Source organism: Dactylosporangium darangshiense (assembly GCF_039537565.1).
GTDB classification, from domain to species: Bacteria; Actinomycetota; Actinomycetes; order Mycobacteriales; family Micromonosporaceae; genus Dactylosporangium; species Dactylosporangium darangshiense.
The window spans coordinates 1-114002 of record NZ_BAABAT010000020.1 but is presented as its reverse complement, the minus strand read 5'-3'; the positions used below and the strand labels follow the sequence as shown (position 1 = coordinate 114002).

The following is a 114002-nucleotide window of genomic DNA, read 5'->3' as shown; positions in this document are numbered from 1 at the left end:
GCGGGTGAGCGTCCCGGCGTACAACCTCGTGCCGAAGCCCGCCGAGCTCTCCTTCGCGGAGGCGGCCTGCCTGCCCACGGCGTGGCTGACGGCGTACCGCATGCTCACCACCAAGGGCCGGCTGGAGCAGGACGGCTCCGTCCTCGTGCAGGGCGCGGGCGGCGGGGTCGCCACCGCCGCCGTGCTGATCGGGACCGCTTTGGGCGCGCGGGTGTACGCCACCAGCCGCGACGCCGCCAAACGCGAACGGATCGCGGCGCTCGGCGCGACCGCCGTCGAGCCCGGGGCGCGCCTGCCCGAGCGCGTCGACGTGGTCGTCGAGACCGTCGGCGAGGCCACCTTCGAGCACTCGATGAAGTGCGCGAAGCTGGGCGGCCGGATCGTCGTGTCGGGCGCCACCAGCGGGTACCTTCCGCGGGTCAACCTGCGGCGGATGTTCGCGATGCAGCTGGAGATCCTGGGCACGAGCATGGGCACCCCGGACGAGCTCGCCGACCTCATGGCGCTGCTGGCCCGCACCGGCATCCGCCCGATCATCGACTCGGTCGTGCCGTTCTCGGAGGCCCGCAAGGCCTTCGAGCTGCTGCAGTCCGGCGACGTCTTCGGCAAGGTCGTACTGGATCACACTAGCTGACATAAAATCGTGATAAGTCCGAAAAGTCCGGCGCGCGGAGCGTGCCGGACTTTTCGTGCCCCGATGGGCTACAGGTGCGAGTCCAGGTCCGTCGACGGCGTGAAGGACGAGCGCGCGGCCTGGTCGCCGTAGAGCTCCAGGCGCAGGAACTGCAGCGTGCTCTCCGAGACCGTCTGGAATGACGTGGTGTCGGGGCTCAGGTACGGGTCGTTGTGGTTGCCGCCGGGGATGGTGAGCATCGCCTTCGCCCACGGGACCAGGTCGTAGGTGGCCTTGCCGCTGGCGTACGACACCATCGGGTCCGCGTCGCCGTGCACGAAGAACAGCGCCGCCGGGCTGCCGGTGAAGGCCGTGCCGACGCCGAGGCCGCTGCCGGCCAGGATGACGCCGGCGCGCAGGCGCTTGTCACGGCTCGCGGTGAAGAGGCCGACGGTGGTGATGGCGCCGGCCGAGTGCCCGGCCGCGGCCAGCCGGTCGGCGTCGATGCGATCGCCGAGCGGGCCGTCGAGCACCTGGCCGAGGACGAAGCTCGCGTCGGCCGGCTGGTTGAGCACGTCGTAGATGTCGAAGTCGGACGCGCCGCGGGTGGTGTTCGGGTACGCCGGGGCGATCACCACGAAGCCGGCCTCCGCCCAAACCTTCAGCAGCGGCGCGAACTCCTCCGGCGTGCCGTTCAGGCCGTGGCTGAACACCACGGCGGGGTAGCGGCCGGGCTGGTCGGGCGTCCAGATGACCGTTCGCAGCATGCGGCCATCCCGGTTGTACGTCATCTGCTGCGACGACACCGACAGTGCCGACTTCGGCAGGGCCAGTGGCGGCGGGAGCTGGACCGCGGCGAGACGCTGCACTGCCGTCGCGGCGGGGGTGGCGGTCGGGGTGGCCGAGCGCGTGGGCGCTGGGCTGGCCGAGCACCCACCCGCCAGCGCGGCGGCTGCGGCGAGGGCGGCGATCGCAATGCGCGGGCGCATGAGACCAACGGTACGGGCGGCCTACCACCGGTGCCGCTTCCCCGGGGGGCGAAATCGGGCTACGTTGCGCGGCATGACAGTCGTGTTCCGCGCGCTGACCGCCGTGTGCGCGGTCGCCGGGATCGTGTTCCTGCTTGTGTGGAACCACGGCGACCTGGGCGCGTTCGTGTACTTCACGGTGCAGAGCAGCGTCGTCATCGCGGCGGTGTCGGCGGTGGCCGTGTTCCGCGCGGTGCCGGCCCCCGTCCGCGGCGCGGCGACGCTCTACAGCGTCATCACCGGCACGGTGTACCACGCGCTGCTGGCCAACCCGTCCAGCCCCTTCTACCAGGAGGACTCGGGCGCCCACACGGTGCACAACCTCCTGCTGCACACCGTCACCCCGATCCTCGCCGCCGTGACCTGGCTCGTGATCGAGCGGGAGCGGGTGCGGTGGTGGCTCGCCGCCGTGTGGCTCGCCTACCCGTTGGCGTACCTGGTGTTCGCGCTGGTCCGGGGCGCGTTCGTGCACGAGTACCCGTATCCGTTCGTCGACCTCGACAAGGAGCACGCGCTCGGCGTGACCCGCAACTCGATCGGCTTCACGCTCGCGTTCTTCCTGCTCGGGCTGCTGCTCATCGGCCTCGGCGCGCTGCTGCGCCGCGTGCTGCCGGGCGCGCGCGAGCCGGGCGCCTCAGACGAGGACGCCCGGGTTGAGGATCCCGCGCGGGTCTAGCGTCCGCTTGGCCGCGCGCAGCGCATCCTGGTAGAGCGGCGAGCGCTCGTTGTCGTACCACGGCCGGTGGTCGCGCCCGACGGCGTGGTGGTGCGTGATCGTGCCGCCGTTGTCGGCGATCGCGTCGCTGACCGCCGCCTTGATCTCATCCCAGATCGCCACCTCGGCGCCGCGCCGGCCCGGGGTGATGATCGTGAAGTAGGGGGCGGGCCCATCGGGGTACACATGCGTGAATCGGCACGTCACGACCGCGACCCCCGTCGGTGCGGCGGCCTGCGCGGCGGCCAGGACCGCGGCGTGCAGCGCCTCGAAGCGGCTCCAGGTGCACGCCGTCTCGACCGTCTCGACGACGAGCCCGAGCCGCACCAGGGCGTCGCGGGTGTAGGGGGCCTTGAGGAACGCCTCGCGAAAGCCCCGCGATTCGCCTTTCTCCGCATCGGTACCGCCATGAGCCCGGCAGATCTCCACCGCGCCCAGCAGCAATGACGCATCGGCGCCCTCGAACCCCAGCATCAGTCGGGCCTGCCCGTCCTGGGCGCCGGCGTTGAGCATCGCCTCGACGGGATCGAGCAGCCGGCAGTTCGCGGGGCGCAGTCCGGCCTGCACGATGTTCTTGGCGGCGGCCACCGCTTCGAGGTACACCGGGAAGCTCATGGCGGCCGAAGCCCGCTCGCTGGGCCGTTTCTGCACCCGCAGCCAGGCCTCGACGATGACTCCCAGCGCGCCCTCGGACCCCAGGAACAGCGCGTTGGGGTCGGGCCCGGCGCCGCTGGAGGGCACGCGCGGCGACTCGACCGGGCCCTGCGGCGTGATGACGCGCAGCGCCTCGACGAACGCGTCGATGCGCGTCGGGCCGGTCGCGTAGTGCCCGCCCGAGCGCGTCGCCAGCCAGCCGCCGACGGTGGAGAACTCGAAGCTCTGCGGCAGGTGCCGCAGCGTCAGGTCGTGCGGGCGCAGCGCCTCCTCCAGCGCCGGGCCGAACACGCCGGCCTGCACCCGCACCGCCCGGTTGACGTCGTCGATCTCGGCGATCCGGTTGAGCCGGCTCATGTCGAGGGACACCCAGGGGCGATCGCCGCGGTACTCCACGCCGCCGACCACCGACGTCCCGCCCCCGTAGGGCACGACCGCCGCGCCGGCCGCCTCGGCCCAGTCCAGCGCGGCGACGATGTCGTGCACCGTGCGCGGCATGCACACGAGGTCGGGCGGGTTGGGCAGCTCGCCGTGCAGGGCGCGCACGACGTCGCGGAAGGCCTTGCCGTAGGCGTGGGAGGCGCGGCTCATCGAGTCGGCGAGGAACGTCTCCTCCATGATGGACGGCGGGATCAGCCGCGGCGGCCCGAGCAGCGGATCGAAGGGCAGCGGAATGACCGAGCCGTCGATCGGCATCCACGGCCGCAGCGCCCGCTCCGCGAGCCGGCGGCAGGCCGCGTCGTCGAGTGCCTCGTCGGCATGGCCCCAGCCCCACCAGGAACGCTCGCGGTAGCCCACGCGGGGGAGAGTGCCACAATCCGACACTGTTCGGCCACTGTCGGAAGTGTCGACCTCGGTATTCTGTCGGCCATGCCCGATGAGCGCATCGACCCCAGTCAGAACACGCAGGCGTTTCAGGCGTGGGTGGACCAGACCCAGAGTCAGCCGGTTGAGCCCGCCAAGTCCAGGACCTTGCTCTGGGCCGGCGTCGGCGTGGCCGTCGTCGTCGTGGTGGCGCTGGTGCTGTTCGTGGCGCTGGGGTAGATCCCCGAGGACTCGAAGCGCGTGTAGCCGGTCAGCGTCGCGTCGTTCACCAGGCGCAGCCGGGCCGCGTCGTCGTCGTTGAGCGCCCAGTCGAGGAAGTCCAGCAGCGTGGCCATCGCCTGCACGTGGCCGCGCTCGGGGTCGTTGGTGCCGGCGCCGTGCTCGCCGCCCTCGATGGTCAGGAACGCCTTGGGCCACGGGTCCTTGCCGTAGGACTCGCGCCCCTGGCTGTATGCGACCACCGGGTCCTTGTCGCCGTGGATGAACAGCAGCGGGACCGGGGTGCCCTTGTACGCCGTGGTCGGCCGCCCCGCGAAGATCACGCCCACCTTGAGCCGCGGGTCGCGGCGCCCGGTGAAGAGCCAGTCCGTGGTCGTGCCGCCGCCGGAGTGCCCGACCGCGCCGAGCCGGTTTTCGTCGATGCTCGCCGAGAGCGGGTTGGACGCGTCGAGCATCTTCGAGATGACGAACGACGCGTCGGAGGCCTGGTTGGGCACGTCGGTCTTGTCGAACCTCGGCCCGTCCTTCTTCGTGAAGGGGTACGCCGGGGCCGCGACCACGTACCCGGACTCCGCCAGGAACTTGGTCATGCCCTCCTGCATCTGCGGGTTGCTGTAGAAGCCGTGGCTCCACAGCAGCAGCGGGAACTCGCCGGGCAGCGGGCTCGCGTCGAGCAGGGTGCGCCCGCGGTTCTGCCGGGACGAGCCGCGCACCGGGTACCACACCGTCGTCGGCAGCGGCCGTTCCTTGCCCCGCGCGAACTCGAAGTGCCGCACCCCGACGGCGTACGGCGGGTGCGCGGTCGTCTCGACGGCGGCCGCACCGGCGGGCATGCTGATGGGCGTCCCGTTGTCATCAGGCCCCGAGGCCGCAAAAGCGCCGCCCACGATGAGCAGGGCGGCGGTCAGGAGCGACACGGTTGCAGTTCGGGTGCGACGCGGGGGCACGTGAAGAATGTAAGTGCACGCCGCGGTAGGCCGTTATCGCCCGACTGGGGACAATCGATTGGCTTGCCGGACTACACCAGGTTGTCATTGGATGACCCATTTGGCGGACACGGCTAGCCTCGGGAAGTTCGCCCCTATCCCCTTCGGCTCACATCGGCCGGGCGACATATCCGTTTTGTCGGTACATAGACGGGCAAAACGGCTCACCCATTTGGCGTTCGCGGGCTTACAGCGGCGGTCATGGGTTCGCGGGGGCGAGGGCGGCGTGAGCGGGCTTGCGGGCGGCGTGAGCGGGCTTGCGGCGGCGTGCGGGGGCTTGCGGCGGCGTGAGCCGGCTTGTGGGCGGCGTGCGGGGGCTTGCGGCGGCGTGGGCGGCGGTCGGGTCGGAGGCTCGCGGCGGCGTGCGCAGGCTTGCATCGGATATGTCCGCCGCTCCGCGACGGACATATCTGATATTTCGGTTATGCGACTTTCCGGGCCACGCAGAGCCGTGCAGGGGTGAGTCGCGGTGAATCGGACTTATGCCCTGCCGGGGTATAAGTCCGATAAGTCGTGGCGCGGAGCGCCCGACTTATCGAAGCGACGGCGCGGTCAGTCCTCGTCCTCGTCGTCCAAACGGGCCAGGTAGACGGCCAGGCGCTCGATCGGGGTCTCGAACTCCGGGTTGAGGTCGACGAAGTCGCGCAGGCGCTCGGCCAGCCACTCGAACGTGACCTCCTCCTCGCCGCGGCGCTGTGCCAGCTCCTCGATGCCGCGATCGGTGAAGTACATGGTGCGACGAGCCTCCAGAGAAAGGGGACGGGGCACGGCTAGCGAACGCCGTGCCCCGTGGAGTACCAGATGCGTCAGCGCTTCGGCAGTGCGGCCTCGATGAGGGCCTGCTGCTCGGCGTCGTGCAGCTTGGTCGAGCCGACCGCCGGTGCGGCGGCCGCGGGGCGGGAGATGCGGCGCAGGCCGACGCCCTGCAGCTGCTCCAGTAGGTTCAGCGCGATGAACGACCAGGCGCCCTGGTTTGCCGGCTCCTCCTGGACCCAGGCGAAGTCCTCGGCGTTCGGGTACTGCTCCAGTGCGGCCCGCAGCTCGTCGATCGGCATCGGGTAGAGCTGCTCGACGCGGATGATCGCGGTGTCGGTGATGTCGCGGTCGGTGCGCGCCTGCAGCAGGTCGTAGAAGACCTTGCCGGAGCACAGCAGCACGCGCTTCACGGCCGCCGGGTCCAGCGCGGTGCCCTTCACGCCCGGGTCGGCCAGCACGGTCTGGAACGTGCCGGTGGTGAAGTCCTCCACGCCCGACACGCACAGGCGGTGCCGCAGCAGCGACTTCGGGGTGAAGACCACCAGCGGCTTCTTCTTCGGCGACAGCGCCTGGCGGCGCAGCAGGTGGAAGTGGTTGGCCGGGGTGGTCGGCACGGCGACGCGCAGGTTGTCCTCGGCGCACAGCTGGAGGTACCGCTCCAGGCGCCCCGACGTGTGGTCCGGGCCCTGGCCCTCGTGCGAGTGCGGCAGCAGGAGCGTCACCGAGGCCAGCTGGCCCCACTTGACCTCGCCGGACGAGATGAACTCGTCCACGATGGACTGCGCGCCGTTGACGAAGTCGCCGAACTGCGCCTCCCACATGACCAGCGCGTCCGGGTTCTCCACCGAGTACCCGTACTCGAAGCCCATCGCCGCGAACTCCGACAGCAGCGAGTCGTAGATGAAGAGCTTCGCGTTGTCCTTGATCAGCGCGGACATCGGCAGGTAGTCGACGCCGGTCTCGGCGTCGACGATCGACGCGTGGCGCTGCACGAACGTGCCGCGCCGCGAGTCCTGGCCGGACAGGCGGACGGTGACGCCGTCGTTGACGAGCGCGCCGAAGGCGATGATCTCGCCGAAGCCCCAGTCGATGTCGCCCTGGGTTGCCATCTTCGCCCGCCGGTCCAGCAGCTGCTGGACGCGCTTGTGGGGCGTGAAGCCGTCGGGGAGCTTGACGTGGGCCTCGCCGATCGCCCGCAGTACCGACTCATCGATCTTGGTCTCGATCACCGGCTCCGGCTCGGGCTCCCGCAGGCGGGTCAGCCGCGCCGCAGGCGAGGACGACGCGTCGCGGGTGGCCTTGAACACCGTCTCGAGCTGCTCGTGGTAGTCCTTGAGCAGGGCTTCTGCCTCGGTGATCGGGATGTCGCCGCGGCCGATGAGCTCCTCGGTGTAGATCTTGCGGACCGAGCGCTTCTGGTCGATGATCGCGTACATCAGCGGGTTGGTCATCGACGGGTCGTCGCCCTCGTTGTGCCCGCGCCGGCGGTAGCACACCAGGTCGATGACGACGTCCTTGTTGAACGCCTGGCGGTACTCGAACGCGAGGCGCGCCACGCGCACGACGGCCTCGGGGTCGTCGCCGTTGACGTGGAAGATCGGCGCCTGGATCATCCGGGCGACGTCGGTCGAGTAGAGCGACGAGCGCGAGTACTCCGGCGCGGTGGTGAAGCCGACCTGGTTGTTGACGACGACGTGGACCGTGCCGCCGGTGCGGTAGCCGCGCAGCTGCGACAGGTTGAGCGTCTCGGCGACCACGCCCTGGCCGGCGAACGCGGCGTCGCCGTGGATGAGCAGCGGCAGCACCGTGTAGCCCTCGAGCTTGAGGTCGATGCGGTCCTGCTTGGCCCGCACGATGCCCTCGAGCACCGGGTTGACCGCCTCCAGGTGCGACGGGTTGGCCACGACGGAGACCGTGGTGGCGTGCTCGCCGTCCGGGTGCGTGTACTTGCCGGTCATGCCCAGGTGGTACTTCACGTCGCCGGAGCCGTGCGCGGACTTCAGGTCCAGGTGGCCCTCGAACTCGGAGAAGATCTTCTCGTAGGGCTTGCCGACGATGTTGGCCAGCACGTTGAGCCGGCCGCGGTGCGCCATGCCGATGACGACCTCGTCGAGCTCGCCCTCGGCCGAGTTCTGCAGGATCTCGTCCAGCAGCGGGATCAGCGACTCGCCGCCCTCCAGCGAGAAGCGGCGCTGCCCGACGTACTTCGTCTGCAGGAACGTCTCGAACGCCTCGGCCGCGTTGAGGCGGTTGAGGATGTGCTTCTGCTCGTCAGTGCCGGGCTTCTCGTAGGGCTTCTCGACCCGCTCGGCGATCCAGCGCCGCTCCTCCGGGTCCATGATGTGCATGTACTCCACGCCGACGCGCCGGCAGTAGGAGTCGCGCAGCACGCCGAGGACGGCCCGCAGCTTCATCTTCTGCTTGCCGGCGAACCCGCCGACCGGGAACATGCGGTCGAGGTCCCACAGCGTGAGGCCGTGCTCGAGCACGTCGAGGTCGGGGTGGCGGCGGATGCGGAACTCGAGCGGGTCGGTGTCGGCCATCATGTGGCCGCGCACCCGGTAGGCGTGGATGAGCTCCACGACCCGGGCCGCCTTGTCGATCTGCCCCTCGGAGGTGCGGGCCACGTCGCGCACCCAGCGCACCGGCTCGTACGGGATGCGCAGCGCGGTGAAGATCTGGTCGTAGAACCCGTGCTCGCCGAGCAGCAGCTCGTGCATGACCTTCAGGAACTCGCCGGACTGCGCGCCCTGGATGATCCGGTGGTCGTAGGTGCTGGTCAGCGTGATGATCTTGCTGATGCCAAGGTCGGCGAGGGTCTCGTCGGACATCCCGGCGTAGGGGGCCGGGTACTCCATCGCGCCGACGCCGATGATCGCGCCCTGGCCGGTCATGAGCCGCGGCATCGAGTGCACGGTGCCGATGCCGCCCGGGTTGGTCAGCGACACGGTGGTGCCGGCGTAGTCGTCCATGGTCAGCTCGTTGCGCCGGGCGCGGCGCACGATGTCCTCGTAGGCGGACCAGAACTGCCGGAAGTCCATCGACTCGGCGGCCTTGATGCTCGGCACGACCAGCGAGCGCGAGCCGTCCGGCTTCGCCAGGTCGATCGCGATGCCCAGGTTGACGTGCTCGGGCTGCACCAGGTTGGGCTTGCCGTCGATCTCGGCGAAGTTGTTGTTCATCTCCGGGTGCGCGGCCAGCGCCCGGACCAGCGCGTATCCGATCAGGTGCGTGAAGCTCACCTTCCCGCCGCGTCCGCGGGTGAGGTGGTTGTTGATCACGATCCGGTTGTCGGACAGCAGCTTGGCCGGCACGGCGCGCACGCTCGTGGCGGTCGGCACCTCCAGCGAGGCGTCCATGTTCTGCACGATGCGGGCGGCCACGCCGCGCAGGGGGACGTGCTTCGCGCCGCCGGAGGGTGCGGCGGTCTCCTTGGTCGGCGCGGGCTTGCTGGCGGGGACGGCCTTCTTCTCGGGGGCCTTCTCGACGGGCTTGGCGACCGCGGGCTTCGCGGGCGCGGTCACTGCAACGGTTGCCGGCTCAGCCGCGACGGCGGGCGCCGTCGCGGCGTCCGGGGTGGGCTTGTAGTCGGCGAAGAAGTCGTGCCACGCGGAGTCCACGCTGGCCGGGTCGGCGAGGTACCGCTGATACATGTCCTCGACGATCCACTCGTTCGGGCCAAATCCCGCCAGCGGGTTCTCCTGCGAGTTGGTCGCTTGGGTCGACACGGCTCTTGATCGCCTCTTCCAAACGCGAGTTCTAGGGGTTACGGATGTCCGGGTCCAGGCTACGCGCTGCCTAACGCTCGTTCGTCGCCGACGCCGCCGGGAGTGACCATGTAGACGACGTGGTGGCGTTCACCCTTACAACTGTGGCCGCCATATGGCGGCCACAACTGTCCTAGATCTTGCACCCATATCTTGCCGAACTCTTGAGGCCTCCTGAGCCTGCCGTTACGCCACGTCGCGCTTGCGTGTGATGAGCGTGCCGATGCCCCCGAGCACCACCGCGTAGCCGATCATGACCACGACGCCGATCCAGCGTGGCGGCAGGTGGACGTCGCCCAGTTGGTTCTGCAGCGTGCCGACGATGTGCCAGGAGGCGAGCGACGGGATGTACACCGCCGCCTCCATGACCCAGTCCTCCTTGATCAGGTACTCGTGGATCACGGCCAGGGCGGCCAGCGCCGCGTAGGTGCCGACGGTGTACAGCACCGCGGCGGTGATCGTCGCGCCGATCTGGCTGCGCAGGAGCACCCCGATGCCGATGCCGAAGATCGCCCACAGCATGTACAGCAGCAGGTTGAGCAGTATCGCCTGTTGCGCCGTCCAGTGCCCGAGGCTGCTCGAGTAGCCCAGGTCGGCGAAGAAGATCGCGCCGACGACGATGTCGATGGCGGTGGCGACCAGCCAGAACCCGAATGCCATAGCGGCGCCGGTGATCAGCTTGGCGACGATGACCTTGGTTCGCTTCGGCGTCGCCAGGAACGTGGCCGTAGCCGTCTGGTGGTAGAACTCGTTCGTGATCAGCAGGATCGCCAGCAGCATCACCAGCAGCAGCCCGAAGAACTGCCCCGACGTGTAGATGTTGGCCGCCTTCAGGGCGAGCCCGGCGGCGGTCCGCCCGGCGGCGATCCGGTCGCGCTCGGCCTGCTGATCGGCCAGGATCTGGTCCTGCTGCTCCTGCGGCAGCCCGGACGGCGGCGGGCTGTTGAGGTACTCGGGCGTCTGCAGCTCCTGGTGCGCCTGCGCCGTGTTGATCAGCAGCGCGAGGCCGATGAACGCCAGCGAGCAGAGCAGGAAGATCCACCACATGTTCGTGGTGCGCAGCTTGATCAGTTCTGCGCGGATGAGCCGGATCATCGGATGCCCGCCCCTTCCTTGGTCAGTTCGAGGAACACGTGCTCGAGGTCGGGGCGCTCGGCGACGAGCTCGTGCAGCTCGACACCGGCTTGCAGGGCGAGCTTGCCGACGGCCGGAGCGTCCAGCCCGGTGATCATGTGCGAGCCGTTGCCGTTGGGGTTGATGGCGCCGCCGGCCTCGCGGACCGCGGCCACCAGCTCCTGGATGTTCGGCGTGCGCACGCGCACCGAGGCCTGCGCCGAGTTCTGCCCGATGATCTGCTCGACCGGCCCCTGCGTGATGAGCTTGCCGGCGGCGATGATCACGACGTCGTCGGCGAGGATCTCCATCTCCGACAGCAGGTGGCTGGAGACCAGCACGGTGCGGCCCTGCTGGGCCAGGCCCTGCAGCAGCCCGCGCATCCAGCGGATGCCCTCGGGGTCCAGGCCGTTGGCCGGCTCGTCCAGGACCAGCACCTGCGGGTCGCCGAGCAGGGCCTGTGCGATGCCCAGGCGCTGCTTCATGCCCAGCGAGTAGCCGCGGAACTTGCGCTTGGCCGCCGGGGTCAGGCCGACCAGTTCCAGTACCTCGTCGACGCGCGACATCGGAAAACCGCCCGCGGCCGCGACGCAGCGCAGGTGGTTGCGGGCCGAGCGGCCCTTGTGCGCGGCCGACGCCTCCAGGATCGCCCCGACCAGGCGCAGCGGGTCGTGCGCGTCGGCGTAGCGCTGCCCGCCGATCGTCGCGGTGCCCGCGGTCGGGGTGACCAGGTTGAGCATCATGCGCAGGGTGGTGGTCTTGCCGGCGCCGTTCGGACCGAGGAAGCCGGTTACGCGCCCCGGTTCGACCACGAACGACAAATTGTCGACGGCTCTGACGCTGCGATACTGCTTCGTCAGGCCGGAGACGACGATCTGCCCGCTGGACAACGCGCCGCTCCCTCCATGTGGGGACTGGGTGAAGCCGTCAATATGGCATGGCCGGACAAGCCCGTCGTCCCCGCCCCGCACGTCTCAGGGGAATTTCCGGGTTTCGCTTCGTCGCGGGGGACCGGTTACGGGCGGTCGGCCACTCGTATGACGTGCTTGAGCCCCGACCAGGTTGGATCGATGGCGCAAACCTTGACGTCGACGCGCCCGTTGGCCAGGGCATACTCGCGAACCTCGTGCTCGTCGAGGTCCGTGGCCACCCCCGAGGATCGCTTCGGCCACGCCACCCACAGCGAACCGGCCGGCGGGGTCAGCCGATGCAGGACCGGCCACCGGCGGCGAAGGCGGGCACGATTGGGACAGAAGAGCACGATGACGTCGTACATCCCGGGCACCAGCCGCCGGTGCAGCACCACGTCGGCCGGGAGGTCCGCCAGCTCGAATCCCGGCGGCGCGCCGTCGAGCAGGACGCGATGTCCCGCCATGACACCGAGCTTCTTGGGTAACGGTGTGCCTGAATATCCCGCCATGCCTGACCACGGTAACCACAGTTCACCCGCGCGCCATCAGGGAAACCTGTGAGCGTCAGCCATCCGCAGGGGTCGACGCTTACACCGAACGCATGACGATTCTCGCCGTCGCCGCCGGCCCGCAAGACCTGGGCGACTTGCAGCGTTACACCCTGCTGGTGGCCACCGACGGCGCCCAGGTTCGGGCCGCACAACGGCTCCGCCACGAGGTCTTCGCCGGAGAGCTGGGCGCCACCCTGCACAGCACCGAGTCCGGCCTCGACGTCGACGCCTTCGACGAGTACTGCGACCACCTGATCATCCGCGAGGAGCTCACCGGCGAGGTCGTCGGCACCTACCGGATGCTCCCGCCGGACCGGGCGGCCGCGGCCGGCGGGCTGTACGCGGACACCGAGTTCGACCTGTCGGGCCTCTCCCAGCTGCGCGACGGCCTGGTGGAGACCGGCCGCTCCTGCGTGCACCCCGACCACCGCAGCGGCGCCGTGATCAACCTGATGTGGGCCGGCATCGCCCGCTACATGCACCTGCACGGCCACCGCTGGCTCGGCGGCTGCGCTTCGGTCCCGCTGGCCGACGGCGGCGTCACGGCCGCGGGCGTGTGGGACCTGGCCCAGCGCAAGCACCTGGTGCCGTCGGCGTGGCGCGTGCGCCCCCGCAACCCTTGGACGAGCGAGGTCGAGCCTGCCGCCAAGGTAAACGTCCCGGCGCTGCTCAAGGGCTACCTGCGCCTCGGCGCCTGGGTGGGCGGCGCGCCGGCACACGACCCCGACTTCGACTGCGCGGACTTCTACGTGCTGCTGTCGCTGGACCGGGTCAACCCGCGGTACATGCGTCATTTCCTCGGACAGGAGTGAGCTCCATGGCTGTCATGGACAGCCTCTGGCTGCCCCGCTCGACCTGCGGCACCGACTGCCTGCCGGAGCCGACCGCCCGCGTCGTGCCGCGCCTGATCGTGCTCAAGCGCATCGTCGTCACCGGCGCCGTGCTGCTGTTCGCCGCCCTCTCGGTCCCCGTCCTGGCCCTGCTGCCCCAGCGCCAGCTGGTCCACGCCCAGCGGGGCCTGGCCCGCGCCGTCCTGGCCGGCCTCGGCATCAAGCACTCGGCGAGCGGCCGGATCCCGCAGAGCGGCGCACTGCTCGTGGCCAACCACGTCTCGTGGCTGGACGTGATCGTGATCCTCGCTCACGCCCCGGCCCGCCTGCTCGCCAAGCGCGAGGTCCGCGCCTGGCCCCTCATCGGCCGCTTGGCCGCCACGCTGGGCACCGTCTTCGTCGACCGCTCCCGCCCGAAGACCCTGCCGGCCACGGTCGCCGAGGTGAGCCGCAACATCGCCGCCGGCGGCGTGGTGGCGGTCTTCCCGGAGGGCACCACGTGGTGCGGCCGCATGGGCGGCACCTTCCGCCCCGCGATGTTCCAGGCCGCCGTCGACGCCGGCGTGCCGGTCGTCCCCGTCCGCCTCACGTTCGCCCAGGCCGGCGTGGTGTCGACGGTGGCCGCCTTCATCGGCGACGAGACCTTGCTGGTCTCCCTGAAGCGCGTCCTGGCGGCGCGGGACCTGTCGATCAGCTTGCGCGCGCACCCCAAGCTGCACCCGGCCCCTTGCGACCGCCAGACGCACCCGCGCCGGGTTTTGGCTCGGGCGGCGTCGGCGGTAGTGGCCACCTGACTGTCCCTCTCTCCCGCGATTCGCTCATATAGCTCGGAATCCGATAAGTCCGGCGCTGGCGCGCCAGACTTATCGGATTTAAAGGTCGTCAGGCGAAAAGTCCGAAAAGTCGTGGCACGGAGTGCCCGACTTTTCGTAGAGCGCGCGGATTCGTCCGACGAGACGCGAGTGTGTCGCGAAGGACAGTCGCGATGTATCGCGTCTTGCGATACATTCCTCGTACGGGAGCGAGCGAGGAGTGCGCGATGACCGCGTGGACGATTGATGAGCCGCAGAGGCTCGGCTTCGAGCAGGAAGTTACCGACCTGAGTGTGTCGCTGGTGTCGGGGCGAATCAACGTTGTGGGGGCGGACGGGCCGGCGCGGCTCGAGGTGACGTCCATCGGGGACCAGCCCGTCAACGTCACGCTCGAAGGGGGGCGGCTCTCGATCGAGCACGAGTTTCCCAAAGGCTGGCCCGGGTTTCTGTGGTGGCTGTTCGGGTCGCGGTACAAGGTCGACATCTCCGTCGTCGTGCCCGTCGAGGCCGCCGTGCGGCTGCATGTCGCGTCCGGGTCCGTCATCGCGTCCTCGCTGCGCAACGGGGCCGACGTCAACGTCACCAGCGGGCGGATCACGCTGCTGGGGATCGACGGGCGGGTCACCGGCAAGATCGTGTCGGGGTCGATCGAAGGGCTCACGCTCGGGGGAGAGGTCGACCTCGAGACGGTGTCCGGGGAAATCGTGGTCGCGGACTCCACGGCGGGGGTCGTGAGTGCGCGTACCATCTCCGGCTCCGTGACCTGCGACCTCGACAATCCGCCCGCGGGCACCGAGGTGCACCTCGACACGGTGTCGGGGGAGATCACGGCCCGGGTGCGCGAGGACAGCGACCTGCGGGTCAGCCTCAACGCGATCTCCGGGCACGTCGTGAACGCGTTTCCCGAGCTCGAGCAGCACAGCAAGAACACAGTGACCGGGCGGCTCGGGACGGGGACCGGCGGGCGGCTGGCCGCCAACGCGACATCTGGCACGATCTCGTTGTTGCGGCGGCCAGTCGACGACGAGGAACTCGGTGACGAGGAAGCAGTGGAAGCATGAGCGCGGTTTTCAGTCACGGGCGCCTGAGGTTGTACCTGCTGAAGCTGCTCAACGAGGGCCCGCGACACGGCTACGAGCTGATCCGGCTCCTCGAGAACCGCTTCCATGGGCTCTACGCGCCGTCGGCCGGCACGATCTACCCGCGGCTGCAGCGCATGGAGGCCGACGGGCTCATCACGCACACGGCTGAAGGCGGGCGCAAGGTCTACGAGATCACCCCGGCGGGGTTCGACGAGCTGCAGCGGCGCGCCGGCGAGATCGAGTCGCTCGAGAACGACATCAACGCCTCCCTCGCCGACCTCTCGACGCTGGCCGACGAGGTCGAGCAGGGTGTGCGCGGCTCGGTGCGCGACCTCAAGCGGGAGCTCAAGGAGGCCAGCCGCCAGGTGCGCAGCGGCACGCCGCCGCCGGGGCCGGGGTCGTTCGGCTGGGGGTACCCGCCGCGACCGGGCGCCGCGAGCACCCGGCCGCCGCAGCCGCCCTCCGACGCGGTGCGTGAGCTGGAGGAGAAGGCCGCCCAGTTGCTCTCCGAGGTGCGGCGCCTGGCGCGCACCGGGCGGGCGAGCCAGGAGACGATGCGCGCGACGCTCGTCGTGTTGGACGGTGCGATCGACCAGGTGAGACGCTTGCTGAGGTAGAGCTTTGGTCGCCCAGGAACTTCCCAGGCAACAACCAGCCCTACTCCAGCGGAGGGCGGAAAGATATGCGCATGGGGGTACGAGGCGGCGTCGCACAATCCGGGGGTGCATCGTCGCCAGGCGTGGCGCAGGCTGAGGCGAGGCTGCTCGTGGTCGAGGACGACCCGAATATCCGCGAGCTCCTCTCCGCCAGCCTGCGCTTTGCCGGTTTTGCGGTTGACGCGGTGACCACCGGCAGCGAGGCGGTCACCGCGGCCCGCGAGAGCAAGCCCGATCTGGTCGTGCTCGACGTGATGCTGCCCGACCTCGACGGGTTCGAGGTGATCCGGCGGCTGCGCGAGGGCGGCGTCCGGCTCCCCGTGGTCTTCCTGACCGCGCGCGACGGCACCGAGGACAAGGTCCGCGGCCTCACGCTCGGCGGCGACGACTACGTGACGAAGCCGTTCAGCCTCGAGGAGCTCACCGCCCGCATCCGGGCCGTCCTGCGGCGCACCGCGGGCGACCCCGGGCCCAACCGGCTGGTCTTCCACGACCTGGAGCTGGACGAGGAGACGCACGAGGTGAGCCGGGCCGGGCAGACGATCGCCCTGTCCCCGACGGAGTTCAAGCTCCTGCGGTACCTCATGCTGAACGCCGGCCGCGTCCTGTCGAAGGCGCAGATCCTGGACTTCGTCTGGAACTACGACTTCCGCGGCGATGACAGCATCGTGGAGTCCTACATCTCCTACCTGCGACGCAAGGTCGACATCGCCGAGCCGCGGCTGATCCACACCCTGCGCGGCGTGGGCTACGTCCTGCGCCTGCCCGTCTGACCGGGGCCGTCGTGCGGTTCATCGCCGACGTGCCGCTGCGGGTCAAGCTCGTCGCCGCGGTGCTCACGCTCGTCACCATGGCGCTGCTCGTCATCGGCGTCGCCAGCGCGCTCGTCATGCGCAGCTCGATGATCGACAAGGTCGACAACCAGCTGCGCGCGCTCTCCACCACGGTCAGCGCCGAGCGGGTGGCGCGGATGACGACGCAGCAGACCGACATGACGATGCCCAGCAACTACATGTACTTCTACTGGGCCCGCGACGACGACGGCTCCGTGCACCCGATGCCGGTCGGTGTGTCGCCCCAGAACGCCCCGCCCCTGCCATCCGACGCGCAGCAGGTGCTGGACCGGCTCAACGAGCCCTACACGGTTCGCGCAGCCGGCACGCACGAGCGCTGGCGGGTGCTCATCACCCAGCCGTCCAACGGCGGCGGGGCCGTCGGCGTGGCCGAGAACCTCTCGATGGTCGACAGCGCCGTCGACGAGCTCGTCGCCGCGGAGCTGTTCATCGGCGCGGGCGTGCTCGTCGTCATCGCCGCCGTCGGCGTCACGATCGTGCGGACCAGCCTGCAGCCGCTGCGCGAGATCGAGCGCACCGCCGCGGCCATCGCGGCCGGCGACCTGACCAGGCGCGTGCCCGAGAGCCCGCCCGAGACCGAGATGGGGCACCTCGCCGCCGCGCTGAACGTCATGCTCGGGCAGATCGAAGGGGCGTTCCGTGTCCGGGAGGCCTCCGAGGACCGGATGCGCCAGTTCATCGCCGACGCCTCGCACGAGCTGCGCACGCCGCTGACCACGATCCGGGGCTTCGCCGAGCTGTACCGCCAGGGCGCCGCCCGCGAGCCCGAGGACACATCCGCGCTGCTGCGCCGCATCGAGGACGAGGCGTCCCGGATGGGCCTGCTCGTCGAGGACCTGCTGCTGCTCGCCCGGTTGGACCAGGAGCGCCCGCTCAGCCTCGCCGACATGGACCTGCGCGTGATCGCCACCGACGCCGCGTCGGCGGCCCGCGCGGTCGCGCCCGAACGCGAGATCGACCTGGAGATCGAGCGCGACGAGCCGATCGAGGTCAACGGCGACGAGGCCCGGCTGCGGCAGGTGGTCGGCAACCTGGTGACCAACGCGCTCACGCACACCCCCGCCGGTACTCCTATTGAGCTTCGGCTGCGTCGTGACGGTACCGACGCGTTGATCGAGGTGGTGGACCACGGACCGGGACTGACCGACGAGCAGGCGGCCCGCGTGTTCGAACGGTTCTACCGGGTAGACAAGGCGCGGACCCGGCGGCAGGCCGGCGGCGCGCACAGCGGCAGCGGGCTGGGCCTTGCGATCGTCGCGGCGCTGGTCGCGGTGCACGGCGGCACGGTGTCGGTCTTCGTCACCCCGGGTGGTGGAGCCACCTTCCAGGTTCGCCTTCCCCTCACAGCCGCTTCCCAGGCCGCTCCCGGTGGTCCGCAAGCTGCCATCGGCAAGCTCAAGGCATGAGCGAACAGCAGGGATGGGTGCCGGAGCCGGCCGCGGAACACCAGCAGCACATGCCGTCCAACCACGTGCCGCCGCACGTGCCCCACATGCAGCACCCGCCGCAGTGGTACCCCCCAGCGTCACCCTTCGTGACGCCGGTCACCGCCGTCCCGGCACCGCTGCAGCGCCGGAGCCTCGGCAAGAGCGTCGCCGCCGTGGTCGCCGCCGTCGCGCTCTCCGTCGTGTCGGCGGTCGGCGGCGGGTACGCGGCGCTGGAGCTCCGCCCGGCCGCGACCGCCAGCGACACGGTGATCAGCGCGCAGAACTCCAGCTCGCAGTCCGGCTCCGCCAACCTGGCCAACGTCGCACAGGCGGTCCTGCCGAGCGTCGTGTCGATCAACACCGGCTCCGCCGTCGGCTCCGGCGTGATCATCACCCAGGACGGCGCCATCCTCACCAACAACCACGTCGTCGCGACCGCCCGCGGCACGACGGTCCAGATCAGCTTCTCCGACGGCAAGTCCGCGCAGGCCCAGATCGTGGGCACCGACGAGACCTCCGACCTGGCCGTAGTCAAGATCGTCGGTGGCGGCAGCTACACGCCGCTCGCCTTCGCCGACAGCTCCGCCGTACACGTCGGCGACACCGTCCTCGCGGTCGGCAGCCCGCTGGGCCTGGAGGCCTCCGTGACCTCCGGCATCGTCAGCGCCCTGAACCGCACCATCGACGAGGGCGCGGACAACCGCTCCGCCGCCACGAAGATCCCCGGCGCCATCCAGACCGACGCTGCGATCAACCCCGGCAACTCCGGCGGCGCGCTCGTCAACACGTCGGGGCAGCTCATCGGCATCAACACCGCGATCGCCACGTCGGGCTCGACGGCCGGCAGCATCGGCGTGGGCTTCGCGATCTCGAGCAACACCGCAAAGACCGTGGCGCAGCAGCTGCTGGGCTGACCACGGCACCGAGGCTGGTTTCCCCTCCCAAAAGAGAGGCGGCGCACCTGGCGGGGTGCGCCGCCTTTCTGCGCTCGCCTGGCGGGCGTGCCGCCTTTCTGCGCCCGCCTCCTGGTCAGTCGGCCCAGCCGAACGAGCGCTCGACCGCCCGCAGCCAGAGAGCGTGGCCGCGATCGCGCGCGTCCGCCGACATCGACGGCTCCCAGCGCTTGTCGATGTGCCACTTCTCGCGCAAGGTCTCGGTGTCGGGCCAGAAGCCGACCGCCAGGCCCGCGGCGTAGGCGGCGCCAAGGGCCGTGGTCTCCGCGACCGTCGGGCGGACCACCGGCACGTCCAGCACGTCGGCCTGGAAGCCCATCAGCAGGTCGCTCGCGGTCATGCCGCCGTCGACCTTGAGGGTCTCCAGGGGTACCGCCGACTCGGCCATCATGGCGTCGACCACGTCCTTGACCTGCCACGCCGTCGCCTCCAAGGCCGCGCGGGCGAGGTGGCCCTTGGTGACGTAACCCGTGAGGCCGGTGATGACGCCGCGGGCGTCCGGGCGCCAGTGCGGGGCGAACAGGCCGGCGAACGCGGGCACGATGTAGCAGCCGCCGTTGTCCGAGACGGTCGCGGCGAGGTCGTTGATCTCGGGTGCGGAGGAGATCAGGCCGAGGTTGTCGCGCAGCCACTGCACGAGCGAGCCGGTGATCGCGATGGAGCCCTCCAGCGCGTACACCGGGTCCGCCGAGCCGATGCGGTAGCCGACCGTGGTGAGCAGGCCCCGCTCGCTGGCCACGGGGCGGGTGCCGGTGTTGAGGAGCAGGAACGAGCCGGTGCCGTACGTGCACTTGGCCTCGCCGGGCGCGAAGCACGTCTGGCCGAACAGGGCCGCCTGCTGGTCGCCGAGGGCCGAGGCGACGGGCACGCCGTGCAGCATGGTCTTCGCCTCGCCGTAGACGAACGACGACGAGCCGATCTCGGGGAGCATGACGCGCGGGATGCCGAAGGCGGCGAGCAGGTCGTCGTCCCAGTCCAGCGTGGTGAGGTTCATGAGCATGGTGCGGCTGGCGTTGGTCACGTCGGTGACGTGCCGGCCGGTGAGCTTCTCGATGAGCCACGTGTCGACGGTGCCGAAGCGGATCTCCCCGGCCTCGGCCCGGGCGCGCAGGCCGGGGACGTTGTCGAGCAGCCAGACCACCTTCGGGGCGGCGAAGTAGGTCGCCAGGGGCAGGCCGCAGCGGTCGCGGAAGCGGTCGGGGCCGGCGTCGCCGGCGAGGGCGCGGATGACGCCGTCGGTGCGCGTGTCCTGCCAGACGATGGCGGGGTGCACCGGCTCGCCGGTGCGGGCGTCCCACAGGATGGTCGTTTCACGCTGGTTGGTGATCCCGATGGCGGCGACGTCCGCGCGGGAGAGCCCGGCCTGGTCCAGCGCGCGGGTCGAGACCGCCTGGACGTTGTGCCAGATCTCGACCGGGTCGTGCTCGACCCAGCCCGGACGGGGGAAGCTCTGGTGGTGTTCGCGCTGGTCAAGCGCCACGATGGCGCCGTCGGCGTCGAACACGATCGCACGGGTGGAGGTCGTGCCCTGGTCGATGGCGAGGATGTACACGCTGCCATCTTCGCCGAAGCATTGTCACGTTCGGGACGCAACCTTCCGGCGGACCGCAAACGCGCCTAGAGTCCGTGGCCGGAACCGTGTCCGAACAGGAGCGACAGTGGCCGTCATCGAGACGCGCATCAGTGTCTGGGAGGCCCTTGCCGGGCGCGCCCCGGGTGTACCGCTAGGCCCGTCCGACGTCGGACTGTGGCACGCGGTGACCGACCGGCTCAACCCCGCCCGCGCCCGCCCGCTGCTGCGCGACGGCGTCGAGGCGGTCACGCTGACGTCGGCCCGCGGCGTCGAGTACGTGATGCTGCGCTCGCCCGACGCCGGCGAGTCGAGCTACCTGCGGCTCACGCCGGAGGAGTTCCGCCTCGCGCAGTTCATGGACGGCAGCCGCACCGTGGCGCGGCTCGTGGCCGAGTTCGCGCGGATCTCCGGTCGGCTCGCGCCGGACCAGGTGACCCGGATCGTCGCCGACCTCGCCGGCAACCGCATGCTCGCCGAACTGCCCGTGGACGCGTTCCACCGGCTCCAGCGGGTCCACCGCCGCCCGTGGCCGATCCGGCTGGGCAAGGCGATCGTCGCGACCGCGCAGGGCCGCCGGGTGGTACTCGCGAAGGTCGACCCGGTCGTCACGTTCCTCTACAAGGCGGGCGGGCGGCTGTTCTTCACCCGCGTGTTCGCCGTGCTCGCCGGGCTCGTAGCGCTGGCCGGGCTGGGCGTGTTCGTGTGGAACTGGTTCCGCGCCGACCAGTCCGTGTTCCTCACCAACGACTCCTACTTCGCCGGCGCCCTCGTGCTGCTCGGCCTCAACGTGCTGGCGCTGGGCTGCCACGAGCTCGGGCACGCGCTGGGCGCCAAGCATGCCGGGCGGCGCGTGCCCGTTGCGGGCTTTTTGGTGTACTTCGGGATCCCATCCGTCTTCGTGGACACCACGGACGTGTGGATGGCCGGCCGGCGCGCCCGGATCGTGACCACCGTCGCCGGCCCGGCCACCGGCCTGATCCTCGCCGGCGCCTGCCAGATCCTGGGCGTGTTCTTCCCCGAGCTGCAGCCGTGGACGTTCAAGCTGGCCTTCGCGTGGTACCTCAACGCGCTGTTCAACCTGAACCCGTTCATGGCGCTCGACGGGTACTACCTGCTCATGGACTGGCTGGAGGTGCCCAACCTGCGGGCGCGCGGCCTGGCCTGGGTCATCGCGCGGCTGCGCCGCCGGCCGCCACGCTTCGCCGACCTCGACCGCGAGGGGCGCCTCGTCGCGCTCTACGGCATGCTCGCCGTCATCTGGCTCGCGATCGCCATCAACCTCATGTATCGCGTGTACACCGACCGCGTCGCCGGCGTCGTGACCGGCCTGTGGAACGCGGGCTGGCTCGGGCGGATCCTGCTCGTCGTGGTCTGCGCCGGGTTGCTGGCGCCCCTGGTGTACCTCTTCTTCGGCTGGCTGCGCCGGCGCGGGCGGCGACTGCGCGACCGCCTCGGCGAGCGCAAGCTGGTGCGCGACGAGCCGCGCCGGTTCGCCGCGCTGAGCGCCTCCGCGCTGTCGAACCTGCCGCCCGAGGCCCTCGCCAGGCTCGCCGAGCACGCCCGCTGGGTGCACCCGCGCACGGGCGAGCAGCTCGTCTTCGCAGGCGCCGCGCAGCAGTCGGTGTACGTGGTCGTCGACGGCGCCCTGGAGGCCCGCCGCCCCGGCGACCCGACCGGCAGCGTGCGCGAGCGCGTCGGCCGCGGCGGCGTCGTGGGCCTGGCCAACGCGCTGACCGGCGCCCCCGCGGCGCTGGGCTGGACGACCGCCGGCACCACGCTGCTCGCGATACCGTCCTCGTCGGTCTCATCGGCCGTCGGGCCGCTGCCCGGCCCGCCGCCGGTGGAGTGGGCCGAGCTCGAGACGCTGGTCGCCGAGACGCCGGCCCTGCAGAACCTCGGCCCCGAGGACCGCCTCGGCCTGCTGACCCGCGCCCGCCCGATGCACCTCGGCCCCGGCCAGCCGGTCGTGCTGCGCACCGGCAACGACGCGCTCGTGGTCGAGTCGGGCTCGCTGCAGCTGCCCGAGGGCGTCGAGCTGCACCGCGGCTCGATGATCGGCCCGTACGGCGACGGCTCGCCCGGCCAGGTCGCCACCGCCCGCACGCCCGCCCGCGCCTGGCTGCTGCCCGCGGTCGGCGGCCTGCCGCTGCTGCTGGGCCGCCAGGCCGAAGCGACGCCGTCGGGCGGGCGCCGCCCGATGTCGGGCGCGCACCCGCCGTCGAACTACCCGCCGCTCGCCGCACCGCCCGGCCCGCCGCCGCCCGGCGACGACAGCGTCGACCGCCGCTTCGAGCGCAAGCTGTGGTGGCTGCTGGTCCTGCTGCTGCTCTTCGCGCTCTTCCTGACCGGCGCCAACCTGTTCACCGGCCCGGTGTGGGCCGAGATGCCGACGGACAGCGCGCTGGTCACCGTCACCCGCGGCGGCGCGACGGTCCGCGTCAACGGCAGCGACCGGCCGCTGGCGCGCAACGAGAAGCTGTACGTCCAGCAGGGCGACTCGGTCCGGGTCAACGCCAAGTCCACCGCGACCCTGACGTTCCGCGGCGGCAGCGCGACGGTCCTGTGCGCCGGCGCCGACGTGAAGATCGGCGACCTGGTCAGCGGCCAGCAGACCCCGATCGAGCCGAACGCCGCCCTGGTGCTGGACGACGGCCGCCTCCTGGTCGACACGACGAGCACCACCACGGCGTTCAAGCCGCTGCGCCTGACCATCGGCGACGTGCGCAACGAGGGCGCGGCCCGCTTCGCGCTGTCCGCCGGCGACGACCCAGAGGTCGGCCGCGGCGTCGTCAAGCTCAACGGCGAGGTCGTCGAGCCGTTCAACCAGGCCGACCTCACCTGCGGCGACGGCGTGGCCCTGCCGAAGCCGGGCGGCACCCCGACGGTGGCGCCGTCCCCGACGGACACCCCGTCGGAGTCCCCGAGCCCGAGCGACTCCCCATCCACCTCGGCCTCCACGTCCCCGTCGGCGGGGGCCACCCCGACGAAGACGACGGCGGGCCCGACGAAGACGACGGCGCGCCCCACCACCGGCGCCCCGACGACCTCTCCGCCCCCGCCGCCCGACACGACCGCGCCCACCGTCACGGTTCGCGCCGCGCCGAACGACATCTACCGCACCTATGGCGGAAGCGCCTGCTACTTCGGGACGCCGTCGTCGACGCCGACGACGTCGAGCGTGACGATCGTGGGCTCGGACAACGCCGGCGCCACGGGCCTCACGATCCGATCGCTGACCTATACGTTGGACGGGTCGACACAGACCCTCAAGTATTCCGGCAGCAACGGAAAATGGTCGGCCGCCCTCGGGCCATTCCCGGGGCAGGGCAACGCCGGCACGATCACGATCAGCGCCGTGATCGCCGACGCGGCGGGCAACGTTTCCAGGGCGGGCAGCGCTTCCGTGCACATCAACGACTGCACCATCATTGGCTGACGAGGAGAGACCGTGCTTTGTTGGTTCTGCGCCAAGGCGGCGCGGGGGTCGTGCCGGTTCTGCGGGCGTGGGCTGTGTGAGGACCACGCGAAGTTCGGCCCCTACCTGCTGGAGGTGCACCGCTCGCAGCGCCGCGGCCGAGCCGAGGGGCTCGTCGTGGAGGACGCGGTGCAGTGCGGGACCTGCCGGCCGCGGCCGCAGCCGATCCCGATGCCCGAACTCGACTGATCCGTCATTGCTCGACCGATTCACCAACTGGGGGATGCGATGTCCGACTTCGACGAGGTACTCGAGCGGCTGCTCGGCGACCCGGCCTTCAAGGCGCAGCTGGCCGCGGACCCGCAGGGGGCCCTGGCCGGGTACCGGCTGACGCCCGACGAACTGGACATCCTGCGGTCGCAGGTCGGTGACGCCGGCGGGCAGACGCACGTCGAGCAGCGCACGAGCAAGGCCAGCATGTTCGGGGTGTTCTCCGCGATCGGCTCCGGCCTCGACGACGTGCTGCACGGCCATGGCCACGGGTTCGCCGGGCACGACGTCGGCGGCGCGCAGGCCGGCCGGGGCATGCACGACGCCGTGGAGCAGTACGGCGGCGGCCGGCACGCGGCGCCCGAGCCGGCCGGCTCCGGCCCGATCGGGCGGCACCTCGACGACGTGGTGCACGGTGGGCAGCACGCCTCCTCGGGGCACGAGGAGGTGCACACGGAGAGCCACCACGAGTCCTCCCACACCGAGTACCACAGCGAGGTCCGCTCGTCCGGCACCGTGTACCAGGCGAGCACCTACGCCGGTGCGACCGGCGGCACGCCGATCGAGCCGCCCGCCGCGGACACGCCGTTCCAGCCGCCCGCCGGCATCGGCGGGGAGAGCGTCGCGCGCGGGCTCGCCGGCTTCACCGGGCCGACGGCCGAGCAGCCCGGCCTCGGCGGCGGGCTCGCCGGGCTGGCGCAGCAGGCGACGCAGTACGGCGCGGGGCAGTCCGGGCTGGGGCAGGCGGGGCACGGCGCGGGTATCGCCGGCGGCCTCGAAGGGCTCGCGCAGCAGGCCGGGCACGCGCAGGTGCCGGGGCAGGCGCCCACCGACGGCTACCACACGCGCGTGGACTGGGACGGCGACGGCCGGTGGGACCAGCACACGTACGTCAACCGGGCCGACGGCGGCGTCGACATCGTGGTCGACACGGACGGCGACGGGCGCGCCGAGTTCATCGGGCACGACACCGACCGCGACGGGCTGATCAACTCCTCGGAGATCGACACCAACCACGACGGGGTCATGGACGCCCGCTACGAGGACGTCAACGGCGACGGCTGGCTCGACCGCCGCACGCGGTAGGGCTGCGCCTCGACGCGTCCGCGACCACCCCGGCGGGCGGTCGCGGCGCATCCAGGTGCTGTGGTCGGGCCCCGACGGCCACCCCTGCAACGACTTCGGCGTGGCCTGGTCGAGCCTCTGGTGGCCGAGGCCGTAAATCGCTTGGCACGTTTCGGGGAGCAGGGTCGCGCGTAACGAACCTACCGTTGCAGAGGTACCTCACCAGAGGGGCCGAAGAAGACCGGGAGCAGGTTATGAGCGACTTTGACCTCGACTGGGGCATGGAGCACGATCTCCACGTCGACCATGACGGCGGAGTCGACCATGTCCTGGCGGACGACCACCACCAGTACGACCAGCACGACCAGCACGACTATGCGGACAACGGCGACCTGCACGACGTGCCCGACCTCGGGGAGATCGACCACCAGCACGACGAGCCGCTGGGCTTCGACGAGCCGGACCTGGAGGTTCCCGAGTGGCAGCTGGACACGGACTTCCTGGACAGTGGCCACTACGACCTGGTAGGGGCCGACCCGGACGAGCACGACATGTGGTCGCAGTTCATGACGGACATGCACGAAGAGGTCAACCCGTACGCGGCCAGCTGAGGCCGATCCGATAATCCGGCCGGTGCGCTCCGGAGCGCACCGGCCTTTTTGCTAAAACATGATGGCTTGGGCCTTAAAGCTTGATGGCCGAGGCGGGGCCAGAGGCCGCGTAGTACCAGCCCTGGGCGGTGTCGCAGCCCAGCTCCTGCAGGCGGGCCGCCTGCTCGGCGGTCTCCACACCCTCCGCGGTCACGCTGAGCTTGAGCGTGTGCGCCAGGCCGATGACGGCCGCCACGATCTCCTGGTCGACCGGGTCCGGCCGCTCCGGCGGGCGCAGCCCGGCCACGAACGAGCCCGCGAGCTTGAGGCTGTGCACGGGCAGGTGGCGCAGGTAGGCGAAGTTGGAGTAGCCGGTGCCGAAGTCGTCGATCGCGATGCGCGGCCCGAGCTCGGCCAGGGCCTTGAGCGCCTCGATCGGGTCGCCGCCCGTGCCCATGACGGCGCTCTCGGTGAGCTCCAGCTGCAGCCCGGCCGGCGGCAGGCCGGTCTGGTCGAGGATGGCCCGCACGTCGCGGACGATGGTCCGGTCGCGCATCTGGCGCACGGCGAGGTTCACGCTCATGATCGGCGCCCGGTCGGCGACCTCGCGCCGCCACTGCGCCGCCTGCCGGCAGGCCTCGTGCAGCACCCAGCGGCCCAGCGGCACGATGAGCCCGGTCTCCTCGGCCATGCCGATGAACGCGTCGGGGCCGAGCACCCCGAAGCGCGGGTGCCGCCACCGCACGAGCGCCTCGACGCCGGTGGTGACCCCGTCGCTGAGGCGGACCAGGGGTTGGTACTCCACGAAGAACTCCCGCCGCTCCAGCGCGGCCGGCATGCTCGCCGACAGCTCGTAGCGGGTGACCTCGCGCGCGTGCCGCTCGGCGTCGAACAGCGCGAAGCGGTTGCGCCCGTCGGCCTTGGCCCAGTAGAGCGTGGTGTCGGCGGCCTTCATGAGCTCGCCGGTGCTCGTGCCGCGCAGCGGCTGCTCGACCACGCCGATGCTGGCCGAGATGCTGATCTCGTGGCCGCCGACGTGGACCGGCGCCCGCACGGTGTCGAGGGCCGTCTCGGCGACCGCGATCACGTCGTCGATGCCGCCGCAGCCCTCCACGAGCACCACGAACTCGTCGCCGCCCATCCGCGCGACCAGCTGCCGGTCGTCGCTGATGGAGCGGGCCAGGCGCCGGGCCACGGTCTGCAGCAGCTGGTCGCCGATGTCGTGGCCGAGCGTGTCGTTGATGACCTTGAAGCCGTCGACGTCGAGGTAGCAGACCCCGACGCGGGCGTCGGCGTCCTCCTCCGACTCCAGCAGGGCCGTGAGCCGCTCGAAGAACAGCGTGCGGTTGGGCAGCTGGGTCAGCGGGTCGTGCAGGGCCTGGTGGCGCAGGCGCACCTGCAGCAGGTGCCGCTCGGTGATGTCCTCGAACATGGCCACGAGCCAACGCGGGCGGCCGTCCTCGTCGCGGATGATCGAGGCGACCAGGTCGGTCCAGACCCGGTGGCCGTCCTTGTGGACGTAGGGCTTCTCGATGCGGAACTGGTCGCGCCCGCCGGTCAGCACCTCCTCGAACATCGCGCCGGCGGTCGGCGGGTCCTCGGGCAGCACGAAGTCCTCGAAGGACATCGCGCGCAGCTCGTCGGCGGTGTACCCGAGCATGTCGCACAGCGCCTGGTTGACCTCGATCACCTGGCCGTCGACCGTGCTCACGCTCATGCCGATCGCGGCGCCGGCGAAGATCGCCTGGAAGCGGGCCTCGCTGACCCGCCGCCCCTCCTCGGCCCGGGCGCGGGCCCACAGCGCCGCGGTGCGGATCTCCTCCTGCTCGTCGAGGACCCGGTCGCGCAGCGCCAGCGCGTAGCCCGACGCGAGCGCGCCCTGGACCTGCGCGACCCGCTTCACCGGAGCGTTGCCGAACTGCTCGGCGAGCACCGCCAGGGTGCGCTCGAGCGTTGTGGGCTCGGTGAAGTGGGCGGCGACCAGGGTCGAGCCGACCTCGCGCACGTCGGCGGGGTCGAAGACCTCGGAGGTCAGCGCGTGGATGATCCGGGTGGCGAGGCTGGTCAGGAAGTCCTGGACCTCCAGGCCGTTCATCGACACGTAGCTGGTGCCGGCAATGGCCAGCGACCAGGCGCGCGCCATCCGTTCGGCTGCGCGATGCGGGCGGTCCCACGATGTCGGCGTGGGGCGGAGTGCGGTCATGGTCAGCCGGGCTAGTCCTTGCGGGCGACGGCCGCGCTGCCGATCGCGTTGCCCTCGACCGGCGGCTCCTCGTCGCCGTCCGGCCGCCAGTGGTGGGTGGACACGACGCCGGGCTCGAGCAGGGTCAGGTCGCCGAAGAGCTTCGCGACCTCCTCCTTCGAGCGCAGGATCAGCGGCGTCGGCGACGTGCGGTACAGCCGGTAGGCGTCCTCCTCGGCCGGCGTGAGCGCCCGGTCGAGGCCCGCGTGCGAGAGCACCAGGTAGCTGCCGGGCACCCCGGCGGCGGCGTAGCCGGCGACGATATCGGCCGGCCCCATCTCGTCGGGCACGAAGTGCAGCACCGCCACCAGCAGGAACGCGACGGGCCGGGTGAAGTCGAGCAGCCCCTGCACCTGCGGCTGGGCCAGCACGTCGGCGGGGGAGCGCAGGTCGCCGGCGACGACCGCGGTGCCCGGCACGTCGGCGAGGATGGCCCGGCTGTGCGCCACGGCGACCGGGTCGTGGTCGACGTAGACCACCCGGGCGTCGGTGATCCCGGCGTCGGCGATCACCTCGTGGACGTTGCCGACGGTCGGGATGCCGGAGCCGAGGTCGAGGAACTGCCGGACGCCCTGGCGGGCGAGCTCGCGCACCGCGCGGCGCAGGAAGGCCCGATTGCTGCGGGCGAGCCCGGCGACGGCCGGCATCACGCGCAGCACCTGCTCGCCGAACGCGCGGTCGGCGGCGAAGTTGTGCGAGCCGCCGAGGTAGTAGTCATAGACCCGCGCCACGCTCGGCCGGTCGAGGTCGACGTCCGCGGGAGCCCAGTTGGGACGGTCCACAGATCAACACTCCTCGACCTTGTCGACTGGCAGCGCCTGCGAGCATACGTGCGGGCGGGCGGCGAGAAAACCCAGCCGCCCGCCCGTTTACCCCTTTTTGGGGTTGTTCGTTGGTTACGCGATCTTCGTGTACCGGTCGGCACTACCCGGCGCGATGGGGCCGGTGCCCAGGTGGGCGGTCAGCGCGTCGACGTCGAAGCCCGGCGCGGTGACGCGGCCCGTACCCTTCGCGAGGTTCAGGAATCCGTCGCCGCCGTTGGCCAGGAAGTCGTTCGTGGTCACCTTGTAGGTGGCCGCCGGGTCGATCGCGACGCCGTTGAGCTTGATGTCGCTGACCTTGGACCCGACCGGCGCCGAGGCGCTGTAGGTGTAGGTGAAGCCGGCCGAGACCTGCAGCATGCGCTGCACCGTCTGGCCCTGGAAGCCCACGAACTGCTGCTCGAGGACGTCCTTGATCTGCGCGCCGGTGAACGACTGCGTCACGACCAGGTTGTTGAACGGCTGGACGGTGAACGCCTCACCGTAGGTGACCTGGCCGGGCGCCTCGCCGCCGGGAGAGTTCGCGAAGGTCAGCGACGCCCGGATGCCGCCCGGGTTCATGAACGCGATCTGCGCGCCCGCGGACGCCTTCGTGTAGGCCAGCTGCGCGTCGGCGATCACGTCGCCGAGCGGGGTCTCGCCGGAGGGCGCCTGCGTGGTGGTGATGTCGGCGGTGATGCTGCCGATGACCTTGTTGGCCAGCGGGGCGACCGCGACGCGGTACTTGTCCGCGATCGTCTTGACCTTGGCGTCGACCAGGGCGGGGTTGCGCACCGGGTTGCCGGAGGCGTCCTTCTGGTACGTCCCGTCGGGGTTCTTCACGCCATTGTCGACGATCACGTTGGTAGCCGACGCGTCGACGAACTTGCGGGTCTTCTTGTCCAGCGTGACCCGGATGTCGGTGACCAGCGTGCCGGCCGAGCCCGCGCTCGTGACCAGCGAGTTGGCGCCCGAGGAGTTGGGCAGCTCGCAGGTGTAGAAGCGGTGGGTGTGTCCGGAGACGACCACGCCGTAGGCCGGGTTGAGGCCCTTGGTGATGTCGGTGATCGGGCCGGCGAAGTTGGCGCAACCCGACGGGTCCAGCGGCGCGGGCGGGCTGGTCTGCGCGCCACCCTCGTGGATCACCAGCACCATCGACTTGATGCCGAGCCAGCCCAGGATCGTCGCGTACTTGTTGGCCGTCTCGACCTCGTCGTGGAAGTCGACGTTCTTGATGCCGGCCGGGTTGACGATGCCCGGGGTGCCCTCGAGCGTCATGCCGACGTAGGCGACCGGGACGCCGTCGTAGAAGCGGATCGTGAACGGCAGCAGGATCGGCAGGCCGTTGGACTTGTTCGTCACGTTGGCGGCGAGGTACGGGAACTTCGCGCCCGAGAACCCGTCGCCGTCCTGGCAGCCGTCGGTCGGGTGACAACCGCCGAACTGCATGCGGTAGAGCTCGGTGACGCCCTCGTCGAACTCGTGGTTGCCGACCGACGCGAGGTCGACGCCCATCGCGTTGAGGACCTCGATCGCCGGCTCGTCGTGGAACGCGGCGCTGACCAGCGGCGAGGCGCCGATGTTGTCGCCGGCCACCACGGTGTCGCTGTTCTTGACGCCGTCGGACTTGGCGGCGTCGCGCAGCTTCTTCAGGTAGGTCGCGAGGTACTCCGAGCCACCCGCGGGCACCCCGTTGACCAGGCCGCCGCTGCCGGTCGGCGGGTCGATGTTGCCGTGGAAGTCGTTGAAGCCGAGCAGCTGAGCAGTGGTCGTCGCCCCCGTCTTCTGCGTGAAGGCGACCTTGGCCGGCGTGAGCGGCGTCCACCGATCGGCGGCCGGGCTGTTGCCGGTCTTGGCTAATGGCAGCAGAGCGACCACCGCGACGGCGAGCGCGGGCACCGCGAGGTGCTGCGCGATTCGCCAGCCGCGGGCGCGAGGCTGGGCCATGATCTCTCCCTATTGGATGGACACATGCGTCGATCAACATCCTTCCGAAGGCATCGATCGGGCGCGAGCATGACTTGCCGTCGGGTTGGTGTCATGCGGGTAAAGGCGAGGGTCCGCATCCGGAGTTTCCGGAACTGGCCGTACAAACGGGTATGGACCCGGAGGTAGACGCTGCGCGACGGTGCAATTCCCGTGGGTGTCCGGTAGGTTGCCCGGGATAGTTCACCGCGTGTGCGGAGGCGGTCACCATGCTGAGGCGAGTCGCGGCCGTGCTGGTCGTCGTCGCTTCGACCGCGTTGATTTTCCCCGGATGGGCGGACGCGAGCGACCCCGTCGGCTGGCGGCCGGTGTTCTCCAACTCCTTCGACGACGCCGGGGTGCTGCCGGCCGGCTGCTCGGCCTACGACGGCGCGCCCGAAGGCGCGCAGGCCGGCTACTTCCGCCCCGAGGCGGTCACCGTCTCCGACGGGCACCTGCGCCTGGCCCTGCACCAGCGCACCTACGCCGGCAAGCCGTTCATCACCGGCGAGCTGCGCTGCGTCGGCGCCGTGCAGCAGTTCGGCCGCTACGAGTTCAGGGCCCGGGTGCCCGTCGGCGCCGGGATCGAGTCGGTGGCGCTGCTGCGGCCCGTCGACGGCCAGGCCGCGCAGCACGGCTCGCAGCTGGAGATCACGGCGCGGCCCGGCGCCGAGCAGGCCCTCGTGAGCAACGGCGACGGCAGCCAGATCCACACCAAGGCGCTGGACGGCCCGTTCAGCGACTGGCACACCTACGTGATCGAGTGGGCGCCGTCGGGCTTCCGGGTGTATGTCGATGCCAAGCAGCGCTGGCTCGATCCGGCGGTGTCGACCGAGCCGCGCTGGTTCGGCTTCGCGGTTACCACCGGCGACCGGGCCGGCACGCCGACGTCCTCGACCGCCCTGCCCGCCGAGTTCCAGATCGACTACCTGCGGATCTGGTCCTTCGAGCCGGTCGCCTCGGCCCCCGCCGCGCGGCCCTCCACTGTGGACGCCGCGATGCAGGCGTCGCCGCCGTCGTCGCGGCACTGGTCGCTGTGGCCGGCCGTGGTCGCGACGGTCGCCGCGGCGCTCGCGCTCTTCGCCTTCGTGATCCGCAAGACCCGCCCGCACCGCCCGCCGTCCTCGCACCGGGCGTGAGTTTCGTTCTCAGCTGATCCGCTGCTGGCGAACGCGGCGTCCGCGACGCCGGGCACGCGGCCATGCTCGGCGGATGAAGATCCTCGTTCTCGGCGGCACCGTGTTCCTCGGTCGCGCCGTCGCCCGGCAGGCCCTCGCCGCCGGCCATGACGTCCTCTGCGCCGCCCGCGGCGAGTCCGGCGAGCCCGTCGAGGGCGCGCGCTTCGTCCGGGTCGACCGCGACGACCCCGGCGGCCTGGCGGCGTTGCAGGGCGAGTTCGACGCGGTCGTCGACGTCGCACGCCACCCGCACCACGTCCGGCACGCGGTCGCGGCGCTCGCCGGCCGGGCCGGGCACTACACGCTCGTCTCCAGCGCTTCGGTGTACGCCGACGTCGCCACGCCGCACCAGCGCTCCGCCGACGCGCCGCTGCTGCCGCCGGACTACGAGGGTGACCCGCGGGCCGACGCCGAGACCTACGGGCGGTGCAAGGTCGCCTGCGAGCGCCTCGCCGCCGAGGGCTTCGGCGCGGACCGCACGTTCCTGCTGCGCGCCGGGCTGATCGTCGGGCCCGAGGACCCGACCGGCCGGTTCGACTACTGGGTGCGCCGGGCGGCCCGCGGCGGCGAGGTGCTCGCGCCCGGGACGCCGGGCGAGGCGGTGCAGGTCATCGACGTGCGCGACCTGGCCGAGTGGATCATCGCGGCGCCCGCGAACGGGCTGGCCGGCGCGCTCGACGGCATCGGCGCGCCGATGACCCGCCAGGAGTTCCACGACGGCCTCGCCGCCGGCGCCGGGGTGACGCAGTCGCTCACCTGGGTCGACCAGGAGTTCCTGGCCGAGCGCGGTGTGGCGCCGTGGAGCGGGCCGCGGTCGCTGCCGGTGTGGCTGCCGCTGCCGGAGTACGCCGGGTTCCTCAGCCGCGACGTGAGCGCCTCGATCGCCGCCGGCCTGCGCACCCGCCCACTCGCCGAGACGGTCCGGGACACCCTTGCGGCATTTCGTGACGCAGCGCACATCGATGTAAACAACGGGCTGGGTATCGACGAAGAGGCCGAGTTGTTGCGGCAATGGCATGCGCGGTAGTTCCTTGCCGCAAAAGGGTGTCGTACCGCCGACAGCTGCCGAACTACACCCGTGTCCGACCAGCGCCCGGTGCCCCCCGCACCGGCGTTCCCAGGGAACTCACAGCGAATTCAGGCGTCTGACGGGCAGGAACACCACGTATCACTTGTTGCAACCGAAGCGAACCGGAGCAGCCTCCCGAGCGTCTAGGTAAGTGGTGCAACTCTCAGGGGTCGTCACCGAATCGCCCCTGAGGGCGGAATTCGGAACGCGCTTTGACTGTTGTGTAGGGGGCATAGCTGGGGGGCACCCGTTTTAGCAGGGTGAAACGGGGAAGGCGAAGGATGGAGCGGGGAGGGGCCCGAAGTGGAGAACGTGAAAGTGGAGATGCGATCCGACTCAGGTGCCGAGGAGCGCGACCTGGTCGGCGTGTACCTGCATGAGATCTCCCGCACGCCGCTGCTCGACGCCGCTTCTGAGGTCGAGCTGTCCAAGGCGGTCGAGGCCGGGCTCTATGCGGAGCACCTGCTGGACTCGGAGGAGATCCCGGACGGCGTGACCGCCGCGGAGCTGCACCGCCTGGTGGCCGACGGCGAGCGTGCGAAGGACCGGTTCATCCGGGCCAACCTGCGGCTGGTGGTCTCGATCGCCCGTCGTTACGTGCGGTCCGGCATGCCGATGCTCGACCTGATCCAGGAGGGCAACACCGGCCTCGTGCGGGCCGTCGAAAAGTTTGACTACGTGCGTGGATACAAGTTCTCGACATATGCGACATGGTGGATCCGCCAGGCGATCAGCCGGGCGATCGCGCAGCAGGAGCGCACGGTCCGGCTCCCGGTGCACCTCGTCGAAGACGTCAACCGGATGCGCAACGTCGCGCGTCAGCTCACCCGCGAGCTGGGCAACGAGCCGGAGCCGGAGCAGCTGGCCACAGCGCTCGGCGTCCCGGTCGAGCGGGTGCACGAGCTCATGCGCTGGTCCCAGGACACCGTCTCGCTCGACACCCCGGTGGGTGACGACGGCGACACCAACCTGGGTGACCTGGTCGCCGACTCCGACGCACCGTCGCCGGAGGACGTGGTCCTGGCCGCCCTGGAGCGTCAGCGGATCGAGGGCCTGCTCAACCACCTCGACGACCGTTCGGCCGGCATCATGCGGGCCCGTTACGGCCTCGAGGACGGGCGGGAGCACTCGCTGACCGAGGTGGCGACCCGGTTCTCGCTGTCCCGCGAGCGGATCCGCCAGCTGGAGATCCAGGCGCTCGGCCGGCTGCGCGAGCTGGCCCGCGCCGAGGGCCTGCAAGCGGCTTAGCACAACACCGACGACCTAGTACACAACAGAGTGAGAAGCCCCGGGGCGAGGGACCCGGGGCTTCTTGCTGTGTGTCTGACGGACCGGCGCTCTTAGTACGGGTCGCCGCAGACCTTCCACGCGCCGTCCTCCTTGCGCAGGGCGAACGTGTGGTCGCCGCTCCATCCGCCCTTGTGCGTCAGGCTGGCCGTGACCGACGCCGTCTCGAGGCCGTTCTCGCTGCTGTACGAGCCGCCCCAGCTCATGTCGTGCTTGGTCGGGGCGTCCTTCTGCACGAGGGCGTCGAACTCCTCGCGGTCGTAGTTGTTCTGCGTGGTGCGGCACAGCAGGGCGTAGGCGCCCTCGTTGTTGCCGGCCTCGAGCTTGGTCAGGAAGTCCTCGGCCGCGGCCTTCGGGGCCTTCACGGCGGAGTTCAGAACGAAGAACAGCCCGCCGACGCCCCCGCCGCAGCACAGCACGAAGGCGCCGATCACGCTGAAAATGACGATCTTGGCAGTTTTGCTCACGCGCGCCAGCGTATGGAGGCCGCCCGGGCCGGGCTGTAAAGCGCGCGACGCGGATCAAGGCCGATGGGCGACAACGAAGAGCCGTGGGAACGGCAGGATCGTGCCGAACGGCTCGCGCGGGTGCAGGGCGCGCAGCTCCTCGCGGACCTCGGCGGAGAACTCCTGCGCCGCCTGCGGGTCCAGGGCGTCGAGGTAGGGGCGCAGGCCGGTGCCCTTGAACCACTCGAAGACCGGGTCGTCGCCGGGGAGCACGTGGTAGTACGTCGTCTGCCAGGCGTCCACGGTGAGGCCGGCGGCGCTGAGCAGCCGCACGTACTCCTCGGCGGCCAGCACCGGCGTGGCCGAGCGGGGCCCGGTGCTGCCGAGCGCGCCCGCGAGCCGGTCCGCCCACCGGGGCCGGGCGGCCACCTCGCCGAAGCCCGGGTCGAACGCGGCGATCGGCACCTGGAAGGCGAGCGTGCCGCCGTCGTCGAGGCCGGCGGCCCAGGCCGGCAGGAGCGTCTCGTGGCCGGCGACCCACTGCAGCGAGGCGTTGGCCACGATGACGTCGACGGAGCCGCGCTGCGGGCGCCACGAGCCGGCGTCGGCGAGCTGGAAGCGCAGCTGCGGCGTCTGCAACCGCGAGGCGGCCTCGATCATCGCCGGCGAGGAGTCGATGCCCAGGATCGCCGCGTCGGGCCAGCGCTCGGCGAGCGTGGCGGTCATCGAGCCGGGGCCGCAGCCGAGGTCGACGACGGCGACCGCCCCGGCGGTCGGGATGCGGGCCACGAGCTCACGGAACGGCCGCGCCCGCTCGTCGGCGAACCGGTTGTACTGCCCTGGATCCCAAGACGCCATGCCCCCATTCTGCGGGGCATGGCGTCCGGAGAGCGCTGCGGCCTAGAACTTTGGGCGGCCGTACCCGACGATCGGGCGGCCGGCGTACGACACTTCCTCCACCCATTTTCCGGTGGTCGGCGCGTCGACCATCTTGCCGGGCTTGGTGTACATCCCGACGTGCGAGATACCCGAGTAGAAGAAGATCAGGTCGCCCGGCAGTAGCTGGGAGGCGCTGATGTGCACCACCGTCCTGTACTGGTCGGCGGCGTTGTGCGGCAGGTTCACGCCTACCTGCTTCCAGGCCGCCATCGTGAGACCCGAGCAGTCGTACTTGCTCGGACCGGCCGCGCCCCACAGATACGGCTTTCCGAGCTGGGCGTAGGCGAAGTCGACCACCTTCTGGCGTGTCGCGTCGTCGATGACAGGCGCCTTGGCGTTGGTGACGCCGGACCCGTTGACCTTCGTCGACCCGGCGGCGGTCGCCCGGTTCTTGAGGTCCTGCAGCTTCTTGATGTCGCCCTCGATCTTCTGACGCTGCGTCTCGAGCTGCGTCTTCTGGGCGGTCACGGCGGCCAGCGTCTCGTCGAGGGCCTTCTTCTCGCCGTCGTACTTGCTTCGGGCCGCCTTGTAGCCGGCGATCTCCGCGTTCTGACTGTGCGTGATCTGCTGCAGCATCGAGAGCTGGTCGACCAGGTCGCCCGACGACGAGGCGTTGAGCATGAGCGAGAGGCCGCGCATGTTGCCGGCCGTCTTGAACTGCGCGATCGCGAACTGCTCGACGTTGGCGCCGGTCGCCGCGACCCCGTCCTCGAGGGGCTTGAGCTTGGTCTGCAAGTCGGCGGCCTTGGCCTGGGTCGAGGTGAGCTCGTCATTGACGTGGTTCCACGACTCGACGGTCGCCTCGAGCTCCTGACTCGACTTGTCGAGCTGCGCCTCGATCTCCGACAGTGAGGGATCGGCGTGCGCGACCGTGGCCGGCGCCAGCACGGTGAGTGACACGAGCCCGATCAGTAGGGTTCGCACCACCGAGCGCCTGGCGCGGTGTCCAGTGGACAAGGAAAGACCCTTCTTCACTGTGGTGCCGCCTACCGGGTTAGCTGACGGGTTCGGGCGGGAAGAGGAAGGCGCCCTACCGCAGCGATGCGGATTCACCCCGATTGACACTCTGGGTCCCCGGTTCGATGCACACCGCGACGAGGGGATCGGGGCGGTGCGTCGAGCTCGATTCGGCGGCGCTCGCCCGGCGTCATCCGGGGTGGATGACGGACTGCCGAGCAGGCCAGCGCCTAACTTAACGTGATCATCCGCCCGGCGAAAGGCGCGTGTCCCGCTCGACATATAACGCGGGGAAAAGTCCGAATTACTGCCGGTTGGCCGTCAACATCACACCGTGACATCGAAGCCGGGGATGGTGTTGACGGTTACATATTTGGGGCTTGATTCTTCTGAGAGAGCGGGTTAAATACGTGTAACTTCATACACCGACGATGCAAATAGTTCGGGGGTCCGCCAGGTGCTACGGGTCCAGAACCTCGAGGTCGTCTACGACGATGTGATGCTGGTGCTGCGGGGCGTCAGCCTCGCCGTCCCGGAGGGCAAGATCGTCGCGCTGCTCGGTGCCAACGGCGCCGGGAAGACCACCCTGCTACGGGCCGTCTCCGGCCTGCTCGACGTGCACGACGGGGCCGTGACCCGCGGCTCCGTGAGCCTTGACGACCGCCCGATCCACCGCCTGCGCCCCGCCGCCGTCGTCCGGCGGGGCATCAGCCAGGTCATGGAGGGCCGGCGCACCTTCGCCGAGCTCACCGTGGAGGAGAACCTGCGGCTCGGCGCGCACACCCGCCGCCGCGGCGCCGCCGAGGCGATGGAGCGCATGTACACGCTGTTCCCGGTGCTCAAGCAGCGCCGCGGGTCGATCGCCGGCTACCTCTCCGGCGGCGAGCAGCAGATGCTGGCGATGGGCCGGGCGCTCATGTCCGATCCGCGGTACCTGCTGCTGGACGAGCCCAGCCTGGGCCTCGCGCCGCGGATGGTCGAGCAGGTCCGCGACCTGATCGCCGAGATCAACCGGGCCGGCACGGCCGTGCTGCTGGTCGAGCAGAACGCGACCATGGCGCTGTCGGTGGCCGAGCACGGGTACGTGCTGGAGAACGGCAAGGTGGTGCTGGACAAGCCATCCGCCGAGCTGCTCGCCGACGACGACATCCGGGAGTTCTACCTCGGCTCGCACGCCGCGCACTCCTTCCGCGACGTGAAGCACTACAAGCGCCGGAAGCGGTGGTTGTCGTGAGCGATGTGTTGCAGTTCCGCGACGTCCGGCTCAGCTTCGCCGGCGTCAAGGCCATCGACGGGGTGGACTTCGCCGTCGGGGCCGACGAGCTGTTCGCGATCATCGGGCCCAACGGCGCCGGCAAGACCTCCATCTTCAACGTGATCTCCGGGGTCTACCGGCCGCAGCAGGGCCGGGTGCTGCTCGGTGACGCCGACATCACCGGCGCGCGGCCCGACCGGGTGGCCCGCCTCGGCGTCGCCCGCACCTTCCAGAACGTCGAGCTCTTCCGCCAGCTCACGGTGGTGGAGAACCTCATGCTCGGCCGGCACCACCACATCCGCTACGGCACCCTCGCGGCCATCGCGTGGGCCGGTCGGGCCCGGCGCGAGGAACTGGCCAGCCGGGCCCGCGTCGAGGAGATCGTCGACTTCCTCGAGCTGGCCCAGTGGCGCCGGCTGCCCGTCGGGCTGCTGCCCTACGGCGTGCAGAAACGGGTCGAGCTCGGCCGGGCCCTGGCCATGGAGCCGAAGCTGCTGCTGCTCGACGAGCCGGTCGCCGGGATGAACCTGGAGGAGACCGAGGACATGGCCCGCTACATCCTGGACATCCGCGACGAGCTGAGCATCCCGATGATCCTCGTCGAACACGACATGGGCCTGGTCATGGACCTGGCCGACCGGGTGCTGGTGCTCGACTTCGGCGTGCCGGTCGCGTGCGGCGCTCCCAAGGACGTCCAGGCGAACCCCGACGTGATCCGCGCGTACCTGGGCGAGTCCGGACCGAAGGTGGGCGAGACGCCATGACCATCGCCACGCTCGTGCGCGACCACGCGCAGCGCACCCCGGACGCGGTCGCGATGCGCGAGAAGCACCGCGGCATCTGGCGCGAGATCACCTGGCGGCAGTACTGGGACACGGCCCGCGCCGCCGCGAAGGCGCTGCGCGGCCTCGGCATCGGCCCGGGCGACCGGGTGGCGATCCTGTCCGAGAACCGGCCCGAGTGGCTCTTCGCCGACGTCGCCACGGTGGCGCTGCGGGCCGCGACCGTCGGGCTGTACCCGACCAACCCGGCGGGCGACATCCGCTACCTGCTGGCGCACTCCGGCGCCAAGGTCCTGATCGCCGAGGACCAGGAGCAGGTCGACAAGGCCCTCGCGGTGCTGGACGACTGCCCGGACCTGCGCCGCATCGTGTATCTCGACCCGAAGGGCATCCGCCACCGGTACCGCCACGAGATCCTGACCTCCTGGGACGACCTGCTGCAGGACGGGCCGGGGCCGGAGCCGGAGCTCGCCGCCGAGGCCGACGACCTGGCCGCCCTCGTCTACACCTCCGGCACGACCGGGCGGCCCAAGGGCGCGATGCTCACGGTGTCCAACGTGGACTTCGCGATCTCGGTGCTGCTCGGCGAGGGCGGGCTCACCGACCCGCCGCCCGGCCCGCGCGACGTGCTGCTGTCGTACCTGCCGCTGTGCCACGTCGCCGAGCGCGTCTTCACCACGTGGTTCAACGCCGCCTCGGGCGTGGTTGTGCACTTCGGCGAGTCGATCGCGACGGTGCAGCAGGACCTGCGCGAGGTGCAGCCGACGATCCTCTTCGGCGTGCCGCGCATCTGGGAGAAGATGCTCGCCGGCGTCACCACGCGGGTGGCGGGCGCCTCGCGGCTCAAGCGGGCCAACGCCCGGCTGTGGCTGCGGGTCGCCGACGGCATCGGCGCCACGCTCGCCGCCAACGGCGGCCGGCACACCGCCGGCAGCCGGCTGCGCTACGCCGTGGGCTGGCTGCTGTGCTATCGCGCGCTGCGGGAGCGCGTCGGCCTGCGCCACGTGCGCTACGCGGCCAGCGGCGCCGCGCCGGTCGCGCCCGAGGTGCTGCGCTTCTTCATGGGCATCGGAGTGCCGATGCACGAGGTGTACGGCATGACCGAGAACACCGCGATCGCCACCGCCAACCGGCCCGGTCGCATCCGGCTCGGCACGGTCGGCGAGCCCCAGCCCGGCGTCGAGGTGCGCATCGCCGACGACGGTGAGATCCAGACGCGGCACGCGGGCACCTTCGCCGGGTACTTCCGGGACCCGGACGCCACCGCCGAGGCGATCACCGCCGACGGCTGGCTGCGCACCGGCGACATCGGGGCGATGGTCGAGGGCACGCACCTGCGCATCACCGACCGGGCCAAGGACATCATCATCACGGCCGGCGGCAAGAACATCGCGCCGAGCGAGATCGAGAACGCGCTCAAGGCGTCGCCCTACATCAAGGAGGCGATCGTCGTCGGCGACCGCCGCGCCTACCTCACCGCCCTGGTCGGCATCGAGCTCGAGACCGTCGGCGAGTGGGCGCAGCGGCGGGGCCTGGCCTACACGACGTACCGCGACCTGTCCGCGAAGGAGGAGGTCGTGGCGCTCGTGCGGCGCGCCGTCGACGAGGTCAACGCCGCACGCGCACCCGTCGAGCAGATCAAGACGTTTCGCATGCTGCCCAAGGAGCTCGACCACGAGACCGGCGAACTGACCGCCACCCAGAAGGTGCGCCGCGGCGCGGTCGCGGCGGCCTTCCGGGCGGAGGTCGACGAGATGTACCGGAAAGACGACATGCAACGGGGGCCCGCGTGAAGGATCTGCTCGAGAGCGTGCTGCGCGGCCTCGGCACCGGCAGCGTCTACGCACTGCTGGCCCTCGGCTTCGTCATCATCTACAAGGCGACCCGGGTCATCTCGTTCGCCCAGCCGTCGTTCATGCTGGCCGGCGCGGTCCTGGTGACCTACCTGGTCGGCCCGCTGGGCTTCTTCCTGGCGCTGATCGTCGCGGCCGCTCTCACCGGCGGCCTGGCGCTGGGCGTCGAGCGGCTCGCCGTGCGCCCGATGGTCGGGCGGCCGGTGTTCACCGTCGCCATCATTACGCTCGGCATCGACATCGCCGTGCGGGTCGTCGACAACGCCTTCATCGGCCTCGACGTGCGCCACGTCGGCGACCCGTGGGGGCTCAAGGTGCTCAAGCTGCCCGGCGGGATCGTCGTCGAGCAGCGGCACATCGCGATGGCGCTCACCACCGCCGTGCTCATCGCCGGGCTGTTCGCGTTCTTCCGGTACACCAAAACGGGCCTCGCGATGCGCGCCGCCGCCTACGACCAGGAGGCGGCGCTGGCCCAGGGCGTCAGCGTCGGCTCGGTCTTCGCGATGTCGTGGGCCCTCGCCGGCGCGCTCGCCGCCGTGGCGGGCACCTTCGCCGCGGTCGGCGGCAGCGTCAGCGAGTCGCTGTGGCTGGTCGCGCTGACCGCGCTGCCGGTCATCATCCTCGGCGGCCTCGACTCACTGCCCGGCGCCGTCATCGGCGGGCTCGTCGTCGGCGTCGTGCAGGAGGTGACCGCCACCTACCAGGGTCACTTCACGTTCCTCGGCGGCAACTTCTCGGTCGTCACGCCGTACGTGGTCATGCTGCTCGTCCTGCTCGTCCGCCCCTACGGCCTGTTCGGCACCCGGGAGGTCACGCGCGTATGAGGAACCGTCCGCTGCTGCACACGGCCTATTCGCAGGATTTCGCGCTGTTCAGCAGTACCACTCAACGATTTTTCGTCCTTTTTGGGCTTTTAGTTGCCCTTGGCATGCCGTTTCTCGCGCAGGACGACGTGCTGCAGCTGCTCGGGCTGGCCTGCGTCACCGCGATCGGCGCGATCGGGCTCAACATCGTCACCGGCCTCGCCGGGCAGGTCTCGCTCGGCCACGCGTTCTTCCTGGCCATCGGCGCCTACACCGCCGCCGCGATCGCCGGCGACCCGGACGCGCGCACGATCGGCTTCGGCGTGACCGAGGTGCTCGTCTGGCTGCCCGCGGCCGGCCTGGTCGCGGCGCTGGCCGGGATGCTCGTCGCGCCGCTGGCCACCCGGCTGCGCGGGCTCTACCTGGCCGTGGTCACGCTCGGCCTGGTCTTCATCGGCGGACACGTGATCAACGAGTGGTCCTCGCTCACCGGCGGGCCCGGCGTCGGCCGGCAGCCCCCGGCGCCGACGTTGCTGGGCTACGACCTCAACACGTCGGACGCCTTCCTCACCCGGGACCAGAAGTTGTACCTCCTGATGCTGGTCCTGCTGCTCATCGCGGCTCTCGCGGCGCGCAACCTGGCGCGCTCGCGGGTCGGCCGGGCCCTCACCGCGATCCGCGACCGCGACATCGCGGCCGGCGTCATCGGGGTGAACCTGGCCAGGTACAAGACGGTCGCCTTCGGGGTCTCGTCGTTCTTCGCCGGCTGTGCCGGTGCGCTGCTCTACGTCGGTGCCGGCTACTTCGACCCGACCTCGTTCGACCTGCTGCTGTCGGTGCAGTACATCGCCATGGTCCTCATCGGCGGCGCCGGCACCGTCAGCGGCGCCGTCCTGGGGGCCTTCCTGATCACGCTGCTGCCGCGGCTGACCCGGGAGGTTCCGTCGTTCCTGCCGTTCATCAGCACCTCCCCGTCGGAGTCCCCAAACGCCTACCAGCTCGAAACCGTCCTCTACGGCGTGTTGATCATCGTCTTCCTGATCTTCGAGCCGCGCGGGCTGTTCGGCGTGTGGATACGACTGCGCAACTACTGGAAGGCCTGGCCGTTCTCGTACTAACACCCCCAAAGGAGCCTCAATGAAGAGGTTGGGCGCCCTCACCCTGGCCGCGGTGCTCGCCGTGACCGGGCTCTCGGCCTGCCGTGGCCAAGACAACACCGACCAGCAGTCCGCCACCGGCATGAAGACCGACGTCGGCATCACCAAGGAACCCTGCCCCAAATCCGAGCACAAGGACCGGGGCTGCATCTACCTCGGCATCATCTCCGACCTGACCGTCGGGCCGTTCCACGCCCTCGCCGTGCCGATCACCGAGGCGCAGAAGGCGTTCTGGAAGCGGGTCAACACCCAGGGCGGCATCGGCGGCTATGACATCGACGCCGAGACGTACGTGCGCGACAACAAGTACAACCCGCAGACGCACAACGAGGTGTACCAGGAGATCAAGGGCAAGGTTCTCGCGCTGGCCCAGTCGCTGGGCTCGCCGACCACGGCCGCGATCCTGCCGGACATGAAGCAGAACAACATCCTGGCCGCCCCCGCGGCCTGGACCTCCGGCTACGCCTTCGAGGACAACATCCTCGAGTCCGGCGCGAACTACTGCTTCGAGTCGATGAACGCCGTCGACTATGCCAACGACACGTTCAAGCCCAAGACCGTCATGGCGGTCCACCTGGCCGGCGACTACGGCGACGACGCCGCGGCCGGCGCGAAGATCGCCGCCGAGAAGTTCGGCATGAAGTTCATCGACGTGAAGACCGACAGCGGCACCGACAAGCAGGCCGGCGCCGTCACCGCGATCGTCACGCAGAAGCCCGACCTCGTCATCATCACCACCGGCCCGGCCGACACCGCCGCGGTCGTCGGCGGCGCCGCACAGCGCGGCTTCACCGGCAAGTTCATCGGCACCAGCCCGTCGTGGAACCCGGGCCTGCTGCAGAGCCCCGCGGCGCCGGCCCTGAAGGCGCTCTACCTGCAGACGGCGCCGTGGAAGACGTTCACCACCGACTCGCCCGGCCACAAGGCCATGCGCGAGGCGCTGGGCTCGTCGATCACGCCCAACGACGGATACACCTCCGGCTGGGTCTGGTCCTATCCGCTGCTGGCCGCGCTCAAGGCGGCCGAAGCCAACAAGGACCTCACCCGGGCCGGCCTGCTCAAGGCGGCCAAGGGCCTCACCAAGGTCGACTACGAGGGCATGCTGCCCGACGGCGCCGGCAACTACGCCGGCGGCACTGACGGCCAGTTCCGCCAGTCGCTGGTCTACAACCCGGCCGGCGGCAACGGCACGACGGACGTCCCGCTCGTCAAGGACTACTTCGTCGGGCCGACCGCGAAGGACTACAAGCTCGACAAGCCCTGCTACGAGAAGCTGTAAGTCGCCAGCGGGGGCCGCGCACCTGCGCGGCCCCCGCCGCACGCCCTACTTGAGCTCACCGGCGACCTGGCGCAGGAGGTCGAGCGTCGCCTCCTGCGACAGGGCTCGCTGTGCGAGCCGTTCGAGGATGCCGCGGTACTGCCCGATGAGCTCGGGCTCCTCCCACAGCAGCTGCTGGCGGTAGAGGACGCCGTCGTCGGTGCCGAACTCCAGCAGCGTGAAGTCTCCCTCCCAGCCCGGGTGGTAGCCCGCGTTGATCGGCACGACGCGCACGTCGGCGTAGGGCCGCTGCGCGAACTCGATCGTGTGCTCCAGCTGGTCGACCAGCAGGGCGTCGTCGCCCGGGACCGGACCGCGCCGCAGCACCGACTCGTCCAGGATGACCTGCACGCGGGGCGGCTCCTCGCGGTTGAACAGCTCCTCCTGGCGCCGGGCGTGGAACTCGACGCGCCGCTCGGTGAGCGGGGACTCCGGGTCGGCGGTGGCGTGGGCGTACCGCCGCGTCTGCAGCAGCGTCGGGAACATGATCGGCGCGAACTCCCCGATGCGGGTCGCCTCCGCCTCGAACCCGACGTAGGTAATCAGCTGCTGGACCAGCATCGGACGGTACTCGTCCCACCACATCCGACGCTTCGCCGCGCGGGCGAGCTCGAGCAGCTCGTCGACGGTTCGCGGGTCGTGGACCCGGTAGTAGGCCAGCAGGCTGCGAAGGTCACTCACCGAGATGGCGACGGTGCCGTTCTCGATACGGATGAGCTTGGACAGCGACCACTCCATCTCGGCGGCCACCAGGTCCTGGGTCAGTTCCCGCTCCCGCCGCAACCGCCGCAGCTCGGCACGGAGGCGGCGCTTGCCCACGATAGGCCCGCTCATGGACCATCACCCCAATCGCGTACAAATGGCATCGCCCCGGTCGAGGGCTCCGCGTTTCTACCCGGATTGCGGCAGATGCACCTAGCGCGTTCCGATTTCCTGAAAGCCCTTCGGGCAGTTCCCATAAAGCCCTTCGGGCAGTTCCCACACGCCGCTTATCGCGGCGTGTGTGCGGCCAGGAAGATCTTGGCCATCGCGCTCGCGCGGGAGTCCTGGTCGCGCCCGTCGGTGAATGTCGCCGACGCCGCGTAGTTCGCCGCGACCTGCCGCATCGCCTCCCGGCGCGGGCACGCCGCCGACGCTGCCGCCCATCAGTCCGAACGGTAGCGCGACGGTGAAGGGCGCCGCCGCGTCCTCGCCGAAGAGCGGTGTGCTACGCCAGCCGCTTGTACTTCGCCCACGTCGCCGCCCACTCGGCGGTCGTGGCCGGGAGGTCCAGCGGCGCCTGGTACTGCGCCGCCAGCCCGTCCCCGGACGGCGTCGCGTCGCCCGCGGCCGAGCGCAGCCCGCGCCCGGTGAGCACGGCGGCGAAGTCCTTGGCCCGCATCCGCTCGCCCAGCCGGGTGGCCAGCGACCTCAGCTCGCCGTCGCGGGCCGCCGCCGGGGTGAGCAGCAGCGGGAAGTCGGCCTCGTAGATCGCGTCGGCGGGGTAGATCCCGGCCAGCGCGACCGGGTGCCGCGTCTTGGCGTACCCCCACAGATCCTGCTCGGTGACCGGGAACAGCCCGACGTCGCGCAGCGCCCGCGCGGGGTCGCTCTGCTGCCCCATGCGCTCCAGCAGCCCGGCCGGCGACGCGTCGGCATCCGCCAGGTGCGCACGCACCGAAAGGGCGCGCATCTGGGCGTTGCCCGGGTCGTTCGTGGTCCGGGCCATCGCGCTCTGCACCTCCAGCGCCGCGAGCAGCCCGGCGGTGTCGGTGAGCGGGCTGCCCATGCTGAGCTTGGGCACCTGCCCGGCGTTGAGCCCGGCGGCCAGCGCGGCCCAGGTGGGCTGCTTGCCGGGCCAGCCGAGCGACTCGGCGAAGGGCCGCGGCGCGGCGACGACGATGGGGGAGCGGGCCAGGGAGACCGGCTCGGGCGCGTACTGGAACTTCGCCAGGCTCGCCCACGCCGCGGTGGCCGGGATCCACGCCTCGCCGCCCGCGTACTGCGGCTGCGCCGTGACCGCGACCAGCTTGCAGCCGCCGGCCTGGTTGGCCCCGATGTCGGCGGCCGCCTGCTCGACCGCGGGCGCGATCTCGGGCGCCGCCGTAGTCCGCAGCACCTCCCGCCCGCCACACGTGGCCCCCGCCGCCCCGCTCGCGGGCTGCTCGCCACCGCGCGCGGCCAGGCTCAGCCCGACCAGCACGCCCGCGGCAACGGCCAGCGCGACGATGATCACCCCGACCGCGATCCACCACGCGGTCGCCGAGGAGCGCCCGTTCGCTTCATCCGCCTGTGGTACCGCGGGAGGCTCGGCCGGCGGCGGCACAGCCCAATCCCGGCGGCCCGGCTCGGGCGGCCACTCCTGCGGGTACAGCGGCGGCAGCCACGTCTCCCGCTCGTCCGCGACCGTACGCGCCGGCGGAGCCGGGGGCAGGTTCTCCACCGGCACGTACGGGTTTTCCTCTTCGTACTCCTCCCGATAGTCGGAGTACTCGTCGTCGTCGCCCGGTGCCCAGGGGGAGGGGCGCACGGACGGCTCCGACGATCGCGCATGGTCCGTGGCGGCCGTCGCAGGATGCCCGACCGGATCCCCCGGCCGTGCCGTTGGCGGGCCACCCGTTGCCGCAGGGGCCCACGGGGATGGGGCGGCGGTGGGCGGGGTGGGCGGCGGCCAGCCGGCCGGCTCTGATCGGGGTCGCGGCACCTCACGCGGGGGCGGGACGTAGATCCCGTCTTCCGTGTGGTCGTCGTGGCGACGCCGATGATGCCGGCCTTCCGTCATGGCATCCCTTTCTCTCTTCTCCCTGGTCGCCCCGGGTGCGCGAGTGCGAGGAAGCGCAACGCGGTCAACCTAACACCGGAGAGCATCGATGGGTGACCACCCGGCTACGTAGTGATCATGCGGCGCCTTGCAGCATCTGACGACTGCGGCAAATCGCGCATACCAACCCCTCAGGTGCGGCCCGCACCTGACGACCCCGTGGTCCGCTGGCACCGCCCGACGCGCGGCTTCGTCTCCATGGCGGTCTTCATCCCCGTGGCCGTGCGCGCGGGCATAGTCGCCCCGATCGGCGCCCTGGATCGTGCCGGCGCGCTTTTCGCGGAAACCGGCGTCTCTTTCCCCGTATTGCTTCCGCGGAGACGGACGTGGCAGACCGGGGGGCTGGCAAAGCCACGCCCGCCTCCGCGTTTTTGGGGGGCGAGTAAAGCGTTAGTAGGCCGTCAGAACCTCAACCACTGCCCAAAGAGCAGCCCCGTCTTGAGGTTCGACGCCCCGTATCAAGCGGTCACAACCCAAGCCACTGCCCAACAGCACGCCCAGAGCAGCGGCCGTCCCCCGGCCCCCGCCCGGCCCCGCCCCCCGAAACGAAGCTCCTAAGCAACACCCCACATGGACGAGAACGCCGCAGCCTCCCCAGCCAGCCACCGCTCCACCTCGTCGCCCTTCACAGCCGGATCCGGCCGCAGCACCTCACCACGCCGCAGATCCACCAGCACCGCCGACGCATTGGGCAGCACCAGATCCATATGCCGCCCCATCAGGTGCAACGTGGCCACCGCAGCCTCATCCAGCGGCGGGTCCTCATCGAAGTGCAGCCGCACGGCCTCTCCCCGACCGTCCGGATACCGCAACCCGAAGTGCGGGTTGATCTTCACGGGCAACGTCCCGATCATGCACAGCGCGTCCCTCGTCGGCGTCACCTCGACGGGCGTCGACAGCGACTCGAGGTAGCGCAGCGCGCCCGGCACGACCGACTCGTAGAGCGGCTTCCACCGCGCGTTGACCTGGTCCACGACGGCGTTGAGGTAGGTGCCGCCGGTGCGGAACTGGATGTCCGCCTTCAGTGCCTTCACCAGCTGGCCGTGTGGGTTGAACCCGTGCCCGGACTCGCGCTGCCGGCGCAGCCCGCCGACGAAGCTCGCCTTGCGCGGTCCGGTGCGGCCGACATACCGGGTGAAGCTCAGCAGGGTCGCGTAGGGGACGGTTCCGGTGGTGGTTGTGGGCGCGGTCACTGGCGCTCTCCTCCCAGGTCAAGAGCGTCTTTCGTACACACATTCTAATGGATGGACGCAAGGATGCCCACCCGGATCGTGCCGTGTGTGAGGGAGAAGTCGACGCCGCGTAACTAGCCGATGAGGTCGCCGACCGGGCCGAGCATCAGGCGCACGCCGAAGGCCAGGCAGGCAAGGACGACGATGACGAAGAACCCGACGTACACCATCGCGGGCACCCTGGTCAGGCGCGCGATCTGGTCGGCGTCGGAGTTGGGCGCCTGCCGCCGGAAGCGCGACTGCTGCAGCTCGAACACCGCCCGCACGCCTCCGAGCAGCATGAACCAGGCGAACGCGTACGCGAAGGCGCCCTGGATCTGCGAGTCGGCGAACCAGGAGACGGCGAAGATGATCGCGCCAGCGGCCACGACGGAGATCACGCCGTAGAAGTTGCGGATCATGATGAGCATCAGCACGAGCAGCAGCAGGAGCAGCCACAGCAGGATCGTGATCCGGCCCGCGCCGAGGATCGCCGCGGCGGCCAGGCCCAGCAGCGACGGCGTGATGTACCCGGACAGGCCCGTGACCACCATGCCCGGCCCGTTCGGGCGACCCTTGCTCAGGGTCAGCCCGGAGGTGTCGGAGTGCAGGCGGATGCCCGACAGGCGGCGGCCGCTCAGCACGGCGGCGAGCGCGTGCCCGCCCTCGTGCGCGATCGTCACGAAGTTGCGCATGATCTTCCACACCGGCCGCAGCAGCACCGCGAGCAGCGCGGCGACCGCGGTCACGATGACGACCGTGCGGTCGGGGGACGGTTGGCGGCCGAAGGCGTCCTGCAACACGTCAAACACGAATGCAGAGCCTGCCACCTTGCGTGTTGAATGAACAGCGTGGAGATCAGGCGCTTTGCGGACAATGACTGGCCGGGCGTGTGGGACGTGTGGCACGAGGTCGTCGCGGCGGGCGAGAGCTATGACAACGCGCCCGACTCGACCGAGGCCGACGCGCGCGAGCACTGGCTGCTGGCGCCGCCGTGGGAGCAGTGGGTCGCGGTCGAGGACGGCGACGTGCTCGGGATGTACAAGGTGGGGCCCAACCGCGACACCCTGGGCGCGCACGTGGCCAACGCGAGCTTCATGGTCTCGTCGCGGGCCCGCGGCCGCGGCCTGGGCCGAGTCCTCGGCGAGCACTGCCTGGACCGGGCGCGGGAGCTGGGCTACCGCGCGATGCAGTTCAACGCCGTCGTGTCCACCAACACGGTGGCTGTGCGGCTGTGGCGCTCACTGGGCTTCATCATCGTCGGCACGATCCCCGACGGCTTCAACAGCACGAAACACGGGTTGGTCGATTTCCACATCATGCATCGGTACCTCTGAACGGCCCGTGAGCTCGCCATCACCCTGCGCGCCGTGGCTCGCCGGCGTGCGCTCCGGCCCGAACGCCACCCTCCTGCCGGCCGCACCGCCGTCGGACGTCGGCCGCACTGCCGTCGGGCGTCGGCCGCACCGCCGGTCGGGTGGCGGCCGCACTGCCATCGGGCGCCGGCCGCATGGCGCTCCAGCACGGCGCCGCCGGCCGCAGCCCTGGCGGCCTGCGCTTCGACGACATGCGCCCGGGCCCGTCGACGCAGTCCGGCGTGCGCGCCGCGGCCTCCCCGGCGGCGAGGTCCGCGGCCTGGAGTTCGACTGGTAGTCCAGCAGGCAGGAATTGGGGCCGGAAATTGTCGTACCTGTGTGGTGAGGTGTGGGCATGACGGGTGTTGCCCCTCCGGGCTTTGAGGAGTTGCTGGAAGATCACTGTGCAAGCATCGGCGCGCTGACCCGCCACCTGCGGGAGGTCATCCTGAGCGCCCGCCCGGAGCTGACCGAGCGCGTCTATCGCGGCTGGCACGGGCTGGGCTTCCACCATCCGTCCCGTGGGTATGTCGCCGCGGTCTTCCCCGGCACCGACTGCGTGTCGGTCGGCTTCGAGCACGGCGCCGACCTCCCCGACCCGCACGGCCTTCTCGAGGGCACCGGGAAACGGCTGCGCTACCTACGCTTCAAGCCGGACGACAGCGCCCCGACGCACGAGCACCTGATCGAATACCTGGACCTGGCAGTGGCCTGACCGTTCCCGGACCCTGCGTTCGGCTTTGCACACGTTCGTGGGCCGTTCGGGTTCGTGTCGCACTTGACGCTTTGGCCCGCACCGCGCTCGTGGGCCGTTTTGGGCTCGTGCCGCGCCTGGCCGCTTCCTGGCCCGCACCGCGCTCGTGGGTCGTTTTGGGCTCGTGCCGCGTTCGTGGGCCGTTTGGGCTCGTGCCGCGCCTGGCCGTTTGACCCGCACCGCGTTCGTGGGCCGTCTTGAGCGGTCTTAGGCTCATGACGCGGCGCTCGAGGTGGCGCACGCCGCCGGAGTGCCGCCAGGCCGCTTTCCGGCCGCCATGTCGCGCCGCTGCTTGAGGCCCTTCGCGCCGATGCACCGTCCGCACCCGTTCGCCCGCCTTACGTTGCGGCCTCCGTCAGGGGGTGGTTTGCGCGGCGACCGGGAGTCCGTCCGAGCGCAGCGCGCGTCCGTCCGATGTCACGACCGCGCACTCGTGGCCCGGCAGCGTGGCGAGCCAGTCGATGCCGGCGTGGCCCATGGCGAGGGCCGCGGTTGCGTACGCGTCGGCGGTGCCCAGGTCGGGGCCGACCACGGTGACCGAGCGCAGGTCCGTCGCGGGCACGCCGCGGAAGGGATCGAGGACGTGCAGCCCTCGCTCGTACGTGCCGGACGTCGCCACCGCCGTGTCGGAGACCTCCAGCACCCACGCGACGGACATGGCCTCCCACGGATGCCGGATGCCGACCCGCCACCGGTCCCGCCCGCGCGGTGCCCCGCGCACGAAGACGTCGCCGCCGGCGTTGAGGCAGTGGTTCGCCGAGCCTTGCTCGAGCAGCCGGTCGCAGGCGCGCTGGACGGCCCAGCCTTTGACGTACCCGGACGGGTCGAGCACCCCGCCCACGTTGATGTCGAAGTAGCCGTTCGTCTCCGTCCACAGCTCGGCGCAGCGGTCGAGGACCTCGCCCACCACCGGCGAGCAGTCCTCCCGCCGGAACTCACCCCGGCCGAGCCGGCTGATCTCGCTCTCCGGCTTGTAGGTGCTGAACGTCCCGTCCACCACCCGCAGCCAGTCGAACACCCCATCGGCGAGCCGCTCGAGCTCGTCGACGGGCAGATCGTCGTCGAGGTCGAGGCTGATCGCCATCCCCATCACATGCTCGACCCGTACGAGGCTGTGCACCCCTCACCACCCCTCGCCCCGAGCGCCGCCCCGGCCCTCGATCCCGCCACCGACATCCCCGTCCCCACGACGGCGAACAGTGTTGAAGACGCTTGGGCGGCCCTCCAGGATGCCGCCGCAGCCGACCTTTTCGCACCCCGCAGCGCCGAACGCCCAACCCTCGCGCTCGCCGCCGGTGCCTCCGCAGTCCCCGCCACCACGCGAGGCGGCGCCTCGATCGCCCGGACCGCCATCACGCCTCGCGGCGTCGCGGTTCACGCCACCACGCAAGGCGGCGCCTCGATCGTCCGGACCGCCATCACGCCTCGCGGCGTCGCGGTTCACGCCACCACGCAAGGCTGCGTCCCGATCGTCCGGGCCGCCGCCGCGCCTCGTGCCGCCGCGGTTCACGCGAACACGCAAGGCAGCGCCGGGATCGCCGGGACCGTCGTGCCGCCTTGTCGCGCCGCGGTTCACGCGATCACCACCCCGGAATCGAACTCCACTGCGGTCGGAGCGCGAGCCGGTCGGTTCTTCCGCGCACTCACATGTGCCCGCGATGGCCGTTGCCTACACGTTGCCGACGCGCTGGGGGCGGGTCGGCGGGCGGATGTCATCGCGGGCGCGGGTCAGGCCTGGAAGGCGCGGTCGATGGCGGACTGGAGGGAGAGGCGGTAGCCGTTGCTCGTGTACGTGGCCCCGGACACGGTGTCGATATCGGCGCTCTGGGCGGCGAGCGCCTCGGTCCGCAGCTTCGGCAGGGCGCCGTTGTTGATCTGGACCGACCGGGAGTGGTCGCTCGGCGAGTCGAGGACCTTGATGTCGGTGATCTTTCCGCCGGACACGACGATGGACAGCTCCACGTTGCCGTAGTCGACGTAGATCGAGTTGCCGTTGAAGGTCCCGTCCTTCATCGTCGTGCGTCGCGGTGCCGTCGTGGCCGGCTTCGCGGCCGGTGCCGTGGTCTTCGTGCTGCCGGGCTGACCCGGCGCGGTGGTCTTCGGCGCGCCGGCCGGTCCCGACGCCCCCGGCGCAGGGCTTGCCCCGGCGCCGGGAACCGCGGGCGCGGGGGAGCCGCCGGGCAGTGGGCTGTTTCCGGCCTGGGGCTGCGTCGCCTGGTCGGTGGCCGGGCTGCTGAACCCCGCCTTGGCGCCGACGAGCAGGATCGTGCCCGCCGCGGTGCCCATGAGGGCCATCAGAGCGCGTCGCACGCCGTACCAACTCCTCTTGCCTCGGTGTGGCGATGGTCCGTTCGCTGCCGGGCCGGGTCGCATGCCTGGACGCGCCGGGGATGCACCGTGTGGGCCGTCGCGGTCCCGGGAGAGCGCCGCGGCGGAGTGGGCCTGAGAAGCCGCGTGGTCGGCGCCTGCGGCGGTCCGAGGAGCGGCGGCTGGGGTGTTGCCTGCGCGAGACGTCGTACGGCGGTGGGCGCTTGCGGCGGCGCGAAGGCGATACGCCGCATGGCGGTGTGTGCCTGTGGCGGTGCGAGGAGCGGCGGCTGGGGTGTTGCGTGCGCGAGATGCCGCATGGCGGTGGGCGCTTGCGGCGGCGCGAGGGCGAGACGCCGCGTGGCTGTTGGCGCCTGTGGCGGTGCGGGTGGCGTAGGTGGCTGCAGCGGCCGGCGTGGTGTGGGCATCAGAACTCGAAAGGGTCCAGGTGCACCTGGCGGCGGGGGACGCGCAGGCGGCGCAGGACGTGCAGGGACTGTTCGACCAGGCCGTCGGGGCCGCACAGGTACACGTCGCGCTCGGTGATGTCTGGGACGAGCTCGCGCATGCCGGCCGGCGTGAAGAGGCGGCGGGGGCCCGGGTCGCGGCGGTCGCCGACCACGAACCACAGCTGGGCGTGGCGCATCTCCGAGAGCTCCTCGAGCTCGTGGCGCAGGTGGAGGTCGTGCACGGCGCTGGCGCGGTAGATGACGGTCGCGCCCGGCGGGAGTTCCTCCAGCAGGGCGCGGATCGGGGCGATGCCGCTGCCGGCGGCGATCAGCAGGGCGCGCTGTTTCACGCGGCGGCTCGCGGTGAAGTCGCCCCACGGGCCTTCGACGAAGATGCGGGTGCCGGCGCGCACGGCGCGTAGGCGGCTGGTGTGGTCGCCGACCGTCTTGACCGTCAGGCGCAGCCAGCGGCCGTTCGGGGCGGCCGACAGCGAGAACGGGTGGGCCTGCCACCACAGGCCGCGGCCCAGGAAGCGCCAGCGGAAGAACTGGCCGGCCTGCGCGTCGAGGTCGTCCAGGCGGGCGCCGGTGATGTAGATCGAGATCATGTCCTGGGCCTCGGTCACCACCTCGGCGACGCGCAGGCGGTGGCGCAGGTTGAGCGAGAGCGGGCCGAGGATGCGGCCGAGGACCACGGCGGCGATGGTCGCGACGTAGAAGCCGATCCACACCGTGCGGCCGAGGCCGGGGCGGAACAGCTCCTGGCCGTCGGAGAACTGGTGCGCGAAGCCGAGCAGCAGCGCCAGGTAGGACGTGAGGTGCAGGAAGTACCACAGCTCGTAGGGCAGGGCTCGGCGCAGCGCCCGGATGCTCAGCAGGCCGATGATGACCAGCATGCCGGCGCCGATGAACGCCGTGACCATGTCCTCGTACTCGGTCAGGAGCGTGCCGAGCTCGTCGGTGAAGCCGGTCCGGTCGGCGTAGGAGTAGCCGATCGTGATCAGGGCGGCGTGGGCGAGGATCGTGATGAGCACCGAGCCGCCGAGCTCGCGGTGCCACAGGCCGAGGTGGCGGGCGCCGATCCAGCGTTCCAGGCGGCCGAGGCGGCTCATGAGGATGACCTGCACCAGCAGCAGATAGCCCGCCATCAGACCGGTCACGCGGCCGGCGGACTGGAACAGCTCCGCCTTCGTGTCGATCGAGCCCGCCTTCGTCCCGAGCCACCAGGGCAGCAGCGCGAGCACGAAGCCGCCCCAGAAGAGGGTGCGAAGCAGGAACCGTCCGGCGGTGTTGTGTTCAACGGGCCGCGCCGCGGGGGCCGCCATCCGGCTTGACGGGCGCTGTCTCGGGACGGTCATGGTTGTCTCTGCAAACGGTGCATGTGGTTCCACTGCCATCGGTGATATCAGTGCCGTGGTCCGCAGGCCACGGGCTTAATCGGGACTTCAGGTCGGGCAAAGATCAACGGCGGACCAACGAGCCGAGCGAGCCCGGCCGAACTGGGCGCACCGAGATGCTCGCATGGGGGTACGACAATTCGCCGACGCCTACACTGCAGCGATGCAGCGGCTCCGGCGAATTGTCCTGGTCTCGGTGGCGGTGCTCGCGGCGGTGGTCGCGACGGGCCTCGGTATCGCCTACTCGCTGGGCCTCTTCGCCGAGGCGGGCCGCTTCAAGGCGGCGCCCGGCTGCGGCGTGCTCGACCCGGCGATGATCGCGCCGGCCTTCGCCAACCCGGGCGCGGCGCCGAGCGCCAACCCGAGCGCGAACCAGAGCGCGGCGCCGAGCGCCAACCCGAGCGCGGCGCCGAGCGCCAACCCGAGCGCGGCGCCGGGCGCGATCCCGAGCGCGAACCAGAGCGCTTCTCCGAGCGCCAACCAGAGCGCGGCTCCGAGTGCCAACCCGGCCGCGAACCAGAGCGCGGCTCCGAGCGCCAACCCGAGCGCGAACCAGAGCGCGGCCGTCAAGGTCGAGACCGACGGGGACAACTGCACCGCCACAGACGGGAAGGTGCAGGTCAACGTGGGGTACACCGTCGTCACCAAGCAGGGCACCGTCGGCGGCCCGGAGCTCGCGTCGCGCTTCCTGACCGCCGTCGCCGGCACGGACACCGAGAAGCTCGACGGCGTCGGCGAACAGGCGATCCGGCAGCGCACGCAGGCGATCGGCGCGCCGCAGGTCATCAGCATGCGGGTGAGCAACCTCATCGTGGTGCTGTCGGTGGTGAACCTCGACGGCGGGGATCTGCCGGCCGGCGCCGAGGACGGTTTGGTGAAGATTGCGACGGCGCTCGGTACCCGATTGGGCGCGTGAGTATTCGCTCCTCCCGCCCGAACTCACAAATCGGACAGGGCGCGATTCGGGCAAATGGCGGCACCCCTAAGTACCGATAAATCGGGCATTTAGGGGTGCGGAAATCGTGCCTTTGGATCAGGGCAGCTGGCGCAGGAACCGGCCCGCCGCGTCGGTGCGGTCCTGGTAGCCGAGCGCGCGGTAGAACGCGTGCGCGCCCTCGCGAGTGCGCAGGCTGGTGGCCTCGACGCTGGAGCAGCCGCGCATCAGGCCGAAGGTCTCGGCCGCCGCGACCAGGCTCGTGCCGATGCCCCGCCCGCGGGCGGCCTCGGCGACCGCCAGGGCAACGATGCGCAGCCAGGCGCCGTCGGTCTCGAACGAGGGGATGACGTGCGCGGCGACCACGCCGAGCAGCTGGCCGCGCTCGTCCCACACGAACGCGGCGCCGTCGGGGTGCTCGCACCAGCGCTGCAGCCGCTCCGCGATGTTCGTCTCGGCCTGGGGATGACCGTCGCGCTCCAGCAGCCGGGCCACCTGCTCGGTGTCGTCGGCAGCCAGCCGGCGCACCCCGCGGGCGACCTGCATCCGGTAGCTGTGCAGTACATCAGCGGTCATGAGTGCAGAGTAGAACCGGAGGTGGGGTCCCTGCCTGCCGGAAAGTAGTCACTCATGTTCACGCCGCACTCGGCCCCACTTGACCGTGCGTCTGCACGGCCTAAGATGGCGCGCCCCAAATGCACGTGCGTCAAATCGCGCAGGAGTCGTCCGTGCACTCGCTGGCCGCCGAGTCGGAGGACGAGGACGACGGCGAACCCAGGACGGTCAGCGACGACTGGCGCAGGGCCTGCTCGAAGACCTCCAGCGGCTGCGCCCCGGACACCCCGATCCGCTGGTTGAACACGAAGAACGGCACGCCGCTGATGCCGTACGCGCGCGCCTGCGCGATGTCGGCCTCGACGTCCTCGGCGTACGCCCCGTCGGCGAGCGCCTGCTTCGCCGCGACCGCGTCCAGGCCCGCCTCCGCGGCGAGCGAGGACAGCACGGCGTGGTCGGCGACGTCGGCGCCCTCGGTGAAGTACGCGTGCATGAGGCGCTCCTTGAGCTCCCCCTGCCGGCCGTTGGCCTTCGCGAAGTGCAGCAGGCGGTGCGCGTCCAGCGTGTTGGCCGTCCGGGCGCGATCGAAGTCGTACGCGAGGCCCTCTTCCGCCGCGATCCCGGTCACGTGCGCGAACATGCCCCGCACCTGGGTGGGCGACAGGCCCTTGCGCGCGGCGAGGGACTCCGCCACCGGGCGCGGGTCGCCGATCGGGGTGCTCGGGTCGAGCTGGAAGCTGCGCCACTCGACCGACACATCGCCGTCGAACGCCGCGAGCGCCCGCTCGAGCCGCCGCTTGCCGATGTAGCACCACGGGCAGACGATGTCGGACCAGACCTCGATCTGGATCATGCGCGCTCCTTATGCTGATATTCGGATAAATCCGGACGCGTCAGCGTCTGGATTTATCTGCGCCCGCACTGTTCTGCGAGACAGCCTGTTGACACTTCAACAATACCGCGCGGGCGGGCGGTCAGTCAGTACCGGAGCACACGGGGCCACATCGCGACCACGAGGACGCCAAGCACGGCCAGGATGCCCGCCAGCAACCGAGATGCCCGCCGCGAACGACGCGTGCGAGTTGATGACCGAGCCGATCACCGCGACCCCCCACCGCCGCACCCACCTCCCGGGCCGCCGAGTTCAGGCCCGAGCCCAGCCCGGCCCGAGCAGCGTGAAGGCCCTGCAGCACGCCCGACGTGAGGGCCGGTGCGCACAGGCCGATGCCGGCGGCCGTGACGAGGAGGCACGCGGCGTACAGGCGCCGGGGCGTGCGGCTGCGCTTCCTCGGCGAGAGCCCGCAGACCGCCGCCGGAGGTGCGGGCGGGGTATCCGCTGACCCGTGGGCGGCTGACGATGCGCCGCTTCGCCGCTACGACGCGGACGGCGCCCGCCGGTGGCTGCGCACGAGCGTGCGCGGCCTGGTGAGCGCCGTCCTGAAGAGCTGGCGGTCTACCAATCCGAGTTGGCGCCGCCGGTGCCCAGCAGCACCTGGTCGAAGGTGTTGCCGTCGTTGTCGTCGGTGTACGCGACCGAGAACTCGCCCCAGTTGGACACCGCGACGCCGATCTGCTCCTGCCGCCCGGTCGTGGTCTGGCTCAGCGTCTGCGCCGTGAGCCGGCCCGCGGTGGTGCCGTCGGCGTTGAAGCCGCGCGCCCACACGTCCGGGTTGGCGCCGCCGACCGTCCAGCCCACGACGGTGTTGGTCTGCCCGTCGATGCCGATGACCGGGTTGGCGCCGCCGTCGGCGACGTCCACCTCGGTGCCGCGCGCGACCGCGCCCGGCGCGAACGAGCGGGTCCACACGCCGGCGGTGCCGGTGTGGTCGGACTCCCACGCGACCGCGAAGTCGCCGTTGAAGTCCGCGGCGATCGCGGCGTGGCGCTGCTGGCCGTCGCCGAGGCTGTTGGCCGTGCGCCGGGACAGGTTGACGGCGCCGTTGGCCTTGGCGAGGCCGACGAGGCCGATGTTGTAGTAGCCGTTGGCGTCGGCGTCCTCGTCCCACACGACCAGCGCGTCGCCGGACGCGGAGACCGCGACGTCCGGGCGGTGGTGCTGGCCGGTCTGCTGCGACGCGAAGACCTCGTAGGCCTTCGTCGTGGGTCCGGTGTACCCGGCCGCCTTCACGGTGTACGTGCTGCCCTGCACGTCCTCCCAGGCGACGGTGAACGCGACCGCGCCGCCGTTCGGGGCGCCGTCGGGGTCGACGGCGACCTTCGGCACGATCTGGTCGCCCGCCGTGTCGGCGTTGGCGCGCCCGGACGCGGTGACCGAGCCGGTCGGCGAGATCACCCGGTAGGAGATGTTGAACACCCCGTTGCCGTCCGCGTCCTCGGCCCAGACCACGACCGCGTTGCCCTTGTCGTCGAGGCCGACGTCCGGGCTGATGTGCTTCCAGTTGGTACCGCTGGTGCCGCCCGCGGACAGCTTCAGCTCGTACTTCGCCACGCCGTCGGTGAACAGGCGCACCCACACGTCGGAGTGGTTGTTGTTAGCGGGGTCGGTGCTGTCCCGGTCGTCCTCCCACGCGACGGCGACCTGGCCGTTGCGGTTGGCGGCGATCGCGGCGGTGTCCTGGTCCCCGGTGGCCGTGCTGTTGGCGGTCGTCCACGTCATCGACGCCGCGGCGAGGGCCGCGGCAACAAAAACCTGCACTCGGTCTCCTAGAGGGCCTGAAGGCCGGGCTGGCCGTCGAGGATGGCGAACGACTTGACGGTGGTGGCGGCGACGCCGTGCTCGGTCACCGAGCTCACGCCGCGGAAGTCGGCGGTCACCTGCGCCGGGGTGATGCGCGTGCGCACGTAGCCGCGCCGGTTCGAGTAGAACTTGATGTGCGGGTTGGTGGCCGCGTTGGGGATCGTGGTGGTGGCGCTGCCGTTGCCGCCCGACGTGAGCGAGGTGCACACGAGCTCGGTGCCGATGTTGGCCGAGCCGGTGTTGGCGTAGTCGGCCTTGATGTTGTTGGCCCACGAGGCGTGCACGTCGCCGGTGAGCACCAGCGGGTTGCGCACGCCGCGGTCGACCCAGCCCTGCTGGATGCGCGAGCGGGAGGCGCGGTAGCCGTCCCAGGCGTCCATGTTGCCGGCGCCGCTGGCGTCGAACTGGCGGGCGAAGAAGACCTGCTGGCCGATGATGTCCCAGGTGCCGAGGTGCTGGCCGAGGCCGTCGAGCAGCCACGCCTCCTGCGCGGTGCCCGGCAGGCTGCGGCTGGCGAGGTCGGCGTCCGCGCAGACCTTCCAGCCGTCGCCGCAGGCCTGGTCGTTGCGGAACTGGCGGGTGTCGAGCATGTGGAACGTGGCGAGCTGGCCCCAGCGGACCCGGCGGTACAGCGCGATGCTGTTGCCGCTGTTGGCGTTGGCCGGGCGCAGCGGCATGTTCTCGTAGTACGCCTGGTAGGCCGCGGTACGCCGGGCCGTCCACTGCGCGGTGGTGAGCGCCGGGCTGCTGTCGGCGCGCGTCATGTTCGCGTAGTTGTTCTCGACCTCGTGGTCGTCCGGCACGACCAGCCACGGCGCGATCTGGTGCGCGGCCTGCAGGTCGGGGTCGGACTTGTACTGCGCGTAGCGGCGCCGGTAGTCGGCCAGCGACACGATCTCGCTCGCGCCGGCGTGCTGGCGCAGGGCGCCGGAGGTCGCGCCACCCTCGTAGATGTAGTCGCCCAGGTGCAGGATCAGGTCCGGGCGGTCGTCGGCCATGCCGCGGTACGCGTTGAAGTAGCCCGACTCGTAATGCGCGCACGAGGCGAACGCCATCGTGAAGTCGCGCCCGAGCGTGCCGATCGCCGGGGCGGTGCGGGTGCGCCCGACCGGCGAGATGTGGCCCTGCGCGCGGAAGCGGTAGTAGTACTCCGCGTCCGGCTGCAGCCCGCCCGCGATGACGTGCACGGAGTGGGCCTGTGCGTAGTGCGCGGTCACGGTGCCCGAGGCGACCAGGGTGCCGAACGTGCTGGTGGTGGAGACCTGCCAGTCGACGGCGACGTCGGCGTTGGCCATGCCGCCCTGCCCATCGGCGTTGAGCGGGCTGGGGGCGAGACGGGTCCAGAGGACGACGCTGTTCGCGTCCGGGTCGCCGGAGGCTACGCCGAGCTGGAACGGGAACGGGACGGCGGCCTGGGCGCTCTGCAGGGGCGCGACCACGGCCCCGGCGGTGGCGAGACCACCGAGGACGAACGTGCGGCGGCTGAGCCTATTCATGGGGGTTACCTTCGGGTCCGCTCATGAACACAGCGTGGCCGCGCCCTGTATAGATGTCTACGTATATGTTTGATTATTTTCCGTTGTGTGCGAACCGCGTAGCTGGTTCGGGGTGCGGCCGAACGCCAGCCGGAAGGCGCGGTGAAAGCTCGCCACGTTCACGAATCCGGCCTCGGTGGCGACGTCGATCACCCGCAGGTGGGACAGCGCCGGGTCGCGCAGGTCGCGCGCCGCCTTGTCCAGCCGCAGCCGCCGCACGGTCGCCGCGTAGGAGGCCGGCCCGCCGGCGAAGAGCCCGTGCAGGAGGCGCACGGACACCCCGAGCCGGCGCGCGGTCGCGGCGGGCGACAGGTCCTCGTCGGTGAGATGGGCCTCGATGTCCTCCACCGCCGCGGCCCGGGTGCGCGGCGCCCGTACCGGATCCAGGATCTCGGGCTCCAGGGCCACCGCCAGCATGCCGGCCGCATGGAAGGCGAGCCGCTCCGGCCGGCGCACCGCGGGCAGCGACTCCAGCGCCAGCCGCACCGCCGCGCCGACGCCGGCGCTCGTCGGGAGCGCGGTGGCGGTCGGCACCGGACCGGGCAGCAGCCGCGCCGGCACGAAGAACGACAGCTGCTCGAAGTCGGCGCCGAACTCGAAGCGGAACGGCTCGTCGGTGCCGACCACGCCCAGCTCGCCCGGGCGCAGCAACGTCTCCCGCCCGCCCTGCGCCATGAGGCTCGTGCCGCGCACCTGCAGGTTGGCGTAGAAGCCGGCCGCGGGGGAGCGGGCGATGTCGTCCTCGGTGCGCCGCACCGTCTGGCGCTGCGACGTGATCCGGGCCAGGTTCAGCGCACCGAGCGGCCACTGCGTCACGGCGCCGGCGAACCCGCCGCGCAGGTCCGACTCCGGCGTCAGCGCGAGGAAGGCCGCGCAGATCATCTCGCGCCAGTACTCGAACTGCTCACCGGGCGCACGTCCGCCCGTCGACCACCGCATGCACGCAATGCAACGCCCGGATGCGCGGAACGCAACATGGTTTCGACGGGGTTCTGACACGGTGGGTGCATGAGGACCAGATTCACCGACGCGTTCGGCCTGTCCACGCCGATCGCGCAGGCCGGCATGGCGTTCGTCGGTATGACGCCCGACCTCGCCGTCGCCGTCAGCAACGCGGGCGCGCTCGGCTCGCTCGGCGTCGGGCTGATGCCCGCGCCGGCCATCGCGGCCACGATCGCCGCGATCCGCTCCGGCACGGCCGGGCCGTTCAACGTCAACTTCATCACCGTGTTCACGACCGAGGAGCAGATCGACGCGGTCTGCGAGGCCGGCGCCGCCGTCGCCTCCTTCCACTGGGGCCACCCGCCGCGGGCCTGGACCGACCGGCTGCACGCCGCCGGGGTGCGGGTGTTCGAGCAGGTCGGCTCCGTCGACGCGGCGCGCCGCGCGGTCGAGGACGGCGTCGACGTCGTGGTCGCGCAGGGGCAGGAGGCCGGCGGCCACAACGCCTCGACGCTGCCGTTGTTCGCGTTGGTACCGCTGGTCGCCGACGCGGTCGCACCGGCCCTCGTGCTCGCCGCGGGCGGCATCGCGGACGGCCGCGGCCTGGCCGCCGCGCTGATGCTCGGCGCCGACGGCGTCTGGGTCGGCACCCGCCTGGTGGCCACGACCGAGTCGGCCGCGCACGACGGCTACAAGGCGCGCCTGGTCGCGGCGGCGGCCGAGGACACCGTCAGCACATCGCTGTTCGGCCAGGAGACGCCGCAGTTCAACCCGATGCGCGTGCTGCGCAACCGGGTGGTGCGCGAGTGGGCCGGCCGCGCGGACGCCGTCCCCGACGGCCCGCTGCCGGTCATCGGCGAGACGGTGCTCGGCGGCGAACGGGTGCCGATGCACCGCTTCTCCAACCTGGTGCCGATGCGCGAGGCGACCACGGGCGACCTCGAGGAGATGGCGCTGCTGTCCGGCCAGGGCGTCGGCCTGGTGACATCGGTCCGCCCGGCCGCCGAGGTCATCGCCGACATGACGGCCGAGGCGGAGAAGCTGCTCGGGCTGTCCCGGTAGGCGGTCTTACGTCTGACCGTTCCCGCCCGCGCTGCCGCCCGGCAGCGCGGGCGGCGCCTCGGGCGCGTCCTCGACCCGCACCTCCAGGTTGAACAGGAAGCCGACCGTCTCCTCCTTGACCCGATCGAGCAGCTCGTCGAAGACCAGGGCCGCGCGCTCCTCGTAGGCGTGCAGCGGCTCGCGGCCGGCCATCCGCTCCAGCGGCGCGGTTTCCAGCAGGTCGTCGAGGACGGCGAGGTGCTCGCGCCACTGCCGGTCGATCACGTTGAGCAGGACCTGGCGTTGCAGCTCGTGCCACGCCTCCGCGCCGAGCTCGGTCTGGCGGCGGTGCCAGATCTCCCGTCCGCGCTCGATGAGGCCGTCCCTGGTGATCGGGCCGTCGTCGATCCAGAACAGCTGGCGCACGGCCGCGACCAGTGTCGCCTGGTCCGTGTCGGCGTGGACGTAGGCGTCCAGGGTCTCGTCGAGGTACGCCAGGGTGAGCTCCGAAAGCCCGTCGCCGGCCAGCGCCCGGTCGCGCAGCTCGCGCAGGCGCAGCCGGTGGTCCTCGAGCACGGCGTCCCAGCGCAGCAGGACCAGCTGCCGGTCGACCTCGACGGAGCGGATCAGCCGCTGCCGGGCGGCGATCGCGCGGGTCAGCAGGTGCGTGCTCATCCCCATGGCGTCGTCGAAGGACTGCGGCACCATCCAGTGCACGCCCTCCATGAGCGGGTCGCCCCGGGCCACCAGGAACTGCGCGGCGCCCGGCGCGCCGCGACGGCCGGCGAGGTCGGCGAGGCGCTCGTCGAGGCGGCGCGCGAGCCGGCGGCGGGTGCCGAGGACGAACAGGTCGCCGGGTGGGATGTCGACGCGGGTCAGCGCGACGTTGACGCCGATCGTGACGGCGCCGGGTTCGAGGGCCCGCGACAGCACCTCCTCCTCCCGCTCGCGGTGCTCGGTCGTGAGCAGCCTCGCGGAGATCCCGGCCGGCTCCAGGCGGTCGCGCAGCGCCTCCGCCTCCGCGTCCGTGGCGACGTCGACGAGCACCGCCCGGCCGCGTTGGTGCTGCTCGCCGACCATGCGCGCCGCGGCCGCCCAGCGCGACTCGTCGGACAGGAATGCCACGTCGAGCAGGTCCTCGCGCCCCGATGGTTCCTGCGTCGGTACCGCGGTGACGGCCGTGCCGTAGAAGCGGCGGAACGCCTCGGCCTCGGCGGCCGCGACGGTGGCGATCGCCGACAGCCGCTCGTACCGCCGGACGAACGCCGGACCCGAGATCGTCGCCCGCACCTCGGTGGCGGCGCTGATCGCGAGCCCCTCCTTGGCCTCCAGCGCCTGGCGCAGCCCGTTGTCGTACCGGCGGGTCGGCAGCAGCTCGCCGGTCTGCGGGTCGGCGATCACGATCCGGCCGTCGCGCACCTGGTAGTCCCGGCCGCGCTCGTAGAGGGCCCGCGCCCGGATCGCCTGGGTCAGCTGGTGCACGATCTCGCCGTTCTCCACGGCGTAGAGCCGGTCGATGCCGAGCTGGTCCTCCACCATGTCGATGCCGGCCTCGGTCGGGTACACCCGCTTCGCTGCCGTGTCGACGCGGTAGTGCTCGCCGAGCTGCATGCGGGCGACGATGCGGGCGAACTCGGTGTACCACCGATCGCTCTGGTTGAAGTCGGCCGTGATCGAGTAGGTCTGGCGGAACTGGTCCAACAGCAGGACGTCGGCCTCCTGCACGATCGCGGCGTGCAGCCCGCGCTGGACGAGCTCGTCGGTCGACCAGGCCAGCCCGTCGCGCAGGTGGTCGAACGCGAACTCGGAGATGTCGCCGAACACGACGTCGCCGTCGTAGATCGCCCGCCGCACGCTGCTGCGCTGCCCCGGGATCAGCCGCCCCGTGCGCAGCCCCAGGAATCGGTGCACGGCGCCGATGTGCTCGTCGTCGCGGGCCGCCGCCTCGTCGCCCATCGCCATGACGTGCACGCCGTTGCCGGCCAGCGCGTCGAGGTACCCGGCCAGCCCGACCGCCGGCGCGTGGCCCTGCCCCGCCCGCATCTCCACGACGTGCCCGGCGTGCAGCGCGGCGCCGGCGGTGAGCTGCCGTTCGGTCAGCGCGGCCCCGTGCACCCGCCGCATCGCCTCCAGGAAGGCGGCGAAGGCCTCGGGCAGCAGGTCGGCCAGGGTCTCGCCGCGGGCCAGCCGCCGCCGGTACACGTTCGACAGCTGCTGCAGCTCCCCGTCGGTGTGCGCGGCCATCACCGCGCCCAGCGAGTGCACCGCACCGGCGACGTCGAGCGCGGGCCGCCGCCGGCCGGTGCGCACCAGCGCCCGCGTCGACTCCGGCACCAGCGAGCCCGGTTCGTCGGCGGCGAGCGCGGCGGCCAGGCGCAGGTACCGCTCGGCGTCCGGCCCGCGGCCCTGCGCGTGCAGGAGCTGCCCGGCGGCGTACGCGGCCTGCAGGTGCCCCGCGTCCGCGGCGCGCCGCAGCCACTCGAGGGCCCGCTGGGCGTCGCGCCCGCGCAGCAGCGTCCCGAGGGCGAACGCGGCGTCGGCGTGGTCGCGTTCGGCCGCCAGTTCCAGGTACCGCTCCGCGTCTGCGGCCGCGTCGCCGGCCTCCAGCAGCCGCCCGGCCGCGTACGCCGCCTCGACGTGCCCGGCGTCCGCGGCCCGCCGCAACCATTCGAGCGCCCGGCGCGCGTCGCGCCCGCGCAGCAGCGTCCCGAGGGCGAACGCGGCGTCGGCGTGGCCGCGCTCGGCCGCGCGGGTCAGGTACCGCTCCGCGTCCTCGCCCTCCAGCAGCCGCCCCGCCGCGTAGGCGGCCTCGACGTGCCCGGCGTCCGCCGCCCGCCGGAAGTACGCCATCGCCTCCGTTGCGCGCCCGGCGCGCTGCAACGCCGACCCGTAGTTGTAGGCGGCGATCGGCGCGTTGACGGTGGTGGCGTTGTCCACGGCGATCTCGAACGCGACCAGCGCGATGTCCACGCGCCCCTGCTCGCTCGCGGTGAGCCCGATGCGCAGCGCCTCGTCGCCGTCCGGCCCGGCCGCGAGCGCCGCCTGCCAGGTCGCGTTCTGCACCGGCGGCGTCTCCGGCCGCCCCTGGTGGTGGTCGAGGACGTAGTCGAACACGCGGTACCCGTGGTCGTCGTCGGACATGAGCGAGCTGGCCGCGTAGATGGGCTGCCGCGCCCAGGCAACGGCGTCCTGCACCTCGCCGGTCGAGGGCGCCTCGACGCCGAGCGTGGCGGCGTACCCCGGCAGCAGGTCGGTGAGTGTCTCGGGCGTCAGTGTGCGGCGGGTGCCGGTGCGGTACCAGTCGATGGTGACGAGCACGACGAGCGCCCCGACGGGCTTGGCCAGCAGCCCGTCCTCGAGCCGGTCGATGAGGTCCGGCCCGGCGGCCAGGTACTCCGCCAGCCCGTACCGGTCCAGCGCGTTGAGCACCTGCGGGTCGACCACGACCGCCGCGGCCCGGTCCCGCTCGGCCTTGGTCAGCAGCCTCGGCAACCGCACCAGCTGCGCCCGCGACAGCAGCGGCCACGCCGGCGACTGCATGCCTTCGTGCGGAATGTGCGGCCCGTACGCCTGCGCCCGCATCGTCGCGACAACCGCACAGTGCCGCGGCGCGTCGGCTCCGTCGAGCGCGTCGAGCAGCCGGGCGAGCCCGCCTTTGTCGAGGTACCGCTCGAGCTCGTCGAGCCAGACAACGCTGTCGTCGAGGTCGATCTCGGCGTCGAGCAGCGCCGGCAACGACTCCGCGCCGCGCGGGATGATGAGCCGGCGCTGCCGGAAGTTGCGCTGGACGGCCTCCGCCGCGGTCCGTGTCTTACCGGCCTTGGCATCCCCGACGATCAGCACGAACGCGTCGTGCGCAAGCAGGTCGTCGAGCCGCTCGTCCTCGTCGCGGGCCACGTAGGGCACCGCCCCGCCGGCCTGCCCGCGCCGCGCCCGCCCCACGCCGAGCGTCCCCAGGTCCCGGATCGACCCGACGGCCGGCACCCCACGCCGCCGCGAGTAGCCCCGCAGGTGCGCCCGGAACACCTTGACCCGGTCGTCGTCCTTCTTGAACCGCTCCCGCAGCTCCGCAGCGAACAGCGGCACGACGACGGCGGCAACCGCGAGCCCGATCCGCCACCCGGTAGGAAACTTGAGCTGCTGCGCGACGGCCCAGGCCGCCGCGGCCGCCACGAGCAGCAGCAACAGCCAAACCGCCCGGCCCCGCGTCATGCCGCCCCCTCGCTCCCTCGGGTGGTATCAGCATCGACAACCCCGCGCGCCGGTTCAAGCGGTGAGCACCCTCCTCGATCTTTTCGTGCGACCCACGGCTGCCTGAACGGTCGACCGCTTCCGGTGCCGTCGCAGAGTCTTTTGATGTCCGTCGGGAACGCGCCGCCAGGTCGAGGGTGACTGCGCGCGGACGTGGCGTGGCCCGGGAGTCACGGTCCGGGCCACGGCGGACGTCGCGGTAGCTCGGGGATTCTGCAGCTCTTGGCGCCTACTTCGCGTGAGGTCGGTCCGTGCGCTGCTGCGGTTCGGGCTGACCGGTGCCGCTCTCGATGAGCGCCGTGCGCGCGGCCTGCAGCAGTTCTTCGGACAGCGGGGTGCCCCGGGTGGCGCGGGCGAGGGCGAGGGCGCCGACCATGGTGCAGAGCCGGGCCATGCCGTCGTCGTCGCCGGTGGCCAGCCGAGCGGCGAGGTTGCGCACCCCGTTGCTGAAGACGTGGTGGGCGCGGGTGGCCTCGCCGGGCTCGCGCCCCAGGTCGGCGGCGAAGCCGGAGACGGGGCAGCCCTCCCCGGGGTGATCGCGGTGCCAGACCGAGAGGTATTGCTCGATCAGCGCCCGGCGGGCGGCCTCGGGGTCCCCGGCGTGCTCCTCGAACGTCACCGCCGAGTATGTCGCCGGCCCGGCGAAGGCGTGGGCGGTGGCCTCGTCGACCAGGTCCTCCTTCGAGGCGAACTGCTTGTAGAACCCGCCATGGGTGAGTCCGGCGGCCTTCATCACGTCGGCCACGCTGACCGCGGTGCCCTGCTCACGGAACATCCGGGCGGCGGTGGCCACGACGCGCTGCCGGTTCGCCTGCGCTTGCACCTGGGACACGCGGCCCACGGAATCACACTCCTCAGATGGATGTCATTTGCAATCTATCCTGGCTGCCGGTTAGATTGCAAGCGACATCTAAACCGTGTCGATGCGGCGGTTCAGCGCCGCCCCCAACGTCAACCGACAGCACTGGAGATGCCTGTGACTTCGCCGCCCGAGCTCATCGAGTCCGCGACGCCCGCCCGCCCGAAGGTGCCGGTGCGGGCCTGGCTGCAACCGGCGATCGTCGGACTGGTCATCGTCTCGGCGTTCGTCGGCCTGTACGTGGCCCTGCAGCGCAACCCCCAACCGCACGGCGTGCCGCTGGCCGTGACCGGGCCGCAGCTGGCCGCCGAGGTCCGGCAGGCGCTCGGCGACCGGGTCGACGTGCACCAGACGGCCGACGCCGCCTCGGCGCGCAGCGCGGTGCTGCACCGTGACGCCGTCGCGGCCCTCGGCCCGGACGGTAGCGGCGGGCTGCGCCTGGACGTGGCCGGAGCCAACGGCCTGTCCACCACCAACGCCGTCATCGGCCTCGCCGCCACCTATGCGAACCGCTCGGGGCAGCATCTGCAGACCGCGGACATCGTCCCGCTGGCGAGGTTCGACAGCCGTGGACTGTGCGGGTTCTACGTGGCGTTCGGCGTCACCCTCGCCGGGTTCGTGATCGCCCAGAACACCCTGGGCCTCGGCCGCGTGCTGCCCCTGCGCCACCGGTTCCGGCTGATCTGGGGCTTCGCGGCGGCCTGCGGCGCCGTCGCGGCCGCCATCACCGGACCCGTCCTGGGGGCCCTACCGGCACCGTTCCTGCCCCTGGCGGGCGCGCTCGCACTGCTGGCGGCCTCGGCAGCGTTCACCACCATGCTGCTCGGCACCTGGCTGGGCCCGCTCGGCATCCCGGTGGCCACCCTCCTGCTGCTCACCGTCGGCAATTCGACCAGCGGCGCCACGATCGGCGTCGTCCTGCTGCCCGGTCCGGCCCGCATCGTTTCGGGCCTGCTCCCGCCTGGCGCCGCCGTGCGGGCCGTCGCCGATCTGAGCTACTTCGGCGGCGCGCACGTCGCCGGCCCGCTGGTCACCCTCGCGCTGTGGGCGGTGCTCGCGGCGCTGCTGGTGCGGCTGCGCTCCCGACGGGTCGCCACCGCCGGCTGACGCACATCTACCCAGATATCCCAGTACAACGAAGGAGATTCACTGATGGTTGCCGACAACCTTGTCCTCATCCCCGGTGCCGGCGGCGTGGGCCGTGCGGTCTTCGAGCGGCTCAGGGCCCAGGATGTGCCGGTGCGTTTCATGGTCCGTCGTGAGGACGAGCGAGCAGCCGAGGTCGAGGGGCTCGGCGCGGAGGTCGTCGTCGGGGACCTGACACGGCCGGAGACGGTGGCGTCCGCGCTGCAGGGTGTGTCCCGGATGCTCTTCTCGATGGCCGTGTCCCCGGACCACCTGCTGGCGGCGACCGTGGTGGCCTCCGTTGCGCGGGAGTACGGGAAGCTGGAGGCCCTGGTCGACCTGTCGCAGATGACGGTGTCGCAGATGACCGCCGTCAGCACCGCGGAGTCGCCCCAGCAGCGGCTGCACTGGCTGGCGGAGCAGGTACTGAACTGGTCCGGCCTGCCCGTGGTGCACATCCGGCCGACGGTGTTCCTGGACACTGCGCTGTTCACCACGATGGCGGCGCGCTCGATTCGGCAGAACGGCACGATCGCGCTGCCGTTCGGCACCGGACGCACCTCGCCGGTCGCCGTGGACGACGTCGCGCGGGTCGTCGCCGCCGTGCTGCGCGACCCGGCCGGGCACGTCGGGCAGGTCTACGAGCTGACCGGGCCGCGCTCGGTCGACATGACGCAGCTGGCCTCCGCCTACTCCCGGGCGCTGGACCGGCCGGTGTCCTATGTGGACGTACCGCCGGACCGGTGGCAGGCCGGGCTCTCGGGCATGGGCCTGCCGCCGCACACCGAACAGCACGTCCTGACCATGGCCCAGCTGCATCGGGACAACCGTTACGACCGCACGGCGGATGGCGTCGAGCGGGTGACGGGGGTCCCGCCCCAGTCGATCGAGGCGTTCGTGGGTGCCCGCAGGGACCTCTACCTGGGCTGAGTCGCTAGCGGCGCGACTGTGCGCGGGCGTGGCGTGGCCCGGGAGTCACGGTCCGGGCCACGGCGGGCGTCGCGGTAGCTCGGAGAAATTTCTGCGGTTGCGGGCCGGCGGCGGCCTTGCGGGGCCGTCGCGTTCTCGCAGGTCGGAGGCGGGCCCATAACAGATCGCCGAGACCGCCGCGACCCTGTCCACAAGCACTCGGTTATCCACAGATTCGGGGTCCGGGCGGAGCGGCGCGGGCCCGGTTGCGAGCACGCTGCCCTCGTCAACGCAATCAGCGGAGGGAGAGGGACCGTGTTCGAGACCATGGTCACCGTCGTCGGGAACGTGCTCAATGCGCCGGACTGCCGGCGGATCGTGGACAGCCAGGCGCTGGTGGCGCACTTCAAGGTGGCGTCCACGTCGCGGCGCTTCGATCGGGCCAACGAGCGGTGGGTCGACGGGGACAGCCTGCGGGTGCGGGTGAACTGCTGGCGCCAGCTCGCCGAGAACGTTGCGCGCAGCGTGCAGGTGGGCGATCCGGTGATTGTCACCGGCCGGCTGTACAGCAGGGACTGGGAGACCGAGGACCACGTGCGGCGGGTCAGCTACGAGCTCGACGCGCACTCGGTCGGGCACGACCTCTCGCGCGGGCGGGCGAAGTTCGCGCGGGTCAGGCCGCACACGTTGACGAGCGCCATCGATGACGAGCTCGCGGAGGCGCGCATCGGGGAGGTGCCGACCGCACCGGCGGACGAGATCAACGGGCTGCCGCGGCGCCGGGCGTACGACGAGGAGCTGGGCGGGTTCGTGACCGTCATCGACGAGGAGGACCCGTTCGCGGCCGAGGTGCTCGCGTCGCTGGACGTCGACGATGCCGACGACCCGTTCGAGCGCGCCGACGAGGACCTGGCGGCCGAGCTGTCGGGCCTGGCCTCCGGCGACACGAGCGGGCCCGGCGAGGAAGGCGACGAGGTGGTCGTCGAGGAGGAGGAGCAGGAAGCGGAGGCGACGCCGCGCGGGCGGAGACGACCGCGCACGCGCGTGCCCGCGGGCGTCTGAGGACCGGCGGCGGGCGGTGTGTGGCGGATTTCCCCGTCCGCCGCGCCCGCCCGCCGCCCAATCGGGTTGCCCGCCGCCGAGGCGACGTGCTGTGCTTGACAAACGGCAATCCGGCTCCCCGCAACCAATCCGACCCGGGATGGCGGTAGCCTGTGCCACGACATGCGCTCGTAGCTCAGCGGATAGAGCAGGGGACTTCTAATCCCAAGGTCGTAGGTTCGATCCCTACCGGGCGCACCAGCATCCACCAGCCAATACGCGCCGCCCGCCACGACTCGAACGGCCGCACCGGCCCTCGCGATCGGCCGGTTGAACGTCGTGCTCAGGTTCCGGGCCTCGACCGGACGACCCGTCGCCGTGGTGAGTACCGGACCGGTTTCCACGCACGTCGACTCGTGACAGACGGGCGCCGCGCGGCCGGTCTGAGCGACTCCGGCGGGATCGTGATCTACAGGGTCACCAGGCAGTACAGGTTGTCGCCGCGCGAGGATGCGCGGCGGGCCAGGTCGGCCAAGGCAACCAGAACCTCGGTCAGATCCGCCGGGTCCGATCCGTCGAGTTCGTCGGTCTCAGCCCACGGCCGAGCGGCTGCACTCAACGTCGCGACCGTGGCAATCGCAAGGGCTGTCCGGAGTTGCGTGGTGACCGCGACGACCGCTCTGCCGTCGGGCTGCAACTCCAAGATTTTTCCCTGCCTGGGGTTGTCAGCGACCTCCTCCTCCGATCGGCCGGTGCGGTGGTCTACCGCTTCCGTCGTCATTGAGCTGATGAGGAATGCGCCAGAGCATGAGTGGGTCACCTTGCGACTGGAACTCGGCGATGTCCGGGACTTCCGGATTGTCGACGTCAATACCTTCTCTGGCTCCTCCTCGACGATCTACTGGCCGGCTTCACCTTGATCTCGACAATGTGAGCCGATCTGATTTCCGGACGCCTGATCAGATGGCCGGGGAGTCTCACCTGTACTTCTCGGCTCGAGAGGTCCGATGGGCGGAACTGCCCCTCGAACCGACCGGCGAGGCGTCATCGGGCAGGTATCGGCTGCGGCCATCAGGGCTTGGGGACGACGTGGATGACGCTCGCACCGCCGTGGGAGGCGGGTGCCTCTGTGACTGACGTGATGAGGTTGTAGTAGCCCGGCGCTGCGGCGAGCGGGATCAGGATGGAGCTCACCGGCTGTTCCCCGGTCTGGCCGGACGGGCGAATCGGGTCGGCGGTGAAGGTGGAGCCTCCTGCGGGATCTTGACCGGACGCCGTCTTCAAGTCGCTCACCGTCGCATACGGGCCGCTCAGGCGTGCGTTCAGCTCGACCTCGTGTGCTGGACTGCCGGTGCTGAGCTTTCCGGGGACGACAATCCAGTGGACGGTCAGGGTTTGGCCCGGCTGATAGTCCCTGTTGATGTCCGCCGCTTCGCAGCACGTGTACGCCGGGCCGGTGGCGGTCGGAGTGGACGGGGTGGCCGTGCATGCTGCCATCGCGAGCGGAAGACTTCCGATTACCAGGGTGCGGCAGAGCTTCACGGTCAGTGAGCGTAGCGAGCGAGGTCAACTGGCCGACCGCAACGGCCGAATGCCGGCGCGACCGCGAGACCTGGCGAGCTCACGGCAATTGGCGAACCAGCGCGATGGTCGCCAACGTGAAACACCAGAGCGCGAGGCCCCCGAAGCAGACGACGAGCACGAGGGCGCCGCGCCGTGTGGAGCCGAGCCGGTCTACGAATAGCTCCTTCCCTGCGAACCACTCACGCCGCCGCCGGCGCTGCAGGTAAGCCCGACGTAGCTCTCGTTCCTCCCGTGCTGACGCTGGACGCAAGATGAACAACGCGGCCGCCAGCAGCCCCATGAGTACGCCCACCAGCAATGGCGCCAACACACGGGACATGCCTGCACCCTAGCGCCGGATCCACCGGCTGAACTGAAGCGTGTCGAGCAACAGGCATCGGCGCCGTCGCGCATCACCGCGGCGCCCCACGGGTCGCTCCGCGACCCGCGCTTATGCCTGGCGGCGACGCGCGGGCAAGATTGCGGCGGGGAGGGGCGCCACCGCTGTGAGGGGTAACCCCCGACCCAGCGCCGTGCGGCCTCCAGACCAGGCTGCCACCGACGCCCCCACCAAAGGTTGCCTTCTCAACCCGAGGTCGTAGGTCACGTGGGGGGACGACTGGTGATGCCGTCCAACACGGTGGTCAGGTTGTGGTCGAAGGTTTCCTCGGCGTTGAGGTGGGCGCCGTCGATGACGAGCCGGGCGACGGTGGGATACCTGCCGGTTTGCAACATGCGGGTGAGGTACGGGCCGAGGCTGGCCTGGAAGGCGGCCTCATCGGTGCCGGTGGAGCGGGTGGTGCGTCGCTCGGTGACCTCTCTGCGGATCGCTCCGATGATGAAGGCGTTGAGGGCGCCCAGAGCCCGCTGGAGATCGTCGATGCCGCACACGCCGGGGGCCTGGCTCAGCGCCGCCGCGGTCGCCTCGCCCACGGCGAGCGCGTGGGGTCCCAGGTGTGGCCTTCCGCCGAGCAGGTCGGAGAACCACTCATGGTCGAGGGCGGCGTCGCGGGTCGCGTGGGCGATGGCCAGTACCGTGGCGCGCCACCCGGTGTGCTGGCCGGCCTCGGCGATCCGGGCATAGACGACGTCGACCATCAGGTCGAGCAGTTCGGATCTGTTGAGCACATAGTCGTAGAGCCGCATCGGGCCGACGCCGAGCTCTTTGGCGATTTTGCGGACCGACAGGCCGTCGAGGCCGTGTGCGTCGGCAAGCCGGATCGCCGTAGTCGCGATCTTCTCGCGGCTCAACGGCACCGGCGCCGCCCGCGGCTGGGGTTCGGGCCGTTCCCAAACGGGCAGCGCTTCGCTACCGTACGGTGTATCCACAAATACAGTGTACGGTAACGGGGTGAGCATGCGAATGGCGATCGCCGGTGGCGGCCTTGGCGGGCTGACGCTGGCACGGATCCTGCATCGGCACGGCATCGATGCGGTGGTGTACGAACGCGAGGCAAGCCGATCCGCGCGGGCGCAGGGCGGCTCGCTCGACCTGCACCCGGAGTCCGGGCAACGGGCGCTGGCCGAGGCGGGTCTCGCCGGCCGGTTCCAGTCGCGGGCGCGGCCCGAGGGCGAGGAACATCGCATCCTCGACCCGACTGGACGGACCCTGGTACACCATGAGCCGCAACCCGGCTCCTTCTCCGGACGTCCCGAGATCGACCGGAGCGCACTGCGTGATCTTCTGCTCGACTCCCTCCCCGGCGACACGGTTGTCTGGCGGCACCGGCTTGTCGCGGCGACCCCGCGACCCGACGGGGGCTGGGAACTGACGTTCGACGGCGGCCACCGAACCGGCTGCGACATCCTCATCGGCGCGGACGGCGCGCGCTCGGCCGTCCGGTCCCTGCTGACCGACGTCCAACTGTCCCCTGTGGTCACCCTCGTCGAGCTGAACATCAGCGACGTCGACCGGCGCCATCCCGATCTCGCCGAGCTGGTCGGCCCCGGGAACCTGTGGTGCATCGGCGTGAGCCAGATCCTGGCAGCGCAACGCCTCGGCGACGGCAGCCTAAGGGTCGGGATCTCGCTGCGCGCAGACGACCAACCCATCGACGCCTACCGCAGTAAGCGCGCTCTGCTGGACATGTTCGCCGGCTGGGACCCGCGCCTCACCGCACTCATCGAGGCCGGCGACAGCGCGCCGGTGCCGCGCCTGATCGAGGCGATGCCCACCGGCACGCGCTGGGCCGGCCGGCCGGGCATCACCCTCATCGGCGACGCCGCGCACCTCATGCCGCCGGTCGGGGAGGGCGCCAACCAGGCCATGCTCGACGGCGCCGAGCTCGCCGGCCGGCTCGCCGCCGACCCCGCCGACCCGGACTCGGCAATCCGGACGTACGAGGAGGCGATGTTCGCCAGGATTCACCCGATCGCCGAAATGTCCGCACGAGTCCAGGCGATGATGCTGTCCCCGACCGCAGCGGAGGACATCGTCCGCTTCTTCACGGCCCGGCCCGCTGAACCGGCACCCGCAGACCTCACGTGAAGTAGGCGGCGCTCTCCGCGTCGGCCGGGTAGTACTGCTCGATCGCGACCTCGTCCAGCGTGATGTCCACCGGGGTGCCGAAGGTGGTGATGGTGGAGAAGAGGCGCAGTTCCCGGTCGTCGACGCGCAGGATCATCGGGATCAGGACGTCGGCCTCGATCCGCTTGCCCGGAGCGTCCTCGAGGAGCTCCTCGTAGAGTGCGGCGAGCTCGGGGTCGGGGGCGGCGGCCAGCTGCCGGGTGATCCGGGCGCGGAACATCGCGCGCACGTCGGCCAGGTTGACCACCATGCGGGCCAGGCCGCGCGGGTCCAGGCCGAGGCGCAGCAGGTTGACCGGCGGGCGCAGCAGGTCGGGGTCCACCTGCGCGAAGAACGGTTCGATGGCGCGGTTGGTCATCACGATGTTCCAGCGGCGGTCGAAGACCAGCGCCGGATAGGGCTCGTGTGCCTGGAGCACCCGGCGGATCGCGTCGCGGGCGGCCGACAGGGCGTGGTCGTCGAGCGGGCGCTCCGTGTAGCGGGGCGCGAAACCGGCGGCGAGCAGGAGCCGGTTGCGGTCGCGCAGCGGCACGCCGAGCTGGTCGGCCAGGCGCAGGACCATGGCGGCGCTCGGGTTCGACTTGCCGGTCTCGACCAGGCTGACGTGTCGAGCCGAGACGTCCGCGGCGATCGCGAGGTCCAGCTGGCTGATGCCGCGCCGCCGCCGCCAGCCGCGCAGCAGCTCCCCGACCGGTTCCATGATCACGAGGGTACTCATCGCCGCGCGCCGAACGCCATGAACTCGCATTTCATCGACAGCCGGAAGGCGCGCGGAAACACTGCAACCCATGAACATCGACAACAAGACCATCGTGCAACGGGCGCTGGCCGGGCTGCTCGAGACCAGCGACGTCGGCGCGCTCGGGGCGTTCCTGAGCGAGGACTTCGTGCATCACCGGCCGGGGGCGGTCGAGTCGAGCAAGGCGGAGTGGCTCGCCGCCGTCGAGGCCGCGCTGGTGCCGCTCGCCGGCATGCAGGTCGAGATCCATCGGGTGCTGGGCGACGGCGACCACGTCGTCGTGCACTCGCGGCGCTGGCTTCCCGGCCCGGGCCCGGAGATCGTGGTCGTCGACATCTGGCGGATCGACGGCGACGGCCTGATCGCCGAGGGCTGGGAGATCATCGAGCCGATCGCCCAGGTGGCCGCCAACCTGGCCTGGTGGGCGCCACCCGGCCATGCCGAGCGGCAAGGGGCGCAGCTCGCGCGATGATCCGGTAGCCCGCCGGCGCTCGACCGGGAGGCGGCCGGGGCCGCCAAGGCCGCGATGCTCGAGTTCTCCCGAGCTACCGCGACGTCCGCCGTGGTCCGGGCCGTGACTCCCGGGCCACGCCAGGTCCGCGCATAGTCACCCCGCAGCGCCGCGCCCGGCCGGATAGAACCCGTTTCGTCTGGCCGGCGCAGGGCGCCCGACCGCTAGAGCGCCAGGGCCTTGCAGACCGCGTCCGCCCGGCCGTCGAGCGGGCCGTGGAGCTCCAGGACCTCGACCCCGTCGAGCACCTCGTCGTCGTAGACCAGGTCCAGCAGGGCGTCGTTCATCGCCGCCCGCAGGTCGGCGAAGTCCGGAGGTGGTGGTAGGAGGGGTGTGATCGGGACGACCACGAGCAGGTCGAGGCTCGCCATGGCCGAGCGGAGTGCGGCCACGTCCGCGTCCGACTCCAGGTCGGTGCCCGACGCGCGGAGGTACGCCACGAAGTCCAGCGGTGTCCGATCGAAGACCACCCTCGCCGCGGGGCGGCGGAGCAGGCGCAGCGACGCCCTGAACTGCGCCATGTAGTCGGCCGGGGAAGGCGGGTGGTCGAACTCGTAGCCCTGCTCCTCGAGCAGCACGTACGGCTCCGGCACGCTCGCCAGCGAGGGGTGGCGGGACGTCAGGTCCTCGACCAGAGTCGTCTTGCCGGTGCCGTGAGCGCCGGCAACACCGATGCGCATGCGCTTCATCCTCTAGGCTCGGGGGCGTGTCGAGCGATCCGTTCCTGGCCGCCGGCGATGTCGTGCAGGCCGACCATCCGGCCGTGCGTGCGGTCGCGGCCGAGCTGCGTGTGCGGCACCGCGACGATACCGAGTTTGCCAGGGCGGCGTACGAGTTCGTGCGTGACGAGGTGCGCCACTCGTTCGACGCCGATGACCCGCGGGTGACGGTCACCGCCGCCGAGGTCCTGGAGCACCGGGTCGGGCTGTGCTACGCCAAGTCGCACCTGCTCGCGGCGCTGCTGCGGGCCGAAGGGGTGCCGGCGGGCCTGTGCTACCAGCGGCTCTCGGCCGGCGACGGAGGGTTCGTGCTGCACGGGCTCGTTGCCGTACACCTCGATGGGCAATGGCACCGGCAGGACCCGCGCGGCAACGAGCGCGGGATCGACGCACAGTTCTCGCTCGGCGAGCCGCGGCTCGCGTTCGCCGTCGACGAGGCGGCGGGGGAGTGCGACTACGAGGCCGTCCACGCCGTCCCGGACCCGGGCGTGCTGGCCGTGCTGCGCGCGACGACGGACGTGCTGACGCTGCGCGCGGGCGGGCTGCCTGGGGAGCCGTCCGCGTCCTAGGCGCGCAGGCGGGTGCCCATATCGAGGGCGCGGCCGCTAGGCGCGGGGGTGACTATGCGCGGGCCTGGCGTGGCCCGGGAGTCACGGTCCGGACCACGGCGGGCGTCGCGGTAGCTCGGATCTCACGAAATCACGTCAGGCAGTGCACCCAGACAACCAGGTTGGGCGCCCACGCGCCCTGGCCGCGGACGTCGAGCACGGCCAGTTCGACGCGTTGGCCCGTCGCGAGGCAGGCGGGGCGGTCGCCCTCGTGGTGTGCGCCCGCGGCGTCGGTCCACGGCACGTCGGTGACGACCGGGACGCTCTCGCCCTCGCCGGGGGTCGCATAGGTGCGGCCGTCGAAGCGGAAGGCGATCGCGTGCACGTCGGCGGTCGGGGAGTCGGCGGAGACGCCGCGTACCTCGCCGCGCACGATCGTCGGGGTGCCGCGGTGGGCGGTGAGGGCGTACGTCGCGGCGGCGCCCGCCGCGGCGCCCAGGGCGAGGCCGGCGAGGAGGGTTCGGACGCTGGGCATGGCGGACAGCATAGGGTCGTACAGTGCGGCGGGCACCGTCCACTGCGGACAGACCGGGCGCACCGCCTATGGGCCGTCCGGGTAGGGCGCGATCTCCTGCTCCCATTCGGTTGCGGCGCGCTCGAGCTGTTCAGGCGCCAGCCGGCAACGGACGACGAACGGCTCACCGGCGGTGCGCCTGCGGTGCCACGGCGGGGAGAACTCCAGATCCAGCCCGACCTCCAGCGCCACCAGGCCGGACCGGTACCCGGCGACGGCCAGGGCCAGGTTGGGCTCGGTGAACGTCAGAGCGCCGGGTGCCGCCGCCGAGCGTTCGCTACGGGCGACGCCTCGCAGCCAGGCTGCGACGTGTGGCGTCTCGTCGCAGGTGAGCGCGGCGTAGCGGAACGTCCACGAACCGTCGGGGCACGTTGCGGTCCCCTCCACCATGTGCCAGCTGTACCGCTGGGCGAGGCTCTCGGCGTCCGGGAACTGGTATCCGGTCACGCGCAGGTCCACGCCGTGGCCGGCAGCGTCGATCAAGCGCACGGTTCATGAGTTTGCCAGGACGAGGGACTGCAGGCCGCCGGGGTGGCCGAGGCGAGCCAGGGCCGCGTCGAGCCAGGCGGGCTCGTCGGAGCACAGCGAGCACACCAGCTGGAACCCGAATGGCTCCGGGCCCGGCCGATGCACGACGACGGACTCGCGCACAGCGCCGCCGGGCAGGGTGCGCACGAAGCGGGCGCCGCGCTCGAAGCGTTCCGTTGCCGTGGGAGGGGGTGGGGGCGGCGAGGTCATGGACAGGACCACGCCGCGCAGGTGCGGCCAGGTGTGGAAGACGCGATCCAGGGCCTCGGCGGCGAAGCCCGCGCCCAGCGCGCCCTCGTCCTCGATCCACACCCAGACGGCCGGCTCGGTGCGGGTCTGCTTGGCCTTGAGCTCGACCGCGCGGACGATGCGCCGCGTGATGCCGGGGCCGGCCTCGTACAGGCCGCGCAGCTCCAGCAGTAGCGAACCGAGGCGCACGTCGCCGACCGGGGGTTCCAGCACGGGGCGCTCGCCGGCCAGCAGGCCCTGTACCGCCAGGCGGGCCTGCGTGATGCCGTGGCGGAACTCGTCGCGGCTCGGGTTGCGGGCCAGGTTGCCGCGCAGCTTCGCGATGCCCTGCACGTTGGACTCGACGAGCAGGCGCAGGCGGGCCCAGAGCGCGACCAGTTCGGCGAAGGACGCGCCGGCCAGGCGCAGGCGGCCCGCCGCGCGGGTGAGCCAGTCGGGGCCGAGGAACGCGTCGAGGTCGGCCGCCGCGCGTGTGGCCACGGTGCGGCCCTCCCCGGTCAGCGGGAAGGCACCGAACGCGGACGGCCAGTCGAGCACCCGTCCAGCATCCATGAAAGGTTCGCGGCAAACACATCGACAAACACCGACAAGACGGGCGCGACCTTGCCTGGGAACACCGCGGGTTCGAGCGTCGAAGCGATTCCCCCCGTCCCGATCGAGAGGTCGCACCGCCATGCCTCAGGGTTCAGTGCGCCGCGCCGGGAGCGCGCTCGCGCTGCTCGTCGCGGCCGGCGCGCTCGGCAGCGCCCCGCTGACCAGCGCGTACGCCGATCCCGTCCCGACCAACGTCACCGTCAACGCCAAAGCGGGGCTGGCCACCGTGGCCGACACCGCGCTCGGGGTCAACGACGCCATCTGGGACGCCGAGCTCGGCACGACCGCCGTGTCCGACCTGCTCGGCGCCGCCGGCGTCGGCATGATGCGCTACCCCGGCGGCTCGTACGCCGACATCTACCACTGGAAGACCCACACCGCCCCGGGCGGCTACGTCGCGCCCGGCACCGACTTCGACACGTTCATGGCCTCGGCCCAGCGCGTCGGCGCCCAGCCGATGATCATCGCGAACTACGGCACCGGTACGGCCGAGGAGGCCGCCGACTGGGTGCGCTACGCCAACGTGACCAAGGGCTACCACGCCAACTACTGGACGATCGGCAACGAGAACTACGGCAACGGGCACTACGGCACCGCGTGGGAGGCCGACGACCACGCCGACAAGAGCCCCGCGGCGTACGCGCAGGGCGTCGTCGCCTTCGCCCGGGCGATGAAGGCCGTCGACCCCAACATCAAGGTCGGCGCCGTGCTCACCACCCCGGCGAACTGGCCCGACGGGCTCGTCGGCGGCGGCGACGCCGGCACCTGGAACCAGGTCGTGCTGTCCACCGCCGGCCCGTACATCGACTTCGTCGACCTGCACTGGTACCCGGGCGGGAGTTCCGAGGCGGACTCGCTGACGAAGCCGGCGCAGATCGACGACATGATGTACCTGGCAAAGACCCAGATCGCCCGGTACGCCGGCGCGAACGCCGCCCGCATCGGCATCAGCCTCACCGAGACCAACGTCGGCGTCGGCCAGAACACCCAGCCCGGCGCGCTGTTCCTCGCGCAGACCTACAGCGGCATGCTCGAGAACGGCGTGTTCACCGTCGACTGGTGGGACGTGCACAACGGCATCGGCAACGTCTCCACGGTCGGCGGCCAGACCGACTACGGCGACTTCGGCATGCTCTCCAGCGGCGGCTGCCAGTCCGGCGGCACGGTCTGCGAGCCGCCGATGAACACCCCGTTCGCGCCGTACCACGCGCTGAAGCTCATGCACTCCTTCGCCCGCCCCGGCGACCAGCTCATCCGCGCCGGCACCGACAACGCGCTCGTCGCCGCGCACGCCGCCCGCCGCGCCAACGGCGACCTGACGGTGCTGCTGGTGAACATGGACCCGGCCAACGCCCACCCGGTGCAGATCAGCTACAGCGGCTACACGCCGTCCGCCGCTGCGCCGACGGTCGAGTCCCTGCTCAACGGCGCCGCGGGCATCACCTCCGCGGCGACCGGCACGGCGGCCGCGCAGAACCTGCCGCCCTACTCGCTGACCGTCCTCACCCTGCACCCGTCGTCACCGTCCGGTGCCCTTCCGCAGGCGCCGGCCCGCCCGTCGCTCGCCTCCGTCACCGACCGCAGCGCCACCCTCACCTGGCCCGCGACGCAGGCCGGCGTGAAGTACGAGGTTTACCGCCAGTACGGCGCGCGCAGCGAGCAGCTGGGCGAGACCACGGCGACGACGTTCACCGCCGCGAACCTGACCCCCGGCACGCGGTACACGGTGAACGTGCTGGCCCGCGACGGCGCCGGCCGCGTGAGCTGGTCGTCCCCGCCGCTGACGTTCATCACCGGCGCGCCCGCGACGAGCACCTGCAGCGTGCGCATCACCGACGCCAACGACTGGGGCAACGGATTCGTCGGCGCGATCGACATCACCAACACCGGCACCGCCGCGATCAACAACTGGACGCTGACGTTCACGTGGCCGACCACCTGGCAGAGCGTGAGCAGCGGCTGGAACGGCACGTGGACCCAGACCGGCACCACGGTCCGCGTGACCCCGGCGGACTTCAACACCAACCTGGCGCCGGGCGCCTCGGCGAGCATCGGCTTCGTCGGCTCCTACAGTGGTCCGAACCTGTTGCCGTCCGCGTTCACGCTCAACGGCAACGTCTGCTCGGCGGCATAACGCCGTCGCACCGAGGGCGCCGCGGGCCGGTCACGGTCCGCGGCGCCTTTTGCCGAAGATCCGAGCTACCGCGACGTCCGCCGTGGTCCGGGTCCGTGACTCCCGGGCCACGCCGGGTCCGCGCACAGTCACCGCGGCGCGAGCCCGTCGAAGACGATGGCGAGCGCCCGCACGGTCACCTCGTCGTCGGGCCCGATGTGCGCGGCCGCCCGCGACATGCCGACCAGCAGCGCGTACACCTCGGGCAGCTCCACGTCCTCGCGAACCGCCCCCGCCCGCTGCGCCCGCTCCAGGAGCGCACCGACCGCGCGGCGCAGGCCGTTGGAGGCCTGGAAGGCCTCGCCGTCGCCGCCCGCGTCGAGCAGGGCCTCGCCGATCGCGATCTTCGTCGCCGCGTCGGCGACGAGGTGGCGGAAGAAGGCGTAGAACGCGCTGCCGGGCTCCTCGTTGTCCAGCAGGGCCTCGGCCTGCTCGCGCAGCCGCTCGAACCGCCGCACGAGCACCGCCTGCAGCAGCGCCGCCTTGGTCGGGAAGTGCCGGAACACCGTCGCGATGCCGACGCCCGCGAGCCGCGCCACCTCCTCGGTCGAGGCGGACTCGCCGCCGGCGCCGAAGACCTCCTCGGCGACGTCCAGGATGCGGCCGCGGTTGGCGCGCGCGTCGACGCGCCGGGGCATGCCTGGGGTACTCATCGCTCCCGCCCTTGCTATCCGAAGTGGTGACTCCGTAGTATCGGAGTCGACACTTCGGATCAGGTCTCAACCAGTTTGGACAGGAGCATCCCATGAGCCCACAGGAAGTCTTCCTCGCGCTCGTCAACGGCGTCGCCGACGGCCGCTGGGAGGAGCTCGCCGACCTCTACGCCGAGCAGACCGACGTCATCCACCCGTTCCACCCGCTGCGCGCCCCGGCGATGCGCACCCGCGACGAGCTGCGCGAGCACTTCCGCCCGACCGACGTCTCCCCGGGCCTGCTGCGCCGCGCCACCAACATCACGATCCACGAGACCGCCGACCCGGAGGTCATCGTCGCCGAGTTCGAGTACCAGGGCACGGTCGAGGCGACGGGCGAGCCCTTCGTCCTGCCCGGCATCTTCGTCCTGCGCGTGCGCGACGGCCAGATCGTCGAGTCCCGCGACTACTTCGACCACCTCACGTCGGCGAAGGTCCGCGGCCGCCTCGACGAGGTCGTCGCCGCGGTCAAGGCTCAGCGCCCCGCCGCCTGAACGGCCGGCCGGGTCGCCTTGCCGTCGAGCCAGAGCGTGTCCGACTCGTCCCGGTGCGCGCCGGTGGTGCCCACGTGCTTCGTCGGGATCTTCGGCCCGTTCTTGATCACGTGCAGCAGCGCCATCGCGTGGCCGCGCCCGACCCCGTAGTCGTCGCGCAGCCAGTCCACCACCGGCGCCGCCTTCGTCGCCGGCCCCTCCAGCCCGCGCTCGGCGGCGAGGGCGAGCAGCTCGCGCGGGGTCTTGCCGGTCTTCGTCTCGAGGGCGTCGAGGTAGGCCTGGAACGACATCGCGGACTCTCCTTCATCAGCGGGGCGCGCCCTGTGGTGCGCCTTCACCCCTGCGTCGAAGAGGCCCCCGCGATTTCGACAGCGTCCTCGGAAAATGTTGTGACGCGCTCGATCTCCCAGGCCAGGGCCTCGATGCCGGCCGGGGAGAGCCGGTGCGTGTCGGCGCAGACCGTCACCTCGACGGCGTCGGGCGCGGCGTCGAAACTGATGTTGAGCACCGCGTCGAGCGAGTCGACCTTCCGGCTCCACCGGGTCGTCGTCGGCGCGACCGGCCCGCCGTCGGCGATCGCGTCCGCGCCGGCCATGACGCCCATGCGGTCGTTGACGATGATGTCGTACTCCAGCCCGGGCCGCTCCTGCGCGACCCGCGCGACCAGGGCGTCGAGGCCGGCCGGGTCGTAGTAGCCGTGCATGAACGCGCTCGTCGCCGCGGTGAAGGCCCGCCGGACGGCCTCGTCGAAGGGCACGCCGGCCACGTCGATCGAGCACAGGCTCAGCTGCGCGAGCTGGCTGACCGAGTCGCCGCACCCGGGCCGGAAGCGGTTGCTCACCACGAGCTGGGCCACGCTGGGATTGCGCCCGGTGCGCCGGAACAGCGCCACCGCGTACGCGGCGAGCAGGATGTACCCCGGCCCGATGCCGGTGCGCTGCGCGATGCCCGGCAGCGCCCGGTGCATGGCGGGGGAGCGGAGGATGAGCTCCCAGTAGCGCGGCTCGCGCGGGTCGTCCGACGTGCCCAGGCGCCGCTCCGGGATGTCGCGCAGCACGTGCTCCCAGTGCCGCAGCGACTTCTCCGCGGCGCGCCGCCCCGACGGCCCGGCCTGCTTCGCCGCCGTCTCGAACGGGGTGAGCGCGTCGACCGGCGCCGTGGCCTCGCCGGTGGCCGGGTCCAGGTTGGCCATGTCGCGCACGATCGCCTCGATGCCGAAGCCGTCGACGGCGAGGTGGCAGTACATGAGCACGACGTGGGTCACGGCCCCGCCGCCGCGCACCACCGCCATCCGCACCGGCCACTCGCGCTCGTAGTCGAACGCCTGCGCGGCGTAGCGGGCGCGCACCTCCTCGGCGGCCGCGGCCGGGTCGTCGGCGTCGACCAGCTCCAGGGTGAGCTCGCCGGCCTCGGACAGGACCTGCTCGGCGGCGCCGTCGGGGTGGAAACGCAGCCGGGTGCGCAGGGACTGGTGGCGGCTCACGAGGTACCGCAGCAGCGTTTGCATTTCCTCGACGGTCGTGCCGGGCGGCATCGGCACCGTCCCGCCGATGTTCATGTTGATGCCGGTGCGGACCATCGTCTTCCAGATGCCCAGCTGCGCCCAGGTCATCGGCGCCGTTCCGGCTCCGGCGCCCGCGAACGGCACGGTGATCCGACGCGTTTCGGTGCCCATCGGTACTCCCTCCGACTCGCCCCGTGGGCCAATTCTGGGGAGCTATGGACAAGAGTCAATCAGCCCTTCGGAGGGTTGCGAGAGCGCTCTCTCGGGTCGTTCACTGAATGACCGCCATCACTGCCTTCAACAGCCACGGCGTAGCGCACACCGCGAGGAAAGCGACGACACCCGCAACGACCCACCCGATCCCACCGCGGGCGGTGGCCCGCGCGATGGCCGCCCCGCCGGTGAAGATCAGCGCGAGCGGCAGCGCGAAGGCGGAGAAGATCCACCCCGCGAGTGCGTTGAACCCTTCGGGGTCCTCGGTGGCGGGCGACATCAGCAGCAGCCGCCCGCGAACCCGGCCCACAGCGCCAGCGCCAGCACCCCGAACACCCGGAAACAGATCTCCGCCGCACCCGTGCCCGGCTGCCCGTCGACCGTCATCGCCCAACGATAAGGTTCATGGTCATGGACGAGCGTCGCCTCGAGGACACGCGCAATGCCATCGGCGTGCTGACGCTGCTGTTCCAGGCGCCGCAGGACGCCGCGACGCGCAGCGGCTACCTGCAGCAGATGATCGGCGACGAGGACACCGTGGCCGACGTCGGCCGCGCCTTCACCGGCATGACCAACCTGGCCGCCCTCATCCTGCTCGACCACAGCCGCCGCACCGGCGAGCCGGTGGCCGACGTCCTGCGCCGCATCGCCGCGGATCTCGCGGGCTCATAGCTTTCTTCTGGCTGTTCTCAGGAGTCGCTTTCCCGGCGCACGGTCAGCCCGGCCCGAATCGCGAACACCGCGAGCTGAGCCCGGTCGCGGGCGTTGAGCTTCAGCATCGCCCGCCCGACATGGGTCCGGACCGTCGCCGGGCTCACCGCCAGTTCCGCGGCGATCTCGTCGTTGGACCGCCCGGTCGCCACCCACGCCGCGACCTCCCGCTCCCGCTCGGTGAGCGCGCTGACGTCCACCGCCTGTCCGCCGGCCCCGCCGAACCGCGCAATCACCCGCCGCGTCACCGACGGCGACAGCAGCGCCTCACCCCCCGCCACGACCCGCACGGCCCGGATCAGCTCCGCCGGTTCGGCATCCTTGAGCACGAACCCCGCGGCCCCCGCCTGCAGCGCCGCAAACACGTTCTCGTCGGTCTCGAAGGTGGTCACCACAACGACCCGCGTTGCCTGCAGCAGCGGATCATCGGCAATGGCTCGCAGCGTCTGCAACCCGTCGATCCCCGGCATCCGAAGATCCAGCAGCGCCACATCGGGCCGCACCCGCCGGATGAGCTCCAGTGCCGCGCCCCCGTCGCCGGCCTCCCCGACCAGCTCGAGGTCGTTCTCGCGCTCGATGAGCATCCGCAGCCCACTGCGGATGAGCGCCTCGTCATCCACCACGACAACCCGAATGCCGCCGATAGCGGAGCCGCTCACTTCGGAATCCTCGCCCGGATCTCGAAGGTCCGCCCCGCATCGACCGCAAAGCTCCCGCCGGCCGCCGCCACCCGCTCCCGCATCCCTTCGATGCCGCGCCCCGGCGCACCCCCGATGCGCCCCCGGTTGTCATTGGCAACGCGAACGGTGACGTCCTCGCCCTCCCGCCGCACCTCGACGGTGGTCCTGCTGTCGCCGGCGTGCCGCAACACGTTGGTGAGCGACTCCCGCACCACCTCGTACGCGATGCGCCGCTGCCCGTCGCTGGCCCCCACCAGCTCATCATGCTCGAGCACCACCTCGACCCCGGCCCCGCGCACCTGCTCCACCAGCGCCGCAATGTCGGCCGGCGCATCGATGTTCTCGATCACCGCCCGCAACTCGTCCAGCGCCGCCCGGCTGGTGTCCCGGATCGCCCGCAGCGCCTCCCGTGCCTGCTCCGGCCGCTCATCCAGCACGACCAGCGCCACCCCCGCCTGCATGGCCACGACCGCAAACCCGTGCCCCGCCACGTCGTGCACTTCTCGCGATACTCGAATCCGCTCCTCCAGCAGCGCCCGCCGGATCAGCTCGATCTCCTTCTGCGCCTGGGCCTGCCCGCGCATGTACACGAGCGCCCCGAGCGACCAGGGCACGGCGAGCCAGCAGGCCCCCCACAGCACCAGCCCTACGACCAGCAGGTCAAGATGACTGCTGAGCCGCGGCAACACGGCCGCCACCGACACAACCGCCGCCACTCCCGCCGCGAGCGCCGAGTCCCGCAACGGCCTGCGCCGCGCATACTCGAACATCGCCCACACGACGGTCAGCAACATGGGCCCGAACGGGTACCCGACCAGCAGGTAGACGGAGCTGACACCAACGGCGCCGACGAGCGCGACGACCGGCGCCCGCCTCCGCCACGCAAGCCCGAGGGCGGCAACCCCCATCAACAGGTACCCGACGAGGTCCAACTCCCGCGGCGGCTCCTGCCCCAGCCCAGCCCTCCACCCACCCAGGCCCACGACAACCGCAAATCCCAGGGCGAGCAGGACATCCCGGCGCATGCCCAGATATTACGGTCACTTCCGGAAGTACCGGTTAGCCGCAGGCATGAACATCAACACGACCCCACCCCAGACGGCACCGACATGCACCGCCCGGGACACGGCCGTCCCCCACCAGGCGAGGTCGGCCCTCTCCAGCAGTCCGCTGACCGAGTTCCCATCGAGCACCCACTCGATCGGCTCCATGACCAGCGAGAGCGTCCCGAGGATCCCCACGCCGAGCGCCAGGACGATCCGCGCCCACCGCTTCCCACGCAGCATGAGCATCGCCAGCCCGAGCACGACCCCGTAGGCAAGGCACCGCACCAGCACCCCGACTACGACGTCGCCCCCGCTCCCAGCGTCTCCGCTCCCGACAACGAAGACGGTCTCAACCGCCCCCGCAACGACAGCCAGAACCCAGAGCCAGAACGCCCGCCGGACCACAAGCGGCACCCACTTCGCCGCGACTTCTCTCGTCTCGTTCATCATGAGGCCCACTCTGGCCTCAACCCGCCCATCGATCACTGCCGCTGCCAGCAGTGTTCCCGGTGAGGCCAGCCCCACCCCGCACGGCCTCGCTTCACTCCACCAGGCGCCTTGTGCACAACGCACGGACCCGCCCGGAGCTGACCTCGCTGGCGGGCGCACAGCGCCGACCTCGACACTCGGCCGGTCGGCGCCGAGTTCACAGCTGGGCAGTGGGCGCCGCCTCCGCTAGCGGGTGGCCGGTACAGACGTCACTGGCGGTTGGCGCCGGCCACGCTGGCAGGTGGCGCTGACTTCGCTTGCGGGTGGCCGGTGTAGACGTCGCTGGCGGTTGGCGCCGGCCACGCTGGCGGCTGGCGCTGACTTCGCTTACGGGTGGCCGGTGCAGATGTCGCTGGCGGTTGGCGCTGGCTCACGCCTGCGGGTGGGCGGTGCTGCTCGCGGTGGCGGGTGGGCGGTGCCGGCCAGGCCGCCCGGTGGCGCTGACCTCGCTGGCGGCGGGCGTCAGTACGCGGCCTGAGGCGCCCGCGCCGGACTGGCCGCGAACGGCTCCCAGATCCCTCGCCTCCGGACCAGCAATTTCTGCGAGAGCAGATGCCGATCCCCGGCGAAGAACACCCGGTCAACGGCCCGCCGCACCTTCGCGAGCCCCGGCGGCGACTGCGACCCGGTCACGATGACGACGTCCCGCGCCGGCACCCCGACAACGAGCTCGCCGGGCACCGACCGTTCGAGCCCCGCCCACAGCCCTTCGGCAAGCAGCAGGCTGGACGCGATCCCTTCAAAGGTGAGCATGAGCGCCGGCGGCTGACCATGTACCCCAACGGCACCAAGCCGCGCATCAAGGTTGTGGGCGGCCTGTCGGCGCAGCATGCGGCGGGGAAGCTCCATGCGTTGCAGGTCGGCCCAGGTAACGAGCCGCTGACCGAACGGCGGCCCGTAGCTGTAGCCAACTCCCAGCCCACCAATGAACTCATCGAGCACAGGCGCATGCACATCGTCGCGCCGAAAGTCGCGAAGAGGTGCGAGAACGGGGAGGAGCACGAGCTGCACGACAGCAAACTAAGACTGTGACGGATGCGAGACAAGCTCTTGTTTTTGCACCATCTGCTTGCTAGAAGCCCCCCGCCACCCATCGATGAGTCCCTACGCTCGTCACCGTCCGCACTGCCCTCCTCTCCAACCGTCTCGCCTCGATTCCTCGCATCAACCGTCAGTCACGCCCCATCGACAATCCGCCGCCATCGAGCGCAACCACGGTCAGGTCTGTCGAGCATCACCTCCTGCTCGGCTTTGTTGAGCGCCACCGTGGTCAGGTTTGTCGAGCGCCCCCGCGGTCCGGGATTTCGGCTGCTTCGCCGCCGGCGGGCGAGGCCAAGCCGTGCGGCCTTGTCGAGCGCAACCGCGGTCAGGTTTGTCGAGCGCCCCGCGGTCCGGGTTCCGTCGGCTGCGGCACCGGCGGGCGAGGTCGGGCCGTGCGACTTTGTCGAGCGCCACCGTGGTCAGGTTGGTTGAGCGCCCCGCGGTCCAGGTTCCGTCGGCTGCGGCACCGGCGGGCGAGGTCGGGCCGTGCGACTTTGTCGAGCGCCACCGTGGTCAGGTTGGTTGAGCGCCCCGCGGTCAGGGTTTCGGCGGCTGCGTTGCCGGCGGGCGAGGCCGGGCCGTGCGGCGTTGTCGAGCGCCACCGTCGTCAGGGTTTTCGGCGGCTGCCGCGCCGACGGGCGAGGCCGAGACGCGCGACGGCGGCCAGGGCCACGGCGGCCGCTCCGACCGCGACCGTGAGCGTGGCGGCGCGGCGCACGTCGGCCGGTGTCGGCAGCGGTCCGTCGCCCAGGTGGGGCCGCTCCTCTACCCGCGAGCCGTACACATTGCGCCCCCCGAGCCGAACACCCAGAGCGCCGGCCGCGGCGGACTCGCACTGGCCCGAGTTGGGGCTCGGGTGGTGCGAGCCGTCGCGCAGCCAGGTGTGCAACGTGCGCGCCGGGCTGCCGCCCACCAGCGGGGCGGCGGCGACCGTCAGGGCGGCGGTGAGGCGCGCCGGTGCCAGGTTGGCGACGTCATCGAGGCGGGCGCTGGCGGTGCCGAACCGCGCGTATCGAGCCGATCGGTGGCCGACCATCGCGTCCAGCGTGTTGACCGCGCGGTATCCGACGATGCCGGGCAGTCCCGCCACCGCGCCCCAGAACAGCGGGGCGACCACGGCGTCCGACGTGTTCTCGGCCAGCGACTCCACCGTTGCCCGTGCCAGCTCCGGCGCGTTCAGCGCGTTCGGGTCGCGGCCGCACAGGTTCGGCAGCTGTTCACGGGCGGCCGGCAGGTCTCCGGCGGTCAGGCGGTCGGCCATCACGCGGCCCTCGCGCGCCAGGCTGGTGCCGCCCAACGCGGACCACGTGGCTGCGGCGACCAGCGCCGTGCGGGCCACCGGGCGATCGCGGGTGAGACGGGCGGCGATCGCCGCCGCGGCCACCGGCGCGCCGACGGCGACGGCGGTGAACCGGGCGCCGGCCCACCGGCTGTCGGCGTATAGGCGGCCCTCCAGCGCGCCGGCGAACCGGCCGAAGCCGGCGACCGGGTGCCATCGGCGCGGGTCGCCGAAGACGGCGTCGAGCACTGCGCCCAGGACGAGGCCGACGGCGTCCGCTCGTGAGGCGGCCAAGAATTTCATGGGGCGAACGTACCGGGGGCCTCTGACAGTTTTGGCGGTGGGCGGCGGGTTGGTTGCCGAGGGTGATGGGTCGATCACATTCGGCGGCCGGGCGGATTTCTTGTCGTACCGCCGGGTGAGAATGGGCGGCGTGGAAGGCAAGGGTGGTCTGCTCGTCGCAGGAACCACGTCGGATGCGGGCAAGAGCCTGCTCACGGCTGGAATCTGCCGGTGGCTGCATCGGCAGGGAGTCAACGTGGCGCCGTTCAAGGCGCAGAACATGTCCAACAATTCGGCCGTCGCGATCGAGCCGGACGGCACCGGCGGAGAGATCGGGCGCGCGCAGGCGCTCCAGGCGGTCGCCTGCGGGCTCGCGCCCAGCGTGCGGTTCAACCCGGTGCTGCTCAAGCCCGGCTCGGACCGGCGCAGTCAGGTCATCGTGCTGGGGCAGGCGGTCGGTCACATCGGCGCCGCAAACTACGCGGAGATCAAGGACCGGCTGCGCTCGACGGTGCTGGAGACACTGGCCGACCTGCGGCGGCGGCACGACGTGGTGATCTGCGAGGGTGCGGGTAGCCCGACGGAGATCAACTTGCGGGCCATGGACCTGGCCAACATGGGGCTCGCGCGAGCCGCCGAGCTGCCCGTCATCGTCGTCGGCGACATTGACCGCGGCGGGGTGTTCGCGGCGCTGTTCGGCACGGTGGCTCTGCTCGACGCCGAGGATCAGGCGCTGGTCAGCGGGTTCGTCATCAACAAGTTCCGCGGCGACGCCGGGCTGCTGCGGCCCGGGGTCGAGTCGCTGACCGAGTTGACCGGGCGGCCGACGCTCGGGGTGGTGCCCTGGTCCCACGACCTGTGGCTGGACGCGGAGGACTCGCTGGCCTACGACGGGCGGGTGCTCGGGCGGCCCGCGCCGGCCCGAGGCAGCCAGTGGCTGCGGGTCGCCGTGATCCGGTTGCCGCGGTTGTCCAACGCGACGGATGCCGAGGCGCTGGCGTGCGAGCCCGGGGTGCAGGTCCGGCTGACGGTCGAGCCGGCCGACATCGCCGACGTCGACCTGGTGGTCATCCCCGGCAGCAAGTCCACTGTGGACGACCTGGCGTGGCTGCGCGAGCGAGGGCTCGCCGACGCGATCGTCAGGCATGCCAAGGCCGGGCGGCCGCTGCTGGGCATCTGCGGCGGGTTTCAGATGCTCGCGGAGCGCATCGACGACGAGGTGGAGAGCGGGCAGGGGACCGTCGGGGGGCTTGGGCTGCTGCCGATGGACATTGCGTTCGCGGAGCGCAAGACGTTGGCGCTGCCGAGCGGGACGGCGTTCGAGGGGGTGCCCGTCAAGGGGTACGAGATCCATCATGGCCAGGTCACACGCGGCGCGGAACGGCCGCTGATCAGGCTGCCCGACGGGAGCGGGGAGGGTGCGGTCGCGGGCAACGTGTTCGGCACGCACTGGCACGGGGCGTTCGAGTCGGATGCTTTCCGGCGCGCGTTCCTGGCGGAGGCGGCGCGGCTCGCGGGGCGGCACGGGTTCGAGGTTGCGCCGGACATCTCGTTCGCGGCGTTGCGGGAGCGGACCGTGGACGTGCTGGGCGACCTGGTCGAGGAGCATCTCGACACCGACGCGCTGTGGCGCCTGATCGAAGGGGGCGCGCCTGCGGGTTTGCCGACGATCACCGTGGGGACGCGATGACTGCGTGCATGAGACGGCCGCCGCCGTCGGGTTGCGCGATCGCGCGTGACGGACTGGGCGCCATAGTGGCGCGACGACGCGTAAACACGGACTGGGCGCCATAGGGGTGCGATGACCCGTAAGCGAGGAATGCTTGGAAGAAGCACCGACCGCACGAGGGGAAGAACGCCGGGCGCGCGATGACGGTGGAGACAACCCGCATGGGGATGGCGGACTCAAAGCTTGGGCCGGGCGCGACCTCGGGGCCGGTTGGCAGTGCGGATGGGCAGGGAACGGGGGAGATGGTGAAAGGGACGTATCGGGAGCTCGCTGCGGAGGTGCTGGCGCGGCCGGCGCGGCTGGGGGCGGTGCGGCTGGTCGGGGTCGACGGGAGGGCCGGGTCGGGGAAGACGACGTTCGCCCGGCGGCTCGCCGAGGAGCTGCAGAAGAGCCGGCGGGTGACGGTGCTGAACACCGACGACTACCTCGACGGGTGGGCCAAGATGCTGATCTGGCAGCCGCGGCTGCGGGAGTGGGTGTTCGAGCCGTTTCGGCGGGGCGAGGCGGGGGCGTACCGGCGATATGACTGGGGGCTTGAGCGGCTCCTCGACGACTGGACTGCCATCGAGCCGCCCGACGTGCTGATCGTCGAGGGAGTGGGCAGCGCATCGGTGGCGATGCGGGGCGATCTGACGCTCAGCGTGCTGGTCGACGCGCCGCGGGAGCTGCGGCTGCGGCGCGGATTGGAGCGCGACGGGGAGGCGCTGCGGCCGGAGTGGGAGCGGTGGATGGCGAGCGAGGACGGCCATTTCGCCGAGGACGCGACGCCGGAGAGCGTCGATGTGCTGGTGGACGGGGCGCCGATGGAGGCGCATGATCCGGAAATTGAGTACATCATCGGCACGATCGGGTGGACGGCCGGAGCGACACTGGGGGACGATCCGGTGAGCAGGCCGGACGGGGAGGAGCAGAGCGGATGAGCACCGACGAGGCGCAGAGCGGGAATCCTCCGGCGCGACGGCGGGTGGTGCTGACCGGCATCAGTTCGCGGGCCTGGGAACACCCGGCGGACCGAGGGGCGCTGGTCGCGCTGCGGGAGTTGCGCGGGTTCGACGACGTGCTCAAGTCGCTGCACGCGCTGTGGAACGAGCGGGCCTGGCGGCTGCAGTTCCTCGGCAACGCGATCAGGGTCGACCACCGGCAGTATCCGCGGGTCCACCGGCTGCTGGCCGAGGCCGCCGCCTCGCTGGACGTGGCCGAGCTGCCGGAGCTGTTCGTGCAGCAGGACCGTTCGATCAACGGCATGTGCATCGGCATGTCGAAGCCGTTCATCGTGGTCAACTCGGGCGCCGTCGAGCTGCTCGACGACGAAGAGCTGCGCTGCATGCTGGGGCACGAGCTCGGGCATCTGATCAGCGGGCACGCGGTGTACCGGACGATGGTCATGATCCTCACGGACTGGGCGGTGCGGCTGGCCTGGCTGCCCGTTGGGTCGATGGTGCTGCGGGCGATCGTGGCGGCGCTGATGGAGTGGTGGCGCAAGGCGGAGCTGTCCGCGGACCGGGCCGGGCTGCTCGCCTGCCAGGACCCGCCGGCCTCGCTCCGGCTGGCGATGAAGCTGGCCGGCGGCGGCGACCTCTCCGAGGTCGACACCACAGCGTTCCTGGAGCAGGCGGCCGAGTTCGACCGGGCCGGGGACCTGCGCGACAGCCTGATCAAGATCCGGATGGTGACGGCGCGGTCGCACCCGATGCCGGTCGCGCGGGCGGCCGAGGTGCGGGCGTGGATCGACAGCGGGGAGTACCAGAGGATTCTGTCCGGCGACTACCCGCGCCGGGACGATGACGGCAACGCATCGGTGACTGAGGAGATCAAGGCCGCGGCAAGTTCGTACCGGGAGGCGTTCAGCCGGTCCCAGGACCCGCTCGTGTCGCTGCTGCGCAAGCTCGGCGACGGCGCCGCGGACGTCGGCGGCTGGGTCGGCGCGGGTGCGGGCCGGATGCGCGGCTGGATGCGCGGCAACGGGACCGAGGGCTCAGACGGCGGGCCGGCGCAGGCGCAGGCGTAGACGGAGGTAGAGCTCCCTCCGCGTGGACGAGCGTAAGGGCTCCGGCCGGCTCGGACGGCGGGCCGGCGGAGGCGCAGGACGCAGGCTCAGGCGCAGGTGTGGACGGAGGTAGGGCACGGTCCGCGTGGACGAACGTAAGGGCTCCGGCCGGCTCGGACGGTGAGCCGGTGGAGGCGGAGGCGCAGGGCGCAGGCTCAGGCGTAGGTGTCGACGGAGGTAGGGCACACGGCTCGGCTACTTCAAGGCCGAGGGCCTCGACGGTCCGCGTGGACGAGCGTAAGGGCTCCGGCCGGTGCGGTGGCGCGACGGGGGCGCCGCCACCTCGGGCGGTGGTGGCGATCATGAGAGTGGCTGGGTGTGGGGCGGGGCGGGGCAATTCGCTGGGTGGCGGGTGCCATGCGTTGTGGTTGGCCGAGTTGGCGTTGGCGAGCCTCGGGTTGAGGGCTGGCCGATGGGGGGCGGGAAGGGGAGCGGAGAGCACGGTCGGGCTGCGTGCGCAGTAAGTTCTGCGTATGACAGTGCGAACCGAGGAAGAACTCCGTGCCGCGATCCGGCGGGAGATGCCAGGTGTACGCGCCGATCTGGAGCGTCTTGTCCGGATTCCGGGCATTGCGTTCGCCGGGTTTGATCACAGTCACGTGGAGCGGTCTGCTGAGGCGGTTGCCGAGTTGCTGCGTGGGGTGGGGCTGCCCGATGTGCGGGTCGTGCGCAAGGGTGGACAGCCCGCGGTCATCGGGCGTCGGCCCGCGCCTCCCGGTGCGCCCACCGTCTTGTTGTACGCGCACCATGACGTCCAGCCCGTCGGGGACCTCTCGCAGTGGGTCAGCGATCCGTTCGAGGCCGTTGAGCGGGACGGGCGGCTGTACGGGCGCGGGGTTGCCGATGACAAAGCCGGTGTCATGGCGCACGTTGCCGCCCTGCGTGCCTTCGGGGACGACCTGCCCGTCGGGGTGGTCGTGTTCATCGAGGGCGAGGAGGAGTACGGGTCGGAGTCGCTCGAGGACCTGCTGCGCGAGTATCGCGAGGACCTCGCGGCCGACGTCATCGTGATTGCGGACTCGGGGAACTGGGACATCGGGCAGCCGGCGCTGACGACCGGGCTGCGCGGGATCGTCAACGGGTTCGTCGAGGTGCGGGTGTTGCAGAACGCCGTGCACAGCGGGCAGTACGGGGGCGCGGTGCCCGATGCGCTGATCACGCTGTCCCGGCTGATCGCCAGCCTGCACGACGAGCACGGGGACGTCGCCGTCGAAGGGCTGCTGCGCACGCCCTCGGCGCCGCTGGACTATCCCGAGGAGCGGTTCCGGGCCGAGGCCGGCATGCTCGACGGGGTCGAGTTCATCGGCAGCGGGCGGCTCGTCGAGCGGCTCTGGACGCGGCCGGCGATCTCGATTCTCGGCATCGACGCGCCCGCGACCGGTGGGGCGCCCAACGCGCTCGTTCCGGTGGCCAAGGCCAAGTTCAGCGTGCGGATCGCGCCGGGGGACTCGGCGCAGCGCGTGTACGACGCGGTCACCGAGCACCTGCGGCGGCATGCGCCGTGGGGGGCCCGCGTGACGATCGAGCTCGAGCAGCTCGGGGAGCCCTGCGCCATCGACGCGACCGGGCCGGCGTTCGACGCGGCGCGGCAGGCGTTCGCCGAGGCGTGGGACGGCGCGGAGCCGGTGGACATGGGAATAGGGGGTTCGATTCCCTTCATCGCGACGTTCCAGGAGCTGTTCCCGAAGGCCGCGATCCTGGTCACCGGGGTCGAGGACCCCGACACCTGCGCGCACGGGCCGAACGAGAGCCTGCACCTGGCCGAGTTCGAGCGCGTGTGCATCGCCGAGGCGCTGCTGCTGTCGAAGGTGTCACAGCTGACCGCATAAGCAAAGCCACATAGGTAAAGCGAAATAGGCAAAAAGCCACATAGGTAAAGCCATACCAGAAAAAAGCCGCAAGGCCGAGACCGGGCGCGGCGCGGTAAATGATGATATGTCGGAAAAGTCCGGCCCTGCGGAGCGGGCCGGACTTTTCCGTGTAAATCCGTGTAAAGGTGACTGAAAAGGGCGAAAGTCAGCCGCGCGGCGGGAGTTTCACGACGCTGACGAAGAACTCGTCGATCTGGCGTACCACGGCGATGAAGCTGTCGAAGTCCACCGGCTTCGTGACATAGGCGTTCGCGTGCAGGGAGTAACTGCGCAGGATGTCCTCGTCGGCCTGGGACGTGGTCAGGACCACGACGGGGATGCGGCGCAGGTCCTGATCCTCCTTGATGACCTGCAGAACCTCCCGGCCGTCGACCCGCGGCAGGTTGAGGTCCAGGAGGATGAGGTCGGGGCGGGTCGCGTCGGCGAAGCGGCCCTCGCGGCGCAGATAGGCCAGCGCCTCCTCGCCGTCCTGCACGACGTTGAGCTTGTTGCGGACCTTGTGCTCCTCGAACGCCTCCTGCGTCATGAGCACGTCGCCTGGGTCGTCCTCGACCAGCAGCACCTCGATCGGCAGGGATGCTTCAACGGGGGCGGTCATGAGGCGGACTCCTCAACGGGTTCGGGGACGGGCATCGGGAGCGTGAACCGGAACAGCGTACCTTCGCGGTACTCGGGGTCGATCCAGATCCGTCCGCCGTGATATTCGACGATCTTCTTGGCGATGGCCAGGCCGATGCCCGTTCCGGGGTACGTCTCCTTGGCGTGCAGGCGCTGGAAGATCACGAAGACCTTGTCGGCGAACTCAGGCTCGATGCCGATGCCGTTGTCCTCGACGGTGATCTCAAACGTGCCGTCGTCCGCAGGGCGGCTGTCGATGACGATCCGCGGGGGCACGTCGGGGCGGCGGAACTTGATGGCGTTGCCGATGAGGTTGCTGAACAGGGCGCCCAGCAGCGGTTCCTCGCCGCGCACGACCGGGAGGTCGGTGAAGACGATCTCGGCGGAGGTGGCCTCGCGCTGGGCGTCGAACTGCGCGGAGGCGTCGAGCACGACCTTGTTGAGGTCGACGTCGGAGAAGCCGTTAGTGAGCCGGCCGATGCGCGAGAACGCGAGCAGGTCGTTGATCAGCCGCTGCATGCGCTGCGCGCCGTCGACGGCGAAGCCGATGTACTGGTCGGCGCGCTCGTCGAGCTGGCCGGAGTACCGACGCTGGAGCAGCTGGCAGAAGCTCGCCACCTTGCGCAGCGGCTCCTGCAGGTCGTGGCTGGCCACATAGGCGAACTGCTCGAGGTCCCGGTTGGAGCGGGTCAGCTCCGAGGCCTGCTGCTCGAGCATCCGGTTGGCCTCCTCGACCAGCCGGCGCGCCTCCTGTACGTCGGTGAGGTCGGCGTTGATCCGCCGGCGCATGGCGTCGACGTCGCTCGCGAGCGCGGTCAGCTCGGGCGGGCCGGAGCTGTGGATCTCGTAGTCGTAGTCGCCCCCGGCCACCCGCCGCACCTCGGCCGCGAGGCCGGTGACCGGGCGCGTGACGAGCCGGCGCAGGAGCAGGGCGAGCGAGACGCCGGCCACGACGACGACCACGGCGGCGAAGACGAGCAGCAGGATGAGCACGTCGCTGGTCTCGCGGACCTGCCGGGCCACCGCGTCGCGGCGGGCGGCGAGGCGCTGCGAGAGCATGCTGATGCGGCCGGCCGCGTCGTTGTAGACGGACCGCGAGCGGTCCGTCGGCGAGGCCCGGTCCGGGTTCACGCCGTCGGTGCGCGTGGCCTGGATGAGCGGCTCGGTGATCTGGTTGCGGTACGCCGCCGTCGCCGCCGCCACGTCGTGGACCGCGGAGACCAGGGCCGGCTCGTCGCTGACCAGGCGCTCGGTGTCGGCGAGGATCTGAGCTTCCTGCGACTGGGCGTCGCGGTAACTGTCGAGGTCGGCGTCGCGGCCCGACAACGCGAACGTGCGCGCGCTGGACTGCTGGCGCAGCAACTGGGAGTACAGCCGCTCGGCATTGACCAGCGCGGGCGTGAGCCGGTCCATCACCTTGGTGGTGTCGGTCCGGTTGGCCGCGGCCGTCACGGTGGCGCTGACCGCGATCAGGCCCAGCAGGCCGGCGACGATCGCGCACAGGGCGGTGATGCGCCGCCACAGCGACCAGGAGGACGGCGTCATGGCGTTCCCAACGGTGTCAGCAGGAGGACGGCGATGTCGTCGGGGACCGGGCCGCCATTGTGCGCCTCGGCCTGCTGCGCGAGCCAGCCCGGCAGGTCGGGGGCGGCGGCGCGCTCGGGGCTCTGCAGCACCCGGCACAGCCCGTCGACGCCCAGGCGCTCGCCGGACGGCTCGTCGGGGCCGGCCGTGCCCTCGATGAGCCCGTCGGTGTACAGCAGCAGCGCCCACTTGCCGTCCGGCTCCAGCGCGATCTCGCTCGCCGGCCGCGGCATGCCCGGCACGACGCCCAGCACCAGGCCGGGCTCGACGTCGCATGGCACGGCCCGGCCGCCGCTGAGCAGGATCGGCGGCGGGTGCCCGGCGAGGCGGACGCGGGCGGTGCCGGCGGCCAGGTCGACGGTGACCACCGCCACCGTCGCGAACAGCTCGTCGGTGCGCCGCTCGGCGACCAGCACCTGCTCCAGGGAGTCCAGGACCTGCTCCTCCGGCACGCCGGCGAGCACGAGGGCCCGCCACGCGACACGCAGCGCAACGCCCAGCGGCGCCTCGTCGACGCCGTGGCCGCACACGTCGCCGATGAGCAGGTGCAGGCGGGTGCCGCCGTCGACGCCGATCGCGTCGAAGAAGTCGCCGCCGAGCAGGGCGCGGTCGCGGCCGGGGCGATAGATGGAGTACAGCTCGGCCGGCACGCTGCGCATCAGCGGCTGCGGCAGCAGGCCCCGCTCGAGGCGGGACGACTCGGCCTGGCGCAGCTCGGACTCGCGCAGCAGCCGGGCCTGGTCCTCGGCGCGGCGGCGCTCGACGGCGTACCGCACCGCGCGCGACAGCCCGGCCCCGTCCACGCTGCCCTTGACCAGGTAGTCCTGCGCGCCCTCGGCCACCGCGGCGATGCCCAGGTGCTCGTCCTCCAGGCCGGTGAGCACGCAGACCGCGGCGCCGGCCGCGTGCGAGAGCACCTGGCGCAGCCCGTCGAGGCCGCTCGCGTCGGGCAGCCCGAGGTCGAGCAGGATGCACTGCACGTCGCGGAAGCGGGGCCGGGCCTCGCGCATCGTCTGCGCGATCTCCACGTCGAACGGCGCGTCGGCCTCCGCGAGCAGCTCCCGGACGAGGAACGCGTCGCCGGGGTCGTCCTCGACCAGCAGCACGCGGATCCGCTCGCCGGCGAACGGACCGATCCGCCGCCTACGAAGATCCACCGGTGCGCCGAGATCGGTCATGCTCACACCCGGCCAATGGGCTCAAGTATTTGTCGCGCGGCACACATAAGGATGATCCTCCCCTACGTGACGGCTGGGCGCATGTGCGGGTGCAGTGTCTCAGGCCCGGCGCCGCCTTCGCACGTGCCCATCACCCAACCGCGTCCCATGGATAAGCTTTCGCGCGTGCACGGGCTGGATAACGTCGTCGGACTGATCGCGGTCGTGGTCGCCACCTCGGTGGTCGCCCGCCGCATCGGCATGCTGTCGCCGATCCTGCTGGTCGTCGTCGGCATCGGCATCTCGTTCATCCCGGGCCTGCTGGAGATCGAGCTCGACCCCGGCGTCGTGCTGGTCGGCATCCTGCCCCCGATCCTCTACGTGGCGGCGCTGGAGACATCGGTGCCCGCCTTCAAGTTCAACCTTCGCCCGATCCTGCTCCTCGCGGTGGGGCTGGTGTTGTTCACCACCGCCGCCGTGGGGTTCACCCTGCACATGCTGATGCCGGCGGTACCGCAGGCCGCCTGCTTCGCCCTCGGTGCCGTCGTCGCTCCGCCCGACGCCGTCGCGGCCACGGCGGTCGCCCGGCGCATCGGCCTGCCGCGGCGGGTCGTCACCGTGCTGGAGGGCGAGAGCCTCATCAACGACGCGAGCGCCCTGGTGACGCTGCGGGTCGCGGTGGCCGCGGCGGTCGGCGAGGCGGTCGATGGCTGGTCGATCACCGAGACGGCGTCGATCGCGGTCATCGGCGGCATCGCGTTCGGCGTGGCCGGCGGGCTGGTTGTCGGCTTCGTCCACAAGCGGATCACCAACCCGCTCATCGACAACGCCGTGTCGCTGCTCACACCCTGGGTGGTGTTCCTGCCGGCCGAACGGGTCCACGCCTCCGGGGTCGTCGCGGTCGTGGTCTGCGGCCTGTCGCTGGGCCACCGGATGCCGACGCTGATGTCGGCCGCTTCCCGGCTGCAGATGGACGCCTTCTGGCGGATGGTGAAGTTCCTGCTCGAGGGCGCCGTCTTCCTGCTCGTCGGCCTGCAGCTGCGGGCGCTGGTCGCGCACGTCGAGCGCTCCTTCGCCTTCACCATGGGCGCGCTGGTCGCCGTCGTCGGCGTGGTGATCCTCGCCCGGATCGCGTGGCTGTTCCCCACGACGTACCTGACCCGGCTCATCCCGAAGGTCCGCCGCCGCGACCCGGCCCCGCCGCTGGCCGCGCCGGCGGTGATCTCGTGGGCCGGCATGCGCGGCGCCGTCACCCTGGCCGCCGCGCTCTCGCTGCCCGAGCACCTGCCCGGCGACGCGTACTATCCGCGCGGACTCTTCGTGATCCTGGCCTTCGGCGTCATCGTGGCCACATTGGTACTGCAGGGAGCCACCCTCCCCACCGTCGCCCGCTGGCTGAGGGTCCCGCCGGACGACCAGAAGGAGGACGCGCTCGCGGAGGCTACGGTCCAGCACGAGGCGTCCCGGGCCGGCAAGGACCGCCTGGAGGAGGTGGCCGCCGACGCGCCCGAGGGCGTCGTCGAGCGGCTGCGGCTGGTGGCGCAGAGCCGCTCCAACCTGGCGTGGGAACGGCTCGGGCGCGCCGGCCGGGAAACGCCGTCCGCCGCGTACGCCCGGCTGCGGCGCGAGATGCTGAACGCCGAGCGGGAAGTGTTCCGCAAGGCGCGCGACACCGGGCGCATCCCGGAGGAGACGCTGCGGCAGGCGCAGCGCGACATGGACCTGGAAGAGACGCTGCTCGAGCGGGAGGACCTGTGACCTGCGTGCATCTGGAGGCCGCCGAGAAGGTCGAGCCGCCGGAGGTGGACGGCTGCCCGGAGTGCATCGCGGGCGGCTTCACCGACTGGGTACACCTGCGCCAATGCCTGGCGTGCGGCCATGTGGCCTGCTGTGACTCATCGCCGCGGCGCCACGCGACCCAGCACTTCCTGCTCACCCATCACCCGGTGATGCAGTCGATCGAGCCGGGGGAGTACTGGCGCTGGTGCTTCGTCCACGAAACGGTGGGCTGAGCAGGCAAATGCCGTGTTCTCAGCGATTTCAAAGGAGACGCGGGACACAATCGTTGCGAGTTGGGCATGCAGTTCGGCGCGATCGTGTTGCCATGGTCAACGGGGGAAACAGCGGTAAAACCGGGGGATAGGGGCGGGGCCATGGCGAGCTCACAATGGTAAGCGCCATATTGGACCTTGTGTCCGCGCCGGGCGTGCTCTACGCCACGGTGCTCGTGCTGCTCACCGTTGACGCCTTCATTCCTGTGGTACCAGCCCAGGCTCTCATGATCGGCGGGGGCATCCTGTCGACGTCCGGGCACGTGGAGCTCCTGCTGCTCGTGCTCTCCGGCGCGGGCGGGGTCGTCGCCGGCGACCTGCTCGCGTTCTTCCTCGGCCGGCGGCTCGCCCGCCGGGGCGGCCGCGGGCGCGCGCTGCCGCGCCGGGCACAGGCGATCGCGACGAAGCTCAACGAGGCGATGCAGAAGCACATCTTCCTGGCCGTGCTGTTCTGCCGGTTCGTGCCGGCCGGGCGCATGATCACCGCCGTCTACGCCGGGCGCAACGGGGTCTCGACCCGCCGCTTCGCCAGCTACGACGTGGTCGCCGGGGTCCTCTGGGCGTCCTACGGCGCGCTGCTGGGCCACTTCGGCGGCGAGGCCATCGCCGAGTCGTCCTGGCTGCCCCTGGCGCTGGTGGGGGCCGGCGCGGTGCTGTTCGTCGCAGGCGCGCCGCTGCTCGGGATGGTCGGCAAGGCCCGGCGCCGCGCCGCGGAGCAGGGCCGCCCGCCCGCGCGGATCTGCCGGCGCCGCACGGCGATGGAGACCCTCGCCGCCGCGGAGCCCATGGCCGCGATCGAGGTGCTGGTCGCCGCCGAGGCCGTGGCCGCCGCCGAGCACGTCGTCGTGCAGGTCAACGGCCTGGAGTCGGCGGCGCAGTAGGCACGGCCCCGGTCAGGCCGCAGGTGCGGCCGTTACGGCAACGCCAGAGTGCCGCTACTCACTGTTGACCGGCGCGCACCTCAGAAGGGCTGTGCAGCTCGGTCTTGTGCACGCGCTCCCATGCCTCGATCGCCTCGGGCGTCACGTGTAACCGGAAGTAGTCGTTGGCGCTGTGCCGGTTGGTGACCTGCTCCTCGCCCTCCGCGAGCAGCAGGCCCGGCACGAGGTGCAGGCCGTTCTGCACGGCGGCGCTGAGCCGGCGGTGCCCGTCGATCACGTAGTAGTCCTGGCCGCTGTGGCCGATCGTGAGCGGCTCGAGGTCCTCGATCCGGGCGCCGGCGAGCTCCTGGGCGAGGGTCTCATCGGCGAAGTCGATCTCGCGCGTCGGATACACCCGCATGGGGTCGAGCAGCAGCAGCGGCGCCTGCTCGCGCAGGATCGCGGCGCCGAGGCTCCCCTCGAACGCGGCCTGGACGGCCGAGACGACCTGGTCCGGCGTGGCCCGGGTGCTGTCGGCGACCAGGTCGTAGTTGCGCAGCTTGTACTTGTCCGCGCCGTAGCGGGTCAGGAACCGCATCCGCTCGCTCTCGCTGCGGCTGTGCAGGTTCTTCTTCGCCTCCTCCAGCGAGGCGTAGTTCTCCACCTCGCTGTGCGGGCGGGCCAGCACCCGGCGGGCCGCCTCGTTGGGCTCCGTGATCAGGTGGACCTTGAACGCCTCGTGGAAGAAGAACCAGGCGAGGCGGCTGTCGACGATCAGCTGCTCGCCGGACTGCGCGATCTCGCTCTGCAGGTTGTCCACCGCGCTGTCGATCGCGTCGTCGAGCTCCGCGTGCAGGTTGAGCTGCAGAGCGGTCATGCCGCGGCGCTGGGCCATCTCCCGGTACATGTCGCCGACGCTGATGCGACGCAGCCCGAGCCGGCTCGAGAGCTCGACGGAGACCGTCGACTTGCCGCTGCCGAGGTCCCCGTTGATGACGACGGACCGGTGATTGCTCATGCAACTCTCCAGGTAGTGGGCGTCCGGAGCCTAACACGCGCCCGTTGCGGGGCCATTTGCCCGGACAGGCTGTGCAGCAAGGTAATCGGGGTGAAACATCGGGGTGGCAGCATCCGCGTGCACCTTCCCCCGATGAGGTGACCTTTGTTTCTGACCCGCCACGAGCAGGAGCGCCTGCTGATCCACGTCGCCGCCGACGTGGCGCAACGCCGCAGGGACCGCGGGCTCAAGCTCAACTACCCGGAGGCCGTCGCGCTCATCACCGCCTTCCTGCTGGAGGGCGCGCGGGACGGCCGGACCGTGGTCGACCTGATGGAGGCCGGCCGGCACGTGCTCGGCCGCGACGACGTCCTCGAAGGCGTCCCCGAGATGCTGGCGGAGGTGCAGGTGGAGGCGACGTTTCCGGACGGCACCAAGCTCGTGACCGTCCACCACCCGATCCCGTGATCCCGGGCGAGATCGTCCCGGGGGACGGGCCGATCGAGATCAACGCGGGGCGGCCGGAGCTGGTGCTGGCCGTCACCAACACGGGCGACCGCCCGGTGCAGGTCGGTTCCCACTACCACTTCGCCGAGGCGAACGAGGCCCTCGACTTCGACCGCGAGGCCGCCTGGGGCCACCGGCTGGGGGTGCCCGCCGGCACGTCCGTCCGGTTCGAGCCCGGCGTGGCCCGCGAGGTCACCCTGGTGCCTCTCGCGGGCAACCGTGTCGTCCCGGGCCTGCGCGGCCGGGCTGGAGGAGCGCTGTGAGCGGTCCGGAGCGAAGCGGAGGGGCCGCTCACCATGAATACAGCTTTGAGTCACTCCGTTACCGGAGCGAAGCGGAGGTGACGGAGTGACTGAGCTTGATCGCCGTCGGTACGCCGACCTCTACGGCCCCACCGCCGGCGACCGGGTCCGCCTTGCCGACACCGACCTGTTCATCCAGGTGGAGCGGGACCACTGCGCGGGCGGCGACGAGGCCGTCTTCGGCGGCGGCAAGGTCATCCGCGAGTCGATGGGCCAGTCCCGGGCCACGCGCGCCGAGGGCACGCCCGACACCGTGATCACCGGCGCGCTCATCCTCGACCACTGGGGCGTGGTGAAGGCCGACATCGGCATCCGCGACGGGCGGATCGTCGGCATCGGCCGGGCCGGCAACCCCGACATCATGGACGGCGTCGACCCGGCGCTGGTCATCGGCCCGTCGACGGAGATCATCGCCGGCAACGGGCGGATTCTCACGGCCGGCGCGATCGACTGTCATGTACACCTGATCGCCCCGCTGATCCTGGAGGAGGCCCTCGCCAGCGGCATCACCACGATCGTCGGCGGCGGCACCGGGCCGGCCGAGGGCAGCAAGGCGACCACGGTCACGCCCGGCGCCTGGCACCTGGCCCGCATGTTCGAGGCGCTGGACCCCTGGCCGGTCAACGTGCTGCTGCTCGGCAAGGGCAACACCGTCTCCGAAGCGGGGATGTGGGAGCAGCTGCGGGCCGGCGCCGGTGGCTTCAAGCTGCACGAGGACTGGGGCACGACCCCGGCGGCGATCGACGCCTGCCTGCGGGTCGCCGACGCCTCCGGCGTGCAGGTGAACATCCACACCGACACGCTCAACGAGGCCGGGTTCGTCGAGGAGACCCTGCGCGCCATCGCCGGGCGGTCCATCCACGCGTACCACACCGAGGGCGCCGGCGGCGGGCACGCGCCCGACATCATCACGGTCGCCTCGCACCCCAACGTGCTGCCGTCCTCGACGAACCCGACCCGCCCGTACACCCGCAACACCCTCGCCGAGCACCTCGACATGCTGATCGTGTGCCACCACCTCAACCCGAGCGTGCCCGAGGACCTGGCGTTCGCCGAGAGCCGGATCCGGCCCTCGACGATGGCCGCCGAGGACCTCCTGCACGACCTCGGCGCGATCTCGATCATCGGCTCGGACTCGCAGGCGATGGGCCGGGTCGGCGAGGTCGTGCTGCGCACCTGGCAGACCGCGCACGTCATGAAGCGGCGGCGGGGCTCCCTGCCGGGCGACGGGCCGGCCGACAACGAGCGCGCGAAGCGGTACGTCGCGAAGTACACCATCTGCCCGGCGGTCGCCGCCGGCATCGACCACGAGGTCGGCTCCGTCGCCGTCGGCAAGCTCGCCGACCTGGTCCTGTGGGACCCGGCGTTCTTCGGGGTCCGGCCGCACGTCGTGATCAAGGGCGGCGCGATCGCCTGGGGCGCGATGGGCGACGCGAACGCGTCCATCCCGACGCCGCAGCCGATCCTGTCCCGGCCGATGTTCGGCGCGTACGGCGCCGCGGCCCCGGCCACCAGCCTCGCCTTCGTCGCGCCGGCGGCGATCGAGGACGGCCTGGCCGAGCGGCTCGGCCTGCGGCGCCGGCTCGCCGCGGTCGCCGACACCCGCTCGCGCGGCAAGGCCGACATGCCGGGCAACGACGCCCTGCCGCGCATCGAGGTCGAGCCCGACACGTTCACGGTCCGCATCGACGGCGAGGTGGTCGAGCCCGACCCCGTCACCGAGCTGCCGATGGCCCAGCGGTACTTCCTGTTCTAGCCATGCGCGCGTTCACACAGCTCCTGCTGCTGGCCGACGGCCGGTTCCCGTCCGGCGGCCACGCGCACTCCTCGGGCCTGGAGGCGGCCGTCGCCGGCGGCCGTGTGCGCGGCCTCGACGACCTGCGCGCGTTCCTGCAGGGCCGGCTGCGCACCGGCGGCCTGGTCGCCGCCGCGTTCGCGGCCGCCGCCTGCGCGCGCCCCGAGGCGGTCGAGGAGCTGGACGAGGAGCTCGACGCGCGCACCCCGTCGCCGGCGCTGCGCCTGGCCGCCCGGCGGCAGGGCCGCTCGCTGTGCCGGGCCGCGCAGGTGGTCTGGCCGGGCGAGCACGTGGCCGCGGCCGCCCGCGCCCGGGCCTCGCAGCCCGTCGCGCTCGGCGTCGCCGCCGCGGCCGCCGGCCTGACGCCCGAGGAGGCGGCACTGCTGGCCGCGTACCACTGCATCACCGGCCCGGCGAGCGCGGCGGTCCGCCTGCTCGGGCTCGACCCGTACCGCGTGCATGCCCTGCTCGCCGAGCTCGGCGACGCGTGCGACGCCGTGGCGCGGGAGGCCGCGACATTCGCCAACGGGCCCGCGTCGGACCTGCCGGCGGCATCGGCGCCGCTGCTGGACGTTTCCGCCGAGGACCACGCCGCATGGGAGGTAAGGCTCTTTGCAAGCTGAACACGATCACGAGGCCGACCACGACCACCCGCACCCGCACGGTGACCCGCACCACCCGCTGCCCGACTCGGAGCGGGCGCTGCGGATCGGTATCGGCGGCCCGGTCGGGTCCGGCAAGACCGCGCTCGTCGCGGCGCTGTGCCGGGCGCTGTCCGACGACCTGCGCGTCGCCGTCGTCACCAACGACATCTACACCACCGAGGACGCCGACTTCCTGCTGCGCAACGGCGTCCTGCCGGCCGAGCGCATCCGCGCCGTGGAGACCGGCTGCTGCCCGCACACCGCGATCCGCGACGACATCTCGGCCAACCTCGACGCGATCGAGGAGCTTGAGGAGAGCCTCGGGCCGCTCGACGTGATCCTGGTCGAGAGCGGCGGCGACAACCTGACCGCGACGTTCAGCCGCGGCCTGGTCGATCGTCAGATCTTCGTCGTGGACGTGGCCGGCGGCGACAAGGTGCCGCGCAAGGGCGGCCCCGGCGTCACCTCCGCGGACCTGCTCGTCATCAACAAGACCGACCTGGCCCCGCTGGTCGGCGCGGACCTCGGGGTGATGGAGCGCGACGCCGCCGCGCGCCGCGGCGACCTGCCGACGGTGTTCCTGTCCCTGGTCGAGGACCGCGCCGCGAAGCCGGTCCAGGAGTGGATCCGCGGTCTGGTGCCGTGAAGGCGGTAGCTCGGATCGTGGCCGAGCTTGCGGGCGGCCGGACGGCCCTGCGTGTGCTCAAGGGCGAGGCGCCGCTCCTGCCGCGGCGCACCGGCCCCGAGGAGGTCCACCTCGTCGGGGGCGCGGCGGGCCCGCTCGGCGGCGACGACCTGAGCCTCGAGATCGAGGTCGGCCCGGGCGCGCGGCTGTGGCTGCGCACGGTCGCGGCGAGCATCGCGCTGCCCGGGCGCGACGGCGCCGAGTCGCGCCTGGCGGTGCACGCGACGGTGGGGGAGGGCGGGTTCCTGGCGTTCCTGCCCGAGCCGATCGTCGCGGCCGCGCGCTGCCGGCACCACAACGCGTCGGTCGTCGAGGTCGCCGCCGGCGCCCGGCTGCTGTGGCGCGAGGAGGCGGTGTTCGGCCGCCACGGCGAGCCCCCCGGCGACCTGCGGCTGTCGACGTCGATTCGCAGAAACTCCCGGCCTTGGTACCGCAGTGACGTCGCCGTCGGCCCCTCGCACCCCGACGGCCCGGCGATCCTGCACGGCGCGCGCCTGCTGGCAACGCTGGTCGCAACAACGGACGTAACCGAAATGTCGGATAAATCAGAAATCGGGACGATTTCGGATTTATCTGGTTCCCTCCACGCCGCCGTCATGCCGCTCGCCCGCGGAGGCCTGGTCGCCACAGTGATCGGGGACGATCTCACCGCCGCCCGGCGGGTCACCGAGCGGCTGGTTACAACCGCGCAATAGACGAGCAAAGCGTGAGTAACGGCCGGGGCGTCTACTCACGAGCGACTCACCAATGGTGAGGCGCGCCTAGGGTTCCGCGGCGATGCCGGCTGGTCCGAGAGGCGCAGGCGCCCGGCAGCGGGCGTTCCACGGCGGGACAAAAGCCCGGGAGACAGCCGTCGCGTCCGGCTGCTCCGTGGCCGGACAGCCACACCCGAAGGGGTCTGTCCGAATGGGTCTGTTCCACAACCACTACGGGCCGGAGGCCCGCTACGCCGTCGAGCGCGAGGCCGAGCTGCCCACCACCAAGTGGGAGGAGGAGGTCGCGCGCGGGCTCGAGCTCGGGCTGCCGGGCGCGGACTCGATCGTCGACAAGCGCATCCCCACGTTCTCCCGCGGCGAGCTGCCCCACTTCGCCGGCATCAACACCTTCCTCAAGGCGCCCTACCTCGAGGACGTGCGCCGCTGCGGCGAGTACGACGTCGCCGTGCTCGGCGCGCCGTTCGACGGCGGCACCACGTACCGCTCCGGCACCCGTTTCGGCCCGCAGGGCATCCGCAAGATCTCGGCGCTGTACGGGCCGTACAGCTTCGAGCTCGGCGTCGACCTGCGCGAGTCGATCACCATCGCCGACCTCGGCGACATCTTCACCATCCCGGCGAACATCGAGAAGACGTTCGACCAGATCTCCAAGGCCGTCGCGCACGTCTACGAGTCCGGCGCGTTCCCGGTCGTGCTCGGCGGCGACCACTCCATCGGCTACCCCACCGTGCGCGGCGTCGCGCAGCACCTGCAGGGCAACCTCGGCATCATCCACTTCGACCGGCACGTCGACACCCAGGAGACGGACCTCGACGAGCGGATGCACACCACGCCGTGGTTCCACGCCACGGACATCCCCAACGTGCCGCCCAAGAACCTGGTGCAGATCGGCATCGGCGGCTGGCAGGCGCCGCGCCCGGGCGTCAAGGTCGGCCGCGAGCGGGGTACCACCATCATGACCGTCACCGACTGCGTCGAGATGGGCATCGAGGCCGCGGCCGAGCGCGCCCTGGAGGTCGCGTGGGACGGCGCCGACGCGGTGTGGCTGTCCTTCGACGTCGACTGCCTCGACGCCGCCTTCGTGCCGGGCACCGGGTGGCCCGAGCCGGGCGGGTTCCTGCCCCGCGAGGTCCTCAAGTTCATCCAGCTCATCGCGGAGAAGCCGCTCGCCGGCATCGAGGTCGTGGAGTGCTCGCCGCCGTACGACAACGCCGAGATCACCGCGCTCATCGCCACCCGGGTCATCTGCGACACCCTCGGCTGCCTCGTGCGCGCCGGGCACCTTCCTAGGAGAGCGTCATGAAGCGTCGTTCACTGCTGCTCGGCGCGGCCGGGGCCGCGTTCCTGGCCGCCTGCTCCGACAAGTCGGACGCCCAGTCGGCGTCGGGGAGCCTCACCCTGGGCTTCAGCGCCTGGCCCGGCTGGTTCCCGTGGCAGGTCGCACAGGAGAAGGGCCTGTTCACCAAGAACAACGTCGCGGTTGAGCTCAAGTACTTCGACAGCTACACCGACAGCCTCAACGCCCTGGCCACCGGCAACCTGACCTGCAACAGCCAGACCCTCAACGACACGCTGTCGTCCGTCTCCGGCGGCTCGAAGCAGACGATCGTGCTGCTCAACGACAACTCCACCGGCAATGACCAGATCATCGCCGCACCCGGCATCGAGAAGGTCGCCGACCTCAAGGGCAAGAAGGTCGCCGCCGAGCAGGGCACCGTCGATCACTACCTGCTGCTGCTCGCCCTGGAGAAGGCCGGGCTCACCGAGAAGGATGTCACGTTCACGCCGCTGCTCACCGACGCCGCGGCGGCCGCGTTCGTCGCCGGGCAGGTCGACGCGGTCGGCGTCTTCGCGCCGTTCACCACCACGGCGCTGGGCCGGGCCGGCAGCAAGGCCGTTGCCACGTCGAAGGACTTCCCCGGCGCGATCCCGGACACGCTGTCGTTCCAGTCGCAGTACGTCGCCGACCACCCCGACCAGGTGCAGGCAGTCGTGCAGACCTGGTTCGACACCGTCGCGTGGATCAAGGCGAACCCGGCCGAGGCGGTGAGCATCATGGCGAAGAAGGGCGGGGTGTCCGACGCGGACTACAAGACGTACGACGCCGGCACCACGATCTTCACCAAGGAGCAGAACCTCGCCGCGTTCGAGTCCGGCACGGACGCCACCCACCTCGACTTCCAGGCGAAGAAGATCGCGGAGTTCCTGGTCAGCACCAAGCTGGTCGAGACGGCGCCGCCGCTGGGCGGGCTGTTCGAGCCCAAGTTCGTGAAGGCCGTGCGGTGACGGCGGCGACGGCGGCCGGGGTGAGCGCGGAGGCGACGCCGTCGGTGCGGGCATCCTGGCGCCCACTGCCGCGCCGGCGCACCGTCCGGCCGCCCCGGGCCGTCCTCGCGATCCGGGCCCCGCTGCCGCCGGCGGCGCGTATCACGCTCGCCGCGCTGTCGGTGCTGCTGCCGCTGGCCGTCTGGCTGGTCCTCGGCGCCACCGGCGCGGTCGACCCGCGCTACTTGCCGGCGCCGGACAAGGTCTGGCACGCCGGGCTCGACATGGCGGCCAGCGGGCAGCTGTGGACCGACCTGTGGGCGACGCTGCAGCGGATCCTCTACGGCTTCGGGCTCGCGGTGCTCGTCTCGGTGCCGCTGGGCATCGCGATGGGCAGCTTCAACGCGGCGAACGCCCTGCTGGAGCCGCTGAGCGGGCTGCTGCGGTACCTGCCCGCGGCCGCGTTCACGCCGCTGCTGCTGATCTGGCTGGGCATCGGCGAGAACCCGAAGATCGCGCTGATCTTCCTGGGCACGGTCTTCTTCAACATGCTGATGACCGCGGATGTGGTACGCCTGGTGCCGCGCGACTTCATCGACGTCGCCTACACCCTCGGCGCCCGCCGGGGCGAGGTGCTGCGCAAGATCATCGTGCCGCACTCGCTACCGGGGATGCTCGACGCCGTGCGCGTCAACTTCGCCGCCGCCTGGAACCTCGTCGTCGTCGCCGAGCTCGTCAACAGCGAGACCGGCCTCGGCAAGCGGATCCTGCTGGCACAGCGGTTCACCCAGACCGACAAGATCTTCGCCATCCTCGTCGTCATCGCCCTCGTCGGGGTCGCCACCGACGTGCTGCTGCGGCTGGCGCGCAACCGGATCGGACGGTGGGTGTAGTGCTGGCGCTGGCCGGGGTCGGGCGCACCTGGGGTACCAAAGCGGCCTTGGAAAATGTTTCTCTCGACATCGCGGCGGGGCAGTTCGTCTGCGTGGTCGGGGCCAGCGGCTCGGGCAAGTCGACGCTGCTGTCGATCGTCGCCGGGCTGGTCGCGCCGACCTCGGGCGCCGTCACGCTCGCCGGTGAGGCGGTGACCGGGCCCGGCCCCGACCGCGGCCTGGTCTGCCAGTCCGGCGCCGTCTACCCGTGGCGGACCGTCGAGCAGAACATCGGCTTCGGGCTGGAGCTGCTGGGCCTGCCGCGGGCGGAGCGGCGGGCGAGGGTGGACTGGTACCTCGCCGAGACCGGCCTGTCGGGCCTGCGCGCCGCACTGCCCAAGCAGCTGTCCGGCGGGCAGCGCCAGCGGGTGGCGATCGCGCGGGCGCTCGCGTGCGAGCCGCGGGTGCTGCTGCTCGACGAGCCCTTCGGCGCGCTCGACGTGCAGACCAAGGAGGACATGCAGGTCTTCCTGCGCGGCGTGTGGCGCGACACGGGCACGACGGTGCTCATGGTCACCCACGACGTCGAGGAGGCCGTGTTCCTCGGCCAGCGCGTGGTCGTGCTGGCCAGCCACCCCGGCCGGGTGGCCGCGGACGTGCCGGTCCCGCTGCCGGACGACCGCGACCGGCTGGCCAAGCGTGCGCCGGATTTCCTGCGGCTGCGCGCCGACGTCGAGGATCTGGTGCGCTCCTCTATTTGAGGAAGAGCGCCGAGATCTTCGGCAGGTGCTTGCGGACGGCCTGGTCGTCCTCGTCGTCCCAGTCGTCCTCGATCAGCGGGGCGACCTGGCCGGTCCGCGCGCGCAGCAGCATCGGGTAGTCGTCGGCCTCGCCGTACAGATCCTCGGCGAGGTCCTCGACCTCCCGCGGCGCCAGCTCGTGTGCCGGCAGGTCGCCGGCGGCGACGGCCCGCACCACCGGGTCGTCGGCGAGGTCGTCGGGGCTCGCCACCGCCCGCTCGTAGACCTCGCGCCCGCGGGCGATGAGCCCGTCGACGAACGCGTCGGCGTAGCGGGCCACGATCCGCCCCGTCGCCCACATGGCGGAGGAGTTGGCGGCCGCCTGCAGCTCGGTGCGGCGCGCGTCGAAGCCGAGCAGGTCGCTCTTCTCGAGGGCGCCCAGGCGCATGCGCAGCTCGGCGGTGAACCGCTCGGCGAAGCCCGGCGTGACACGCTCGCCGGCGGCGGCCCGCGCCCCGTCGACGATCGACCAGAAAGTATCGGTGTCCACGGCAACGAAGTCTGTCACCCCGCCGCACGCTCCGGCCAACCCTGTAGCGTCTTGATCGTGCCGAGTTTGACCCGTATCGAGGCGGTGCGCCGGGCGCAGCTGCTGCGCGTGCACTCCTACGCCGTTGAGCTGGATGTGACCCGCGACGACGAGTTTGTTTCGCGGACCGTGGTCGAGTTCTCCTGTACGTCGGACGGGGCCTCGACCTTCGCCGAGCTCAAGGGCGGTCGAATCCGGCACGCTCTGCTCAACGGCGTCCCGTTGGCCGAGCACACGGACAACCGGCTGGAGCTGCCCGGCCTGGCGGCGCGCAACCGGCTCGAGGTCGAGTTCACGGCGCCGTACTCGCGGGGCGGCGAGGGCCTGCACAAGTTCACCGACCCGGAGGACGGGGAGGTGTACCTCTACGGCCAGGCACCGCTCGACGACGCCCAGCGCATGTTCGTCTGCTTCGACCAGCCCGACCTCAAGGCGCCCATCGCCCTGACCGTGCTCGCGCCCCCGCAGTGGATCGTGCGCGGCAACGCCCCGCTGGCCGGCCGCGACGGCGGCCGCTGGTCGTTCGAGCCGACGCCGCCGCTGGCGCCGTACCTGTTCAGCCTGCTCGCGGGCCCGTGGCACGTGCTCGAGTCCGAGCACGACGGCATCCCCCTCGGCCTGCTGTGCCGGCGCAGCCTGGCCGCCGCCCTCGCCCCCGACGCCGAGGAGCTCTTCGGCGCGACCGCGGCCGGCTTCGACCGCTACCACGAGCTGTTCGGCGTGCGGTACCCCTTCGGCAAGTACGACCAGGCGTTCGTCCCCGAGTTCTCCGGCGGCGCCGTGGAGAACCCCGGCCTGGTGAACTTCCGCGAGGAGTTCCTCTTCCGCGCCCGCGTCACCGACAGCGAGCGCCACCGCCGCTTCGTGGTGATGCTGCACGAGATGGCGCACATGTGGTTCGGCGACCTGGTGACCCTGCGCTGGTGGGACGACGTGTGGCTCAACGAGGCGTTCGCCGAGTACATGGGCTGGCGCGTCGCGGCGGAGACCGGCCGCCACCCGACGGCGTCCGCCGACTTCGCGATCTGGCGCGAGCGCTGGGGCTACCTGGCCGACCAGCGCCCGTCGACGCACCCGGTCGCCCCCGACGGCGTCGCCGACACGGAGGTGGCCCTGCAGAACTTCGACGGCATCTCCTACGCCAAGGGCGCCGCGGCCCTGCACCAGCTGGCCGTCCACCTCGGCGACGACGTATTTTTGTCCGGTTTGCGCGAGTACTTTCGCCGCTACCGCTTCGCCAACGCCGCCTTGGTCGACCTCCTGTCGGTGCTCGGCGACGCCGCCGGCCGCGACCTGACCGGCTGGGCGGAGCTGTGGCTGCGCAGCAGCGGCGCCAACACCCTGCGCCCCCTGCCGTCCCGCGCGGCCGGCGCACCGGCCGGTTTGACGGTCGAGCAGACCGGCCGCCCGCTACGCCCCCACCGCCTCACGGTCTCGGCCTACGCCACCGACGGCTCCGTCCGCCGCCTCCCCTTCACCATCGACGGCACCCACGCCACGATCCCCGGCCTGACCCCGGCCCCCACCGGCACGGTCCTGCTCCTCAACGACGGCGACGAGACGTACGCCAAGATCCGCTTCGACCCCTTCAGCCGCGCCGCGCTGCCCGCCGTGCTCCCCGACCTGGAGGGCCCCCTGGCCCGCGCCGTGGTCTGGCTCGCGGTCATGGACGCGGTGCGCGACCGCGAAATCCCCCCGTCGGAGTTCCTGGCCCTGCTCGTGGCGGCGCTGCCCACCGAGCGCCAGGAGGGCGTCTTCGACGAGGTCCTGGCTTTCGCCCGCGACTCGCTGGCCCGCCGCGGCCTGGTCCCCTTCGCCCCTCTGGCCGAGGCCTGCGCCACGGCCCTGGCCGGCGCGGCCCCCGGCACCGGCCGCCAGCTGGCGACCGCCCGCGCCCTGGCCAGCGTCGCCGGCGAGCCCGACGTCCCGCTGCTGCGCGGCTGGCTCGACGGCGCGGCCCCGGACGGCCTGGCGGTCGACGCCGACCTGCGCTGGTCCCTGCTGCGCCGCCTGTCCGCGCTGGGCGGCGCGTCGCAGTCCGAGATCGCCGCGGAGGAGCGCCGCGACCCGACCGCGAAGGGCGCCGAGGCGGCCGCCGCGTGCCGGGCTGCGCTGCCCGACCCGGAGTCGAAGGCCGCGGCCTGGAGCACGCTCGCCCACGACCCCAACCCGCGGCTGGCGATCGCGAACGCCTCGGCCTTCTGGCAGCCGGGCCAGGAGGCGTTGACGGACGCCTACGTGGAGCGGTACTTCGCCGATGCGCCCGCGATGCTCGACGGCCGCTATCCACTTGCGGCACTGCAGGTCGTGCGGCACAGCTTTCCGTTGTACAGCGCCCGGGCCCTCCCGCTGGCCGAAGCCTGCCTCGCCGCCGATGACCTCGACCCCCGCCTACGGCGCGAGCTGGCCGACGGCGCCGACGAGCTGCGCCGCTGGACCACGACGTGACGCCGATCCATCCGCGCGTTCGGGGCCGTGCGCGCGGGTACTAAGGGCGACGTGAGGTCTGGTGCTAGGCCCAATACCGCTGACTTAAGTGATCGCGTAGAGGTCGAGTTTGACCGGGGCGGGTTTGGACGGCTCGGCGATGGCGATGGTTTCGGTGTGGGGCCGGTCGGGCTGGGGCCAGTGGCGATGGTTGGCTCGTTTGAGGGCCCAGTTGGACATCTTGCGTTTGATGACGCGGGGGTTGGCCCGTAGCCGCCGTTTCGGCAGGAGACGGTGCAGGATCTCAGCTCGGCTGCGCTGTAGTGCGCGGGTCAGTCGTGCGGGGGGGAAACGCCGCCTGGGCGGTGACCTGGCGGCGGATCACGTTCAGGGTGCGGGTGAAGGAGATCCGGTCGGGGTCCTCGCCGGCGTGCTGGGCGGCCTGCCACATCAGCTCGCGGATGGCGTAGTGCACCAGCAGGAACCCGTAGACCTCCTGCTCGACCCCGTC

105 protein-coding genes, 1 tRNA gene, 1 pseudogene and 2 riboswitches (1 of these 109 running past the window's edge) are annotated in these 114002 nt (G+C 71.5%); of the genes and pseudogenes, 54 read left to right on the top strand and 53 right to left on the bottom strand.

All coding sequences use genetic code 11. From position 1 onward, the window contains the following. Positions 1–634, top strand: the 3' portion of a protein-coding gene (locus ABD901_RS31545; RefSeq protein ID WP_345132194.1) for a zinc-binding dehydrogenase. It extends 311 nt beyond the left edge of the window; only the last 634 of its 945 coding nucleotides appear in the window; its start codon lies off the left edge, out of view; it ends in the stop codon at positions 632–634. Positions 635–702: 68 nt separating this feature from the next. Here ABD901_RS31545 and ABD901_RS31540 read toward each other — a convergent pair whose 3' ends face one another. Then, complete coding sequence (locus tag ABD901_RS31540) at positions 703–1602, bottom strand: alpha/beta hydrolase family protein (protein WP_345132192.1); 900 nt, start codon at positions 1600–1602, stop codon at positions 703–705. Positions 1603–1675: 73 nt separating this feature from the next. On the opposite strand from ABD901_RS31540, the gene ABD901_RS31535 reads away from it, so the two are divergent. After that, complete coding sequence (locus ABD901_RS31535) at positions 1676–2317, top strand: Pr6Pr family membrane protein (protein ID WP_345132190.1); 642 nt, start codon at positions 1676–1678, stop codon at positions 2315–2317. On the opposite strand, the gene ABD901_RS31530 is transcribed toward ABD901_RS31535, so the two are convergent. The 7 genes from ABD901_RS31530 to ABD901_RS31500 all read right to left on the bottom strand — a co-directional run bounded on the left by ABD901_RS31530 (position 2276) and on the right by ABD901_RS31500 (position 12096). Beyond that, positions 2276–3808, bottom strand: coding sequence for an FAD-binding oxidoreductase (locus ABD901_RS31530; protein WP_345132188.1), 1533 nt, complete (start codon positions 3806–3808; stop codon positions 2276–2278). The two genes, ABD901_RS31535 and ABD901_RS31530, sit on opposite strands and share 42 nt — an antisense overlap. A gap of 143 nt (positions 3809–3951) precedes the next feature. Continuing rightward, entirely contained in the window at positions 3952–4971 is a 1020-nt protein-coding gene (locus tag ABD901_RS31525) for an alpha/beta hydrolase family protein (protein ID WP_345132186.1), read from the bottom strand. Positions 4972–5592: 621 nt separating this feature from the next. Next, on the bottom strand, positions 5593–5772 hold the full coding sequence (locus tag ABD901_RS31520) for a DUF6104 family protein (RefSeq protein WP_345132184.1): 180 nt from the start codon (positions 5770–5772) through the stop codon (positions 5593–5595). Between the two features lie 74 nt (positions 5773–5846). Then, positions 5847–9524: a multifunctional oxoglutarate decarboxylase/oxoglutarate dehydrogenase thiamine pyrophosphate-binding subunit/dihydrolipoyllysine-residue succinyltransferase subunit gene (locus ABD901_RS31515; RefSeq protein ID WP_345132182.1), complete on the bottom strand. Its 3678-nt coding sequence runs from the start codon at positions 9522–9524 to the stop codon at positions 5847–5849. A 225-nt stretch (positions 9525–9749) separates the two neighbouring features. Beyond that, positions 9750–10658, bottom strand: a complete 909-nt coding sequence (locus ABD901_RS31510; protein WP_345132180.1) for an ABC transporter permease subunit — start codon at positions 10656–10658, stop codon at positions 9750–9752. Continuing rightward, a complete protein-coding gene (locus ABD901_RS31505; RefSeq protein ID WP_345132178.1) occupies positions 10655–11566 on the bottom strand; it encodes an ABC transporter ATP-binding protein in 912 nt (303 codons plus the stop codon). Before ABD901_RS31505 ends, ABD901_RS31510 begins: the two co-directional genes overlap by 4 nt. A gap of 125 nt (positions 11567–11691) precedes the next feature. Further along, positions 11692–12096 carry a DUF3052 domain-containing protein gene (locus tag ABD901_RS31500; RefSeq protein WP_345132176.1) on the bottom strand — a complete coding sequence of 135 codons (405 nt, stop codon included), beginning with the start codon at positions 12094–12096 and terminating at the stop codon, positions 11692–11694. Between the two features lie 92 nt (positions 12097–12188). Between ABD901_RS31500 and ABD901_RS31495 the strand changes: the two genes are divergently transcribed. The 7 genes from ABD901_RS31495 to ABD901_RS31465 all read left to right on the top strand — a co-directional run bounded on the left by ABD901_RS31495 (position 12189) and on the right by ABD901_RS31465 (position 18713). After that, entirely contained in the window at positions 12189–12950 is a 762-nt protein-coding gene (locus ABD901_RS31495; protein ID WP_345132174.1) for a GNAT family N-acetyltransferase, read from the top strand. Between the two features lie 5 nt (positions 12951–12955). Then, positions 12956–13762, top strand: coding sequence for a lysophospholipid acyltransferase family protein (locus tag ABD901_RS31490; protein WP_345132172.1), 807 nt, complete (start codon positions 12956–12958; stop codon positions 13760–13762). Positions 13763–14007: 245 nt separating this feature from the next. Next, positions 14008–14841 carry a DUF4097 family beta strand repeat-containing protein gene (locus tag ABD901_RS31485; RefSeq protein ID WP_345132170.1) on the top strand — a complete coding sequence of 278 codons (834 nt, stop codon included), beginning with the start codon at positions 14008–14010 and terminating at the stop codon, positions 14839–14841. Next, positions 14838–15479 carry a PadR family transcriptional regulator gene (locus ABD901_RS31480; RefSeq protein WP_345132168.1) on the top strand — a complete coding sequence of 214 codons (642 nt, stop codon included), beginning with the start codon at positions 14838–14840 and terminating at the stop codon, positions 15477–15479. Before ABD901_RS31485 ends, ABD901_RS31480 begins: the two co-directional genes overlap by 4 nt. A gap of 122 nt (positions 15480–15601) precedes the next feature. After that, positions 15602–16291, top strand: a complete 690-nt coding sequence (locus tag ABD901_RS31475) for a response regulator transcription factor (RefSeq protein WP_344613221.1) — start codon at positions 15602–15604, stop codon at positions 16289–16291. Between the two features lie 11 nt (positions 16292–16302). After that, positions 16303–17778, top strand: coding sequence for a sensor histidine kinase (locus ABD901_RS31470; protein ID WP_345132166.1), 1476 nt, complete (start codon positions 16303–16305; stop codon positions 17776–17778). Then, a complete protein-coding gene (locus ABD901_RS31465; protein WP_345132163.1) occupies positions 17775–18713 on the top strand; it encodes a S1C family serine protease in 939 nt (312 codons plus the stop codon). Before ABD901_RS31470 ends, ABD901_RS31465 begins: the two co-directional genes overlap by 4 nt. A gap of 115 nt (positions 18714–18828) precedes the next feature. Here ABD901_RS31465 and glpK read toward each other — a convergent pair whose 3' ends face one another. Then, positions 18829–20304: a glycerol kinase GlpK gene (glpK, locus tag ABD901_RS31460; RefSeq protein WP_345132162.1), complete on the bottom strand. Its 1476-nt coding sequence runs from the start codon at positions 20302–20304 to the stop codon at positions 18829–18831. A gap of 106 nt (positions 20305–20410) precedes the next feature. Between glpK and ABD901_RS31455 the strand changes: the two genes are divergently transcribed. The 4 genes from ABD901_RS31455 (at position 20411) to ABD901_RS31440 (ending at position 25686) form a co-directional block, all read left to right on the top strand. After that, positions 20411–23761 carry a cyclic nucleotide-binding protein gene (locus tag ABD901_RS31455; protein WP_345132161.1) on the top strand — a complete coding sequence of 1117 codons (3351 nt, stop codon included), beginning with the start codon at positions 20411–20413 and terminating at the stop codon, positions 23759–23761. 12 nt (positions 23762–23773) lie between these two features. Continuing rightward, a complete protein-coding gene (locus ABD901_RS31450; RefSeq protein ID WP_345132159.1) occupies positions 23774–23989 on the top strand; it encodes a hypothetical protein in 216 nt (71 codons plus the stop codon). 39 nt (positions 23990–24028) lie between these two features. Next, on the top strand, positions 24029–25096 hold the full coding sequence (locus ABD901_RS31445) for a hypothetical protein (protein WP_345132157.1): 1068 nt from the start codon (positions 24029–24031) through the stop codon (positions 25094–25096). A gap of 233 nt (positions 25097–25329) precedes the next feature. Beyond that, positions 25330–25686 carry a hypothetical protein gene (locus tag ABD901_RS31440; RefSeq protein WP_345132155.1) on the top strand — a complete coding sequence of 119 codons (357 nt, stop codon included), beginning with the start codon at positions 25330–25332 and terminating at the stop codon, positions 25684–25686. Positions 25687–25759: 73 nt separating this feature from the next. On the opposite strand, the gene ABD901_RS31435 is transcribed toward ABD901_RS31440, so the two are convergent. The 3 genes from ABD901_RS31435 to ABD901_RS31425 form a co-directional block, all read right to left on the bottom strand. Further along, positions 25760–27868, bottom strand: a complete 2109-nt coding sequence (locus tag ABD901_RS31435; protein ID WP_345132153.1) for a putative bifunctional diguanylate cyclase/phosphodiesterase — start codon at positions 27866–27868, stop codon at positions 25760–25762. Between the two features lie 11 nt (positions 27869–27879). Continuing rightward, positions 27880–28689, bottom strand: a complete 810-nt coding sequence (locus ABD901_RS31430; protein WP_345132151.1) for an SAM-dependent methyltransferase — start codon at positions 28687–28689, stop codon at positions 27880–27882. A 114-nt stretch (positions 28690–28803) separates the two neighbouring features. Then, positions 28804–30654 carry a bifunctional metallophosphatase/5'-nucleotidase gene (locus tag ABD901_RS31425; protein ID WP_345132149.1) on the bottom strand — a complete coding sequence of 617 codons (1851 nt, stop codon included), beginning with the start codon at positions 30652–30654 and terminating at the stop codon, positions 28804–28806. A gap of 248 nt (positions 30655–30902) precedes the next feature. Here ABD901_RS31425 and ABD901_RS31420 point away from each other — a divergent pair, with 248 nt between their 5' ends. The 3 genes from ABD901_RS31420 (at position 30903) to ABD901_RS31410 (ending at position 34167) form a co-directional block, all read left to right on the top strand. Then, positions 30903–31811: a glycoside hydrolase family 16 protein gene (locus tag ABD901_RS31420; protein WP_345132148.1), complete on the top strand. Its 909-nt coding sequence runs from the start codon at positions 30903–30905 to the stop codon at positions 31809–31811. A gap of 73 nt (positions 31812–31884) precedes the next feature. Continuing rightward, positions 31885–32877, top strand: coding sequence for an NAD-dependent epimerase/dehydratase family protein (locus tag ABD901_RS31415; RefSeq protein ID WP_345132146.1), 993 nt, complete (start codon positions 31885–31887; stop codon positions 32875–32877). Between the two features lie 366 nt (positions 32878–33243). Beyond that, positions 33244–34167 (top strand): sigma-70 family RNA polymerase sigma factor, encoded by a 924-nt coding sequence (locus ABD901_RS31410; RefSeq protein ID WP_345132144.1) that lies wholly within the window; start codon positions 33244–33246, stop codon positions 34165–34167. 92 nt (positions 34168–34259) lie between these two features. Here the strand turns inward: ABD901_RS31410 and ABD901_RS31405 are convergent, their stop codons facing one another. From ABD901_RS31405 to ABD901_RS31395, 3 genes are read right to left on the bottom strand one after another with little or no spacing between them, the layout of a single operon-like run. Continuing rightward, complete coding sequence (locus tag ABD901_RS31405) at positions 34260–34673, bottom strand: Rv0361 family membrane protein (RefSeq protein WP_345132143.1); 414 nt, start codon at positions 34671–34673, stop codon at positions 34260–34262. Positions 34674–34727: 54 nt separating this feature from the next. Next, positions 34728–35510: a methyltransferase domain-containing protein gene (locus ABD901_RS31400; protein ID WP_345132141.1), complete on the bottom strand. Its 783-nt coding sequence runs from the start codon at positions 35508–35510 to the stop codon at positions 34728–34730. 42 nt (positions 35511–35552) lie between these two features. Then, positions 35553–36515 (bottom strand): C40 family peptidase, encoded by a 963-nt coding sequence (locus ABD901_RS31395; RefSeq protein ID WP_345132139.1) that lies wholly within the window; start codon positions 36513–36515, stop codon positions 35553–35555. A gap of 43 nt (positions 36516–36558) precedes the next feature. Further along, positions 36559–36703: riboswitch (cyclic di-AMP (ydaO/yuaA leader) on the bottom strand. A 344-nt stretch (positions 36704–37047) separates the two neighbouring features. On the opposite strand from ABD901_RS31395, the gene ABD901_RS31390 reads away from it, so the two are divergent. The 6 genes from ABD901_RS31390 (at position 37048) to ABD901_RS31365 (ending at position 43677) form a co-directional block, all read left to right on the top strand. Beyond that, entirely contained in the window at positions 37048–37782 is a 735-nt protein-coding gene (locus ABD901_RS31390) for an ABC transporter ATP-binding protein (protein ID WP_345132354.1), read from the top strand. Beyond that, positions 37779–38567: an ABC transporter ATP-binding protein gene (locus ABD901_RS31385; RefSeq protein ID WP_345132137.1), complete on the top strand. Its 789-nt coding sequence runs from the start codon at positions 37779–37781 to the stop codon at positions 38565–38567. Before ABD901_RS31390 ends, ABD901_RS31385 begins: the two co-directional genes overlap by 4 nt. Next, positions 38564–40378 carry an AMP-dependent synthetase/ligase gene (locus tag ABD901_RS31380; protein ID WP_345132135.1) on the top strand — a complete coding sequence of 605 codons (1815 nt, stop codon included), beginning with the start codon at positions 38564–38566 and terminating at the stop codon, positions 40376–40378. The genes ABD901_RS31385 and ABD901_RS31380 overlap by 4 nt, the downstream gene beginning before the upstream one ends. Beyond that, positions 40375–41262, top strand: coding sequence for a branched-chain amino acid ABC transporter permease (locus tag ABD901_RS31375; RefSeq protein ID WP_345132133.1), 888 nt, complete (start codon positions 40375–40377; stop codon positions 41260–41262). Before ABD901_RS31380 ends, ABD901_RS31375 begins: the two co-directional genes overlap by 4 nt. A 104-nt stretch (positions 41263–41366) precedes the next feature. Continuing rightward, entirely contained in the window at positions 41367–42359 is a 993-nt protein-coding gene (locus ABD901_RS31370; RefSeq protein ID WP_345132131.1) for a branched-chain amino acid ABC transporter permease, read from the top strand. Positions 42360–42378: 19 nt separating this feature from the next. Beyond that, complete coding sequence (locus ABD901_RS31365) at positions 42379–43677, top strand: ABC transporter substrate-binding protein (RefSeq protein WP_345132127.1); 1299 nt, start codon at positions 42379–42381, stop codon at positions 43675–43677. A 45-nt stretch (positions 43678–43722) separates the two neighbouring features. Here ABD901_RS31365 and ABD901_RS31360 read toward each other — a convergent pair whose 3' ends face one another. From ABD901_RS31360 to ABD901_RS31345, 4 genes are all read right to left on the bottom strand, one after another. Next, positions 43723–44550 (bottom strand): DUF5753 domain-containing protein, encoded by an 828-nt coding sequence (locus ABD901_RS31360; RefSeq protein WP_345132125.1) that lies wholly within the window; start codon positions 44548–44550, stop codon positions 43723–43725. Positions 44551–44923: 373 nt separating this feature from the next. Next, positions 44924–46225, bottom strand: a complete 1302-nt coding sequence (locus ABD901_RS31355; protein ID WP_345132123.1) for a hypothetical protein — start codon at positions 46223–46225, stop codon at positions 44924–44926. Between the two features lie 845 nt (positions 46226–47070). Beyond that, positions 47071–47709 carry a hypothetical protein gene (locus tag ABD901_RS31350; RefSeq protein ID WP_345132121.1) on the bottom strand — a complete coding sequence of 213 codons (639 nt, stop codon included), beginning with the start codon at positions 47707–47709 and terminating at the stop codon, positions 47071–47073. Positions 47710–47822: 113 nt separating this feature from the next. Then, complete coding sequence (locus tag ABD901_RS31345) at positions 47823–48539, bottom strand: M50 family metallopeptidase (RefSeq protein WP_345132119.1); 717 nt, start codon at positions 48537–48539, stop codon at positions 47823–47825. Positions 48540–48569: 30 nt separating this feature from the next. On the opposite strand from ABD901_RS31345, the gene ABD901_RS31340 reads away from it, so the two are divergent. Next, complete coding sequence (locus tag ABD901_RS31340; RefSeq protein WP_345132117.1) at positions 48570–49064, top strand: GNAT family N-acetyltransferase; 495 nt, start codon at positions 48570–48572, stop codon at positions 49062–49064. A 373-nt stretch (positions 49065–49437) separates the two neighbouring features. After that, positions 49438–49797 (top strand): DUF1801 domain-containing protein, encoded by a 360-nt coding sequence (locus ABD901_RS31335; RefSeq protein ID WP_345132116.1) that lies wholly within the window; start codon positions 49438–49440, stop codon positions 49795–49797. Between the two features lie 394 nt (positions 49798–50191). Here ABD901_RS31335 and ABD901_RS31330 read toward each other — a convergent pair whose 3' ends face one another. The 3 genes from ABD901_RS31330 to ABD901_RS31320 form a co-directional block, all read right to left on the bottom strand. Further along, positions 50192–50956, bottom strand: coding sequence for an FAD:protein FMN transferase (locus ABD901_RS31330; protein ID WP_345132113.1), 765 nt, complete (start codon positions 50954–50956; stop codon positions 50192–50194). A gap of 608 nt (positions 50957–51564) precedes the next feature. Further along, the gene (locus ABD901_RS31325; protein ID WP_345132111.1) at positions 51565–52146 is read right to left on the bottom strand and encodes an FMN-binding protein; all 582 of its coding nucleotides are present in this window, start codon (positions 52144–52146) and stop codon (positions 51565–51567) included. 424 nt (positions 52147–52570) lie between these two features. Next, the gene (locus ABD901_RS31320) at positions 52571–53950 is read right to left on the bottom strand and encodes a ferredoxin reductase family protein (RefSeq protein ID WP_345132109.1); all 1380 of its coding nucleotides are present in this window, start codon (positions 53948–53950) and stop codon (positions 52571–52573) included. A 202-nt stretch (positions 53951–54152) separates the two neighbouring features. Here ABD901_RS31320 and ABD901_RS31315 point away from each other — a divergent pair, with 202 nt between their 5' ends. Further along, positions 54153–54905 carry a hypothetical protein gene (locus ABD901_RS31315; protein WP_345132107.1) on the top strand — a complete coding sequence of 251 codons (753 nt, stop codon included), beginning with the start codon at positions 54153–54155 and terminating at the stop codon, positions 54903–54905. Positions 54906–55022: 117 nt separating this feature from the next. Here the strand turns inward: ABD901_RS31315 and ABD901_RS31310 are convergent, their stop codons facing one another. The 5 genes from ABD901_RS31310 to ABD901_RS31290 all read right to left on the bottom strand — a co-directional run bounded on the left by ABD901_RS31310 (position 55023) and on the right by ABD901_RS31290 (position 60650). Further along, on the bottom strand, positions 55023–55499 hold the full coding sequence (locus ABD901_RS31310; RefSeq protein ID WP_345132105.1) for a GNAT family N-acetyltransferase: 477 nt from the start codon (positions 55497–55499) through the stop codon (positions 55023–55025). A 130-nt stretch (positions 55500–55629) separates the two neighbouring features. Further along, on the bottom strand, positions 55630–56331 hold the full coding sequence (locus tag ABD901_RS31305) for a DsbA family oxidoreductase (RefSeq protein ID WP_345132103.1): 702 nt from the start codon (positions 56329–56331) through the stop codon (positions 55630–55632). 600 nt (positions 56332–56931) lie between these two features. Beyond that, a complete protein-coding gene (locus ABD901_RS31300; RefSeq protein ID WP_345132101.1) occupies positions 56932–58134 on the bottom strand; it encodes a hypothetical protein in 1203 nt (400 codons plus the stop codon). A gap of 8 nt (positions 58135–58142) precedes the next feature. Beyond that, the gene (locus ABD901_RS31295) at positions 58143–59672 is read right to left on the bottom strand and encodes an alkaline phosphatase D family protein (protein ID WP_345132099.1); all 1530 of its coding nucleotides are present in this window, start codon (positions 59670–59672) and stop codon (positions 58143–58145) included. A 57-nt stretch (positions 59673–59729) separates the two neighbouring features. Next, positions 59730–60650 (bottom strand): AraC-like ligand-binding domain-containing protein, encoded by a 921-nt coding sequence (locus tag ABD901_RS31290; protein ID WP_345132097.1) that lies wholly within the window; start codon positions 60648–60650, stop codon positions 59730–59732. Between the two features lie 69 nt (positions 60651–60719). On the opposite strand from ABD901_RS31290, the gene ABD901_RS31285 reads away from it, so the two are divergent. After that, positions 60720–61715 (top strand): NAD(P)H-dependent flavin oxidoreductase, encoded by a 996-nt coding sequence (locus ABD901_RS31285; protein ID WP_345132094.1) that lies wholly within the window; start codon positions 60720–60722, stop codon positions 61713–61715. Positions 61716–61721: 6 nt separating this feature from the next. Here ABD901_RS31285 and ABD901_RS31280 read toward each other — a convergent pair whose 3' ends face one another. Beyond that, positions 61722–65906, bottom strand: a complete 4185-nt coding sequence (locus ABD901_RS31280; protein ID WP_345132092.1) for a preprotein translocase subunit SecA — start codon at positions 65904–65906, stop codon at positions 61722–61724. A 268-nt stretch (positions 65907–66174) separates the two neighbouring features. Next, on the bottom strand, positions 66175–66777 hold the full coding sequence (locus tag ABD901_RS31275) for a TetR/AcrR family transcriptional regulator (protein ID WP_345132090.1): 603 nt from the start codon (positions 66775–66777) through the stop codon (positions 66175–66177). A 144-nt stretch (positions 66778–66921) separates the two neighbouring features. On the opposite strand from ABD901_RS31275, the gene ABD901_RS31270 reads away from it, so the two are divergent. The 4 genes from ABD901_RS31270 (at position 66922) to ABD901_RS31255 (ending at position 70140) form a co-directional block, all read left to right on the top strand. Next, positions 66922–67911: a hypothetical protein gene (locus ABD901_RS31270; RefSeq protein WP_345132088.1), complete on the top strand. Its 990-nt coding sequence runs from the start codon at positions 66922–66924 to the stop codon at positions 67909–67911. Positions 67912–67956: 45 nt separating this feature from the next. After that, positions 67957–68859, top strand: coding sequence for an NAD(P)H-binding protein (locus ABD901_RS31265; protein ID WP_345132086.1), 903 nt, complete (start codon positions 67957–67959; stop codon positions 68857–68859). 294 nt (positions 68860–69153) lie between these two features. Next, positions 69154–69900, top strand: coding sequence for a single-stranded DNA-binding protein (locus ABD901_RS31260; RefSeq protein ID WP_345132084.1), 747 nt, complete (start codon positions 69154–69156; stop codon positions 69898–69900). A gap of 164 nt (positions 69901–70064) precedes the next feature. Further along, positions 70065–70140 (top strand) — tRNA-Arg (locus tag ABD901_RS31255). A gap of 208 nt (positions 70141–70348) precedes the next feature. Here ABD901_RS31255 and ABD901_RS31250 read toward each other — a convergent pair. From ABD901_RS31250 to ABD901_RS31235, 4 genes are all read right to left on the bottom strand, one after another. Beyond that, positions 70349–70660: a hypothetical protein gene (locus ABD901_RS31250; RefSeq protein ID WP_345132082.1), complete on the bottom strand. Its 312-nt coding sequence runs from the start codon at positions 70658–70660 to the stop codon at positions 70349–70351. Between the two features lie 290 nt (positions 70661–70950). Then, complete coding sequence (locus ABD901_RS31245; protein ID WP_345132080.1) at positions 70951–71421, bottom strand: hypothetical protein; 471 nt, start codon at positions 71419–71421, stop codon at positions 70951–70953. A gap of 79 nt (positions 71422–71500) precedes the next feature. Then, on the bottom strand, positions 71501–71782 hold the full coding sequence (locus tag ABD901_RS31240; protein ID WP_345132078.1) for a hypothetical protein: 282 nt from the start codon (positions 71780–71782) through the stop codon (positions 71501–71503). Positions 71783–72045: 263 nt separating this feature from the next. Beyond that, positions 72046–72771: a TetR/AcrR family transcriptional regulator gene (locus ABD901_RS31235; protein WP_345132076.1), complete on the bottom strand. Its 726-nt coding sequence runs from the start codon at positions 72769–72771 to the stop codon at positions 72046–72048. A gap of 28 nt (positions 72772–72799) precedes the next feature. On the opposite strand from ABD901_RS31235, the gene ABD901_RS31230 reads away from it, so the two are divergent. Then, positions 72800–73930: an FAD-dependent oxidoreductase gene (locus tag ABD901_RS31230; protein WP_345132352.1), complete on the top strand. Its 1131-nt coding sequence runs from the start codon at positions 72800–72802 to the stop codon at positions 73928–73930. Here ABD901_RS31230 and ABD901_RS31225 read toward each other — a convergent pair. After that, positions 73923–74669: an MmyB family transcriptional regulator gene (locus ABD901_RS31225; protein ID WP_345132074.1), complete on the bottom strand. Its 747-nt coding sequence runs from the start codon at positions 74667–74669 to the stop codon at positions 73923–73925. The two genes, ABD901_RS31230 and ABD901_RS31225, sit on opposite strands and share 8 nt — an antisense overlap. A gap of 88 nt (positions 74670–74757) precedes the next feature. Here ABD901_RS31225 and ABD901_RS31220 point away from each other — a divergent pair, with 88 nt between their 5' ends. Continuing rightward, entirely contained in the window at positions 74758–75180 is a 423-nt protein-coding gene (locus tag ABD901_RS31220) for a nuclear transport factor 2 family protein (protein ID WP_345132073.1), read from the top strand. Between the two features lie 203 nt (positions 75181–75383). On the opposite strand, the gene ABD901_RS31215 is transcribed toward ABD901_RS31220, so the two are convergent. After that, on the bottom strand, positions 75384–75899 hold the full coding sequence (locus ABD901_RS31215; RefSeq protein WP_345132071.1) for an AAA family ATPase: 516 nt from the start codon (positions 75897–75899) through the stop codon (positions 75384–75386). Between the two features lie 26 nt (positions 75900–75925). On the opposite strand from ABD901_RS31215, the gene ABD901_RS31210 reads away from it, so the two are divergent. Then, complete coding sequence (locus ABD901_RS31210) at positions 75926–76507, top strand: transglutaminase-like domain-containing protein (RefSeq protein WP_345132069.1); 582 nt, start codon at positions 75926–75928, stop codon at positions 76505–76507. Between the two features lie 130 nt (positions 76508–76637). On the opposite strand, the gene ABD901_RS31205 is transcribed toward ABD901_RS31210, so the two are convergent. The 3 genes from ABD901_RS31205 to ABD901_RS31195 form a co-directional block, all read right to left on the bottom strand. Beyond that, a complete protein-coding gene (locus ABD901_RS31205) occupies positions 76638–77021 on the bottom strand; it encodes a hypothetical protein (protein ID WP_345132067.1) in 384 nt (127 codons plus the stop codon). 66 nt (positions 77022–77087) lie between these two features. Then, positions 77088–77549: a WapI family immunity protein gene (locus ABD901_RS31200; RefSeq protein WP_345132065.1), complete on the bottom strand. Its 462-nt coding sequence runs from the start codon at positions 77547–77549 to the stop codon at positions 77088–77090. Between the two features lie 3 nt (positions 77550–77552). Beyond that, positions 77553–78389 (bottom strand): hypothetical protein, encoded by an 837-nt coding sequence (locus tag ABD901_RS31195; RefSeq protein WP_345132063.1) that lies wholly within the window; start codon positions 78387–78389, stop codon positions 77553–77555. Between the two features lie 121 nt (positions 78390–78510). Between ABD901_RS31195 and ABD901_RS31190 the strand changes: the two genes are divergently transcribed. Further along, positions 78511–80565, top strand: a complete 2055-nt coding sequence (locus tag ABD901_RS31190; RefSeq protein WP_345132062.1) for a cellulose binding domain-containing protein — start codon at positions 78511–78513, stop codon at positions 80563–80565. Between the two features lie 128 nt (positions 80566–80693). On the opposite strand, the gene ABD901_RS31185 is transcribed toward ABD901_RS31190, so the two are convergent. Continuing rightward, positions 80694–81257: a TetR/AcrR family transcriptional regulator gene (locus ABD901_RS31185; RefSeq protein ID WP_345132060.1), complete on the bottom strand. Its 564-nt coding sequence runs from the start codon at positions 81255–81257 to the stop codon at positions 80694–80696. Between the two features lie 92 nt (positions 81258–81349). On the opposite strand from ABD901_RS31185, the gene ABD901_RS31180 reads away from it, so the two are divergent. Continuing rightward, a complete protein-coding gene (locus ABD901_RS31180) occupies positions 81350–81790 on the top strand; it encodes a nuclear transport factor 2 family protein (RefSeq protein WP_345132058.1) in 441 nt (146 codons plus the stop codon). Here ABD901_RS31180 and ABD901_RS31175 read toward each other — a convergent pair. The 3 genes from ABD901_RS31175 to ABD901_RS31165 all read right to left on the bottom strand — a co-directional run bounded on the left by ABD901_RS31175 (position 81772) and on the right by ABD901_RS31165 (position 83787). Continuing rightward, positions 81772–82080, bottom strand: a complete 309-nt coding sequence (locus ABD901_RS31175) for a DUF4287 domain-containing protein (protein ID WP_345132056.1) — start codon at positions 82078–82080, stop codon at positions 81772–81774. The two genes, ABD901_RS31180 and ABD901_RS31175, sit on opposite strands and share 19 nt — an antisense overlap. Positions 82081–82124: 44 nt before the next feature. Next, positions 82125–83465, bottom strand: a complete 1341-nt coding sequence (locus ABD901_RS31170; protein WP_345132054.1) for a condensation domain-containing protein — start codon at positions 83463–83465, stop codon at positions 82125–82127. A 100-nt stretch (positions 83466–83565) separates the two neighbouring features. Continuing rightward, positions 83566–83787, bottom strand: a complete 222-nt coding sequence (locus tag ABD901_RS31165; protein ID WP_345132052.1) for a hypothetical protein — start codon at positions 83785–83787, stop codon at positions 83566–83568. A gap of 131 nt (positions 83788–83918) precedes the next feature. Between ABD901_RS31165 and ABD901_RS31160 the strand changes: the two genes are divergently transcribed. Continuing rightward, positions 83919–84179: a hypothetical protein gene (locus ABD901_RS31160; RefSeq protein ID WP_345132050.1), complete on the top strand. Its 261-nt coding sequence runs from the start codon at positions 83919–83921 to the stop codon at positions 84177–84179. 17 nt (positions 84180–84196) lie between these two features. Here ABD901_RS31160 and ABD901_RS31155 read toward each other — a convergent pair whose 3' ends face one another. From ABD901_RS31155 to ABD901_RS31135, 5 genes are all read right to left on the bottom strand, one after another. Then, positions 84197–84877, bottom strand: a complete 681-nt coding sequence (locus ABD901_RS31155; RefSeq protein ID WP_345132048.1) for a response regulator — start codon at positions 84875–84877, stop codon at positions 84197–84199. Then, positions 84874–85923, bottom strand: a complete 1050-nt coding sequence (locus tag ABD901_RS31150) for a sensor histidine kinase (RefSeq protein ID WP_345132046.1) — start codon at positions 85921–85923, stop codon at positions 84874–84876. Before ABD901_RS31150 ends, ABD901_RS31155 begins: the two co-directional genes overlap by 4 nt. Positions 85924–85938: 15 nt before the next feature. After that, the gene (locus tag ABD901_RS31145) at positions 85939–86394 is read right to left on the bottom strand and encodes a hypothetical protein (RefSeq protein WP_345132044.1); all 456 of its coding nucleotides are present in this window, start codon (positions 86392–86394) and stop codon (positions 85939–85941) included. A gap of 501 nt (positions 86395–86895) precedes the next feature. Then, positions 86896–87444 (bottom strand): DUF1444 domain-containing protein, encoded by a 549-nt coding sequence (locus ABD901_RS31140; RefSeq protein WP_345132042.1) that lies wholly within the window; start codon positions 87442–87444, stop codon positions 86896–86898. A gap of 637 nt (positions 87445–88081) precedes the next feature. Beyond that, positions 88082–89056 (bottom strand): cobalamin biosynthesis protein, encoded by a 975-nt coding sequence (locus ABD901_RS31135; RefSeq protein WP_345132040.1) that lies wholly within the window; start codon positions 89054–89056, stop codon positions 88082–88084. Positions 89057–89186: 130 nt separating this feature from the next. Between ABD901_RS31135 and ABD901_RS31130 the strand changes: the two genes are divergently transcribed. From ABD901_RS31130 to ABD901_RS31115, 4 genes are all read left to right on the top strand, one after another. Further along, on the top strand, positions 89187–90725 hold the full coding sequence (locus ABD901_RS31130; protein WP_345132038.1) for a cobyric acid synthase: 1539 nt from the start codon (positions 89187–89189) through the stop codon (positions 90723–90725). A 179-nt stretch (positions 90726–90904) separates the two neighbouring features. Further along, a complete protein-coding gene (locus tag ABD901_RS31125; protein WP_345132036.1) occupies positions 90905–91684 on the top strand; it encodes a uridine kinase family protein in 780 nt (259 codons plus the stop codon). Further along, entirely contained in the window at positions 91681–92772 is a 1092-nt protein-coding gene (locus tag ABD901_RS31120; protein ID WP_345132034.1) for a M48 family metallopeptidase, read from the top strand. Before ABD901_RS31125 ends, ABD901_RS31120 begins: the two co-directional genes overlap by 4 nt. A gap of 512 nt (positions 92773–93284) precedes the next feature. After that, the gene (locus tag ABD901_RS31115) at positions 93285–94640 is read left to right on the top strand and encodes a dipeptidase (protein WP_345132032.1); all 1356 of its coding nucleotides are present in this window, start codon (positions 93285–93287) and stop codon (positions 94638–94640) included. Between the two features lie 187 nt (positions 94641–94827). On the opposite strand, the gene ABD901_RS31110 is transcribed toward ABD901_RS31115, so the two are convergent. Genes ABD901_RS31110 through ABD901_RS31100 form a run of 3 tightly spaced genes read right to left on the bottom strand, consistent with a single transcriptional unit; the run spans position 94828 to position 98062 of the window. Then, the gene (locus ABD901_RS31110; RefSeq protein WP_345132029.1) at positions 94828–95280 is read right to left on the bottom strand and encodes a response regulator; all 453 of its coding nucleotides are present in this window, start codon (positions 95278–95280) and stop codon (positions 94828–94830) included. Continuing rightward, the gene (locus ABD901_RS31105; RefSeq protein ID WP_345132027.1) at positions 95277–96845 is read right to left on the bottom strand and encodes a sensor histidine kinase; all 1569 of its coding nucleotides are present in this window, start codon (positions 96843–96845) and stop codon (positions 95277–95279) included. The genes ABD901_RS31110 and ABD901_RS31105 overlap by 4 nt, the downstream gene beginning before the upstream one ends. After that, positions 96842–98062 carry a PP2C family protein-serine/threonine phosphatase gene (locus ABD901_RS31100; protein WP_345132025.1) on the bottom strand — a complete coding sequence of 407 codons (1221 nt, stop codon included), beginning with the start codon at positions 98060–98062 and terminating at the stop codon, positions 96842–96844. Before ABD901_RS31100 ends, ABD901_RS31105 begins: the two co-directional genes overlap by 4 nt. Before the next feature lie 165 nt (positions 98063–98227). Here ABD901_RS31100 and ABD901_RS31095 point away from each other — a divergent pair, with 165 nt between their 5' ends. The 3 genes from ABD901_RS31095 (at position 98228) to ABD901_RS31085 (ending at position 100973) form a co-directional block, all read left to right on the top strand. After that, on the top strand, positions 98228–99799 hold the full coding sequence (locus ABD901_RS31095; protein WP_345132023.1) for a Na+/H+ antiporter: 1572 nt from the start codon (positions 98228–98230) through the stop codon (positions 99797–99799). Next, a complete protein-coding gene (locus ABD901_RS31090; RefSeq protein WP_345132022.1) occupies positions 99796–100053 on the top strand; it encodes a UBP-type zinc finger domain-containing protein in 258 nt (85 codons plus the stop codon). The genes ABD901_RS31095 and ABD901_RS31090 overlap by 4 nt, the downstream gene beginning before the upstream one ends. Positions 100054–100232: 179 nt before the next feature. Beyond that, positions 100233–100973 carry a DedA family protein gene (locus ABD901_RS31085; RefSeq protein WP_345132020.1) on the top strand — a complete coding sequence of 247 codons (741 nt, stop codon included), beginning with the start codon at positions 100233–100235 and terminating at the stop codon, positions 100971–100973. A gap of 58 nt (positions 100974–101031) precedes the next feature. Here ABD901_RS31085 and ABD901_RS31080 read toward each other — a convergent pair whose 3' ends face one another. After that, complete coding sequence (locus ABD901_RS31080; protein WP_345132017.1) at positions 101032–101970, bottom strand: AAA family ATPase; 939 nt, start codon at positions 101968–101970, stop codon at positions 101032–101034. A gap of 144 nt (positions 101971–102114) precedes the next feature. Here ABD901_RS31080 and ABD901_RS31075 point away from each other — a divergent pair, with 144 nt between their 5' ends. The 10 genes from ABD901_RS31075 to ABD901_RS31030 all read left to right on the top strand — a co-directional run bounded on the left by ABD901_RS31075 (position 102115) and on the right by ABD901_RS31030 (position 110496). Next, positions 102115–102417, top strand: coding sequence for an urease subunit gamma (locus tag ABD901_RS31075; protein ID WP_345132015.1), 303 nt, complete (start codon positions 102115–102117; stop codon positions 102415–102417). Then, complete coding sequence (locus ABD901_RS31070; protein WP_345132013.1) at positions 102414–102719, top strand: urease subunit beta; 306 nt, start codon at positions 102414–102416, stop codon at positions 102717–102719. The genes ABD901_RS31075 and ABD901_RS31070 overlap by 4 nt, the downstream gene beginning before the upstream one ends. A gap of 85 nt (positions 102720–102804) precedes the next feature. Continuing rightward, positions 102805–104514, top strand: coding sequence for an urease subunit alpha (locus ABD901_RS31065; RefSeq protein ID WP_345132011.1), 1710 nt, complete (start codon positions 102805–102807; stop codon positions 104512–104514). A gap of 2 nt (positions 104515–104516) precedes the next feature. Then, positions 104517–105176, top strand: coding sequence for an urease accessory protein UreF (locus tag ABD901_RS31060; protein WP_345132009.1), 660 nt, complete (start codon positions 104517–104519; stop codon positions 105174–105176). Further along, positions 105166–105843 carry an urease accessory protein UreG gene (gene ureG, locus ABD901_RS31055; protein WP_380136813.1) on the top strand — a complete coding sequence of 226 codons (678 nt, stop codon included), beginning with the start codon at positions 105166–105168 and terminating at the stop codon, positions 105841–105843. Before ABD901_RS31060 ends, ureG begins: the two co-directional genes overlap by 11 nt. Continuing rightward, positions 105840–106577 (top strand): urease accessory protein UreD, encoded by a 738-nt coding sequence (locus tag ABD901_RS31050; protein ID WP_345132007.1) that lies wholly within the window; start codon positions 105840–105842, stop codon positions 106575–106577. Before ureG ends, ABD901_RS31050 begins: the two co-directional genes overlap by 4 nt. A 55-nt stretch (positions 106578–106632) precedes the next feature. Next, positions 106633–106730, top strand: a riboswitch (guanidine-I (ykkC/yxkD leader). Positions 106731–106788: 58 nt separating this feature from the next. Further along, a complete protein-coding gene (locus ABD901_RS31045; protein ID WP_345132005.1) occupies positions 106789–107901 on the top strand; it encodes an agmatinase family protein in 1113 nt (370 codons plus the stop codon). Next, positions 107898–108884 (top strand): ABC transporter substrate-binding protein, encoded by a 987-nt coding sequence (locus ABD901_RS31040; protein WP_345132003.1) that lies wholly within the window; start codon positions 107898–107900, stop codon positions 108882–108884. The genes ABD901_RS31045 and ABD901_RS31040 overlap by 4 nt, the downstream gene beginning before the upstream one ends. Further along, positions 108881–109756, top strand: coding sequence for an ABC transporter permease (locus ABD901_RS31035; protein WP_345132000.1), 876 nt, complete (start codon positions 108881–108883; stop codon positions 109754–109756). The genes ABD901_RS31040 and ABD901_RS31035 overlap by 4 nt, the downstream gene beginning before the upstream one ends. Further along, the gene (locus ABD901_RS31030) at positions 109747–110496 is read left to right on the top strand and encodes an ABC transporter ATP-binding protein (RefSeq protein ID WP_345131998.1); all 750 of its coding nucleotides are present in this window, start codon (positions 109747–109749) and stop codon (positions 110494–110496) included. Before ABD901_RS31035 ends, ABD901_RS31030 begins: the two co-directional genes overlap by 10 nt. Here ABD901_RS31030 and ABD901_RS31025 read toward each other — a convergent pair. Next, a complete protein-coding gene (locus ABD901_RS31025) occupies positions 110489–111025 on the bottom strand; it encodes a DUF4240 domain-containing protein (protein WP_345131996.1) in 537 nt (178 codons plus the stop codon). The two genes, ABD901_RS31030 and ABD901_RS31025, sit on opposite strands and share 8 nt — an antisense overlap. Before the next feature lie 57 nt (positions 111026–111082). Between ABD901_RS31025 and pepN the strand changes: the two genes are divergently transcribed. After that, positions 111083–113512: an aminopeptidase N gene (gene pepN / locus ABD901_RS31020; RefSeq protein WP_345131994.1), complete on the top strand. Its 2430-nt coding sequence runs from the start codon at positions 111083–111085 to the stop codon at positions 113510–113512. A gap of 283 nt (positions 113513–113795) precedes the next feature. Here pepN and ABD901_RS31015 read toward each other — a convergent pair. After that, positions 113796–114002 (bottom strand): annotated as a pseudogene (locus ABD901_RS31015) (hypothetical protein); the annotation flags it as partial.

Coding starts and splice junctions, on each gene's coding strand:
- ABD901_RS31265 (WP_345132086.1), top strand. CDS start 67,957: ATGGTTGCCGACAACCTTGTCCTCATCCCCGGTGCCGGCGGCGTGGGC.
- ABD901_RS31170 (WP_345132054.1), bottom strand. CDS start 83,465: ATGGGCACCGAAACGCGTCGGATCACCGTGCCGTTCGCGGGCGCCGGA.
- ABD901_RS31540 (WP_345132192.1), bottom strand. CDS start 1,602: ATGCGCCCGCGCATTGCGATCGCCGCCCTCGCCGCAGCCGCCGCGCTG.
- ABD901_RS31465 (WP_345132163.1), top strand. CDS start 17,775: ATGAGCGAACAGCAGGGATGGGTGCCGGAGCCGGCCGCGGAACACCAG.
- ABD901_RS31305 (WP_345132103.1), bottom strand. CDS start 56,331: ATGATCCAGATCGAGGTCTGGTCCGACATCGTCTGCCCGTGGTGCTAC.
- ABD901_RS31290 (WP_345132097.1), bottom strand. CDS start 60,650: ATGCGGTGGTCGACGGGCGGACGTGCGCCCGGTGAGCAGTTCGAGTAC.
- ABD901_RS31195 (WP_345132063.1), bottom strand. CDS start 78,389: ATGGATGCTGGACGGGTGCTCGACTGGCCGTCCGCGTTCGGTGCCTTC.
- ABD901_RS31415 (WP_345132146.1), top strand. CDS start 31,885: ATGAAGATCCTCGTTCTCGGCGGCACCGTGTTCCTCGGTCGCGCCGTC.
- ABD901_RS31060 (WP_345132009.1), top strand. CDS start 104,517: ATGCGCGCGTTCACACAGCTCCTGCTGCTGGCCGACGGCCGGTTCCCG.
- ABD901_RS31425 (WP_345132149.1), bottom strand. CDS start 30,654: ATGGCCCAGCCTCGCGCCCGCGGCTGGCGAATCGCGCAGCACCTCGCG.
- ABD901_RS31410 (WP_345132144.1), top strand. CDS start 33,244: ATGCGATCCGACTCAGGTGCCGAGGAGCGCGACCTGGTCGGCGTGTAC.
- ABD901_RS31045 (WP_345132005.1), top strand. CDS start 106,789: ATGGGTCTGTTCCACAACCACTACGGGCCGGAGGCCCGCTACGCCGTC.
- ABD901_RS31185 (WP_345132060.1), bottom strand. CDS start 81,257: ATGAGTACCCCAGGCATGCCCCGGCGCGTCGACGCGCGCGCCAACCGC.
- ABD901_RS31120 (WP_345132034.1), top strand. CDS start 91,681: ATGAGCACCGACGAGGCGCAGAGCGGGAATCCTCCGGCGCGACGGCGG.
- ABD901_RS31110 (WP_345132029.1), bottom strand. CDS start 95,280: ATGACCGCCCCCGTTGAAGCATCCCTGCCGATCGAGGTGCTGCTGGTC.
- ABD901_RS31535 (WP_345132190.1), top strand. CDS start 1,676: ATGACAGTCGTGTTCCGCGCGCTGACCGCCGTGTGCGCGGTCGCCGGG.
- ABD901_RS31295 (WP_345132099.1), bottom strand. CDS start 59,672: ATGAATAGGCTCAGCCGCCGCACGTTCGTCCTCGGTGGTCTCGCCACC.
- ABD901_RS31135 (WP_345132040.1), bottom strand. CDS start 89,056: ATGAAATTCTTGGCCGCCTCACGAGCGGACGCCGTCGGCCTCGTCCTG.
- ABD901_RS31190 (WP_345132062.1), top strand. CDS start 78,511: ATGCCTCAGGGTTCAGTGCGCCGCGCCGGGAGCGCGCTCGCGCTGCTC.
- ABD901_RS31340 (WP_345132117.1), top strand. CDS start 48,570: ATGAACAGCGTGGAGATCAGGCGCTTTGCGGACAATGACTGGCCGGGC.
- ABD901_RS31370 (WP_345132131.1), top strand. CDS start 41,367: ATGCCGTTTCTCGCGCAGGACGACGTGCTGCAGCTGCTCGGGCTGGCC.
- ABD901_RS31040 (WP_345132003.1), top strand. CDS start 107,898: ATGAAGCGTCGTTCACTGCTGCTCGGCGCGGCCGGGGCCGCGTTCCTG.
- ABD901_RS31500 (WP_345132176.1), bottom strand. CDS start 12,096: ATGGCGGGATATTCAGGCACACCGTTACCCAAGAAGCTCGGTGTCATG.
- ABD901_RS31205 (WP_345132067.1), bottom strand. CDS start 77,021: ATGCCCAGCGTCCGAACCCTCCTCGCCGGCCTCGCCCTGGGCGCCGCG.
- ABD901_RS31285 (WP_345132094.1), top strand. CDS start 60,720: ATGAGGACCAGATTCACCGACGCGTTCGGCCTGTCCACGCCGATCGCG.
- ABD901_RS31490 (WP_345132172.1), top strand. CDS start 12,956: ATGGCTGTCATGGACAGCCTCTGGCTGCCCCGCTCGACCTGCGGCACC.
- ABD901_RS31175 (WP_345132056.1), bottom strand. CDS start 82,080: ATGTCGTTCCAGGCCTACCTCGACGCCCTCGAGACGAAGACCGGCAAG.
- ABD901_RS31100 (WP_345132025.1), bottom strand. CDS start 98,062: ATGACCGATCTCGGCGCACCGGTGGATCTTCGTAGGCGGCGGATCGGT.
- ABD901_RS31400 (WP_345132141.1), bottom strand. CDS start 35,510: ATGGCGTCTTGGGATCCAGGGCAGTACAACCGGTTCGCCGACGAGCGG.
- ABD901_RS31250 (WP_345132082.1), bottom strand. CDS start 70,660: ATGACGACGGAAGCGGTAGACCACCGCACCGGCCGATCGGAGGAGGAG.
- ABD901_RS31440 (WP_345132155.1), top strand. CDS start 25,330: ATGAGCGACTTTGACCTCGACTGGGGCATGGAGCACGATCTCCACGTC.
- ABD901_RS31150 (WP_345132046.1), bottom strand. CDS start 85,923: ATGCGCCGGGATGTCCTGCTCGCCCTGGGATTTGCGGTTGTCGTGGGC.
- ABD901_RS31420 (WP_345132148.1), top strand. CDS start 30,903: ATGCTGAGGCGAGTCGCGGCCGTGCTGGTCGTCGTCGCTTCGACCGCG.
- ABD901_RS31160 (WP_345132050.1), top strand. CDS start 83,919: ATGGACGAGCGTCGCCTCGAGGACACGCGCAATGCCATCGGCGTGCTG.
- ABD901_RS31485 (WP_345132170.1), top strand. CDS start 14,008: ATGACCGCGTGGACGATTGATGAGCCGCAGAGGCTCGGCTTCGAGCAG.
- ABD901_RS31495 (WP_345132174.1), top strand. CDS start 12,189: ATGACGATTCTCGCCGTCGCCGCCGGCCCGCAAGACCTGGGCGACTTG.
- ABD901_RS31115 (WP_345132032.1), top strand. CDS start 93,285: ATGACAGTGCGAACCGAGGAAGAACTCCGTGCCGCGATCCGGCGGGAG.
- ABD901_RS31145 (WP_345132044.1), bottom strand. CDS start 86,394: ATGATGAACGAGACGAGAGAAGTCGCGGCGAAGTGGGTGCCGCTTGTG.
- ABD901_RS31310 (WP_345132105.1), bottom strand. CDS start 55,499: ATGACCGCTGATGTACTGCACAGCTACCGGATGCAGGTCGCCCGCGGG.
- ABD901_RS31315 (WP_345132107.1), top strand. CDS start 54,153: ATGCAGCGGCTCCGGCGAATTGTCCTGGTCTCGGTGGCGGTGCTCGCG.
- ABD901_RS31280 (WP_345132092.1), bottom strand. CDS start 65,906: ATGACGCGGGGCCGGGCGGTTTGGCTGTTGCTGCTGCTCGTGGCGGCC.
- ABD901_RS31215 (WP_345132071.1), bottom strand. CDS start 75,899: ATGCGCATCGGTGTTGCCGGCGCTCACGGCACCGGCAAGACGACTCTG.
- ABD901_RS31510 (WP_345132180.1), bottom strand. CDS start 10,658: ATGATCCGGCTCATCCGCGCAGAACTGATCAAGCTGCGCACCACGAAC.
- ABD901_RS31480 (WP_345132168.1), top strand. CDS start 14,838: ATGAGCGCGGTTTTCAGTCACGGGCGCCTGAGGTTGTACCTGCTGAAG.
- ABD901_RS31365 (WP_345132127.1), top strand. CDS start 42,379: ATGAAGAGGTTGGGCGCCCTCACCCTGGCCGCGGTGCTCGCCGTGACC.
- ABD901_RS31390 (WP_345132354.1), top strand. CDS start 37,048: ATGCTGGTGCTGCGGGGCGTCAGCCTCGCCGTCCCGGAGGGCAAGATC.
- ABD901_RS31180 (WP_345132058.1), top strand. CDS start 81,350: ATGAGCCCACAGGAAGTCTTCCTCGCGCTCGTCAACGGCGTCGCCGAC.
- ABD901_RS31105 (WP_345132027.1), bottom strand. CDS start 96,845: ATGACGCCGTCCTCCTGGTCGCTGTGGCGGCGCATCACCGCCCTGTGC.
- ABD901_RS31125 (WP_345132036.1), top strand. CDS start 90,905: ATGACGGTGGAGACAACCCGCATGGGGATGGCGGACTCAAAGCTTGGG.
- ABD901_RS31080 (WP_345132017.1), bottom strand. CDS start 101,970: ATGAGCAATCACCGGTCCGTCGTCATCAACGGGGACCTCGGCAGCGGC.
- ABD901_RS31380 (WP_345132135.1), top strand. CDS start 38,564: ATGACCATCGCCACGCTCGTGCGCGACCACGCGCAGCGCACCCCGGAC.
- ABD901_RS31435 (WP_345132153.1), bottom strand. CDS start 27,868: ATGACCGCACTCCGCCCCACGCCGACATCGTGGGACCGCCCGCATCGC.
- ABD901_RS31360 (WP_345132125.1), bottom strand. CDS start 44,550: ATGAGCGGGCCTATCGTGGGCAAGCGCCGCCTCCGTGCCGAGCTGCGG.
- ABD901_RS31520 (WP_345132184.1), bottom strand. CDS start 5,772: ATGTACTTCACCGATCGCGGCATCGAGGAGCTGGCACAGCGCCGCGGC.
- ABD901_RS31225 (WP_345132074.1), bottom strand. CDS start 74,669: ATGGAACCGGTCGGGGAGCTGCTGCGCGGCTGGCGGCGGCGGCGCGGC.
- ABD901_RS31445 (WP_345132157.1), top strand. CDS start 24,029: ATGTCCGACTTCGACGAGGTACTCGAGCGGCTGCTCGGCGACCCGGCC.
- ABD901_RS31335 (WP_345132116.1), top strand. CDS start 49,438: ATGACGGGTGTTGCCCCTCCGGGCTTTGAGGAGTTGCTGGAAGATCAC.
- ABD901_RS31240 (WP_345132078.1), bottom strand. CDS start 71,782: ATGTCCCGTGTGTTGGCGCCATTGCTGGTGGGCGTACTCATGGGGCTG.
- ABD901_RS31165 (WP_345132052.1), bottom strand. CDS start 83,787: ATGTCGCCCGCCACCGAGGACCCCGAAGGGTTCAACGCACTCGCGGGG.
- ABD901_RS31320 (WP_345132109.1), bottom strand. CDS start 53,950: ATGACCGTCCCGAGACAGCGCCCGTCAAGCCGGATGGCGGCCCCCGCG.
- ABD901_RS31230 (WP_345132352.1), top strand. CDS start 72,800: ATGCGAATGGCGATCGCCGGTGGCGGCCTTGGCGGGCTGACGCTGGCA.
- ABD901_RS31220 (WP_345132073.1), top strand. CDS start 74,758: ATGAACATCGACAACAAGACCATCGTGCAACGGGCGCTGGCCGGGCTG.